This window comes from Phyllobacterium sp. YR531, assembly GCF_000282595.1.
Lineage (GTDB): Bacteria > Pseudomonadota > Alphaproteobacteria > Rhizobiales > Rhizobiaceae > Phyllobacterium.
This window is the reverse complement of record NZ_AKIZ01000014.1, coordinates 113488-227892: the sequence shown is the minus strand read 5'-3', so window position 1 is coordinate 227892 and position 114405 is coordinate 113488. Positions and strand designations below refer to the sequence as shown.

Genomic DNA, 114405 nt, shown 5'->3' with positions numbered 1-114405 from the left:
GTGGCGAGGCCGGTTCTTCGATGATTTCTGGAGTGTCCGTCAATGGAGGCAACGGTAGCTCGTTGCTTGCCGGTAAAGTCGGTGGCGCACTACCATACAAACCGAGCTTTCGTTCTTCAGCCTTCTTCATCGCATCGGCTAGCGGCGAACCTTCCGGGGTACGAGCCCAGCCATTCGAAACAAGCCAACTGGCAACGTCGGTTGTTCCGAGTTTGCATTGCGTGGCAATCAGTTCATCTGAAGGCTGGTCCGGTACGTTGCATTCGATTGCCCGTGAGCGTAGCCAATTGCGCAAGGCTGTACGTGCCGCCATACCGCACGGCCAGTCTGTGCCATCGGAATTGCAGGTTTCGTCAGGGCCGGGCGCATTGATCCCTTCAATTGAAATTCTGTATCCGGATGCTTCGATGCTCCCGGCGCTTGTCGCGACTGGCCGATAAAGCAGGATTGGTTTGGCAGTAGTATTATCGACCGGCACAGCCGCTGGCGGTGGTGCGGGAGCCGTCGCCTGCCCCAGTTCACTCAAAGGTTGGCGTGGCGCAACCCGTTCCAGAGGCCCCACCTGTACAGGTGCGGGTGCATCATCCGGGTCGACCTGGCGTAAAGGAAGCCTGCTTGTGGTTGTCGGAGGCTCTTCCTGAGGTGGCGCGGACTGTTCTGGTTCTTGAGGTGCATTATTCTGCATTTCTGCAGGCAACTCGAAATCTTCAGCGGCGACGCTGACGTCCTGATTTGATGCAATCGTTGTTTCAAGGCCACCTTGAAACGGCGCAATAAACGAATAGGCCAGAGTGAGCGCGACCAAAACGGTCAGGACATAGAGCGGTATCTGACGCATGCGATGCGAATCCCTATTGGCTTGCCCAAAGGATGCGCGCAATCCAATCAATATGCACAGCGTCAAATGTCCTGTTGGTGTGCTCAGGATTCATAGATTGCAATTCAATTGTACGAGGCGTTTGCCGGGACAGAATTTTGGCCATGACCTCACCGTCCTTGGTTCGAACAACCACACGGTCTCCCCGCCGGACAGGCGCACCCGGGGCAACGATAACGGTATCGCCATCCCGATATAAAGGCAGCATTGAGTCCCCTGATACTTCAAGCGCATAAACAGTGTCGCCCGGACCAATGGGAAACTCTACCACATCCCAGCCCTGCCCGACCGGAAAGCCGCCATCATCGAAAAAACCGCCCGCGCCGGCTTGCGCAAAACCCAGCAACGGAATTGAACGCATGGCTGAACCTGCCGTTGCAGAGACCTTGCCATGTACCAGTGTGGTAAATTCATCCAGTGAAGCGCCTGTGGCTTCCATGATTTTTGCCAGCGATTCCGTTGATGGCCAGCGTGCTCGGCCATCCGCCGCATAACGCTTCGACTTGTTGAATGTCGTCGGATCAAGACCAGCACGCTTTGCCAATCCGGAAACGGAAAGCGAGTGACGTTGGGCCAGCGCGTCGATGGCCGCCCATATGCGGTCATGTGAAAACATGGATACATCCAAACAAAAGGAAAAAATACCTTGGCAATGATTTTAAGCGGAAATTTAACAAAAGTCGAGAAGAATTGCGGAAAACTTTCTTATTTTATTGATGCCATTTGCCAGATATTTTATTGCAAGCAAGAGAATGCGGGAACCGTTCTGAACGGATCCCGCTACTCCAATCAAGCGGCTTTCTTTTCGCTTTCTGCAGAATAAGGGTTGAAGCGTTCGTAGAACGTGTCGCCCTTTTCTGCCATATCCAGCAACAGCTTCGGCGCTTTGAATTGAGCGCCATATTTCCGCTGCAAGCCCTTGGCGAGCTCTACAAACTTTGCCGCGCCGATACCATCGATATAGGACAGCGTTCCACCCGTGTAAGGAGCAAAACCGAAGGCCAGAATTGAGCCGACATCCGCTTCACGCGGATCGGTGACAATTCCTTCCTCCATGACACGTGCCGCTTCCAGCGCAATGGTTACCAAGAAACGCTGCTTCAGGACTTCCACGTCGATCTTGTCGGCGTCCTGTTGCGGATAGAGTGTCTTCAGTTCAGGCCACAAATGCTTCTTCGCAGGCTTGGCAGGATAGTCGTAGAATCCCTTGCCATTCTTGCGGCCACGGCGATCATACTTGTCGACCAAGGTATTGATCAATTCCACATGACGCGGATCAACAGCCTTGGGCCCCAGATCTGCCAGCGTGGCTTTGAGAATTTTCTGGGCAAGATCGATGGCTGTTTCGTCACCCAGCGCCAATGGACCCACCGGCATACCGGCCATGCGGGCAGCATTTTCGATCATTGCCGGAGGAACGCCCTCAATCAGCATATTGTATGATTCAGACATATAGCGAAGGACACAGCGATTAACGTAGAACCCGCGTGTGTCATTGACGACAATCGGGGTTTTCTTGATCGCACGCACATAATCCAGTGCCACAGCTAGCGCCTTTTCCGAGGTCTTCTTACCCATGATGACCTCAACAAGCATCATTTTGTCGACTGGTGAGAAGAAATGGATGCCGATAAAGTTTTTCGGCCGTACGGAAACCTTTGCCAGACCAGTTATAGGAAGCGTTGAGGTATTCGATGCAAAAACTGCACCCGACTTCAAGACAGCTTCTACCTTTTCTGTAACTACACGTTTGACTTCGCGATCTTCAAAGACTGCCTCGATTACAAGGTCAGCACCATCAAGATCGGCATAGTCTGACGAAGCAGTGATCAGGCCAAGAAGCTTTTCCTTGTCCTCGGCGGTTGCCTTGCCTTTCTGAACTTCCTTGGTGATCAGATCGGCAGAGTGAGCCTTGCCTTTTTCGGCAGCTTCAACGCTCTGGTCAATCAGCACGACAGGGATGCCCGCTTTGGCTGTGACATAGGCAATGCTGGCACCCATGAAACCGGCACCGACAACACCAACCTTCTTGAATTTGGTCGGCTTCACGTCGGCTGGACGACGAGCACCCTTGTTCAACTCCTGCAAGGAGATAAACAGGGAGCGGATCATCATGCTTGCTTCAGTTGTCTGCAGGATTTTGGTGAAGTACCGCTGTTCAATCTTGAGCGCTGTATCGAAAGGCACAAGCAGGCCTTCATAGACAGATTTCAGGATTGATGCGGCACCCGGGTAATTGCCATAGGTTTCGCGGCGCAGAATAGCCGTGGCAGCAGGCCAAAGGTTGGCACCGGCAGCCGAGTAAATCGCTCCGCCCGGCAGCTTGAATCCTTTTTCATCCCAAGGTTGAACTGGCTTCAGACCATCCTTGATCATCTTCTTGGCAACTTCGACCAACTTCTTGGCCGGTGCAATCTCATGAACCAGGCCCATCGCCTTTGCGCGTGATGCGGTCAGGCTGGAACCTGTCGTCATCATCTGCAAAGCGTCTTGCTGATTGGTCAGGCGGGGCACACGCTGTGTTCCACCGGCGCCAGGGAAAATACCAACCTTTACTTCAGGCAGAGCCATCTTGACGGAAGGATCATCCGAAACCACACGGCCATGGCAGGCAAGCGACATTTCGAAAGCACCGCCCATGCAGGTGCCGTTAATGGCCGAAACCCAAGGCTTGCCTGATGTTTCGAGCTTGCGGAAAAGCCCGCCCATCTTGCCGGTTGTTTCGAAAAGCAACTCAACGGCCTTTTGGGGGTCTTTTGCCTTCTCGTCCTGGAAAAGTTGGAACATGCGTTTGAGCATGGTCAAATCAGCACCGCCGGAGAATGTATCTTTGCCGGAAGTAATGACTGCGCCTTTGATAGCCGCATCGCCAGCAACCTTATCGACGATGGCGTCAAGCTCCTTCATGACCTCTTCGGTGAAGACGTTCATGGATTTGTCGGGCATATCCCATGTAACGAGAGCAATACCATCGGCATCGACGTCGAATTTGAAGTTTGTATAAGTCATCTTCTTTCTCCTCAGACGCGTTCGATGATCGTTGCAGTGCCCATACCAGCACCAATGCAAAGGGTGACAAGTGCAGTATTAAGATTGCGGCGTTCAAGCTCATCAAGAACTGTGCCAAGGATCATGGCACCAGTAGCGCCGAGCGGATGACCCATCGCAATTGCCCCGCCATTCACATTGATCTTGTCGCGTGGAATATCGAAAGCCTGCATGTAACGCAGCACGACTGCGGCAAAAGCCTCATTCAGTTCAAACAGATCGATATCCGAGAGTTTCATCTTGGCGCGCTTCAACAACTTCTCTGTCACATCAACTGGACCGGTAAGCATGAGAGCGGGATCGGAACCGATATTGGCGAATGCACGAATGCGGGCGCGTGGTTTGGCCGACAATGCTTTACCTGCGCTCTTGGAGCCGAGCAGGACACCTGCAGCGCCATCGACAATGCCAGACGAATTGCCGGCATGATGCACGTGAGTGATGGTTTCGACTTCCGGATGCGCCTGAATGCCAACAGCATTGAAGCCACCCATCTCACCGGGCATAACGAATGAGGGATTGAGCGATGCCAATGCCTGCATGTCAGTCGTGGGGCGCATGTGCTCGTCATGGTCCAGGATAGTCAGACCATTGATGTCCTTGATATTCAGGACAGAGTTTTTGAAATAACCCTTCTTCCAAGCCTCACCGGCTCGTTTCTGGCTCTCGACCGCATATGCATCCACGTCGTCGCGAGTGAATCCATATTTGGTGGCAATCAGATCAGCAGAAACACCTTGTGGCATAAAGTAGCCCGGCAGGCCAACTGACGGGTCCATATACCAGGCACCACCCGACATACCCATACCAACGCGTGACATGGATTCGACACCACCAGCGATAACAATATCATCAGCGCCTTGAGCAATTTTGGCTGCAGCGAAGTTTACAGCATCAAGACCTGAAGCGCAGAAGCGCGAAATCTGCATACCCGGTGCCTTGAAATCATATCCGGCCTCGAAGGCGGAAGAACGCGGGATAACAGCGCCTGCCTCACCAACAGGATCGACACAGCCATAAATAATGTCGTCAACCAGACCCGTATCCAGGCCATTGCGGTCACGCAGGGCTTCGAGAACATGCGCGCCAAGGCGAACGGCAGGCACTTCATGCAGGCTGCCATCTTTCTTGCCCTTGCCACGCGGTGTGCGGACGTGATCGTAAATATATGCGTCGGCCATAATGTACTCCCTGTTGCTACCGCAGGCTCAAAGGCTGCGGGCGATCAAAAGCTTCATAATTTCGTTGGTGCCGCCATAAATCCGCTGGACGCGAGCGTCGCGGAACATGCGTGCAATCGGATATTCGTTCATATAACCATAACCGCCGTGCAGCTGCAGGCATTCATCCACGACCTTGTTTTGCAGGTCGGTCAGCCAGTATTTTGCCATGGAGGCAGTCACCGGGTCGAGCCCGCCATTCACATGACGCTCAACGCAATGATTATAGAACACACGACCTATAGTCGCTTCGGTCTTCAATTCCGCCAGTTTGAACTGCGTGTTCTGAAACTCGATTACAGCTTTACCGAAGGCTTTGCGTTCCTTCACATAATCACTGGTAATGGCAATAGCGCGCTCTGCCATGGCGATGGCAGTACCACCGATCTGCAATCGCTCCTGCGGCAATTGCTGCATCAATTGCACAAAGCCCTGCCCTTCCTCTGTGCCAAGGAGATTGGAAGTTGGAACGCGCACTTCATTAAAGAACAGCTCCGAAGTGTCGTTGGACTTCAGGCCAACCTTATCGAGATTACGGCCGCGCTCGAAGCCATCTTGGCCATCAGTCTCCACAATCAGCAGTGAAGTACCTTTAGCACCTTGGGCTGGATCAGTCTTGGCAACGACGATGACGAGATTGGCCAATTGACCATTGGTGATGAAGGTTTTCGAGCCGTTGATGACATAATGGTTGCCATCTTTTTTCGCACTGGTCTTGACGCCCTGAAGGTCAGATCCTGCGCCGGGTTCTGTCATGGCGATCGCGCCAATAAGCTCACCGGTTGCCATTTTTGGCAGCCATCTCTGCTTTTGCTCTTCTGAACCATAATGCAGGATATAGGGTGCAACGATGGAGTTATGCAGGGCTATACCGAAGCCATCAACGCCGACATGGCTGATTGCCTCCAGGATCGCACTTTCATGCGCGTAGGTGCCGCCGGCGCCACCATATTCTTCCGGCATGGATGCACAAAGAAGACCATTTTCACCCGCCAGCTCCCAGACGGAACGATCAAAAATCTCTTGTTTTTCAAAGCGGTCGTAATGCGGCAAGACTTCAGCCTCAAGAAACTTTGCGGCCATTTCCTGTAGCATTACAACATCGTCGGTTTTCCAATCAGGCTTAGGAACGCCCAATACGTCTTCCGGTCGCACACCCATTACAATCCTCCCGAGATTTCCTGAAACAGGCCGCGCCAGCGCGGCCTGTGGCTGCGTTGCATTCAGCTTAGAATGCTTCTGCCGACAGCGCCATCATTGTCTCGGCACCGGTTTGGATACGGGCCAGATGCGCTGATGTTTCAGGCATGACACGCTCCATGAAATACTTGCCGGTGATCAGCTTGGTTTCATAAAACGCCTTGTTGTCTGCGCCATCTGCCAGTTTTGTATTGGCGGCCTTGGCCATCTGCGCCCACATGTAGCCAAGTGAAACCAGACCAAACAAATGCATGAAATCAGTTGATGCGGCACCCGCATTATCAGGGTTCGCCATACCGTTTTGCATCAACCACATTGCTGCGGCCTGCAGATCATTGAGACCCTTCTTCAAATGCTTGGTGTAGAAGGCGAGCTTCTCATCACCGCGATTTTCTTCACAGAAGTCACCGACTTCCTTGAAGAAAGCCATGATGGCACGGCCGCCATTTGCGCCGAGCTTGCGGCCAACCAGATCAAGCGCCTGAACACCACTGGCACCTTCATAGATCATGGCGATACGCGCATCGCGTACATACTGGCTCATGCCATGCTCTTCGATATAGCCATGACCGCCGAAGACCTGTTGCGCCATTACGGCATGCTCAAAGCCCTTATCTGTCAGAACACCTTTCAGAACAGGTGTCATCAGGCTGAGAATATCATCGGCCAGCTGCTTTTCAGCCTCGTCTGCGGAGCGATGCGCAACATCAGACTTCAATGCAGACCATAGAATGAATGCCCGGCCAGCCTCATTAAATGACTTGATAGTCATGAGAATGCGGCGCACGTCGGGATGAACAATCAGCGGGTCCGCTTTCTTGTCTGGTGCTTTTGGTCCGGTCAGGGAACGTCCCTGAATACGATCCCGCGCATAGATGGCTGCATTCTGGTAGGCGACTTCACCAATTGAAAGACCCTGAAGCGCTACCCCGAGACGGGCCTCGTTCATCATGGTGAACATGGCGCGAAGACCCTTGTTTTCACCACCGATCAAAAAGCCTTGCGCTTCGTCATAATTCATCACGCAGGTCGAATTGGCATGGATGCCCATCTTTTCTTCGATGGAGCCACAGGACACGCCGTTGCGCGTTCCAGGATTACCGCTGTCGTCAAGATTGAACTTTGGAACGATGAAGAGCGAGATGCCCTTCACGCCTTCCGGTGCGCCTTCAATGCGGGCAAGAACCAGATGAACGATATTCTCGGCCATATCGTGCTCGCCGGCCGATATGAAAATCTTCTGACCCGAAATCTTGTAGGAGCCATCGCCATTGGGCACAGCCTTGGTACGCAGCAAGCCCAGATCAGTCCCGCAATGCGGTTCTGTCAGGTTCATAGTGCCAGTCCATGTGCCATCGACCATTTTCGGCAGATAGGCCTGCTTCTGCTCATCAGTGCCGTGGGTGAGAATGGCCGCAATAGCGCCCTGCGTCAGGCCCGGATACATGACCAGCGCCATATTGGCTGAAGCCATGTATTCTCCGACCGCTACGTGAAGCGCGTAAGGCAAACCTTGGCCGCCGAATTCCTGCGGTACAGCCAACCCAACCCAACCGCCTTCGCGATATTGGTCAAATGCCTGCTTGAAACCCTTCGGCGTTGTTACGGAGCCATCCGCATTGCGAACACAGCCTTCTTGATCACCAGATTGATTAATCGGGAACAGGGTATTTTCCGCAAGCTTTGCGCCTTCTCCAAGAATTGCATCAACAATATCGGACGAAGCATCAGCAAAACCATCAAGGTTATTATAACGCTCAAAACCCAGAACATCATTGAGAACAAAAAGCGTGTCTTCAACTGGCGCGCGGTAACTCGGCATCGGCTTCCTCCAAAACAAAAACGAGCAAAAACAGCACGCAGATATCCGTGCCGTCAGAATTTGATGCTGTATAACAAATTTTGACGTTTCCGTAAACGTCAAAATTTACATGTCTTATGTTTTTACGAGGGGAGATTGAGGTGGGTGCATTTATTCGGATCGGCAATGCAATTCGTTAATGCAGATCATTTCACGCGCGTATTGTCGATAAAGTTGGCCATATAAACCAATGGAGCATTCCAATTGATCGTGATCTCATTGGAACCATATGCTTCAATATTATCAAAGTAACATTGTTGTGGCGCACAGCCAGCCAGCTTTGCCTTGGAAAAATCGTCCACAAGTGACGAATTCGGACCTCCTGCGAGCGACCCGAAAGGAGGGTTTGGTAGCGACTGATCCGCTTGACGAGCAAACCAGCGGCTATGCTGATTTTTTGAAAAAGAAGTGCCATATCCGGTAATGTATGATGTGTTTATGGCATTGCGTCCGAGAAGATAGTCCATGCTTTCACGAACGCTTGTTAGAAACTCCGGCCTTTTGGTCAAATCATATGCAGCAGACACTACGATCATGTTCTGCAGGAGCGAATGATTGCTGCCCCAGTCATATTTGCCGTTGTCAGGACGATATATCTGGCCGAAGGGCTCTTTCTGCTGGAGCCTGATAAAGCGCTCTGCAGCTGAAACTACAGAGGTTTTGACAATTTCCCAATCCTTGGGGGCAAGCAATTTCCTGCCATATAGAGCAAGGTGCAGTCTGGCGAGTCCGGCCGTGTTTGCCCAGTCAAATGCGCCATGCCCTCCCCTGCTGAATACATCGCCGTCCCAGTACGGAGAGTTTTTGATCCCGGAAAGGTAAGTCTCATCACTGGTCGCAAGGTATAATTCTGTTGCAGCCCAATAAAACTCGTCACTTAAATCGCCATCGCCATATGCGCCACCTCCATCGAAATTGCCCGAAGGTGCAATGATATCAGGGTGCGTCTGCGCCGCTGACCAAGCCTGTTTGGCTGACGTTAAAAGCCGCGCCGCAAATTGATCATCATAGTCTTTGAATAACCGAGCGCCCTGCGCCGCTGCCGCAGCAAGATTGAGCGTAGCTGCGGTCGAAGGAGCATACAGTGCGCGCGGTTGCGGATCGTTGTGGGGCAACATTGGTAAACCGGTCCAGGCGGTATCATGGACCTTGTGATGCACCATGCCAGCAAATGGCTGGCCTTCAGGAACCACCATCTTCAGCATGAATTCCAGTTCCCACCGCGCCTCATCAAGAATATCCGGCACGCCATTGCCTTGTTCCGGCAAACGTGAACGTTGGTCACTCAATACATTGGCAGCGTTTGATGCAAAAAGCCTGCCACGCTCGACCGTATCCACGAGTTGGGAAACGGCAATGCCGGCATTAACAACGTATTTGCCCTGATCGCCCGCATCATACCAGCCGCCACTTACATCAAGCGTGTAGCTGCACTGCCATTTGAAGCTGGTGTAAATTTTTGCTGCCGTCTCGTTATCAAGACAAGGCACAGACGTATCACCCAGATTTGGGGCCACACCAACATGTCCGGCAGGTCGCGCATAGGCTTTTCCTGCGATGTCTTCTCTGATTTCTATCCCGCTTCGAGCCAGATAAAACCAGGATTGGGTATCAAGGCTCAAGCGATCATAAATACTGGCACTAATTGAAAATGGAGAGCTCGAGCTACCGCCAATGGCCAATCGATAATTTTCGCCCGGCTTTTGATAGATTGAAAAATCAGCCTTTTGGGTTTTAAGCCCGGACATTGCGTCCACACCCAAAACCTTTGTCACACCTTTCAAAACTGAAACGCCTTTTGCATCAGTAAGCTGGAATTTTAGCGGCTTGTCTGACGAAGAAACAATCGTTGCAAATTTTGGGCCGTCCGGCAGATAGCCAAGCTGATTTACCCGCACGGATGTTTCAGCCGAAAGTGCGACAGTTGGTACGGTATGAATGGATATCGCAGCCAACAGCATCAACAGACAGCGATGTATCATTCGATATTCCCCGCAGGATGCAGCTTGTAATCAGTCAGCTGAGCGTTTGCTTGTTGTAGCAGAACGCCGGAAAGAAGTTCGCTGTTATTTTAGCGCTTTAACTCACGTCTTAACCACTTGTTTACCACGTTTCGCCAATGTCAGCGTGACGGTGAACCGTGTCTATAAGTGATTTGTTTTTCACGGCTTGTCGGACCGCATGGGGCATAAGCCCCGGCTCTCCGGTTTGGCCCCGACGCGTAATGCGCCTTCGGCTTTCCCTTTGAGCACCCGTAATTGAGTTGCCAGGAAACTGGCGCGTCAACTTGAGCAGCAGACGTCCATGATGAACCAGAGGTCACTGATGGAACAGGTCAATGTCAATCGCGCCCGCCGTGATGCTACGTCGCTGGATAATCTCAACCGCACGCTTGAGGCGCTAGAAAGCCAATTGCGCAATGCCATGCAGCCGAAAAGGCCAGAGCCGGAGCTGGAAGGCAACGATATAGCTGATCGTTTTGCTGCTTTGGCTTCACGTGCCGGCTTGGCACCTTCGCCCCGCCGTGAAAGCCCCTCGCAAAATGGCAAGCACGATCTTTCTGCCGTAGCGGCTCAGCTGAAGCAGTTGCGCGCCGAGATGCGTAACAACGCCGAAACAGCCAATAGCTCGATCCTGCACAATACGACTTTGAGCCGTCTGCAACAGTCCTCAGCGCCCGCAAATCATTTCAGCAACACGCAGCCGGATAATGCGTCCACCATTTCAATGCTGCGCGGCGATCTCAACGAGCTGAAGCAGGCTGTTGCGAAACTTGGCCGTAATGATGCTTCTCATCATGCATCCATGCCAGCGCGCTACATGCAGCAGATTGATGATCGTCTTGATGAAATCAGCCGGGCCATCGTTGCTACCTCTCAGCAGTCATCCGGACGGTTTGCTGAAGCCGATGCATTTGAACGCCTAGAAGCGCGTATTGCATCGCTGGCAACCAGCGTTCAGGCATCGGTACCAGATCGCACTTCCGACGTAATTCTTCAGCGTATGGGCGAACTCGCGCAGCGCGTTGACAATCTCACCGAGCAAGCCAAGCGCCCCTCTGTCAATATTGATGCGCTGTCGGAGCATCTGGCTGCGGTAGCTCGTCATTTGCAGAATGCTCCTGCTGCCATCAGCATTTCAGATTTCCGTGATCTTGAAGACCGGGTGCTGCAGGTCATCAACAAGCTGGAGACAATGCCGCAGCAGCCTGCGATTGATCCGCTCTTCAGCACCAAGGTTGACCAGCGTTTTGCCGAACTTACCGAGCGGCTCGACAAACATCATCAGATCAATGAGCACAGCGATATCCGGCTTACAGACAGCATTGAATCACGTTTCGATGACATGGCCAGATTCATTGCCGAAAATGTTCCGCAGACCGACAAAGCTTCGGACGCTATCCATAATCTGGAGCTGCAGATCGCAGGGCTTGCCGAGCATCTCGCCAAGTCAAATGACAGCTATGCCGAAATTGCTGCGATCCCTCCACGGCTGGATGCAATCGAGGAATCAATCGCTTCCAGCCGTGATTTTATTGTTGAGACGGCCCGCAACGCAGCCACCGAAGCTATCCGCAATATGGCAGAGGTAAGCAGCGCTCATGACAGCGCCGTTGCACGTGAACTGGCGGGTGACCTGAAGACTCTCGAAGGATTGGCGCGCAAATCTGAAGACCGGAACACAAAAACATTCGAAGCCATCCACGATACTTTGCTGAAGATTGTAGACCGTCTGGCATCGCTTGAAAGTGGGCCAATTCCTGTATATCGCGCGGCTCCTGATCAGACGATGCAGGAATCGGTCATCACCGAGCCTGTTTTCGATGCGCCAGTTTTCTCCAAGGCTGAAGAACCGCGCGCCGAGATAAATGCTATTGATGATAGCGATACGGCCGGTACCGAGCCGCGCGAAAGAACATCTCTGTTCGGCAGCCTCACCCGCGGCCTCAAGGGACGTAACAAACTCGTTACGCCTCAGGACCCGGATATTGAAATGGAGCTGGATGAGCCCGATTTGAAATCGGAGCTTGACTCGAGCCTGCTCAATCGTCCGTTAGAGCCGGGTTCCGGGATGCCGGACCTGAATTCCATTCTTAAGCGCGTGCGTGATGACCGGCGCGAAATGCAGCTTGCCGGTAGCAATAATGATGGCAAAGCGGATTTCATCGCTGCAGCAAGGCGCGCTGCACAGGCCGCAGCGTTGGAAATGGAAAACCAGCAGGGTTCTGAAGCTGTCCATGATGAACTGATTGAGGAAGGCTCGCTTAAACGAGGTTTTCTTGCGCGTCAGCGCAAGCCTATCCTCCTGGCTATCGGCGCGATCATGATTGCCATCGTCGGACTGCAGTTGAAAGCTGCTTTCCTGGACACTTCTGCCAAACCCCAGGCAACTGCTTCCACGATTGCCCCAGCCACCAAAGCACCAGCCCCGCTCGTACAAAAACCTGCTCCGGTAGCGCCAGCACGTGAACTCGCTGCTGTGCAGCCTGCACCGGTGAGTGTGGAAAGTGTCATCGCTGCGCAGCAACAGATGCCATCCACGGTGAACGATGCCGTCGATACCAATATGACAACACAGTCCGTACCGGCAGCGGCGCCGGAATCTTTGGCAATCCCCACGATCCCAACCGAGGGATTGCCGGACGAGCTTCACACTGCAATCGTCGCAGGAGACAATAAGGCGCTTTTTGAAGTGGGCGACCGCTACATGGATGGCCGCGGGTTTACCAGCGATTACGCCAAGGCAGCCGAATGGTACAGACTCGCAGCAGAGCGCGGTTTTGCTCCTGCACAATACAGGATCGGCAATTTCTACGAGAAAGGCCTTGGCGTCGACAAAGACGCGGTTAAGGCAATACACTGGTATGAGCTTGCGGCTGGTCAAGGCAATGCCAGTGCCATGCACAACCTGGCAGTACTCTTGGCTGCAGGTGTCAATGGAGCGCCTGACAATGAAGGAGCTGCACGCTGGTTTACCCGCGCGGCCGAGCTTGGTGTCAAGGACAGTCAGTTCAATCTCGCCATTCTTTCGGCCAAAGGCGTAGGTCTGAAGCAGAATTTGGAAGAAAGCTATAAGTGGTTTGCAATCGCCGCAGAGGCTGGCGACAAGGATGCAGCTTCCAAGCGCGATGATGTTGCGCACGCAATGAATCCCGATCAGCTCGCACGTGCAAAAGCAGCCACCGCACTTTGGAAGCCGAAGTCGATGGATGCCGATGCCAATGCTTTGAACATTCCTGAACAGTGGCGCGAAGTGCCCCTGAAGACCGGCTCGCTCGACATGGAGAAGGCCGTCCGCAATATTCAACTGATCCTGAACAAGAATGGCTATGACGCCGGCGGGTCAGACGGGCGAATCGGCACAAAGACCCGCGAGGCTATCATGGCATTCCAGAAGGATAATGGCCTGAAGCCGACCGGTAGCATTGACAAGGATCTGGTACGCAACCTATTGCAGAAAAACGGCTGAGCGCTCCAAGCACCAGCCGTGATAAAATTACCGCATCACCTGAAAAAAGCCATTGCGACAAAGGGTTTCGCGTTTAAATCTATATAAAGTCACCTTGGCGGTCTAAACTCCAGAAAAGCCCGCAAGCGAGCAAGAAACCTTAAAGAATTGCTGTCATCGTGGTGCTTGAGCGCCATAATGGGGTTTGGATCAGACTTGGGTATTTACCTGCCAATAGCCGAAATTTCGGTCAATATCTTCGTGCTATTCGGCATGGGAGCTGCGGTGGGATTCCTGTCGGGCATGTTTGGTGTGGGCGGAGGATTCCTCATTACACCACTTCTGATCTTCTACAACATTCCTCCTGCTGTAGCCGTTGCCACAGGTGCAAATCAGGTTATCGCTTCCTCGTTCAGCGGCGCACTTACGCATTTCAAGCGAGGTACGCTTGACGTCAAACTGGGATCATTGCTGGTCATAGGCGGTATTTTTGGTGCAGCAATAGGCATCTACGTCTTTGTGCTTCTGCGCGAACTCGGCCAGCTCGACCTGATCGTTTCACTGCTCTACGTGGTCTTCCTTTCAACGATTGGCGGTTTGATGCTCTATGAGAGCGTCAAGGCAATGCGCCGGACCAAGGCAGGTCAGCTAGCAACGCTGAAGAAGCCGGGCCAGCACAATTGGGTACACAGGCTGCCGTTCAAGATGCGGTTTCGCGCCTCGAAAATCTACGTCAGCATTATCCCCATTCTGGTTCTTGGCGCCGCGATAGGCTTTCTCTCGTCAATCATGGGTGTTGGCGGTGGTTTCATCATGGTTCCCGCCATGATCTATCTGCTCAAAATGCCCACCAATGTTGTTATCGGAACATCGCTTTATCAGATCGTTTTCGTGACGGCATTTACCACTGTCATGCAGGCAACGACCAATCAGTCCGTTGATATCGTGCTGGCATTCCTGCTCATGTCCGGCGGTGTTATCGGTGCGCAATACGGAGCGCGCATTGGCCAGAAACTGCGGGGCGAGCAGCTGCGTGCGCTGCTTGCTTTGCTGGTCCTTGCAGTTGGTTTGCGTCTGGCAATTGAGCTGTTTGTTACCCCTGACGACCTTTATTCGATCAGCCTTGCAGTCGTAACGGGGGGCGCATGAAAACTGTCCTGCGCCTTGTGGTTCTGCTTGCTGCCTGTTTTGCCGGACAGGTAGCCTACGCACAGCAACGTCCCTCGAACACAGAAACCGTAGAGATCGGACTCTCAACTGACACGATTGCAATCACCTCGGGCTTTCGCGGTACAGATCTGACCGTTTTTGGTGCATTGGATAATGCCGACCCGCTTATTCAGCGTCAGGGCAGATATGATATTGTGGTGGTGCTAGAAGGGCCGGAGCGAAACTTCGTTGTGCGACGCAAGGACCGGTATCTCGGCATTTGGGTCAATGCTGAATCAGTCTCATTCCAGCATATTCCAGCGTCCTATTCATTGGCATCGACCCGGAACCTTCAGGATATTGCGACGCCGAAGGTATTTGCACAGCTTGGTCTCGGCGTGAACAATATGTTCTACGAACCAATGCCCGATGGTTTTGGATCAAGCCAGACATTGAAGGAATTCACGCCCGAACTGCCACGATTGAAACTCAAGCAAAAGCTTTACAGTCAGCGCCCCGGCGATGTTCAGTTTTTGTCGGCCACCCTCTTCCGCGCGACCTTGTCATTGCCGGCCAATGTGCCAGTTGGCAAGCATGTGGCGCGGGCTTTTCTGTTCCGCAATGGCGAATTCCTGCGGGAGAATGCCACCAGCCTTAATATCGTGAAAGCCGGCCTTGAATTCCGCATCTATCGCGCTGCAAACCAATACAGCCTGCTTTACGGCATTTTTGCAGTGTTTCTGGCTGTCATTACCGGATGGGCTGGTCGCCTGGTCTTCCGCAAAGACTGATCTTCAAGCCGCCAGTTTCGCCACAACAATCAGTCCCTGCAAAGGCTCACCGCGATCTTGCCGGATGGTCTCCTGCGTCAATGAGATCGCTGCCATTCCATGATCGCTCAATAGCCGCTCCACATAGGTCCGCGAATGGGTATAACGCAGTGAAGCTTGCAAAACAGGCTCGTCACTGCCTTCCTGGTTCTCAACGGAAAAGACAAACAATCCATCGATTGCCAGCGCCTTTGCTATTGCAGCAAAGGCCCTATCAAGATCGCCCACATAGACGAACACATCCGCAGCAATAATTAGATCAATGCTTTGTGGTGCCACTTCAAAGTCGTTCACATCACCCTTGCCGAGATTGTCGTAAACCTGTTTTTCCGTTGCCTTCAGCAACATGGGTTCGGAAAGGTCCATTCCGGCCAGATAATCAGTCAGTGGACGCACATAGGGTCCCATCAGTCCCGTGCCACAGCCAAGATCAAGAACTGAAGCGTAACGGCGCCCTTTGCCATTTTCTTTGATAGCCGCAGCCAATAGTTCAGGCACGCGATATTCCAGCTTGTCCAGCAACGCGCTCTCGAAGGTCGGAGCATAGGCATCAAACAGTGTTTCCACATAGGCCAAGGGAGGCGTTGCAGGCGCGTCAGCATGGCCCGTTGCTGCAAGCTTCAATCCGGCACCGAACCGATCTTCAGGATCGCGTTCAAGCACATCGCGCCAGGCCTCAGCAGCGCTATCGTTCTGGCCCGCTGCTTCCCACATTTCGCCGAGACGAAAGCGGCCCGCAGTCCAATCCGGAACGAGTTCCAACGCCTGTGCCATAAGATCAGCCGCTGCCGCATGATCGCCGCTGTCAAACAACATATCGGCGTAGGAAGCACGACGATCCGCTATCAAATCACCCGATGAATGGAAAGCTCGCGCCACGATGTTCAGTTCGTGATCTGAACGCGGATGGCGATAATGTCGACAATCTTACCAGCTTGGGAAATGTCCGAATTGATTTTGATGACGCCGTTGCCCGCAGGTTTCTTGTCTGCAGGGAAATCGACCTGCACGAGATATTCCTTGCTGGCATCGGAGACATCATAGCGCTTGCGCCCACAATCGCCCAAATTGCCGAAATCGCAACTGACCGCCATCTGTGTCGTCGTGCCATCTGGCGTTCTTGCAACGATATCAAACAGTGCTGTCTTGCCAGCAAGCTGCTGCAATACGCCCTCGCCAACCTGAAAACTGATTTCATCAGCTTCACTGGGCGATTTGATGCGCAGATATTTCTGCACTTGATCGCCATCAATATTAGCCGTTGCCCGCCCAGAAACAGAAACCTGCGTCGTATCCGAAGGATCAAAAATGCCGATCCATGTTCCTTCCGTCGGCAGTTGCCCTTCTTTCAAAGGTTCATGGCTACCACTTGCAGCCGGATTACCGGTGCTCGGCGGAACGCTCGAAGGCTTCGAATTGATAATACCTGTCGCGACCATCCACAGCACAGCGATTGCCGCGACCAGCAGTGCAAGGATGATAAGAAGCTTCGTAAGCCCTGTGGCCTTCTTGCGCTCCGTACGCTCCTTCTTTTCGCGGCGGTAGCGATCCTTTTTCACATAGTCGGGGCGTTCATTGCCGGCTGTGAAAGGCGTATCGGCGGCCAGTTCCGCCGCCCCCAGTTCAGGCGCAGCAGGAGCGCTAATTGTTGGCTCGACGCGTGTATCATTGCGGCGCGGTTCGGCGCGTGAAGCGGAAAGCGTTGGCTCGCGCGGCTCAACAACCGGCGCTGGCGCAGCGGGAACAACGGAACCTGTCGCCTGCGCCTCTTTTTCAATTCTGGTAATGGCAATCTTCAGCCGCTCGCGGCGCTCGTCGCGCTGGGCATCATCCAACGCACCATTTGCCGCCAGCGAACGCTCATGCGCACCCCATGCGGATTCATAAACCTTCTGCCGTATTGCAGGGTTGTTGGCATCGGCCTTCGCCAATGCATTACGGATTGCTTGTTCGATCGCTTCCAAACCGGCGAATATCCCCTAACAGAATCAATGGCTAGTGGTCTGATTCTAACATTCGCGCACCGCTTCGATTACGCTCGGAGCGAATGTTAGAATCAAAAAGACCACTAGTAAGTCTATGTTTTCTAGTGGAGTTTACGAATTTGACATTTGCACAAGAGCTTCCAATCAAATGGTGACGCAAATGTCAAATTCACTCCACTAGCCATAACCTATCTGACTGCTTATTCAAGATAGTGGCGGCGCAATGATGGCCGGACCATACTTTTTGATTAGATTGTTATTTGTATCAAATAGCTTTCACTTGCTCAAAATCAAAGGCATGATAAAAAGGCTTACGTTTACGCAAACGTCAAAATTTGCCACATCGGGAGGTAGCCATGGCATTGCCGGAAATTCTGAAGAAAAACCTGCGCATTCCGGTTGTTGGAGCGCCCCTATTCATCATCTCCCATCCAGCTCTGGTTATTGCCCAGTGCAAAGCCGGCGTTGTCGGCTCGTTCCCCGCGCTGAACGCCCGTCCAGAGGCGCAGCTTGATGAATGGCTGGCCGAGATCACAGAGACTTTGCGCAACCATAATGAGAAAAATCCCGACCGCCCCGCAGCGCCCTTTGCCGTCAATCAGATCGTCCACCGTTCCAACAAGCGGCTCGAACATGATCTGACCATGTGCGTCAAATACAAGGTGCCGATTGTCATCTCATCGCTCGGCGCTGTGCCCGAGGTCAATGATGCGATCCATTCCTATGGCGGCATTGTCCTGCACGATATTATCAACAACCGCCACGCAAATTCCGCCATCCGCAAGGGGGCTGATGGACTTATCGCCGTTGCCGCCGGTGCGGGCGGTCATGCAGGCCCGCTCTCCCCTTTCGCGCTCGTGCAGGAAATCCGCGAATGGTTTGACGGCCCGCTGCTGCTTTCCGGTGCAATTTCCACGGGCAAGGCAGTGCTGGCCGCGCAGGCCATGGGCGCAGACCTTGCCTATATCGGCTCCTCCTTCATCGCGACAGAAGAAGCCCGCGCCGTTGACGACTACAAGCAGATGATCGTGGACAGCGCCTCTTCCGATATCGTCTATTCCAACTATTTCACCGGCATCCACGGCAATTACCTGAAGCCATCCATCGCCAAATCCGGCATGGACCCGGACCATCTGCCGGAAGCCGACCCATCCAAGATGGATTTCGAAGCAGCAACCACCGGCGCGAAAGCCTGGAAAGATATCTGGGGCTGCGGCCAAGGTATCGGCGCAATCAAACAGGTTGTCCCGGCAGGCGAACTCGTTGCACGGCTGGAGCGAGAATATAATGAAGCCAAGAAAGCTCTCTGCGCTGCATAGTTTTGTTATTGCATGTATTTTGTGCGTGGTTCGACGCGGCTCACCATGAGGAAGGTAGTTGATCGCAGAGTGCCAAGTTCTGCAACGCAGGCGATTGGCTTGCAACTCTCCACCTTCCTCATGGTGAGCCGCGTCGAACCACGCACCACGAACATGCAATCCCGCATACCCATTAACCTGAACGCTATTTCTCAACGCTTGCAATTATCACGCAATGACGGTATCAGGCGCGTCATCCACGGCCGGTTAACATTGGCGCTTTTGGATGAGGGAAACCAGTGTTCCCGCCGCTTTAGCTCAGTTGGTAGAGCACATCATTCGTAATGATGGGGTCCTCGGTTCGATTCCGGGAAGCGGCACCATTTTCTTAAAGTAGAATCAATAATCAAGCCCGGCGCCGCTATACAAAGCATACGACATTTTGAGCCTAGTACTCTCGGGAAATACAGCAACTCTGGTGCACGACAAACCCTGAGTAAACGCCAATTATATTAGAAAAGTCGCGTTCAAATCCAAACGCTCTTACAATCTCAATACAACTTTCCTTTTTATACCGCGATATCTTCAGTTGTTATTAAAGCTGTGGACGGTGTGATTTGTATATAATTGGCACTTAACTTGTCAGCACTGTTGGTAGATTGTCTATTAAATTTAACCTGATGCGCGAGTTATTATGGCGGAAACAGTCAATATCGGTCGAATGGCTGAAATTATTTCGGATACTTTGTTTAGTGAATTTCTATGGAAAAAAATTGGCCCGACAAACGAGAATTGGACCTGTGAGCAACCTGAGACTCACGGAGTTAAAACCCATCCCACAGACGTGGTCTTCTATTATGACGAACCCTATTCAACGACCCGCAGATACATTCAATGCGACCTCAAGAGCTACGGAAAGTCTTCGATCACAAAAACTGCAATCAAGGGTGCTGTAATTAGCTTAGCCAAACAGATTGCTTGCGCCGCAATTAGCGATGAATGGCAGTCGTCGTACACGCACAATGATTGCACTCCTGAAATTTCTGGACTGCTTTTTGTCTACAATCACGACACTAATTATGATGCTGGATTCGACACTTTGTTATCCGACCTCCGCCAGGACGATATTGTTATCAACAGTAACGCTCGTTTGTACATAATGGGTCCTGATGACATCAACTGGCTTGATCGCGTTGCTCGTGAGATACGTCAGATGCGCGGAATTCATGACGACGAATTAAAGTTGCCATCGCGTGAACGATGCAGTTTCTATTATCCGCAACTTGTTCGTCAAACCAACTTCCAGCAGGCCAGAGCCGCGACATTAGAGATGCTAACTTCTCCTTGGATCATTATGCAATATTTAGATGAGGATGACACACGGCAGGGTATTGTTATTTTTCATAAAAGAAAAACTTCCGTAGAAGGTCTGATGTATATAATCGACTACTTGCGTCACTATCAGTTATTTGAACGTAAGCTGCGGATAATAATCAAGGTGCCAGCAGAAGATACAAAAGCGTCTATGACATTGCAAAAAGCGATTCAGCAATATCTTGGATCAGTCAGCACCAACAACGATGATTCTGAATTTGCGAAACGGCTGGAGAAAATCTCGCTCTCATCTATTCCTGAAATGCTTACGTCTTATTCAACCGAAGAGATAGGGATGGAATATGCGGGATAAATTTCAACAACTCTTTGCGACAGATAAAGAGCTTTTTGATCTAATGTACTCAGCTCGGCAGCGTATGTCAGAGACTGTATTGCATGAGCTCGTTCGAGACCGACGCATTTTTTGCTCCAACAAAGCCTCAAGATCTGATTTGGCAGATTTTCTTTCGATGTTACCCCACGATTTTGATGACGTTGCGGGCCTTGTAAAACAGGGTGAGCCTGGAATGCGAAATGAGCGTACAACCTCACTTGTTCTTAAGGCCAACATCAACGCAGACGAGATCAAGGCGGTTTTTACTGAATACGCGAAAGAGGTTGGATCAACCGAACGTATAACTGTCCCGCCGAGTGGTGCGTCAAATGTGGCCGCTACAGTTGAGTATAGTGAATTTGACTTATCTCGAACACGCTTACTTCAACGGCAAAATAAGGCAGCACATCTTGAGTTCCGAATGGTTGATGACGAAGTCACAGTCCGGTTCCCCGCCACAGATAAAGGACGCGAGCTAGTTGCAAATCTTGTAGATAAGCTTGAGAAGCGCAAGAAGGAGGTGTTAATTCAAGATGAGATATCGGTCTCTGATCTTGAATCAGAGAAGCGCACTAAGTTTTTCATCGAACTGATATCAGGGATACCCAACTATAGGACTGAAACCGTAACGAGACTTAAGGTTTCCGCGGATCTAAGAGAAGAGGAAGATGTCGAAAGCGACGAAGACGATGGGATCGAATCCGCTTCTGCGAAAATGCTCCACCTTGTTGAAGATGTTGCCCTTAACGGAGCAAACCTTCTAGCCTCACCACAGTATCGGCAACTCAATGAGAGTGGCTTTTTTATTACTTCGATGACTTGGGTGGCAGTCCAGATGTCAGATCCTTGGGATCGCGTTCAATTTGAGGTCTCATTTGAAGATGGGCGTGGTGGAACTGGTTTCCGATACCTTGCTAGACATTCGAAACGCTCTACGCGTGGTCGATACCCATCACACTTTAGAATCCCAAGTGATCTAGTAAGGAAAGAGCTATTCGCGTTGCTTGAGGGGGCGGCCAGACTAGTTATCTCAACCCTAAGAAACGAACGCGATACGAAAGCCGCAAAGCCATGAGCAGGTATCGGTGGTTTGAGATGTCGAGCAGCAATTCAATCCGCGAATTTGGGGATCGACTTCAAGCCCTGCGATATGTAGATGGCGCAGATGAAGGTTTCTTGGTCGAGCAAGCGGGGCCAATCCGTATCCAAGCAACATTTGTAGAACGTATTCAGAGAACGGAAGCAGTCATCGATCCATTCGGAAGGGAAGAAAAATTCGAACTTGTCGAATATCGAAAGTCTGAATTTAGCATCAGCGAGGGGCCTACAGGATTTGAAATTAAAGATGCGGGACGCGGTTCGTCCCGGCTTATTAGCAAGTTATTAGAAGCAGTGAACTTCGACTTTACCATATCGCCGATCGCCGTTGATCCGTTAGTATGGGCGGCTAAGTTCCAAGAGCATGCCGACCGACGAGGCCTAATTGACAAGGTGCAAATCGGTTCTATCCGAATAGGACAGGGCGCGGTCGCGCAATTACTAGTCAAAGGTACAGTTGACGTAGCTGCAGCAGCAACAAAATTTGTTGGTGAGTTTGCGTATGAGATCGAGCGAGTCCAATTACGGCTGGCTGCCAAACAGGGATCGATTGTCTTCCTTGCAACAGGTGCTGTGTCGATCACATCGTATATTGAAAAGGATTGGCTTGGCCCAATAAGATCTAGCCTCGCCACCTTTTGAGTTATGGTTATAGCCGGGGCGTGTCTCGGCATAAAGGCTGTGGCAGTCGTAATTGCGTGGCTTCTAACTCCTAGGTCGCCAAAGGATTCCGCTCCGCGCAACCCCGAAGAAGCTGCGGCGAGTGTGCTGCCGCAGCTTTGAGCATCGAACCCGCTATGGACGTTTGCCGATCAAGGGCATTTCTGCAAGCGCGTTGCGGAGTGCCATTGCGTCCCAAGGCATATGCTCTGTGATACCGAGGCCAACCACGTCGACTTCTTTTGCGACATCGGCAAGCAACCTACCAACTTGCGGAAGGTCCATACGACCGGCCTGAATGTCGTCGTCCGTTGGAGCGGGTGCGCCGGGCTTCGAGAAAGTCAGCGAACGGAACAAGTTTGCGTCGAGGACGTCGAGGTCAAAATGCACTGCCACGTGTTTGGCTCCTGTCGCGCGCAACCAGGCAAGAACCGGCTCGCTATTGCTTGCCAATTCTTCGGGGCCGATCCTCTGGATTTGCATGCGCTCGGCAAGTTCATCCTCAAAATCCTGCAACTCGGACATTTTATCCGGCAGCCTGCGCCAGCCCGCAATCAGCGCGTTGCCGGGCTTGATCGGGGTTGTTACAGCGGAGAGAAATTCCGGATCGCCCTGCCCCATCAGACTGCCAAGCACATGCGCGTGAGAATTGGGAAACACCTTGTTTGAAAACAGGTCGCTATGCGCATCAATCCAAAGCACAGCGAGGTCTCCCTCATATCGCTCGTTCAAATAAGCGAAGGGTGCAAGATCGACCCCGCAGTCACCACCGAGCACGACAATCCGGTCCGGCTGATGACGATCAATCCGGCGGCGGGCGTCTTGAAACTGCTGCACAACAATATCGCGCGCCAGAATTCCGTCAGAAACCTCCAAGGGTTCACCGTTCGGCTCTGCGACTGTGACTTCCTCGACAGGCCCATCCGTTTCGGGCGCGAGCCACGCCAACATTCTTGCGCCGAACATGTATGAGGGATCGCCGCCGCCTTGCCATTGCGGGAAGAGCAGGCGAAGCGTTTTTTCGCGTTCCATGGGTGTCAACTCCTTAGCCGTTTTTCGATAGATGACATGTAGAGATCGTTTTCATCGCGCGCCATGGCCTATTGGGGAATAATAGGATACATAGAAGGCAAGATTTTTCGCGTCTAAGGAGGCCGGATTGGCAGGTGCAAACCTCAATGATATTGCCGTGTTTATGGCTGTGGCGGATACCGGAAGCTTTGCTGCCGGAGCAAGGGCAACAAGCCTTACGCGGTCCGCAGCGGGCAAGGCCGTATCACGCCTTGAAGACAGGCTGGGTGTGCGCCTGCTCAATCGAACGACAAGAGCGCTGAGCCTGACCGACGAGGGCCGTTCGTTTCACGCCCATGGACAACGGATCGTGGATGCGGTCGATCAGGCAGAAGCAAGCGTGATCAGCCCGACCGGCGTTCCACGCGGTGTGCTGCGTCTATCCGCGCCGCACGCTTTTGGTCAGCGCGTCATCATGCCTTTCATAGAAAAGTTTCTTGCCCAGTGGCCGGGTGTACAAATCGAAGCGAGTTTTTCTGACCGGTTGGTCGATGTGGTCGAAGAGGGCTTTGATCTCGTCATCCGCTTCGGCGGCACGGCAGTCGACAGCCGATTGGTATCGCGTGTTTTGGCGCGTGACCGATATTTGATTGTTGCGTCGGCCGATTACATTTCCCGGCACGGCAAGCCGAACAGTCTGGATGAATTGGCTAGCCATCAGTGTCTCTCCTTCAGCAGCCGGGGAAACCGGCAGCGATGGCGCTTCGCAGATTCGGGAGGCCATTGGTTTACCGCGCAAGTGCGAACTCGCTTGCGGTTGGATAGCGGAGAAGCGCTACACAACGCAGTCGCTCGTGACCTTGGCATAGCCTTGCTGCCAAGCTTTCTTGTGGGGCAAGATGTCGATTCAGGGCGTTTCATACATATTTTGCCGAAGATAACCACAGAGACGGTAGAGATCAGCGTGATCTATCCCGACCGTCGGCTGTTGGACCCGAGGGTTCGACAGTTCGTTGATCTTCTAGCCACCGGTCTTCAGTTCTGAGCTGATTGCGGCGACTGCTCACAAGGAGTTGTTCGATATCAGATTGACTCCCGGTATCTGACATCCTACTAGTAGGTAGATACCCAAAAAAGGAACTCTAGTAATGCCTGCTCTCGCGTCCACCCGGCCCAACTGGCTGCAATCCTATTATTTTTCACGCGCCATATTCTCGGTTGCGTGGGTCGCTGCCGCCATCCTCTTCAGCGCGCAATCTCATCTCGTCATATTGCTGCTCGTCATTTATCCCGCATGGGACGCACTCGCTAATCTGATTGATGCGCGGGTGAATGCCGGGCTGAAAGGCAACCCATCCCAAGCATTGAATGTCATCGTCAGTACGATCATGACACTTGCTGTTATCGTGGCGGTCAGCACCAGCATGTATGCCGTTTTGGCGGCATTTGGCGTTTGGGCAATCTTTTCCGGTGTATTGCAACTTTACACGGGCGTGAGGCGCTGGCGTCACTACGGCGCGCAATGGCCGATGATACTGAGTGGCGCACAGTCCGCTCTCGCCGGTGTTTTCATGATCAGCAGATCTGTCGGCACAGTCATGCCGACAATTCTGGACATCGCCCCCTATGCTGCCTTTGGTGCATTCTACTTCCTGCTTTCTGCCATTTGGCTTCTTGTCACCGCCTCCCACAAAGCGACTGCGTAAAACCCGCCTGTCCGGAAGCGAGGGTACCGCGCTTCCGGACAGATCGTTATCGAATTACAACACCAGCCCGCAAGCCTGACGGATGGCGATTTGAACCGGTGATGGGGGCAAAGCCGGATCAAACTCCGCTTTTGGGAATAGTGGTGGCTGCGCCATGAAGCGCGGCTGAGTACCCCGGTGTGCTTGTGCCGCATGAACAAGGAACGGATGGCATAAATAGACAGTGCCTGCGTTCCCCGTCGCAAGTTCAATCTCGCAATCTTCCGTTGACGTATAGCCATCGGCAGAAAGCTGCCTGAGTGTCGCGCCACCATCGCCATAGGGCAAAAGCTCCCGCGCTATGATGCTGTGCGAACCTTTCCTTATCCTTGTCGGCGCGTCGTCCGGGCCAACATCTGACAACAGAAACAACATAAGCAATGCCCTTCCGCTGCTCTTAACATTGGCTCGCCACTCCATGAAATCCATGCTGTCGCCGAAGCTGACATCCACGTGCCATCCGTCATCGACCGGGGATTGCGTCGAGGGAAAGCGGATAGGAAAGGTGCCAAGGCCCTTGGGCTCCAGCCAGCGATCAACACCAATAAGTTGATCATAGGCTGCGCACAGGCGTGGCGTGTTAGCGGCTTCCACAAAAGGAGGCGATGATTTGGACAGCACCCGAATAACGGGTTGCGTCCAGTCGTCGGGCTTATCGGGCGACAGACCGATATCCGCCCACAATTCATCCCTGCACTGCTTTGCAAGACCGGCGTCAAACGCATGATTGATTTTGACGAAACCGTCGCTGATAAAGTTCTGGACCTGACGCGCAGTCAGGCCGATATGCTCATTACCTGGCATAATACATTCTCCGTTCGGCCACCGCATCACGGGCCGTTTTTTAATCTGATTGGCGATTCACCTGAGGGTGTTGGCCGTTCAAATCAGCGGGAAGAATGTGAACATGAACATCATGTGAAAAAGGTCCATAAAAAGGGCGGCGAAATAATGGCAGCCACAACATAGGTGCCAAGGCGAAGTGCACTTAATCTTTTGATGTGGAGTTGAAAACGGCCAACTGAGCCGCGAAAGCGCGCTGATATGGCGGTCTTGCTTCAGCTCGGGCAACATAGGCCGAAAGGCTTGAATATTCCTCCAATATGCCCGATGGCCTGAGCCTCAACAGTACATGCACCATCATCAGGTCCCCCGCGCTGAATGCTCCATCAAGCCAATCTGCATCGCCAAGGCGGGTGGAAAGCTCGCCCAGTCTTGTCCGGATACGCTCGTCGATAAGAGACAGGCGCTGCGAAGTCCAGCTTCTATCCCCTTCGAGAAGCTTGGCGACCTGACGCTCAAGGATCGGCGGTTCTACCGTGCCTACCGATGCAAACATCCATGCAATCGCGCGCGCCCGGGCAGCGGCGTCGCTTGGCAAAAGACCCGCATAACGTTCAGCTATATGGAGCACGATTGCCCCGGATTCAAATAGAGCAAGATTGCCTTCCTCATAGGTTGGAATCTGCCCGAAGGGATTGAGCGCCAAATGCGCAGGTTCCTTCATCGCCTTGAACGACACCAGCCGCACATCATAAGGCTGGCCCACTTCTTCAAGCGCCCAGCGCACACGCACGTCACGGGCCAATCCTTGGCCTTTATCGGGCGAGCTTTCAAAAGCGGTAATGATAATGGTCATTGCTGTCTCCTTCACTGTCTGTCTTGAAGACGATCAACTAATGAAGGTTCCGACATCTGCCCCTGAAAAATTCAAAACCATCGCCATGTGGCAAACGGCGTAGCACTCTGTCATGTTCATAGAGAAAGCTGCATCACACGGAACCGCTCGCGATGAAAATCAATTGGCAGGAAGATCATCGCTTGCTGGCAATCTGGGCCGCTGATTGTGCGGAACATGTACTCGCGCGTTTTGAAACTCACTACCCTGCCGATGATCGGCCCAGAAGGGCCATTGAAGCCTGCCGGGCATGGGTGCGCGGCGACCTGCCAATGGCTGAGGCACGAAAAGCCGCCTTTGCTTCACATGCAGCCGCCAGAGAAGCAAGCGAAGTTGAAGCGGTGGCGGCAGCGCGTTCCGCCGGCCATGCTGCTGCAACTGCTCATGTTGCTACCCATGCGCCTCATGCCGCAACATACGCGGCAAAAGCGATCCTGTTTGAGAGCGAAGTTAAAGTGGAGCTTGCATGGCAATATGCGCAGCTGCCCGAACACTTGCGCGCAGTGATCTTCCCGACCTGGGACCATCACGGTCTATGACGTCTGATGTCCACAGGGAGGCCTAGAATCGCCAAGGGAACGGCGGCAGAGTTTAAGTAAACTGCCGCCATTACCATCAGCCTTCGCCTTTAAATCAAGGCGAGGCAGGCTTTCTAGGTTTAGCTATTATCTTCGGTAGGCGCGTCCGGACCATTCTTCTTGATCGAATCAATGGCATTCTGCGCGCTGGCCTTGGTTGAATAACCTTCGGTCGAGAACATTACTTCGCTATTATATTTGAAGCGAACACGAAACTCGCCAGCTTTGTCTTTATAGATTTCGAACTTGTGGGCCAAAATAAAGCTTCCTTTTCAAGTATGAATCACACACGTTCAACGTGCCATTTGCAAGCGCTATTGACAAGAGTTGCCCTGCTGCCAGTCTACCACTGTCAGAATTGATCCAAATCCGTATTTCCGCGAACAAAAGAAACGCGATGAGCACAGCGAGTGATGCCCGTTTCTGGGACCGAACTTCGAGCAAATATGCGGCGGGCAAGATTGCTGATCAGGCCGGATATGAGCGAACGCTAGAGCGGACGCTCTCACTGTTAAAACCAACCGACAGGGTGCTGGAGCTTGGTTCTGGCACCGGTACAACTGCAATGCGGCTCGCAGGCAGTGTGCAAACCTATCTTGCGACAGATATTTCAAGGCAAATGATTGCGATTGCTGAGGAAAAATATGCGGCGGAGCCTATCTCGGGTCTTGCGTTCCGCACCGCAACCGCAGAGATGATTACGTCAGAAGACGGTTCTTTCAATGCAATTCTGGGCTTCAATTACCTGCATCTGGTGCGTGATCTGCCGGGTACATTGCGCCAAATACATGCTTTGCTTGCCGCTGATGGCTTGTTTGTCTCCAAGACACCTTGTGTCGGGGACATGAACCCGCTCATCCAGCTTGTGCTGCCAATCATGCGCGGATTTGGCTTGGCGCCCTATGCGGGCGTGTTCAAGACAAGGGATTTGAACAAACTGATAAGTGCTGCTGGCTTTGATATTGTTGCGACTGAAAATCATGCAACCAAGGGCGATGATAACCGGCCTTACATCATCGCACGCAAACGATGAGATACGTAATTTAAGAACAGAATTTTCGATTTCGTGATTGATATTTGGCTGGGGAACCTGGATTCGAACCAGGACTAACGGAGTCAGAGTCCGTGGGTCTACCGTTAACCTATTCCCCAACAGCCATCCTTGCGGATGACGGGGCACCAAGTGATGCGGGTCGTCATATAGTTGAATTCAATCGGATTGCAAACCCCTTGATCGCATCTTTTGGACAATTGTTTTGTCTTGTCGAACCGGCTTGCCTGCCGATATGGTTCTGAAGGTCGCACATTTGCCTGCACCGGTTCGGGACATGAAATAAACGATGACAAGCTTGAAATTCGGAACGAGCGGCCTTCGCGGTCTGGTGACTGAACTGCCAGATGCGATCTGTCGTGCTTATACGGTGGCGTTTTTGCGGCATATGCATAAGGCGCATGGTATTGCACCCGGCGGAAAATTGCTTGTCGGCTATGATCTTCGTGAGAGTAGTCCACGAATCGCCGCTGCCTGTATTGATGCCGCACGTATATTTGGCATGGAGGTCGAAAACAGCGGCCCTCTACCAACCCCTGCACTGGCTTTGCGCGCGCTTGCGCAGAAACTGCCCGCCATCATGGTTACGGGAAGCCACATTCCGGCAGATCGCAATGGTCTGAAGTTTTATCGGCCCGATGGTGAAATCGACAAGACCGATGAGGTCGGCATTCTCGATGTGCTCGATCTTGCCGGGGCTGACGATTCCACGCCGGATGATGCGGGCGCAATTTCGGCGAAAGCTCTGACGGATTATGAGAAGCGCTGCATCTCAATGCTGGCGCCAAATGCTCTTGCCGGTAAGCGTATCGGCGTCTACCAGCATAGCTCTGTCGGGCGCGATCTGATCGTGCGTGTGCTTGGTGCGCTTGGTGCAGAAACCGTTGCTATCGCACGTTCGGATGTTTTCGTGCCGGTGGACACGGAAGCACTGCGACCTGAAGATGTGACGCTCGCGGCTGGCGCTGCCGAAAAATACCGGCTGGATGCATTAGTTTCGACCGACGGTGATGCTGATCGTCCACTCGTCGCGGATGAAACCGGCGCATTTATTCGCGGTGACAGCCTTGGTTTGCTGACAGCACATTTTTTGAACGCCGATGCAGTGGTTACGCCGGTTACATCCAACACAGCTATCGAAATCAGCGGCCTCTTCGCCCAAGTATATCGCACCAGAGTTGGCTCGCCTTATGTTATTGAAGCGATGTCTCAGGCAACCAAAGACGGCTATCTGCGGGTAGTCGGCTTTGAAGCCAACGGCGGAGTATTGCTGGGTTCAAATGTTGAACTGGATGATGGCCGGCTCTTTGCCTTGCCCACACGTGATGCAATGCTGCCAATTATCGCGGTGCTCGGCATGGCAGCGCGCGACAAGGTTCCAGTTTCAAAGCTGCTGGCAAACCTGCCGGCGCGCTTTACCCGCAGCGGGCGCATCGAGCATGTTGGTCCCAGTAAAAGCGGTCCGTTCTTGCAGGCATTGCTTGACGATGAACAGCGGGCAAGCTTCTTCGCGCAGCTTGGTACCATTCAGGCCAACGACGCCATCGACGGCGTGCGCGTTGTGCTCGCAACTGGCGAAGTGGTGCACTACCGCGCTTCCGGCAATGCACCGGAACTGCGCTGCTACGCGGAAGCGGCAACTGATGCGCGAGCCGAGCAATTGCTTAGCTGGGGTTTACAAAGAGCCGAAGAGCAATTGCGCAAATACAGCTAACGGTTTTCGGATTCCTGTAACAGGCGTATCACTACCTTAGACATGGATTGTTGCCATTCGGGAGCGTTCCAACCGAAATCGCGCGAGAATTTTTCCGTGTTCAATCGGGAGTTCAGAGGGCGCAATGCTTTCGTGGGATATTGCGCAGTCGTGATATCAGCCACATCGACATGTCGCCTGCCCAACGCCTCTGCTCGCGCAAAGATTGCGCGGGCAAAGCCACTCCAATTGGTATGTCCCGTCCCGGCCAGGTGATAAATACCGTATTTGGAAAAACCACTATCGGCCCCCAGTCGTCCTGCGACATGCAGAATCGCATCTGCAATATCGATAGCCGAGGTTGGATTTCCCCATTGGTCCGAGACAACCGAAAGATGATCGCGTGTTTCGCCAAGATGCAATATGGTCTTGATGAAGTTCTTTCCGAACGGACTATAGACCCATGCCGTGCGCAATATCAGGTGGCGCGGATTGGCTGCTGCGAGCGCAATTTCACCTTCCAGCTTGGTCTGGCCATAGACAGTTCGTGGTCCTGTTGAATCGTCTTCGGAATACGCGCCGTCACTCTCTCCTGAAAACACATAATCGGTAGAAAGATGAATGACGGGAACGCCTAAATCTGCTGCGGCTTTGGCGACAGACCCAACGCCTCGTGCATTGATAGCACGCGCGTATTCCGGTTCATCTTCAGCCTGATCCACTGCGGTATAGGCTGCAGCCGAGATTACAAGGTCGGGTTTGGTAGTATGGATGGCGGAGGAAACACTTTCCGTATCCGCCAAATCAAGCTCGGGACGGCCTAGCGTGATCAGTTCAAACTGTGGATGGGCTGAAGCGCGCTCAACAAGACTACGAACAACTTGCCCGTGTCGCCCGGTGACAAGAATCCTCATGCAGTGCCTTTTGCCGGCGCATCGCCCAACCGCTCTCCAGCGTAGAAGCCGTTGCGGATAGGCTGCCACCACCATTCATTATCCAGATACCATTGAACAGTTTGCGCAAGTCCCGCCTCAAATGTCACAGTGGGCTGCCAACCAAGCTGCTGTTTAATTTTGGAAGCGTCGATTGCATATCGTCGGTCATGACCTGGACGATCACTGACGAAAGCGATCAAACTTTTATAGGACACATCGCCGGAAAGTGGTCGTTTCTGATCTAGAACCTCACATATAGCTTCGACAACCTGAAGATTGGTACGCTCTGCGCTGCCGCCAATATTGTAGCTCTCACCGGGTTGGCCGTTAGTGATGACAAGTTCAAGCGCTCGCGCATGGTCTTCGACAAAGAGCCAGTCCCGAACATTTGCACCTCGCCCGTAGACAGGCAAAGCCTTGCCTTCCAACGCGTTGATGATCGTCAACGGGATCAGTTTCTCAGGGAAATGAAAGGGGCCGTAATTGTTGGAGCAGTTTGAGAGAACAACTGGCAGACCATAAGTTTCGTGCCATGCCCGCACCAGATGATCCGAGGAAGCTTTGGATGCTGAATAGGGCGACGACGGCGCATAGGGCGTCTCTTCCGTGAAAATCCCCTCATCGAACGGCAGATCCCCAAAGACTTCATCCGTCGAAATATGATGAAACCGGAATAAGGATTTGGCACTTTCAGGCAGTTTGCGCCAATAGCTCAATGCAGCATTCAGGAGGCGGAACGTTCCGACAATATTGGTCTCGATGAAGGCGGCAGGGCCATCAATCGAACGGTCAACATGGCTTTCGGCAGCAAGATGCATGACCGCATCAATCTTGTACTGACGCAATATCGCAAGGATGGTAGTTTCGTCGGAAATATCAGCTTGAATGAAGTGGTAGTTAGACTGACTTTCAATCTGACGAAGAGATGCCAGATTTCCGGCATAGGTCAATTTATCGACGTTCACCACATGGTTCGATAGATTGGATGCCAGTTGCCTGCAAACGGCAGAGCCAATGAAACCAGCGCCACCTGTCACGAGAATCTTCATATATGTTCCTCAGACAAATATATCCGCCTGTTCCAGCAGAGGCGCGTTTCGGTCCTTATCAGACAGCTGCACTTTGGATGTATCCACTTGCCAGTCTACACCTATCGCAGCATCGTCAAAACGCAATGACCTGTCATGGTCTGCGGAGTAATAGTCCGTTACCTTGTAGACGACTTCCGTGCTGTCTTCCAATGTGAGAAAGCCGTGCGCGAAACCTTTCGGTACCAATATCTGGTTCCATTTTGCTGCAGAAACTTCCAGCGACAGCCACTGGCGAAATGTCGGTGAGTTCGCTCTTATATCAACCACCACGTCCAGGATCGCGCCCCGTACTACCCGGACGAGCTTGTCTTGCGCACGTGGCGGCAATTGATAATGCAACCCTCTCAGCACACCCTTGCTGGCAGAAAGTGAGTGGTTGTCCTGAACAAACTGCAGATTTATCCCGGCGCTCGAAAAGCTTTCTGCATTCCAGGTTTCTGAAAAAAAGCCACGATCATCACCGAATTTGCGCGGCAGGATTTCGAGAACACCGTCCAGCGCGAGAGAGCGAACTTCCATCATGACCTGGCTGCCTCTTCCGCACGGCGCCGCAGATACATGGCATAATCCGTCTTTCCCATTTTTTCCGCCCGCTCAAACACCTGATCGGGATTTACCCACCCCCACTCCAGCCCGATCTCTTCGGGACAGGCTATCTTTATACCTTGCCGAAGCTCGATGGTTCGGACAAAGGACGAGGCATCATGCAAGCTGTCATGACTGCCCGTATCAAGCCAGGCATAGCCCCGCCCCATCTTCTGCACCCGTAGATCACCGCGCTGCAGATAGATATTGTTAACGCTGGTTATTTCCAGTTCGCCTCTGCCTGATGGTTTGATGGATTTTGCAATTTCAACCACTTCATTGTCGTAGAAATACAGGCCAGTCACAGCCCAGCTGGATTTGGGCTTCAGAGGTTTTTCCTCGATGCTCAGCGCTTTCCCGGTGACTTTCTCAAACTCAACGACGCCATATCGCTGGGGATCGTCAACGTGATAGGCGAAAACGGTCCCTCCCTTTGCGGCAAGCGATGCTTGCTGGCAAAGGTTGGAAAGCCCGTCGCCGAAATAGATATTGTCGCCAAGGATCATCGCGACACTATCATCGCCTATGAAATCGCGGCCAATAATAAACGCCTCAGCTAGCCCGTTAGGATGCGGCTGCTCGGCATAGGAAAAGTTTACGCCGAATTCGCTGCCATCCCCCAGCAGCTTATGAAAAAGTGGGAGATCATGCGGCGTGGATATCACCAGAATATCGCGTATCCCGGCAAGCATCAGCACGCTCAACGGATAGTAGATCATCGGCTTGTCGTAGATCGGAAGCATCTGCTTGGAAACGGCGATCGTCAGCGGATAAAGACGCGTGCCACTGCCGCCCGCCAGAATTATACCCTTCATCCATCGCTTCCTTAATGTCGGCGCCAGCCACCCGAACCGTTCTCATGAGAAGCGGTACGCAATTCACCTGCCATACTGGCAGATACTGAACGACGATAACAACCCCAATATGACCATGAGTTGCATTCCTGTTCACAGTTTGCATTTCAGCTCATCGGATACCGTGGCCCCTCTTGTAAGGCAAATAATACAAGTCTATATGTATGCCTGTTATAAGCATACTTACGAGTAGCCACCTTCTCATCATGGACAATGCACCGACACTTAGCTTCCTTCTGCACGAAGTCGCGCGCCTGTTGCGCAAACGCTTCGAACAGCGGGCCAAGGATTTGGGCCTTACGAGATCCCAATGGCAAACGCTCGCCTACCTTTCCAAAAATGAAGGTATTCATCAGGCTGGATTGGCAGAACTGCTGGAAATCGAGCCGATCACGCTTGTTCGTATTCTCGACAAGCTTGAGCAGCGCGGCCTGATAGAACGCCGGAAGCATCCTACCGACCGTCGCATCCGTCTGCTGTTTTCGCGTGAGGAGGCTCGTCCTCTGCTTGATGGCATTCGCCGCGTCGCCGAGGCAACCCGCTCGGAAGCGCTGGCACAAGTTCCTGATGAAGATCGCGAGCACCTCATACGCACGCTTACCCTCATGAAGACAAATCTGGTCGACGCATGCCAAACGCCGGTCAAAGACTAGAGAGAAAAATCATGGCTGATGGTTCAAACACCTTACGTATTCCTGCCAACTCAGATTCTGCTCCTGCCTCGCCCCAGATGGAAAAGCCGGAACCCGGCATTGAGGCCGCTCCTCCTGAACAGCAATCCGCATCGGTCTCGACACCAGCGGCAGCACCTGCAACTCCCAAGCGCAGCCGCAAGCGCGCCGTGCTTTTCACGTTGCTCCCACTGGCATTGATTGTCGGCGGCTATTTTTACGTGACGGGCGGTCAGGTCATGTCGACCGACAATGCCTATATTCAGGCGGATATGGTCGGCATCTCAACCGATGTCTCCGGAATTGTTCAAAACATCAATGTCCATGACAATCAGCAGGTTAAGCAGGGCGATATTCTCTTCCGACTCGATCCTGCCGTCTACAGTATTGCTTTGGCGGGAGCCAAGGCCCAACTCGGTGTTGTCCGTAACCAGATCCTCAATCTGGAGGCAAGCTACAAGCAATCGCTTGCGGAAATTACGCAAGCCGAGGCCGACATTCCATTCTTCCAGAAAACCTTGCAACGCCAGCAGGATTTGATCGCCAGCGCATCTGCGTCAAAGGCAACATTCGATCAGGCCAAGCATGATCTGGATGCGGCCCAGCAAAAAGTTGATGTTGCCAAGGCTGAAGCTGCTGCGACATTGGCTCAACTCGGCGGAAATGCTGATTTGCCGGTAGAGCAGAACCCTTCCTACCTCAATGCGCAATCCGCAGTTGATAATGCCCAGCGTAACTTTGATCGCACAATTGTACGCGCTCCCTTCGATGGCATCGTCACCAATGTAAGTTCGCTACAGGTGGGCTCCTATCTTCAGGCTTCACAGGCCGGGTTCAGCCTCGTTTCAACGACACACATGTGGATCGCCGCCAGCCCGAAAGAAACCGAACTGACATATGTTCGTGAGGGCCAGCCAGTCGCCATCAGTGTCGATACCTATCCGGGAACGGAATGGAAGGGCACAGTTGCCAGCATCAGCCCGGCTTCCGGCTCCAGCTTCGCATTACTGCCAGCACAGAACACCACGGGCAACTGGGTCAAAGTCGTTCAGCGCATTCCCATGCTCGTTAGCATAGACGATATGGCAGGCAAGCCACCTCTGCGCGTCGGTATGAGCGTGGATATCGGTGTCGATACCGGCCACGCGCGCGGGCTGCCTAAATTCGTGGATGGTTTGTTCGGCGGCAGGTAAATCATGTCCTCAACAGCTACAGCCGCCGCCTCACCGGTCGTCGCTAATCGCGGCATGATTACAGCCTGCGTTATTCTTGCTGTAATCATGCAGGCACTCGACACGACAATTGCCAATGTGGCGCTGCCCTATATTCAAGGCAGTGTTTCGGCCAGTGCCGACCAGATCAACTGGGTGTTGACCTCCTACATTGTCGCTGCGGCGATCATGACGCCGCCATCGGGCTTTCTGGCTGCGCGGTTCGGACGCAAGAATGTGCTTCTGACTGCCATTGTCGGCTTTGTTGTCGCTTCGGTCCTGTGCGGTCTTGCGCAATCACTGCCGCAGATCGTTATCTTCCGTCTGCTGCAAGGCCTGTTCGGAGCATCACTTGTACCACTTTCACAAGGCATTCTGCTCGACATCTATTCTGTCGAAGAGCGCGGCAAAGCCATGGCCCTGTTTGGCGTTTCCGTGATGGTTGGACCTGTGCTGGGTCCGGTAATCGGCGGATGGCTCACTGATAACATCAGCTGGCGCTGGGTCTTCTACATTAATGTGCCAATCGGCATGCTGGCATTCTTCGGCATTGTCGCTTTCGTTTCCGAAACTGCGCGCAATGTGACGGCAAAGCTCGACTGGTTCGGCTTTGGTATGCTCAGCCTTGCCATTGCAACCTTACAGCTTTTTCTGGATCGCGGCGAACAACTTGACTGGTTCTCTTCCGCTGAAATCCAGCTAGAAGCACTGATATGCGCCGGAGCGTTCTACCTTTTCCTCGTCCACACGTTCACGGCTAAGCAATCGTTCGTCAATCCGCGCCTCTTTCTTGACCGCAATTTCTCCGTCAGCATGTTTTTCATCTTCGTCATTGGCGTGACCTACCTCGCCTCGCTAGCGTTGATGACGCCGTATTTGCAAACGCTGATGGACTATCCTGTCATTACTGCCGGCATCGTCATGGGCCCGCGCGGCATTGGCACCATGGCGAGCATGTTCATCGTCGGGCGGATGATCGGCAAAATCGACACACGCGCTTTGCTGATTTTTGGTTTCAGCCTGACAGCCTGGGCAATGTACGACATGACCGGATGGACGCCTGATGTTTCGCAGTGGACAATTATCTATGTCGGCTTCATTCAGGGCGCGGGTCTCGGCTTTCTGTTTGTGCCGCTGACAACGATTGCTTTTGCGACCCTTCCCGCCGCCATGCGCGGCGAAGGTACCGGGCTTTACAATTTGTCCCGCAATATCGGTTCAAGTGTCGGCATTGCCGTCGTCACTGCGCTGATCACCGAGAACGTGCAGAGCAATCATTCGTCGATTGCTGCCTATGTGACGCCTTTCAATCATGCTTTCAATGCACCAGTTATCATGGAGCATCTCAATCCGATGACCGCTGCCGGTCGCGCTGCGCTTGATGGTATGATTACATCGCAAGCCACCATCATAGCTTATATGGACGATTTCAAACTGCTGATGATAATGTCTATTATCTCGATCCCGCTTGTACTTCTGCTGCGCAAACCCGGCGCCAGCCCCGCTGCCGCTTCCGATCATCCTGCGGTGATGGAATAGACCACAGTTGTACGACAGCGCGATTGGAGTAAGGCTGACGCCAGTGGTCGGTAAATGATTCGGAAAAGGCATTAGATGGTCAACATCAAGGACGTAGCGGCGCGGGCCAATGTTTCCGTCGGTACGGTTTCCCGTGTGCTGGCAAAGAATGAGACAGTTGGCAGGGAGCTGCGCGAACTGGTCGAAGCGACCATCCGTGAGCTTAATTTCCGTCCGAGCGGTGTTGCGCGGGGGCTGAGGAGAAGCCGAACTGATATGATCGGATTGGTGATCCCTGATATTACCAATCCGTTTTTTGCCGAGCTTGCCAAACATGTAGAGGCTATTGCCTCGCAGGCGGGCTTTTCAGTTTTGCTTTCAATCACCAATGATGATCCGAAAATTGAGCTCTCCCAGATCGAAACTTTGCTGCGAAGCTACCCCACCGGATTGATCGTCGTCCCCACGCAGTTCGGCGCGCCGGCAAAATGGCAAAGTGATATTGCCACTGTCGCAGTTGACCGCCGCCTGAAGAATTATCCGCTGATTTCCGTCGACCATTATGCCGGCGCTGGCCTTGCTGCCCGGCATCTCCTGCAACTTGGTCACAAGCGCATTGCATATATCGCCGGACCAAACGAATCTCCGGTCTCCCGCGAACGGCGTAACGGGTTTCTGGAAACGCTGATTGCTGCGGGCGTTCAGCCGGAAATTGCGGAAGGCCATTTCGACTATCAGTCCGGTGAAATTCTGGGAAAGCGCCTGCTCACACGCCCTGAAAATACTCGCCCGACAGCAATTGCAACAGCCAGCGATCAGCAGGCGATAGGATTGCTTCGCGCTGCGAGCGATCTTGATCTCAAAGTGCCTGAAAATCTGTCGATCATCGGGTTTGACGATATCCCACTCGCTAATCTGATTACTCCCCGGCTGACCACGATCAGCCAGCCGGTAGAGCAGATTGCCGCCCGGGCCGTTGCGTTTATTATCAGTGACAATCCTGCTCCGGCCACTGATGAATTATTGGATGCGACCTTGGTGGTGCGCAATTCGACAGCAGCTCTTTCGAGTTAAGCGTTTTCCGGGGGAATGACACCCTTTGTCAGGATAAAGCAGCCATAAAAGCGGCGTTCTCCGGTAGCAATCACACAATAGGCATTCTTCGCGTGCTCGTAGAATGCCATGCGGTCGATTGATACCATCGGCCAATGCTTGCCTTCAGCTTGATCGATTTCTGCCTGCATTTCGATCTGCACGTCTGGAATTTCATCAGGGCTGCCGACAATCTCCATGCGTGCTGCTGCATCATCAACGAATGTATCAAGCGGCATGACTGATAGAATTGCGCGTGCGGCACGCGGTGCAGTCACCGCGTCTATACGCAAGAGCCGTCCCAATCTCGTCTGCCGTGCAACAGAATCTCCGGGGAAATTCGTATCACATATTACGAGCCGATCTCCGTGCCCCATAGACTTCAGTGCATAGAGTATATCGGCATTAAGTAATGGATCGAGATTCTTGAGCACGGTTTTACCTCATTAGCGGGTGGATTGAGCCGACAGAAACTGTTCGAAGGCTTCGGCAGTGGCATAGGATTTTTGCGTTCCAGGGCGCGTGATGGAATCTGCGGCATAGATTGCAGCCTTTTTCAACGATGCTTCCAGCTCGCCTGTCTCGACATAGAACTGAGCAAAGCTGCCGATGAAGGCATCACCGGCCCCAGTCGTGTCTTTTGGTTTGACCTTTACCGGCTCGATCAGTGTCGATTGATCTTTAGTTATCAGGCGTGCGCCACGCGAACCAAGGGTTACAATTACTGTACGGATGCCCTTGGAAATAAGCGAATGAGCCGCCGCTTCAATCTCTTCATCTGTTCCCGTTGGCAATCCGGTCAGTAATGCCAGCTCTGTCTCGTTCGGCACGACAAAAGTTGCGGTCGTGACTTTTGCAGGGTCCAAATCCGGGGCAGCAGGTGCGGGATTCAATATGGTTTCGATGCCATGCTTCTCGGCAAATTGAAGCGTGTAATAGACAGTCTCAAGCGGCACTTCCAATTGCATCAGGATCAGGCTGCATTTTTTCAGATCATCGGCTGCCGCGTCTATATCGGCAGGTTTCAAATCGTTGTTCGCACCCTTGATGATAAGAATGGAGTTCTCGCCCGTCTGATCGACGAAAATCGGCGCAACACCGCTAGACTTACCCGCAACAGTGCCGACATGAGAAATATCGATACCGTTTTCCTTGAGATTGTTGATCGTGCTCTGGCCGAATACGTCGTCACCAACCTTGGTGAGCATCAGTACATCAGCGCCCAACCTTGCGGCAGCGACGGCCTGATTTGCACCCTTGCCACCGAAACCCATGGAAAACTCCGGGGCTTCCAGCGTTTCACCAGGTGCAGGCATGCGGATGATCGATGTCACCAGGTCGGTCATGTTGCTGCCAACCACTGCAATGCGTCGTGCCATATATATGTCCCTCAAATTGGTACCGTTACCTATCGGTATTGCGGAAAGCGTTCAAAGCAATAACGATCAGCAGAAATCCACCCCAAATGAAGTCGATCAAATGGTTGGAGAACCGCAATATCTGGAAACCGGAAGAAAGCAACATCAACGCAATCAATGCAATAGATACGCCAAGAACCCTGCCCTTGCCTCCGGCGGGATTTGTGCCGCCAAGAACTGCGATCAGGACAGCCTGCAACAGATATGACGCGCCATAGTCTGACTTTGCAGCATTGGTGCGACCAGACAGAATTACCCCAGCTACAGCGGCCAGCAGACCAGTCAGCATATAGGAATAAAGGATCATGCGATCCTTGCGCAGACCGGCAAAAACGGCAGCCTTGGGATTGGTACCGATGAGCATCAGATTGACACCAAAAGTCGTCCGGGTCAGCAGAACGGCGACAGCTCCCGCCACAATGACAAAAAGGACAAATGGCGTAGCCACACCGATAATCTTGCCATTGCCGATGAAGTTCCAGCCATCCGGGAAGCCGGTTATTGCAGGACCGCCCGTGAGTACCACTGCAAGGCCGGTAAATATCTGGCCTGTGCCAAGCGTTGCGAGAATGGGTGTGATCCGCAGTTTTGAAATCAAAAACCCATTCAACAGCCCTGCCAGCAGGCCAATGCCAAGTGCCATCAATATTCCAAGACCCGTATAGAGTAGGATCATGCCCGTCGATTGATCCGTACCGACAATGACCGAATGGAAAAACACCCCGGCGAGAATACCGGCAAGATTGGCGATACCGACCACAGACAGATCGATCCCGCCCGTCAGCATCGCAATCATCATGGCGATGGCCAGAATACCAAGTTCGGGCATGATGTAGGTGATGGACTCAAAATTGTAGTAGCGCAGGAATTTGTCGGGGTTAAGCCAAGACATCAGCGCAAAAACCAGAATGGTGATCGCGATGAGCTGCAGGATGTTGCGGTCCTGCCCGAGAATACGTTTGGCGATTGAGCTGTCTGACATTGTACTTCTCACACCAGTTTCTTGCGATCACGCCACGCTGTCAGCGCGGTTGCTCCAACTATAATCACGCCGACGACAACCCGTTGCCATGTCGTATCGACCTTCATGATGATCAGGCTGTTCTTGACCATGACAAGCATGAACACCCCAAGCAGCGTTCCGATGACACTGCCGCGCCCACCGAAGATCGATGCTCCGCCAAGCACGACCGCCGCGATGACATCAAGCTCGAAACCGGCGAAATCACGCGGATTGGCTTGCCAGATCATTGAGCCCTGCAGAAGTCCGGCAAACCCTGCCAAGGCACCCGCAAAGCAATAAACAAAAAGCAGGGTCTTGCGCGTGTCGAAGCCGACACGCTTTGCAGCCTCCGGTGCACCGCCATAGGCGAAAATGCTACGCCCGATCATCGTGTAGCGCAGGAAAAGATGCGTCACCAGCGCCAGCCCGAGGTAAATCAGGATCATGGCAGTCAGGCCGAAATTCGTGCCGGTCGCAGATGTCGAGTTGACGAGATTAACCTTGGCAAAATTGATGAGCTGTGGAGGCATCTTGTCGATATTGACGATACTGGTGCCCACCAGGCCCAACAGCAACCCGCGCACGACGCTGCCCGTACCCAGGGTCACGATCAGCGGGATCATCCGGAATGTATGGATGAAGAAAGCGTTGAACGCACCCAAGGCAAGACCGATCAATGTGGCCACGACAAATGGCAAAAGCACACCTTCATAGCCGAAATAGAGCATACCCTTTACAGTCAAATACATGGCTGCAACGGCGAATGCCGTAAATGACACATCGATGCCACCGGAGATCATCACGACCAGGACGCCCAGAGCCATAATGCCAATAATGACATTGCTGCGGAGCAATCCGAAAATGTTATCGAGCGACCAGAAGGCCGGGTTGATCAATCCAATGAGGACCATGGCCACCAATAGAATGACGGCGATAATCGTTTCTGATCGGCGAAAAATCGTCATTTCAAAGCCTTCAACCGGTCGTTCAGAGCGTCTTCGTTCAGTGTATCTGCGGAAACCTCGTCAACAAACCTGCCCCGATGCATTACGATGACGCGGTTGCAGTTCTGGACAAGCTCCGGAACATCGTCGGAAATCATCAATACGGCCAATCCATTCTGGGTAGCCAGTTCCCGGATTTTGCGATGAATCTGCGCCTTGGAGCCAACATCAACGCCGACAGTCGGTCCATTGAGAATGAGCACTCGAGCCCCGGTCAACAGCCACCGCGCGAGCACCACGCGCTGCTGGTTGCCACCGGAAAGGTGATTGACCGGCGTCTGTGGACCGGGGGCCGCGATCTGCATTGCGCCAAACATGGCTTTCGTGGCCGCATCTGCCTTCTTGCGATCAATGAATATGCCGCTGACGAAATTCTCGAACGACGTTGCGAGCATGTTGCGCTCAATCGACTGGGTCAGGAAAAGCCCTTCAGTCAGGCGATCTTCGGGCACATAGGCCAGACCACTTTCAATCGCCTCCTGTACACTCTTCGGGTGTACTTTTTTTCCATCGATCATCACTGAACCCGTATATTTCGGGTTCATACCAAACAGGGCAAGTGCAAGCTCCGTCCGGCCTGATCCTATAAGTCCCGAAAGACCAACGATTTCGCCGGCATGCAGTGTGAGGTCAATATTCTCCAAGGCGCCGGGAATATTCAATTGTTTGACGTCCAGCCGCGGTTGATCAATGGCAGCCGCAGGCTTCCATTCATATGTCTGATCGGTCAGATCATGCCCGGTCATGGCACGCGTAATCGCTGCCTCGTTGAAATCGCTGATCGGACCTTCGGCAACTTTTTTGCCATTACGCAGGACTGTGAGGCGCTCGCTGATTTCCAACATTTCGCGCATCTTGTGACTGACGAAAAGCACTGCAATGCCTTGCGCCTGAATGTCCCGCACAATACGGAACAAGGCGTCTACTTCCGGCCGCGTAAGAGCGGTCGTGGGTTCATCCATGATGATAAGGCGCGCATCACCCATCATGGCGCGGGCAATCGCCACGATCTGCTTACCGGAGGTTGGTAGCGACTCGACATCAGCGTCGAGATCCATGGTCACGCCCAGCCGAGCCAGTGCTTTCGTTGCCAGATCGCGAATGCGTTTCCAGCTGACAGACTTCTTGCCCTCAAGCAGCAAAGTATTAAGCGCGAGGTTTTCGGCGACAGTCAAATTCCCGAAAAGGGAAAAATCCTGATAAATGACCTGGATACCCTGCTGTACAGACTGTGCAGGGGTAAAGCCTGTCAAAGGCTTTCCATCTATCAGTATCTCGCCATCGGTTGGCGTGTACACGCCGGACATGATCTTGATGATCGTCGATTTGCCGGAGCCATTTTCGCCGGCCAGGCAATGAATTTCGCCTGGTTTGAGCACAAGCGAAACATTATCGAGAGCCACAAGACCGCCAAAGCGCTTGCTGACATTTTTAAGTTCCAGAAGATTTTCGCTCATGCTTTCCCCGCTGCGGTGGAGACCCGCGAACATCAACGAAACGGAGGCGTCTTGCAACGCCTCCGTCTCAAAGCAGGTTCATTATCAGAAGTTATACGAACCCATGTTCTCGGCAGTAACGCCAACCCAGCCTGCGCCATAGAGCAGGTTCGGCTTTGACGCATCCGGTGCGAGAAGACTTTGATACCCTGGCAGACCAAGGTTGAGGCCAGCCTTGATCAAGTCGGTCTTCTTGTTGAGAGCCATAACTGCAAGTTCATTCATGGCATAACCAGCGACTGCGGGGTCCCAGAACTGAATGTACTGGATATCGCCATTTTTGAGGTATTCACCCGCAACAGAAACAAGTCCCGTACCGGCAAAGAATACCTTGCCCTTCAATCCACCTTCAGCGATCAGACGTCCGGCACCTGCCGATGTAGGCATTGGCGCGCCGAGAATACCCTTGACGTCCGGATAGGTCGTCATGGCTTCCTTCAGCTTGGTATAATCCTGATTGGCGTCGTCATAGGTTTCCAGACGTTCTGTCGCGAGCGACATTTCCGGAAAGTTCTTCTTTTGATATTCGATAGCACCATCAATCCAGTCCATCTGGGACTTTGATGTCAGGCTGCCAACAGTGGCAAGATATTTGCCCTTGCCGTCCATGGACTTTGCCAGAACTTCCATCAGCTTCGCGCCATAGGCCTTGTTGTCAAAAGCTTCGAGAACATAATCGGCATTCACGATGTTTGAAGCTTCATGCGCGATAACAACGATACCGCGCTCGCGGGCCTTCTTTAGAACAGGCTCAACTGCCTCTACCGAGAACGGAACGATGCAAATAGCATCGACGCCCTGTGCAATGAGGTTCTCGACAATCTGCACCTGTGCTGCTGCATCGGCAGAGCTAGGGCCGACCATCCAGACGTCAGCCTCGGTTTCTGATTTGAATTGCTCGACGCCTTCGCGCATACGGTCAAACCATGCGATGCCGTCGACTTTAACGACCGTGGCGATCGTATAGCTCTTGCCGTCGGCACCCGTCACATATTCCTTGTTGACCTTGGACGTATCCAACGGTCCATCGGCTAGTGCGGGCATAGCCAGCGCCAATGTCATTGCCAAACATGCTAAAAGTTTCTTCACGAGGCTTCCTCCCTTGGTTTGCCTTTGGTCACGGTGTTACGCCGCTCCCATTCTCCCTGAGCTACCGCGATTCATCCGGCTGGAACATACGCGGCAATTGACATTTCTTCAATATGAAACGTTTCATCTAGCTTCTAAGATGATTGAGCGGATGTCAATACGTTTGTTCATTGCGCGGATCAAATGTTCTGCAAAATAGCAACGCGTGTCAATTGGCTGATTTCAGATCACCAAGAAGTGTTGGAATTAACTCCGACACGGTGGGGTGAATCGGAACGGCCCACTGCAGTTTTTTGTAATCGGCATCAGCATTCATCATGTCCAAAATGCCGTGAATGGCCTCGTCACCGCCCGTACCCAGAATTGCTGCGCCGAGAATCCTTTGCGTCTCCGCATCCACAACGATTTTCATAAAGCCCTTGGTTTCATCCTTCTCGACCGCACGGCCAACACGGGTCATTGGTCTTTTGGACACGAGAAGCTTCCGGCCATTTTTACGGGCCTGACTTTCGCTTAAACCAACCCTGCCCAAGGGCGGGTCAATGTAAAGCGCGTAGCCCAAAATCCGTTCGCTAACCTTGCGATCCTGCCCATCCAGCAAATTGGCAGCGACAATTTCAAAATCATTATAGGCCGTATGCGTAAATGCACCGTGCCCGTTGCAATCACCCAGCGCCCAAATACCCTCGACCGTCGTTGAAAGATCGTCATTGACCTTGATGTAGCCGCGTTCGTCGACCTGAACACCTGCGTTCTCCAGACCAAGATCGCCAGTATTGGGCGTCCTTCCGATTGCAAGCAGTATATGCGATCCAATAATCGGCGGTGCGCCGGAATTGCAGTCAACACTGACTTCCGTGCCCTGCACATGCCGCTTGAATGATATGCACTTGGCATTCAGGCGGCATTCAATGCCTTCTGCCTCAAGGATTTCCTTGATCGCATCTGACACATCTTCGTCTTCACGGAAGACTAGTCGCGGCCCCTTTTCGACAAGGGTGACCTTTGCACCGAAACGGCGATACATCTGGGCGAACTCAAGGCCGATATAGCTGCCCCCGATGACAACCAGATGTTCCGGCAAGGTATCCAGCTGTAAAATTCCGGTATTGGTCAAATAGTCTATTTCGGCAAGGCCGGGCATATCGGGTATATTGGCCCGCCCGCCCGTATTGATGAATATTTGCGGCGCCGTGTAAATTTCTCCATCAACATCTATCTCATGCGGTCCGGCAAATTTCGCATGGCCCTGCACGACTGTGCATCCCTCCATACCCTTCAACCAGTTCTCGACATTGTTCCGCGCATTGGAAGAAATTGTGTCAGCGCGTTGCCATATGCGCTTCATGTCGATGCGGATAGGCGATTCAATTGTTACGCCAAAATCCGTTCCACGCCGCGCAAGATGGGCCGCATAAGCGCTGGCAACCAGTGCCTTTGTCGGCATGCAGCCAGTATTCACGCAAGTCCCGCCAAAAAGCTTGCGTTCGACCAGCATTACTTTTTTGCCAGAGCCCGTCAGCCTTCCCGCGAGTGCCGGTCCGGCTTGTCCCGCGCCAATAATGATAGCGTCGAATGCCTTGGTCATGGCAGTGCAGCAATAATCAGATAAGCGCCGATGATGGCCACCGCATCTTCGATTAATGCCGCTGGCCGATCCTGTCCAAAACTAGCTGCCAGCCTACCCCGGACATAAGCTCCACCATAGGTGCCAATGACTGCGCCTATGGCACCTGCAATCAAGCCGCCGATGACCACACCGCCACCTATACCTATCGCTGCACCGCTGACGGCACCCATGAGTATGCGCGCGCCAAACTGTACCGGCACCTTGCGGCTGGGCGTAGACGGCAACTGGTCCGTGATCAGCTCGCCTATGGCCAGAACAGAAAGTATCCAGGGCGTGAAAGCATAACCTAAAAACGCCAGCCAGCTATCCCCCAGATTGAGCCAGCCCAGATAAGCCGCCCAACTGATGGCAGCGGGTGCCGTCATCGCGCGCAGCCCCGCGATCACACCAATCAGCAGCGCAAGTGTAATGAACATTGAAATCTTCCCCCGGTTGAATTCGTGTTCGGTCAAGCAACTGAAATGCCGGATGAACGCAAGGTTCAGGCAGCATTCACATTGCGACACATAATCTGAGAAAATTCAACTGCTGCGCTGGGTCCGAGATAGGATTAAACCGCAGCAAATAGCGGTGGGTTTGTCATGCTTGTTCAGCGTCTTGGCATTGTTTTTGCAATATTCTTCGCTTTTGCATTGTCTTTCGGGACGTTTGTGCACCACGCCAAATCAGGTCGTGCACCCTACCACGATAATCTGATGCAGATAAAAAACTGAACTTAGCGATCCTGTTTCTTTTCTGCGTCATCAAGTCGTTGCAAAAGATCGCGAAGAACATCCGGAATATTCTTTTCAGCCTGTGATGGGCGGGAAGTTTCGATTGTCCGGCGATAATCAGCACGCACAACCTGCTGACGAAGAACATTTGCTGTCCGGTCGTTTCTTGGATGTCTTGCTGCCATGACCATTCCAATCACTCCAAGCCGACCACACTCATTAGCGGCGTCTCTTCAGAATAACTCAATTGAGCCTATTTGGTTCAAACTCTCCTGACTTATGGTCAACAATTTATGAATTAGCCGTCTCGCATATCCTTTGACGCAAAAAGTAAAAATTGGCGGAACTACCACTGTGCCGCAGCGTTGTTCTGAAAAGTTTAAAGGATAATGCCATGTTGATCCGTATCGGTTACGAGATAGGAATCCGTTGCAACGAGCCGACGCCGATGACAACCTATCTGAATCTGGAATCGGCTCGGCTAAATCACATCCAGTGTGAGCGCGGACCTACCGCTACGCCGGACGTGAAGTTGGAAACGTTTACCGATTTGTTTGGTAATAGTTGCCTGCGCTTGCTCGCGCCTGCGGGTAATCTTTCTTTGAAATACGATGCGGTGGTTAAAGATGACGGCCTGCCCGATCCGGTCGATGAAAAGGCAGAAGAACTTACGGTCGACAAGCTTCCCACAGAGTGCCTCGCTTATCTTTCTGCCAGCCGATACTGCGAAACAGACGAGTTGAGCAATCTCGCCTGGAACCTGTTCGGAAACGTAAAACCGGGTTGGACAAGGGTTCAAACAATCTGCGATTATGTCAACCAGCGTCTCACCTTTAGTTATGGTTTTGCGCGTTCCACACGCACGGCTGCACAAGCCCACGAAGAACGCGTTGGCGTTTGTCGTGACTTCGCTCATCTGGCAGTTGCCTTCTGCCGATGCATGAATATCCCCGCACGATATGTGAACGGGTATATGGGTGACATCGGCGTGCCGTCTGATCCCGCCCCAATGGATTTCAACGCGTGGTTTGAAGTCTATCTCGGCGGCAAATGGCATACATTCGATGCGCGCCACAATCAGCGCCGGATTGGCCGCATTGTTGTCGCACGTGGGCGTGACGCTGCCGATATTCCCTTGATTTATACATTTGGCCCGCACGAATTGACCAACTTCAAAGTGTGGACATTCGAGGAAAATGACCCGTCTTTTACCAACAACCGGTTTGAAAAAATATCCCTGGTAACGCCATGGTTCAGCCAGCGCTGGAACCGGCTTTCACGGCATGTAAGAGATGCGTCCGAGGCAGAGCCGACACTCTGATAGCAACAATGTCTTGTCCTGCTTGCGCAACGCCAGATGTTTCTTGGTTTGCCATGCCACAATTGGGGCGCTAAATTTACCGCTTCGATTCGGTCTTGAGGAGGACCTGAAGGATGCCTTTCGATAATCCGTCGAAGTCAACTTACTCACAGGCAGATTGGGATCTTATGCAGGCCGCTTATGACAAGGCGGCCCAGACCCTTGTTGTAAAATCGAGTACGGATGACGATGCCAAAGTCATTGCAGAGACTGTTATGACTGCATTCAACAGAGGCAACAAAGATATCAATTCCCTTGCTGCCTTGGCCGTAATCACTGCAATCAACTCACACCCCAGCATCAGTGAGCAAACGTATCAGCGCAAACGTTCCGGATAGGAAGAAAACCGCTACCTGATTGCTTTTACCAGCGACTTATCGGGGAAACAGGTCGGTGCCATACCCTGCTTGCTTTGCCAGGTTCCGATTGACCGCCGGGTTTTGAAGCCCGGAAACCCATCCGCGCCGCCCGCATCATAACCCTGCTTTTCCAAGGTCTTCTGCAGGCTGGCAATATCGGAACGATAGAGCCCGCCTACATCGCCCCAGCCTGCAGAAAATCCTTTCGCACCATGAGCAATCCGATCGCCGACATGCCCGATGAAAAGGGCATAAAGATCGCTCATATTATATTCCTTGAGCACGTAAAAATTCTTGGTGACTATGAACGCTGGCCCGTGCCTGCCAGCAGGCATCAAAAGAAAACCCTCGCGCTTCAGTTCACTGGACGGGAAAGCTTTCCCATTAACCCGGTTGATGCCAAGCTTTTCCCACGCTGAAAACGCCTTCCCCTGATCGGGCCCTTCGAGCGAACAGCTCACCGTTTCCGGCACATTGACCTCATATCCCCAATCGCGCCCGGCCTGCCAGCCATATTGCTGAAGGTAGTGACCAATTGAACCAAGCGTATCGGGTACAGAATTCCAGATATCGCGTTTTCCATCGCCATCAAAATCGACGGCATGTTCCAGATAGGATGTTGGCATGAATTGCGGCTGCCCTAGAGCGCCTGCCCATGAACTTTTCATGTCGCCTGCACCGATATAGCCTTTCTGGACAATTTCCAGCGCGGCTATCAACTCCTTGCGGAACATCTCCTTGCGGGATGCAAGAAAGGCTTTGGTGCTAAGCACAGTGAAAGCATTGTAAGGGATTTTTACCGTACCATAACCACTCTCCCGCCCCCAGACGGCCAGTATGATTTCGCCGGGAACACCGTATTTACTCTCCACGGCCTTCAACGTACGTGCATATTGACCCGCACGCGCTGTCCCCCCAGAGGTGGTCGTATTTATGGTCTTGTCATTGAAATACTTACCCGGGGAACCGAATTCGGACTGCACCTGCTTCTTTGGTGTTTTCGGTTTTTCACCGGGCATGACAAGATCCGGTAGTTCAAGGTTAGGTGACACTCCGGCAAAAGCCTGATCAAACACCGCCTTTGACACCCCTTTTGCCTGTGCTTCAGGCCAAAGGTCATTGGCCAGCCAGCTTTGAAACTGTGCTTGCACGTCAGTTTTTGCAGCCGCTTGGGCAATCGTTATGTGTGCAATGGCGAGCAACACGCCTATGGCCAAATTCAACAACGGTTTGGTCAAAATGGCCTCCTTAGAGCAACGTCCGGGCGCGCAAGGCAGCCGTCAGAGTTCCTTCGTCAAGATAATCAAGTTCACCACCCACCGGTACGCCATGGGCAAGTCTGGTAATCCGTACATCGAAGTCCGCGAGCTGATCAGTGATATAATGCGCTGTTGTCTGGCCTTCGACCGTGGCATTCACGGCAAGAATAATCTCTTTGATTTCGCCCTCTGCCACCCGGCCGACAAGCGTTGCAATATTCAGATCATCCGGCCCGACACCATCGAGTGGTGACAGGCGTCCGCCAAGAACATGATAACGCACATTCATCGAACCTGCCCGTTCCAGCGCCCATAGATCGGAAACATCTTCGACCACGATCAGCGTAGCACGCTCCCGGCGTGGATCGGTACAGATCATGCAAGGGTCTGATGTATCGACATTTCCGCATGTCGTGCAGATGCGCACCTTTTCGGCAGCATCCTGCATTGCAGTACCAAGAGGTATAAGCAGTGCTTCTTTTTTCTTGATCAGATGCAATGCCGCACGGCGCGCAGAACGTGGCCCCAGTCCCGGCACTTTGGCCAGTAGCTGGATCAGACGTTCAATTTCAGGACCGGCGATTCGCTTCGACATATCGCCGGTTTAGAGCAATTTGCGACTTAAGGGAATCAGAGACCCGCAGACTGTTCAACCGCGCCGCAATTTTGATCGAAATAATACAATCTTGGATTGGTTGCCGTGATCGCAAGACCCGATAAGTATCCGCTCAAGTGTTAGAGCACACAAGCTTTGAGGGCAAAAGCAGCGGCACTGAGCCAGCCAGTGTATTGGAGAGGACGGGCTTCTCCAACTGCGGCATCAGCCTTGCCTTCGACTTGGAGGTTAATCTATGCGGAGATTTCCGTTTAGTGTGACCCTTATTGTGAAAAGAACCCGGACCAGCTGGCAACTGACGCTCCGGGTTCAATTTTCCAAATAAGGAAAGGGGGACGAGCGAAGCTCGTTCCCCACTCCAAGGTTAGATTACCTCAATCAGGTTCGTTTTCCAATAAACTTCTGGTTGCTACTGGAGAGTACGTATTCCCCGCCAATATTCTCGAAGCTTCAAATCACATTGACATTGGCCTCATTTAAACTAACGCCTGTTTGCAGGCGGATCGCCGTCCAGAGTTTAATTTGTTTCTTGTCAATTTTTTTTTGGAGAGTTTCATGAAGAACCATTTGGCAATTATTGCCATTCTTTTGATTTTACCGGGCTGCGCATCCATTGCGCGCGGTACCGAAGATGTTGTTATCATCACCTCCCCTTCAGATGCCAAAATCACGACATCCATTGGAAGCAACTGCGCGTCGTCGCCATGCGCGATTAAAGTGAACCGAAAGACCCCATTTACCGCCACGGCTGCAAAGCCTGGCTATCACACTGGCAGCTTGTTCATTGATACGAAAATGTCTGGAAAAGGGACTGCTGGCTTGGCGGGCAATGTACTTTTTGGCGGCGTCATTGGCGTGGGCGTTGATGCTGTGAGCGGAGCTACTCTCGATCACACACCTAACCCAGCGACCATTACGCTATCACCTATTGCTACGAAACCTGCTGCTGTTAAGCATCGCAAGCGTGCCGGCAAGCCGACTTCGTAAGCCTGCCATGATACACTTATGCAGCCGCTATAATTGGTGGCTGCATAGGCCTTTCGTTTAAAACGGCAGTTTGAACCCGGGAGGAATTGGCAGGCCAGCGGTCAATGCCTGCGTCTTTTCCGCCATGATTGCCTCAACCTTGGCTTTGGCTTCATTGTGCGCAGCGATGATCAGGTCTTCGATGACCTCAATATCATCTTCCTTGAACAGGGATGGATCAATGGTCAGTGCGGTCAACGCTCCCTTACCGGATAGCTTGACAGTAACAAGACCGCCGCCCGCCTGCCCTTCGGCCTCAAGTGCAGAAATTTCCTCCTGCATGGAAGCCATTTTGGCCTGCATTTCCTTGGCCTGTTTCATCATGCCCATTATGTCACGCATGGATTATCTCCTGTTCAATCGTCTTCTTCCACGGGTGCGAGTGTATCGCCTGCACCTGCAGACAAATCGTCGTCAGCTTGCCCGGCGGGCGTGGCAATACGCACATTGATTATCTTGGCCCCCGGAAACTTCGAAAGTATGGCAGCAACGTCAGGGTCCGCACGCGCATCGCTGAGCAGGCCCTCACGTTTTGCCGTTTCGACCTCGTTGAGTGTTTTGCTGCCTTCCTCGCGCGACAGCGAAACCATCCAGCGAATGCCGGTCCAGTCGCCAAGCTTCTGCGACAGATCAGTTAGCAATGTCTTCGGAGCGCTTTCCGTCAGATTGATTTCAAGCCGCCCAGGCTTGATGCTCACCAGCCGAACGCAATTCTTGACCATGATCTTGAATTGCATATCGCGCTGTTTATCGGCGAGGGCAACAATGTCTTCAATGCTGCCGAGTGGTACCGAAGGCGTTACCTCCTCAACAATCGCTGGTGCAGGCGTTTCAACTGGTTCCGGTTGAGCGACAGGCTCAACCAGTCGCATTGTTGCACCACCATTAGCATTCACTGTGCCACGAGCCGTTGCAACCGCATCGGCAGTGCGCGCCATTGAGGTTCCGCCACCATTGCCGGGATTGGGGCGCGATCCATTGCCGCCTCCAGCAGGAGATGCCAGTGCTGTGCCATCATCCAGCGATTTCAATGCCTCATCAAGCGTTGGCAGGTCTGCCGCATGAGCTAGCCTGATCAGCAACATCTCTGCCGCCTGAACGGGGCGATTTGAATTCTCAACCTCGGCAATGCCTTTCAGCAGCATTTGCCATGTGCGCGACAGAACCCGGATAGATAGTTTCTCCGCGAAATCTCTTCCTCGAAGCCGTTCATCTTCCGACAGTGAAATATCGTCTGCAACATCGGGCGTGAAACGGATACGCGTCACCAGATGGTTGAAGTCGGCCAGATCAGTCAACACCACGCTGGGGTCGGCACCGACATCGTACTGTGCGCGAAACTCACGCAGTGCCAATGCTACATCGCCGCGCATGAGCATTTCAAACAAGTCTATGATCCGCGCACGATCGGCAAGGCCAAGCATGGAACGTACAGCCTCGGCATCCACCGTACCTGCACCATGGGCAATGGCCTGATCAAAGATCGAGAGGGAATCACGCACCGAGCCCTCACCCGCACGGGCAATCATGGAAAGCGAGGTGTCATCGACATTTATGTTTTCAAGACCTGCAATTTTGCGCAAGTGGGTCGTCAGAACACTGGTGTCGATACGGCGCAGATCGAAGCGCTGGCAGCGCGACAGCACAGTAATCGGCACCTTGCGGATTTCCGTTGTCGCGAAGATGAATTTCACGTGTGGCGGCGGCTCTTCAAGCGTCTTCAACAGGCCGTTGAAGGCCTGATTGGAGAGCATGTGCACCTCATCGATGATATAGACTTTGTAGCGCGCCGATACAGGACGGTAGCGTACCTGCTCGATAATCTCGCGAATATCGTCAATACCGGTATGCGAGGCCGCATCCATCTCGATCACATCGACATGCCTGCCTTCCATAATGGCCTGGCAATGTTCGCCCATTATCGAGAGATCGATCGTTGGCCTGTCTATATCGCCATTCTTGTAGTTCAGAGCGCGGCCAAGGATGCGTGCCGTCGTGGTCTTGCCGACACCACGCACACCGGTCAGCATCCAGGCTTGAGCAATGCGACCTGTTTCGAAAGCATTGGTCAGTGTCCTGACCATAGGTTCCTGACCGATCAGATCGTCAAAATTTTCGGGGCGATATTTGCGGGCGAGCACGCGATAGGCGCTGTCTGGCTTTTTCGTGTCCATCGCGTTTGATTCCGCTCCTGCATTCGCTTCTATATATGGCGCAAGTTTGGACCGCCATGCACCGCAGCGTCAATGCCACTTACGGCTTTGACACAGGCTAGGTGCAAAAGAAAAAGGGTGGGAGGCTGGCACGGCGACCCGTGCCTTGCTCGTTGGGGCTGCTTCCTTCCGGACCTGACCCGGTTGGCGAGTGGCTCGTCCACCACCAACCTCCCGGTTTTCATATCGGCAATCCGAATGCAAAAAGCAAGCGCGCACTGAAAAAAACTGCTATTTACCCTTACACCATGACATTCATACTCGATAGCAAACTGAACGCGGACACATTTTCGGTCGTCAAGCTGGGGCTTTGCGACCTGCGCCTGATGAATGACAGGCGCTGGCCGTGGCTCATACTTGTGCCTCAGCGACCCGACATCACCGAGATACACGATTTGACGCCGCTGGACCAAACCATGCTTACATTTGAGGCAGGTATTGCGGCACAGGCGCTCAAATCAGTCACAAACTGCGAGAAGATCAACACAGGTGCCCTCGGAAATATCGTGCGGCAATTGCACCTGCATGTTATCGCGCGCAACGTCGGCGATGCCGCATGGCCGGGGCCTGTCTGGGGGCACGGTACGCGCGAACCTTACAGCGAAAATGACGCAAGGGCCTTTGCGAAAGCCGTTCTCGACGCTATTTAATACACAGTAATTATGTCCAGTTCCCAATCGGGTCCAATTCTGGAGCTTCCATCCATGCCGTTTCGTCTTTTCGATGCTCCTGCAGCCGAGCCGAGCCATTTTGTCGGCTTCGCCGGAAACCGCATCAACCGCCACTCGGAAAAACGCAGTGACGATGTCGTCACATTGGCGCTGGCGAATGCCAACGCGCGTATGATGCTTGTTGGCGATGGCCGCGTATTGGTGGATCGCAGCAGTCCGGATGGCAATGCATTTTTCGGGATGCAGGAAGCGGCGGCCCTTCTCCCGGGTTTGAACAGGACGATCTATCTCGGGTTACAGGATGAGACGCCTATACTGGCAGGACCCAGCGGCATTGCGATGGAAGCACTGCCGGAAGGTATTGAGGCAATTGACTATCGTTCGGCTTACACGCAAGGACTCATTCCTGCTGATCAGGTCGGCGCAATGGCACAAGCTGTGTCCCTGCTTTCATGGCATGACAGCCATCAATTTTGTGGGCGTTGCGGCCATGAAACAGTGATGCGTGACGGTGGCTATCGCCGTACGTGCCCGAATTGCGAAGCCCAGCATTTCCCGCGCACCGATCCCGTCGCCATCATGATGGTTGTGCGCGGCGACAAATGTCTGCTTGCGCGCGGAGCACATTTTGGAACAGGCATGTATTCCTGCCTTGCGGGCTTCATTGAGCCCGGTGAGACCATCGAAAATGCCGTACGCCGCGAAACCATGGAAGAGACCAGCCTTCCCGTTGGCCGCGTGCTTTATCACGCAAGCCAGCCTTGGCCCTTCCCCTATTCCCTTATGATTGGCTGCCATGCCGAAGCCTTGTCCGATGACTATAAGCTCGACAGGGCAGAGCTTGAAGATGGGCGATGGTTCAGCCGCGAGGAAGTCGTGACCATGATTGATCGCACCCATCCGGACGGGCTGATGACACCGCCCGGTGGTGCCATTGCTGCCCATCTCATTCGCAGTTGGGTTGAAAGTTTCGTTTGATCGTCGAATAGCAGAAGGTCGAAGCCTATGGAATGTCATGATGACGAACTGAAGAACTTCGAAGCCAATGGAGCGCTCCCACTGCCACGCGCAACGGAAGAAGGTTTCGTTGAAAATGACGGCGCCAGCATCCGCTATTCAACCTATGGTGCCGGATCGCCGGTTATCCTTCTGCATGGCGGATTGGGTCATAGCGGCAACTGGGGCTATCAGGTTCCCTCCCTCACAAAATCGGGATATCGCGTTATCCTCGTCGACAGTCGGGGGCACGGCCAGAGCACTCGCGATACGAAACCCTATACATACGAGCTTATGGCATCTGACGTTTTGGCGGTGATGGATCGCCTGAGTGTGACCAAGGCTGTCCTCATAGGCTGGAGCGATGGCGCTTGCACGTCAATGGTACTTGGTATCAAGGCACCGCAGCGTGTTGCCGGTGTCTTTTTCTTTGGCTGCAACATGGACCCGAGCGGCACCAAGGAAGTTCAACCCAGCCCGGTGCTCGACCGCTGCTTCGGTCGTCATGTCAAGGATTACAGCGAACTATCGGCCACACCTGACCAATTCAAGGCATTCCTTGCAGCCGTAGGCAAAATGATGGAAACGGAACCGAATTATAACGCGGCTGATCTGGCGAAGGTCAGCGTTCCTGTTGCCGTTGTCCAAAGCGAAAATGACGAGTTCATCAAGCAGGAACATGCCGAATATCTGGCGCGGACCATCCCCGGCGCAGAGTTCATCCTGCTACCGGGTGTAAGTCACTTTGCGCCGCTGCAAAGGCCTGAACTGTTCAATCAAACAGTTCAGCGGTTTCTCGACCGGATTTCAGGCCAATAATTATTCTTCATTTATCTGGGAACTGCGGAACGTCGTATCCGCAGGATAAACGCCAAGTATCCGCACTTCCTTCGAAAAGAACTCCAGCTCTTCCAAAGCTTGGGCGACGTTCTTGTCGTCCGGGTGTCCTTCAATATCAGCATAAAACTGCGTCGCGGTGAATTTTCCGTCGATCTGATAGCTTTCCAGCTTGGTCATGTTGACCATATTTGTCGCAAAACCACCCATTGCTTTGTAAAGCGCCGCAGGAACGTTGCGCACACGAAATACAAAAGTGGTCATCATCAGCGCATCCGAGGCACGCGGCGCCCACTTCTTTGTCTTGGTCAGCACGACGAAGCGCGTGACATTGTTTTCCGTGTCCTCAACATCCTCTTCCAGAATGTCGAGACCATAGAGGCTGGATGCGAGGCGTGGTGCCAGGGCGGCCATGGTCTTGTCTTTGACATCGGCAACAAGCCGGGCGGCGCCAGCGGTATCGCCTGCAATCACCGGCTTCCAGCCGTTCTTCCGAATATATTTGCGGCATTGGCCAAGCGCATGAATGTGACTGTGAACAGTTTCGATCTCGCTGCGCTTTGTACCGGGCAATACCATCAGTTGAAAATGGATCGGCAGGAAATATTCGCCGACAATGTGCAGTCGCGATTCCGGCAGAAGGTGATGAATATCGGCGACGCGACCGGCAATGGTGTTCTCGATAGGGATCATCGCCAGATCAGCCGCCCCGCTTTCAACCGCATTAAATGCATCTTCAAAGGTCGGGCAGGGCAAGGGTTCCATGTTCGGAAACATATTGCGGCAAGCCGTATCGGAATTTGCTCCGGGTTCACCCTGAAAGGAGATGCGGTTGGTCTTGGTCATTATCCCTAGCCTTGTTTCATACTCAGTATTTCGCGGGCCCGATCCAGATCTTCCTGCGTATCGACGCCAAGCGGAACTGAATCGACAATCTCTACGTCTATGCGCATACCAGCCTCAAGTGCGCGAAGCTGTTCCAGCCTTTCCCGCCGCTCAAGCGGTGAAGGCCCCAGACCGACAAAACGCTCAAGCGCAGCGCGCCGGTAAGCATAGAGCCCGATATGGTGATAAAGCGGCCCAGCACCCCAAGGGGCTGTGGCACGGGTGAAATAAAGTGCGCGCAGCTGGCTCCCGCTCAAAGGAGAGCCGACGATCTTGACCACATTCGGATTGGTCTTTTCCGCCTCATGGCGAATTTCAACTGCCAAAGTACCAATATCAGCCGGGCCGTTTTGGAGGGGCGCCAATGCACGCTTTATAATATCCGGCTCGATGGTAGGCAGGTCACCCTGAACATTGACGATCGCGTCGATATTGCCGTCCGGATCAAGTGTTTGCAGGGCTTCATAGATGCGATCAGAACCAGACTCATGATCGCTGCGTGTCATGACTGCCTCCAGTCCATAGGCTTCGACAGCCGCCTTGACCTCAAGCGTATCGGTTGCAACCACGGTGCGGCCAAGGTTCGCAGCTATGGCACGTTCGGCAACGTGAACGATCATCGGCTTTCCGGCAATATCGGCCAAAGGCTTGTTCGGAAGCCGTGTTGAAGCCATTCTCGCCGGTATCAGGTTCAATATTCTCATCATTCCTCACACCCCTACGGTGTCAAAAAGTCTCAGGCAGAACCGCCCTTATATGTGTTGCAAGTAGGACATAAAACCCCTAGTTTCCGCGCAATCACGAGGGGTTTCTGCCAGAAATGCAGCGGTTTGCATTGATCAGATATTGAAGCCCTCCGCAAGAGGAGTAATGACTGACGATGGGATCCGCATTCAATAAGTACGCCATGGCGTTTCTGGCAACGGTATTCGTTGTCATGTCAGCGGCTATCATGTCCGACTCCCTGTTCGATTCGCACGCTCCGGAAAAGCCTGGCTTCATCATTGAAGCTCCTGAGGGCGGGGAAGCTGCTGCCGGCGGCGCTGCTGCACCAGCTGAAGTTGTACCGATCGCAACCCTTCTTGCTTCTGCCGATGCAAAGCGTGGTGAAGCTGTTTTCAAGCGCTGCACTGCCTGCCACACCGGTGAAAAGGGTGGAGCAAACAAGGTTGGACCAAACCTTTGGGACATTGTTGACCGTCCAATCGCGACGCATGAAGGTTTCAGCTATTCCGGCCCGATGAAAGAATTCTCCAAGGGCGGCGCTGAGAAGTGGACTTTTGACCACCTCAACCACTTCCTGACTGCCCCAAAAGCCTACATCAAAGGCACTGCCATGGGCTTTGCCGGTGACAAGAAGGACAATGAGCGCGCCGACTTGATCGCCTATCTGCAGACCCTTTCCGACAGCCCCAAGCCCTTCCCGGCCGCTGATGCAGCTCCTGCTGGCGACAAGCCTGCTGAAGGTGCAGCACCGGCTGGTGAAAAGCCAGCGCCAGCTCACTAAATTAATACTATAGACTTAGAAGCCGGGCCCAGCGCCCGGCTTTTTTGTATCAACTCCCCGTGTTTTTTGAACCAAGGCCTGTTCTCTGCCGCATTTTCTCTTAGACTGCCGGTCAAAGAGAATTGTGGAGACCTGATTTGAGATTTCGCCGCTTCGTTATCAGCCTTGCGCTGCTCGCCGCCACATCCTTTGGCGCCCTACAGATTGCACATGCGGCTGAACCGGAATGGCGCCATGCAACGAGCTTGACCGGCGAACCCAAATACGGACCTGAATTCAAGCATTATGATTATGTAAATCCTGACGCACCAAAAGGCGGCACACTGAATAACATTGCTCAGGGTTCATTCGACAACCTCAACCCATTTGTAATTCAAGGCGAGTCAGCTGCAGGGCTACCGCCCACTGGCAATCCCATCGGCGGTGGCCTCCTGTACGATACGCTGTTAAGCCAAGCACTTGATCAGGCTGGCACGAATTACGGACTGGTTGCAGAAGCCGTTGCCTATCCTGATGACTTCTCATGGGTCAAATTTCGTCTGAACCCCGCCGCAAAATGGCATGATGGACAACCAATAACAGTGGAAGATGTGATCTGGTCTTTCGAGACCCTGAAAGAACAAACACCACTTTACAATAAATACTATCATGATGTGACAAAGGCGGAAAAAACTGGCGATCGCGAAATTACATTTACCTTCGCTGTTGCCGGCAATCGCGAGCTTCCAAATATTATGGGTGACTTTCCCATCTTGCCAAAACATTGGTGGGAAGCGCCGGACAAGAACGGAAACAAGCGGGACCTGAGCAAGCCCACGAGGGAAATCCCGCTTGGTTCAGGCGCGTACAAAATCGAGAGTGTAGACTTTGGGAAGTCAATCATATGGAGCCGCGTACCCGACTATTGGGCTAAAGACCTTCCTGTCGAGGTAGGCCGAAACAATTTTGACCGTATCCGCTACGAATACTTCCGGGACGGGAACGCCGCTTGGGAGGGCTTCAAAAAGGGAGGTCTGCAGGATTATCGTGGCGAGCCTAGCATAAGCCGTTGGATGCGGGAATATGACTTTCCTGCGTTCAATCGCGGCGACGTTGTGAAAAAGGTTTTTCCCGAACGGTCTCTCGGAAGAATGCAGGGATTTTTGATCAATACCCGTCGCGAAAAGTTTAAAGACATAAGAGTTCGTCAGGCACTCAATTTTGCTTTCGACTTTGAAACAATGAGCAAGAATATGTTCTTTAGCCAATACAAGCGGATCAACAGCTATTTTGCTGGATCGGAACTCGCTTCCGGTGGTCTGCCTCAGGGCAAAGAGCTGGAAATACTGCAAACTGTAAAAGGCGAAGTGCCTGAACAGGTTTTTACCCAGGAATTCAAGAATCCCGTTTCTGACACACCTCAAGCATTACGTGATAATCTGCGCAATGCAATTAAACTGCTGCGAGAAGCGGGGTATGAAAACAAGAACGGAAAGTTGGTCAATACAAAAACCGGGGAGCCATTGACCATCGAATTTCTTGGTTCTGATCCTCGCGACGAGCGAACAGTCGGACCCTTTATGGCCAATTTGCGTAAATTGGGTATTGATGCACAACTCAGACCAGTCGATTCAGCGCAATACGTAGCAAGAGTTAATGACTTCGACTATGATATCCTTGGTATAATGGGAATGGCCCAAAGCCTTTCTCCCGGCAACGAACAACGGGATTTCTGGAGTTCAAGCACTGCTGACACTCCCGGTAGCCGCAACTACATGGGCATCAAGAATCCAGCCGTCGACAAGCTCATTGATAAAATCATTCTTGCGAAGGATCGCGATGAACTCGTTGCCGCTACCCACGCACTCGACCGCGTGCTTTTGTGGAACTATTACGTCGTACCCCAGTGGTACGATGACCGCACAAAGATTGCCTATTGGAACAAGTTTGGCATGCCTGAAAAGCAGCCTGAATACGTCGGTGTAGACCCCTACTCGTGGTGGATCGATACTGCCAAGGAGCAGGCGTTGAAGGCCCGTTTTCAATGACCGGTTTTAATCGCCGCGATCTTTTGAAGGTTTCAGGAGCAACATTACTCACGGCTATGGCACCGCGTCTGGCCTTTGCCGATGTTGCAACGGAGACGCCGCTCCACGGCCTCTCGGCTTTTGGTGAATTGAAATACCCAATGGGCTTTACGCATTTCGACTATACCAGTCCAGATGCGCCCAAAGGTGGGATTTTTTCGTTTTCGCCCCATAATTGGGTACTCAATCAGTCTCCTCAAACCTTCAACACCCTTAATACTTTCACCAACAAGGGCGATGCTCCGCCACGTATGGAACTCTGTTTCGATACGCTGATGGCATCCGCTTTGGATGAGCCCGATTCGATCTATGGTCTGGTGGCGGAAACCGTAACCGTATCTGCCGACCGCAACACTTTCACGTTCAAGCTGCGTCCTGAAGCACGCTTTCACGATGGCTCGCCAATCACTGCTGACGATGCCGTTTTCAGTTTTGAAACCTTGAAGGAAAAAGGCCATCCTCAACTCCGGCTGACCCTCGCAGAGATGGCAAAAATTATTGCGTTGGATTCGCATACGGTTCGCCTGACGTTTTCCGGAAAACACTCAGATCGCGCGATACTCGACATTGCCTCGATACCCATTTTTTCAAAGGAATGGTACAGCACCCGTGACTTTGAAGCTTCAACAATGGAGCCACCACTTGGCTCCGGAGCATATCGTGTCGGACGTGTCGCGCCGGGCCAGACCATCGAATATGAGCGGGTGAAGGATTACTGGGCAAAGGACCTGAATGTTCAACGTGGTCAAAACCACTTTGATCGGATCAAGATTGATTTTTACCGGGAACGACAACCGGAATTCGAAGCCTTCAAAAAAGGCGATATTCTCTGGCGACTTGAAGCAACCGCGAAAACATGGGCAACGGAATATAATTTTCCTGCAGTCCAGCAAAACCGCGTGATCAAACACAAATTCTCTGCGGAAAAACGTGCTGTGTTACAGGCTTGGGCCATCAACCAGCGCCGCGAGCATTTTCGCGATCCTCAAGTTCGCGAAGCCATCGCGCTGTGTTTTGACTTTGAGTGGACTCAGAAAAATCTTTTCTACGGCGCTTACGAGCGCTCTCAATCCGTGTTCGAACAGTCGGATTTTCGTGCCAGCGGAAAGCCTTCGCCGGAAGAACTTGCGATCATGGAGCCTCTCCGGGATCGATTGCCGGAAGCCATTTTCGGCGAGGCGCTATTGCAAACACCTTCCGATGGTTCCGGGCGTGACCGTAAAAATCTTAAAAGAGCATCGGATCTTTTGAACAAGGCCGGGTTCAAGCGCGATGGCGACAAGTTAGTGGATGCAAAAGGCGGGCAGCTCAATCTTGAACTTCTGATCTATGCCGAAGTATTCACCCGTAGTTACTCACCTTTCATCAATAATCTGAAGGCAATAGGCGTCAACGCGTACCTGCGCATGGTTGATCCGGCGCAGTATCAGTTGCGGATTCAGAATTTTGACTTCGACATGATCGGTATGGCGGTGCAACTCTCCCCCACACCGACAAGGGAATCTCTGGAGGAAATTTTCGGGTCCAAAGGTAAGGATATTCCGGGTTCCTATAATTTCCCGGGCACAGCCGACCCTATTGTCGATGCTCTTATTGCAAAAGTAAGCGACGCAAAATCGCGAGATGAGCTGGTTTCATTATTGCGGGTTCTTGATCGGCTCTTGCGTATCAGGCGCGATTGGATTCCAAACTGGTATTCAGCGAATCATCCGATCGCCTATTGGGACATGTTTGGCTTCAAAGAGCCAAAGCCCGACTATGGTTTTCCGGTTGAAACGTTATGGTGGTTCGACGAAGCAAAGGCGAAGGCAATTGGCAAGGGTTGATATTTTGACAGCAATGAGGGGGCGCCCCTGATGGGAGCCTATATTCTTCGCCGCCTGCTTTTGATGATACCGACATTGTTCGGCATATTGCTTGTCTGCTTCGTTATTGTGCAATTCGTGCCCGGCGGTCCTGTTGAGCGCATCATCAGCCAGCTGACCGGACAGGGTGGCAATGCCATGGACCGCATCAGTGGGGGCGGCGCTGATGTCGGACAGGCCCAGGACCAGCTTGGGACAGGTTTGGGCAATTCGAAATATCGCGGCGCACAGGGCCTTGATCCAGCCTTCATAGCCAGCCTTGAAAAACAATTTGGTCTTGATAAACCGCCGCTGGAACGTTTCGGCCTGCTTGTGTGGAACTATGTCCGCTTTGATTTTGGGCGCAGCTATTTCCGCGACATAAGCGTAATAGACCTTATCAAGGAAAAATTGCCGGTTTCGATCTCCCTTGGTCTATGGGTAACGCTTCTATCCTACATGATTTCCATCCCGCTCGGCATCCGCAAAGCCATCAAGGATGGTTCGTCATTCGATGTGTGGACCAGCGGGGTTATCATTGTCGGCTATGCCATTCCCGGCTTCCTGTTCGGCATCATGCTTATCGTGTTTTTCGCGGGCGGATCGTTCTTCGACTGGTTCCCGCTGCGCGGTCTGACTTCGAATAATTTTGACCAGCTATCGACCTTCGAAAAAATCACTGACTATGCCTGGCATCTGGTGCTGCCTCTGACAGCGATACTATTGGCTGCATTTGCCACGACTACCTTGCTGACCAAGAACTCGTTCCTTGACGAAATCCGCAAGCAATATGTCACCACAGCTCGAGCCAAGGGCCTTTCAGAGCGGAAAATCCTTTATGGACATGTATTCCGCAATGCCATGCTGATCGTCATTTCCGGTTTTCCCAGCGCCTTCATATCCATTTTCTTCACGGGGCAGTTGCTGATAGAAGCGATTTTCTCACTCGATGGCCTCGGTCTGCTTGGCTACGAATCCATCCTCAATCGCGATTATCCGGTAGTCATAGCGACCGTCTATATCTTTGCCCTCATCGGTATTCTTATGACGCTGCTCTCGGATCTGCTCTACACATGGATCGACCCACGCATTGATTTTGAGCGGAGGGATGTCTGATGACCGATATTGTCGGAATCTCCGCAGCACCAGTCAAGCGCCCTCGCCTCTCTCCACTCAATGCGCGGCGCTGGCAGAACTTCAAGGCCAACCGGCGCGGCTGGTGGGCGCTCTGGATTTTCCTTTTTCTGTTTGCCGTTTCGCTCTGCGCCGAACTGGTTGCCAATGACAAACCGATCATCGTTTCCTACAAGGGAGAGATACTTTTCCCGGTTCTGGTCGATTATCCAGAGGAAAAATTCAACGGGTTCTATGCGGTTACCGACTACCGTGATCCGGTTATTCAGGATGAAATCAATTCCAACGGCTGGGCTATCTGGCCACCGGTGCGCTACTCCTACCGCACGGTAAACAATGAACTGCCGGAGACTGCACCTTCGAAGCCTTTCTGGCTCTATACGCCGGAAGAGCGCTGCAACCGTTATGCATTGGGCGTGAATGATCCGAATTGCACTTTCGGCAATATGAACATTCTCGGCACCGATGATCAGGCGCGTGATGTTTTCGCCCGCGCCCTATATGGTTTCCGCATCTCTGTGCTTTTCGGCTTGATCCTCACTGCCGCATCTGCAGTGATCGGTGTTACCGCAGGTGCCCTGCAGGGCTACTTTGGCGGCTGGGTCGATCTTATCGCGCAACGCTTCATCGAAATCTGGTCCTCAGTGCCTACGCTTTATCTGCTGCTGATCATGTCCTCCATTCTGCCGCCCGGCTTCTGGATTCTGCTCGGCATTTTGCTGCTGTTTTCATGGGTAAGCTTTGTTGGCATTGTCCGCGCCGAATTCTTGCGCGCACGCAATTTCGAATATGTGAATGCAGCGCGCGCGCTAGGCGTCCCGGATCGAACGATCATGTTCCGTCACCTGCTGCCCAACGCCATGGTGACGACGCTGACCTTCCTGCCATTCATCCTCAATGGATCGATCACAACTTTGACGTCGCTGGATTTTCTTGGCTTCGGCCTTCCTCCGGGTTCTGCCTCGCTTGGTGAATTGCTTGCCCAGGGCAAGAATAATCTGCAGTCTCCATGGCTCGGCATTACCGGCTTTATCGTCATTTCGATGATGCTGTCACTGCTGATCTTCGTCGGTGAGGCAACCCGCGATGCCTTTGATCCGCGCAAGGCTTTCAAATGACAAAAGCACCCCTTCTTTCTGTTCGCGATCTCTCTGTAGCCTTCACGCAAAATGGCAAGGAAACCCTTGCTGTCGATCATATCTCGTTTGATGTGGCGCAAGGTGAGACTGTGGCCCTCGTCGGCGAATCCGGTTCGGGCAAATCCGTATCGGCTCTCTCGGTGCTAAAACTTTTGCCCTACCCGCCAGCATCACATCCTTCCGGTCAGATCCTCTTCAATGGCGAAGATTTGCTCGACAAGGATGAAAGTGATCTGCGCCGGGTACGCGGCAATGATATTACGATGATCTTTCAGGAGCCGATGACATCGCTCAATCCGCTTCATACGATTGAAAAACAGATCAGCGAAATCCTTAAACTTCATCAGGGCATGCGCGATCAGGCGGCGCGTAAACGTACTTTGGAACTTCTTGAAGAGGTTGGCATACGCGAGCCTGAAAAGCGCCTTGATGCCTATCCCCATCAGCTTTCCGGTGGCCAGCGCCAGCGTGTCATGATTGCGATGGCTCTTGCCAACAAGCCGAAACTCCTGATTGCCGACGAACCGACCACCGCGCTCGATGTGACTGTGCAGGCGCAAATCTTGAAGCTGCTTGCCGAGTTGAAATCGGCGCAGGGCATGTCGATGCTCTTCATCACTCATGATCTTGGTATCGTCCGCAAGATCGCCGATCGCGTCTGCGTCATGACCGGCGGCAAGATCGTCGAGACAGGACCTACAAAAGAAATCTTCGACAATCCTCAGCATGCCTATACCAAGCATCTGCTTGCGGCTGAACCAAAGGGCAACCCGCCATTGGCTGATCCTTCTGCCGCCCCCGTCATGCGCGGCGAAAACATGAAAGTCTGGTTCCCTATAAAACAGGGTTTCTTCCGGCGCACTGTCGATCATGTGAAGGCAGTGGATGGTATCGACGTCACCATTCGTGCCGGTCAAACGCTTGGCGTTGTCGGTGAATCCGGTTCCGGCAAAACAACATTGGGCCTCGCCCTATCACGTATGATTTCTTCTGATGGGGTCATTCGTTTTGGTGAAAAGGATATCAATCAGTTTACTTTCAAGCAGATGCGTCCCTTGCGCCGCGAAATGCAGATCGTGTTTCAGGACCCTTTCGGCTCACTCTCCCCGCGCATGTCGATCGCCGAGATCATTGCAGAGGGTTTGAAAGTCCACGAGCCGGGGCTGTCTGCAGACCAGCGCGATGCGCGGGTGGTTGCAGCTCTCAAGGAAGTGAATCTCGATCCGGAAAACCGCTTCCGTTATCCGCACGAATTCTCTGGCGGCCAGCGCCAGCGTATAGCGATTGCACGTGCGATGGTGCTCAATCCACGGTTTGTCATGCTCGATGAGCCGACATCGGCGCTGGATATGAGCGTACAGGCACAGGTAGTCGACCTCTTGCGTTCATTGCAGGAGAAGCACAATCTGGCATATCTTTTCATCAGCCACGACCTGAAAGTTGTTCGGGCGCTTGCCAATGAAGTGCTGGTCATGCGCAATGGCAAGGCAGTGGAATATGGACCGTCGGAGGAAATCTTCGCTCGTCCAAAGACAGACTATACAAAAGCCCTGATGGCTGCAGCCTTCAGGATAGAAACGGCCGAACAGGGAGCGGTTAGCGAATGACAAGCGTGGAGAACGACAAGATTCTGTTGGCATTAACCGGCTGGGACCCGGAAGTGTGGCAAACGGAATTTGCCAAATCTGCCCCGAAGCGCAAACTTGTTCTGGATACTGAAGCTGACAAGAGTGACGTTCGTTACGCGCTAGTCTGGAAGCAACGTCCCGGCTCTCTGATGAACCTGCCCAAGCTTGAGGTCATTTTCTCGTTAGGTGCGGGCGTGGATCACGTCTTCCATGACACGCAAATTCCCGACGTCCCTATTGTTCGTATCGTTTCGCCCGATCTGACAATGCGCATGAGTGAATACGTGGTCTGGCAGGTATTGGATCATCATCGTCTCGGCTTGCGGTATCGCGAGCAGCAAAAGCAACGCGTCTGGCATGAGGACCGCCGCCAACCAGCAGCCCATGAAGTGACTGTTGGTATTCTTGGCCTTGGCGTACTCGGGCGTGATGCCGCACAGAAGCTGCGTACGCTTGGCTTCCGGGTCAGCGGCTGGAGCCGCCGCCTGCAAACCATTGAGGGTGTTACAACGCATTTTGGCAAGGACGGCCTCAAAGACTTTCTCAAGGATGTTGATATTCTCGTCTGCCTGCTTCCATTGACTCCGGAAACAAAGAACATCCTTTCGATGAACATCTTTGCACAGTTGAAGCATGAAGGGCCTCTTGGTGCACCGGTGCTGATCAATGCCGGACGCGGTGGCCTGCAAAACGAAGCCGATATTCTGGCAGCGCTCGAACGCGGCATGCTTTCTGCGGTGACATTGGACGTGTTCAACAAAGAGCCTTTGCCGAAAGACAATCCTTTCTGGACGCATCCACAGGTGACGATCACGCCGCATTCTGCTGCAAGCTCCAGCCCACAAGCGCTGGTGCCCGAAATCATCGCTCAGATTGAGTCATACGAGCGCGGTGAGCCGTTGAAGAACATCGTGGATAAAGCCGCTCAGTATTAGCAAAGCTTAGCTCTGGTTATCTCTCCCCTTGTGGGAGAGAAAGGATTTTCCTGGGTTTAGCCTCTTGCTAAATCCTTGGAAAATCCCAGTGAGGGGGTATCAATGAAGTAAATCCCCTCTCTTGCAATTTCTAGCACTTAGCCAAGAAGCTAAGATGCTGAAATTGCTTTCTCCCCCACAAGGGGGAGATAGTTGACCCTACAACCGTCGCACTGCCGTGGGTTTCCCGTACAAATAGGCAATGCGTTCTATCGCTTCTGACAAAGGCTCCAGCGTCACGCTCATTGTGTGGCCGCTTGCATGCAACAATGTTGAATGGCTGGCCATCATGCCCACATGGCCTTTCCAGAATACGAAATCGCCACGCTTCAGATTTTTATAGCTTGCATCTGGTTCGATCAATTCGCCAACCGACCCTTCCTGCAAGTCCGTATCACGCAAGGCACCCTGCCCTGTCATCAATAAAGACAGTTGCACCAGACCCGAGCAATCAATGCCAAAACCCGAGACTCCACCCCAAAGATAAGGCGTATGCATGAGGCTTTCAGCGACCGCTACATGGTCCTTTGTCACTTCATCGATAGGCACAAGATGCTTGGCAATGACTGCCTCTCCGCTGGGCAGCATCGCATAAAGCGTACCGCGGCGCTCCTGACCGCCAACAATCGTGACAAGTGATCCCATCGACAGTGCCCGCGATCTTGGATAGCGCAGGTCTGACCCGACATAGACGAAGGTTCGCGGTGCGATGACAACATGCGTGGGTTCGTCGGCGCGAACGTCGAGCGACGTATCAACGACATAACCGACATAGCCGTCGCGCTCGTTCTGCACCCAGCACCAGCCATTGTCATCTTCGAAAACAAGAACATCATCGCCATGAAGAAACTGCGTTGTCATTCCCGAATCGCCGCGCGGCTCGGAACGCACATCCACCACCGGATCGGCAATACGCATAGGCTTGCCTTCAACGAAGCGATCCGCCTCAACAAGGCCGCGTAGGGACTCGTCCGCCAGATCAGGCCGAAATGCATTCAGCCTTTTATCGAGTATCTGTGTCGATTTCAAAGTGGCAATCCTCTTGCTTTGGCAATCACGAGATCACCCAGTCTTTCAACATAGAGAGCACCCTTTACCGTTCTCTTGACAAGAACGTTGCGCTTGTCTTTTTCGTCGCGATGGCGATCAACCAGACCATAGGTACCCATTGTGTCGAGAGCACGGGTGATAACCGGCTTTGTCACATCCAGTTTGGCCGCCATAGCCCTGATCGTATGTGGCGGTGGCTCCAGATAGACTGTCAGCAGCACGGCAAGCTGGCGCATTGTCAGATCATGGGCATCATCGCGCACTTCCGAAAGCGCAATCTCTTTCCATAATGTCAACGCCTGCAAGGGCTTCAATTCCAGCATGGACGGTTCCGCAATCATTTCGGTTCCGTTTCATTCTATATTGTATGTCTTGCAGCGCCAAGCCGGTCAGCTTGCGGGATAGCGATCTTTCAAAAGATGGTAAAGTGCGCGAATAGCCTGCGCCTCCCCGCCAACTGGCGAATGCGGTTTCTCCACCGGGTTCCAGCCATATATATCGAAATGGGCCCAAATCTTCGCCTTGCTGACAAAGCGTTGCAAAAACAAGGCCGCCGTGATCGAACCGGCAAAACCGTCCGTGGTGACATTGTTCATGTCAGCTACACGCGAAGAAAGCTTGGCATCGTAAGGTGCCCAGAGCGGCATGCGCCAAACCGGATCGGCGACTGCAGTAGCACTGGAGGCAACATCCCACGCGAAAGCATCATCATTGGAGTAGAATGGCGGCAGGTCCGGTCCGAGTGCCACGCGTGCTGCGCCCGTCAAGGTCGCCATATCGATGAGAAGTTCCGGCTCTTCCTCGTCGGCGAGTGCCAAAGCGTCGGCCAGAACCAACCGTCCCTCCGCATCGGTATTGCCAATTTCCACTGTAAGCCCTTTGCGGCTGATCAGCACATCGCTTGGCCGGAAAGCATTGGCAGAGATTGAATTCTCTACGGCCGGTATCAATACCCGCAAACGAACGGGCAGTTTTGCATCCATAATGAGCTGTGCAAGCGCCAGCACATTGGCTGCGCCGCCCATGTCTTTCTTCATCAGCAACATGCTGCTGGGCGGCTTGATATCCAGACCACCCGTATCGAAGCAGACGCCCTTGCCGACCAGCGTTACCTTCGGTGCATCTTTCTTTCCCCACTGCAGATCAATCAGACGCGGCTCTTCGCTGCCGGCGCGTCCAACGGCGTGGATCATCGGAAAGTTCTTTTTCAGAAGTGCATCGCCCTTTATCACGTTGATTGAAGCCTTGTGATCATCGGCAACTTGGCGGACAGCGGCTTCGAGTGCTACCGGACCCATATCATTGGTGGGTGTATTGATAAGGTCGCGGGCCAGTGTCACGGCTTTTGCCAGGCGCTTTACATCTGCTTTGTCCGCTCCTTCAGGCAAGGACAGGCTGACGTTGGTCTTGTCTTTCTTGGTATAGCGGGTGAACTTGTAGCCACCGAGCAGAAAGCCGAGAGCCGTCAAATCCGGTTCATTGACGTTTCCAGCTATATGCCATGCGCCCTCCGGCAAAGCGGTGGCGAGCTTGCCTGCTGCCAGGCGATTGTCGTCCTTGCCCAAACCGAAAAGCGCGCCTGCGATTTCACCGTTCTCGCCCGGTACCGTCAGCACCCGTCCCGCCTGCCCTTCGAAGTTATTCGCTTTGGCCCAGCCTAGCGTTGCGCCATCAAGACCAGCCGTATCCAGCTCGCCTTTACGTACAAACCATACCGGTTTGCTGGTACGCGACTTTTTCGCGGTAATTTCGGCGGTCATGGGCGTCTCCTGATCAAACTTCTGCATCCCGGATCGACGTTGTTAAGAGTCCATTAGGGTTAACAGATTATTTCTTTCATATGGGAATGGGTCCGCAGACGATAAACTGCGCATGGGGCAAATTATGACAGGTCCAGCTTTTATTCAACGCAAGCGCAGTTTCATTTTCTCGGTAGCGTTAATCGCCCTTGCGACTGGCATATCCGGCTGTTCAACCACTGATAAAACAACAACAGGTTCGATAGGACCTGCAGCCAGTAGTTCAGCTGCAATGCCGACAGGCAACTATGACCAGATGAACGAACAGCAATTGATGCAGGCATCCACAAGCCTTGGAAGCCGTTATCAGAAAAACCCGAAGGATAAGGCGACCGCAGTCAGTTACGCGACTGTTCTTCGCATGACCAATCGCAGTGATCAGGCCCTGGCTGTCATGCGCAGTCTTGCAATCGCCTACCCGAAAGATCGCGAAGTTCTGGCCGCCTATGGCAAGGCCTTGGCAAGCAGCGGAGAGTTTGAAGCAGCGCTGGATTCACTGCGCCGGGCACAAACGCCGGAATATCCCGATTGGCGGCTACTTTCAGCCGAGGGCGCTATTCTCGACCAATTGGGCAAAACCGGCGAAGCACGTGACCTCTACCGCAAGGCCTTGCAGGTTAAACCTGATGAAGCCTCCATTCTGTCCAATATGGGCATGTCCTACGTCTTGTCAGGTGATCTCAACACTGCCGAAAGCTATATGCGCAAGGCAGTCAGCGCTCCAGGTTCAGATAGCCGGGTTCGCCAGAATCTTGCACTGGTTGTGGGGTTGCAAGGCCGCTTTGACGAGGCCGAAAAGATTGCGAGTCAGGAACTTTCCGCTCAGCAGGCGCGCACCAACATTCAATATCTGCGTTCCATGCTGTCACAGCAGAACTCGTGGAACATGCTCAAAGACAAGAAGAAACCCAAGAGCTGATCAACTCAGCTCTCTCGCTTTTCCATTCATTGAACGCCTGAAAAGACTGCGGCTTTGCCTTCACTTGGGTGTTGCGTGCCCGAAGATGCCACCCTGCGCATTAATCTGAATGATTGCAGGGCCAAGGATAACGCAAAACAATACCGGCAGCAGAAACACAATCATCGGCACGGTCAGCTTTGGCGGCAAGGCAGCCGCTTTCTTTTCAGCGGCCATCAGGCGCATTTCACGGCTTTCATCCGAAAGCACTCTTAATGCGCTGCCTATCGACGTACCATAGCGCTCGGATTGAGTAAGTGCCTGCACAACAGATTTGACAGTTTCCAGCCCTGTACGCTGTGCCAGGTTTTCATAAGCCTGCCGGCGTTCGGGCAGAAATGAAAGCTCCGCATTCGTCAGCACCAGCTCTTCGGCAAGTTCGCCCGACTGTACGCCAATTTCTTCCGATACTTTCTTGAATGCCGCCTCAATCGACATGCCTGACTCCACGCAGATCAACAACAGATCAAGAGCATCTGGCCAGGCACCCTGCACTGCCGCCTGCCGTTTTGTACCCGCGTTTTTTACGTAAAGATTGGGCAGATAGAAACCGACATAGGCTCCGGCAAAACAGGCGGCCATCCGGACAAAGCTGTTCTGATGCGCCAGTCCTCCCATGCCGAATATCCAGAACACGGCAATGCCCAGTGTCAGGAAGGGTAGACCGAAACGGGCTGCAAGAAAAAGATTGAGAGCATTTTGACCACGGAAGCCCGCGACCCTCAGAGCAGCCACTGTTTTTTCATCTGCCAGAGCACGCTGGAGATCCAGTCGTTCCACGAATTGCCGAACGCCTTCGCGTTCGACGCGGCGTAGCGAGTTTGACGACCCTTTGCGCCTGCTCTCGCTTTCTGCTGCAAGCCGCGCCCGTTCGCGCGTGCGAATCTGGTCCCGCTCCAATGCAACGGACTTCATCCTGGACTTGAGCCCGGAGCCTGAAAATACCGGCATAAGCAATGTGATGACTGTTGCGAAAATTGACACGGCCACAAGAGCGGCAAAAATGACCGCTGGATCGTGAATGGCTTTGCTGAAGGCGTCGATCATGGCATATCCGCGCAACTAGAATTTGAAGTTGATCATCTTTTTCATGATCATGATGCCGATCGACATCCACACCGCAGCGCATGCGAGAACGAAGTTTCCGCTGGACGTCGTGAACAGGATCATGATGTAGTCAGGACTTGTGAGATAGACGAGCATCGCCACAACAAAGGGCAGTGCACCGATAATATAGGCTGACGCTTTCGCTTCCATGGAAAGGGCCTGCACCTTAGCGCCCATTTTCTTGCGGTCCCGTAGAACGCGCGAAAGGTTGCCCAGCGCCTCGGAAAGATTGCCACCCGCCTGGGATTGTATCTGGATGACGATCCCGAAAAAGCTGGCTTCGGCACACGGCATGTATTCAGACATGCGCATAGCCGCATCCGGAATACTGATACCCACCTGCTGCTGATCAACGATGCGCCTGAACTCTGATTTCACCGGCTCCTGCGCTTCTTGAGCGATAAGCCGAATGCCGTCGTTAAGAGGCAGGCCAGACCGGATGGCGCGGACAACAACGTCAATCGCATTAGGAAATTCATTCAGGAAAGCCTTGATCCGCCGACCACGGCGAAAATAGACGAACCAGCGCGGCAAGCCGACCGATCCTGCTATAAAGAGTCCGGGCAAAAGGTACAGCGGCGATCCGAAGAACAGGCCAATCACCGCAACGACAAGGCCGGCAATGGCCGAAAAGATGTAAAAGCGTATCGGCGAAACGGTCATGCCCGCCTGCTGAATAAGCATTTTCAAAGGCGGAGACTTGATATTCTTGTCGCGCAGCTTCTGGCGCTGCTCCATGTCCTTTAGTGTGTCCTGAACAGATTTTCGGCGTTTTGTTGCCTCTGCCTGCCTGTCACGTACGGCGAACTTTCCGAGCGCATCTGCGCTTGCCAATTTGATCGTGCTGAGGCGCTCCTCGGTCTTCTTCTGCCGCGCCATTGATTCAAAAAAGAAAACATAGGCCAAGGCTGCGAATGCGACGGCCACCAAGCCTACAAAAGCCAGCTGTGTCAGATCAAAGCCAAACATTCAACAGCTCCTCCATGCGGGCACTGCCGGTCATAGCTGGGCCTTTTCCATGGAATCGAGTGCATTGGCCAGCCGCCTGTCCTCATTGTAGTATCTGGCTCTCTCCCACATATGCGGGCGGCTGATGCCTGTTGAAACGTGGTGGCCAGTCAACCTGCCATTGGCGTCCTCGCCGGTGATGTCATAGGTCAGGAGATCTTGCGTAATAATCACATCACCCTCCATGCCGATAACCTCGGTCACGTGGGTGATCCGGCGTGAACCATCGCGCAGGCGAGCAGCCTGAATGATGATATCAACCGAGCCGACAATGATTTCACGCACAGTGCGCTGAGGTAGTGCAAACCCGCCCATGGCGATCATGGATTCAATACGGCTCAAACATTCGCGTGGACTGTTGGAGTGGATCGTTCCCATGGAACCGTCATGGCCAGTATTCATGGCCGAGAGGAGATCGAAAACTTCCGGTCCGCGCACTTCGCCGACGATGATGCGTTCAGGACGCATGCGCAGGCAATTCTTGACAAGGTCGCGCATCGTGATTTCGCCCTCACCTTCAAGGTTTGCGGGCCGTGTTTCAAGGCGCACCACATGCGGCTGCTGCAACTGCAATTCCGCCGAGTCTTCGCAGGTGATGATACGCTCATCCTTGTCGATATAATTGGTCAGGCAATTGAGCAATGTGGTTTTACCGGAACCCGTACCACCCGAGATGACGATGTTGCAGCGAACCCGTCCAATGATCTGCAGAAGCTCGGCACCGGCAGGCGAAATGGCCCCAAAGCGGACGAGCTGGTCAAGTGTCAGCTTGTCCTTCTTGAATTTACGGATTGTCAGGACCGGCCCATCAATCGCCAGTGGAGGCGCGATGACGTTGACACGCGAACCGTCCGGAAGCCGTGCGTCGCATATCGGGCTGGATTCATCGACACGCCGCCCTACCTGGCTGACGATGCGTTGGCATATGTTCAAAAGCTGCTGGTTGTCGCGAAACCGGACACCGGATTCTTCGACCTTGCCCAGAACTTCGATATAGGTCTTGCGGGCACCATTGACCATGATGTCGGAGATTTCGTCCCGCGCCAGCAATGGCTCCAGCGGACCATATCCAAGCACGTCATTGCAGATATCGTCGAGCAGTTCCTCCTGCTCCGAGATCGACATGGCGAAATTCTTGATGGCAATGATGTCGTTGACGATGTCACGAATTTCTTCGCGTGCCACTTCGGGGTCGAGCTTTGACAATTGTGCCAGATCAATTGCATCGATAAGCGCTGCAAAAACCTGTGACTTTGTATCGTAGTAAGCTTCGTTTCTCTCGCGTATGGGCATGACGACCTTTGGTGCTTCCACCGGAGATCGTTTCGGTTCCAATATATCGCGGGGCAGCCGTCCGCCATCGGGCTTTATCGCGGCGACAGGGAGGACCGGAGCTTTGAACTCGTTTGGCTGGGCATTGCCGCGTTTACCGAACATGATGTTGCTTTACCTGCTCACAACTATTTCTTGCGCTTCAACTTCGAAAATACTGAGCCCAAACCGGCCTTCTTCCTCGGGTTGACCTTTTGCCGTCCCGTCAGAATGTGCGCGATCTCATTGATGCTCTGAACCACCGGACTTGCCGGCTCAGTCTCGCCCAGCATCCGGCCATTATTGGATGCATTGCCAAACAGCGCCGGGTCGAACGCGATCGTGGCGATAGCCTTGATCCCCAAGGGGCTGCAGAAATCGAGTGGTGCTATTTCCGGCCGTTTGGGAATGCCGACCTGATTGAGGATCAGCTGGGGCTCGGTATCGTTCGGCCGCAATTGCTTCAGGGCATCTATAAGATTTTTCGTGTTTCGTAGATTGGCAAGTTCCGGCGATGCAACAATCACCACTTCATCCGCGCGGGCCAGCGTCGTCCGGGTCCAGCCGTTCCAGGTATGGGGAACGTCGAGAATGACATGCGGAACTGACCGCTGGGCGATATCGATCAGGTGAGCAAATGAATCGTCGCGAAAATCAAATACGCGGTCGAGAGTCGACGGTGCGGCAAGAAGGGACAGGTTATCCGCGCATTGCGCCAGCAGGCGATCAAGATAAACATCGTCGATACGCTCGGGAGAAAACACGGCTTCTGCAATGCCCTGCGCCGGGTCCTGATCGAAATTGATATTCGCCGTGCCATAGGGCAGGTCCATATCAGCGATCACCACTTCATTCTTGAACAAGGATGAAATGGCCCAGCCGACATTATGAGCAATGGTTGAAGCGCCAACACCGCCTTTTGCCCCAATAAAGGCAATCGAATTGCCCAAAGGCTTTGATTCCGGGTCACTGTACAGGCCGCCGATCACGCCGATGACGTCCGACAGATCAATCGGCGCTACCATATATTCCGAAATGCCGTTCTTCATGAGCTCCCGATAGAGCCATACGTCATTGTAGTGCCCGATGATGACGACCTTGGTGCTCGGATCACAAACTTCCGAAAGAGCCGCAAGCGCCGGCAGCATATCTCGCGGCGATGCACCTGTTTCGAGAACAATGAGATTGGGTGTCGGCACAGTTTGAAACAACTCTACCGCCGCCTCAACGCCTCCCATATGGATTTGGGTATTTGCCTTGGCCATGCGCCGGTCTTCGCTTGCACGCGATATCTGCTTGGCCACTGCTTCCGCTTCACAGAATACCTGGATCGAAATACGGGGAATTGGCCGGTGCGCGTTCAAGCGCCCGGCATGAGGAACATTGCCTGCCTCTTCCAAATATGGATCCGATTCCAAGGCCAGTTGACTCATTGTCGTATTCCACCGTTTCGAGAAAAGTTCATTCTAATCAAGGTTGTAATCGACTTCCGATCTGTTCGGCATGACAGGCACTGCGGCAGTGCGATATTTGTCAATGATGAAACCGCGCCGTTCCGCATCGATAGGTGCCGTTGCCCTTGGACCCAACAGGTCGGCAGGATTGGCAATCTGCGCGGCAAGGTTGTTCTGGCTGGCACAGCCGTAATTGGCATAATGCTTGTTGTCGGCCGTATCGAGAATATCCTTTGGCCATTGTCCGCACTGATTTGTAGAGGCAGTCATCGCCGAAAAGGACAGGCGTACCGGAGCAGACGATCCTTCCGCCTGATAGGTTTCACTGGATATATTGAACGGCTTGATGCCACCGCGGCGAAGCGTGGCTGCAATGTCATTCTTCAACTTCGCCGCTGCACGCGCGTTGGGCGACCCGGTTGGAACAAGGATATGGATTACCCCGGAACCATTGCTGCGGTAATTGCCGATGGCATGCTGGATAATGCTGCGTTGAGCCAATGAAAGCTGGGTGTCCGCATGACCGACCGGAATGTCGGCAACCTGTTCCTGCTCGGAAATCACGATTGGATGGTTTGTCCGATAATCATCCGGGATACTGGCTGTCGTGTCGTTCTTCTGTGCGCAGCCTGCGAGCAGAGACACGGCGAGGATCGCCAGAACTGACTTGAGACCACAACGCTTGCTTGTGTCGAACATGATCGTGTCCTTGCTCATTTGTAGATATATCCGACATTGCCTTCATAGCGTTCGGCAGGTTGTTTGGCTTCCCGAGATCCGTAGACACGATTGACCTGACCCAGGAATATTCCTGCAGCATCGCTTGCCAGATTCAGATTATCGTCTGGTCGTGCGAGTGCGGTCCGGCCAACTGGACGCACAAGGTAGGGCGTGATGATGATGACGAGTTCCGTTTCGTTTCTCACGAAGTCACGGCTGCGAAACAGGGTTCCGAGGATCGGCACTTTCGACAGGCCCGGGAAGCCGGAAATCGCCTGCCGCGCTTCATCGCGCATCAAACCGGCAATCATCATGGAACCGCCGGAAGGCAGTTCTACTGTCGTATCGGCCAGACGTTTGCGAATGGAAAGCAGATTGACAGACGGCTCCGACCTTGATGTTCCAACGGAAAGCGAGCCTTCCATGGTGGGTTCAGAAACCGAGGTCCGAACCTTCAGACTTATACGTCCGGGCGATAGCACGACCGGGACAAATTCAAGCCCGATACCATAGTCAATTCTCTCGTGCTCGCGGGTAATCTTGCCCTTTTCATCTACATCCTGCGAGGTGAGAAGATTATACTCACCACCAACTTTGAACGTGGCTTTTTCACCGGATATGGCGGTCAGTGTGGGTTCTGCCAGCGTCTTCATCACACCGGCAAGTTCCATCGCATTCAAATAGGCACTTATGCTTGCACTGCCAATTGATGCGGTGCCGCCCAGAGTGGACCTGCTCAATGGTTGCCCAAGCCCTGTCAGGTTTTCGGAAAACCCACCGATCTGGAAACCGTCATTTGCGGCTGAAGCTACAAGATTGACGCCCAGCTGTTTCATTACAGTCCGGCTGACTTCCGCCACAGTGACTTTCAGGGTGACCTGATCTTCGCCGGATATCTGGATCAGGTTGACGATCTTGCTCGTCTGCCGTTCTTCATCCTGATCGCCAACGACAATACTCGTTCCGCCATTGCCTGTACCGATTGACGTCTGCGAATATTGGCCGGTTGTCGCTTCACCACCCGAAACGAGCAGTCTTGCAAGATCGGTCGCACGTTTTGCGTCCAGTGGCGTTTGCACAGTGCCGGTCAAAATGACGTTGTCATTCATCAGCTCAACTTTAATATCGGAATCCGGAATATATTTTTTGAGGCTGTCTTCAAGACCCGCCACATCACGTTCGATGATCAGATCGAAACTGGCGAGCTGCTCGCCATTGGGGCCGAAAACAAACACATTGGTCTGGCCTACCTGCTTGCCAAAAAGATAGATGCGTCGTGCAGTACGTGTAACCGCATCGGCTACGCCCGGATTGGCAACGAGAATATCATAGGCGTCGGCCGGAAGATCGACGACCAGAGACTTGTTAAGACCGAGATTGATGCGCTTGGCTTCGCCCTGCCCCTGATTAAGCCGCACAACATTGCTTTGGGCTGTTGCGGAATTATGCACCGGGATTGCAGCAAGCAGACAGCCAACGACTGCAACGGCCAATCTTGGTCCGGCATATTTGCGTGTGAAAACCTTGCCTGGCTTGTTTGCCATTTATTTGCGCCCCAGAATTTCAGTGACTGTACCGGACTTGATAAGCTTGACGTTGCCCGCACGCCCGGGAGAATTGACGAGGTATCCCGCTCCGGGGCCGGTTGCTTCCTGCGTGTCCTGAATGGACCGCAACACCAGCGCCAGACGCGTTGCCATTTGCTGCGAAACGGTCAGTATTTCCGCCTGATCCGGTGTCAACTCAAGCGTGGCTGTCGAACCAACCTTGGTCTTGTCGCCGGTTTCGTCTTCCTGAATGGTTTGATCGATAGCCAGAACACGGATATTGCTCAGGATGGTTTCCGTCACAAACTGCTTCTCGTCATTGTCCATCTGACGAATCATGATCACATCGACATAATCATTGGGAAGGATAAAGCCGCCAGCCGAGGTATCGGCAGCAATTTGCGTTGCAACTGCGCGCATTCCAGCCGGCAGTTGGGCAGACATGAAGCTCTGGCCCTTGCCAATCAACTTGGCTTCGCGAATGGGCTCGCCGGTAAATATCTGCAGCCGAACCGTGGAACCCTTGAGTTCCTCTTCCGCATTGGGGCGGTCCGTGCGGGTGATATAGCCCTCGGTAAGTGCGGAAACGGGCCAGGCCTGCCAGCGCATCTGACCCTGCATCTCAGCACCAACGCCCAGATTTTCAGTTGCAACCAGAACATCGCGCAGTTCGATCTGCGGCTTTTCCTTAGCCTGCGTCACCGTGGTTTGCGGTTTCATATTCATGGCAAGATAACCGGCCGCACCAGCGGCCGTCACCGCCACGATCAGGATGACCAGTCGTGCTCTTTGCATTTATGCGCCCCATTAGACTTTCGTCTTTGATACTAAAGTCGCAAGATGCAGAAAATTGGTGTATTTATGGTTAACAATACACTTATAAGTATGATTAATGTCGCTTAACGTCTTAAAGTTGCGCACGTAAATTGATCGAAGATTTGCGCCAGACTCAACTTGTAGTGCGAAGCCTTATACATGTGCGAGTTGTTGCACCACCCACGAACCAAGAGGTGATGCCGGGAAGACCATCAGCCCCGCAAGACCCAGCGCAACGCCATATGGGACACCTTCTTCTTTTTGCGCAAGACGCCGCATGAATGCAAAACGCGCCGTATAGACAACAATCGTCTGCGAGTTCCGGTAGCTGACGATTGCAACTGTCAGAAGCCCGCCCAGTAATGAGAGCGTCAGCAAATAGGTGACGAGTTCGAGATTCCAGCCAAGCCAGAGCGCACTCGCAGACATGAGTTTTGCGTCTCCCCCGCCCATTGTGCCCGTGGCAAAAAGAGCGAATGTTGCAGCAAGCACCGCTATTGCTGCCACAAAATGCATTCCATATGCACCCCACTCCATGCCGGTTACGGGTGCCAAAACGGCAAATGAGACAAGCAGAATCAGCGAAACGCGGTTCTGGATCGTCATGGACAGAACGTCGGATATCGCCGCAAATACCATGGCAAACGGGAAAATTATGAGGATTGCTGCTTCAACCATAATGCGCCTTAATCCATGGCCGCTGTAAATTCGTCTGCAACATTTGTGTAAAGAACACCGACCGCTGTTCCCACTGAACCTGCGCTGACAATAATTCCGATACTGATAATGGAGGCAATCAGAGTGTATTCAATGACTGTGGCACCTGAATCATCGCCAAGCAGCTTGGCCAGTACGGCAGGAAAGCGTTTTACGCGGCGCTTCATGGTCAGCCTCACATCTACCTGGATATCGTTGATGCACAAATTAACTATGCAGCATTGCATTCGGTTTAAGAAACAGACTTAGGGAATAGTAAATTCCCGACAGCGAACTTTACCTGCTTCGCAATCACACGGATTATTATGCTTAACATTTCATTGCGGATTTAAATCTTCCTTCACCAATACTGGCCATTTTACATGGAACATTTCCACGTGAAGGGCTTTCGATGATTCAGATCAGATTCCAGCCGTTGCAAATATATGGAATGGCCCTTGTTGCCTTGCTCGGCGCTATCCCTTTTGCACAAGCCGACACAGGCATTCATGTCGTCATGAATCAGGCGCGCATTCTCAAGCTTGCCCGACCGGCAGATACGGTTGTGGTGGGTGATCCGGCCATCGCAGACGCGGTCGTGAAAGATGCCCGGACAGTTGTTCTTACCGGCAAGGGCTTTGGCATCACGAATATTGTTATTCTGGATGCTGAAGGTGGAGCAATCGTCGACGATGAGGTGATGGTCAGCCGTAGCGTTGCCAATACCACACGCGTGTATCGCCGTTCCAACGTGCAGACGCTTTCCTGCACGCCGTACTGCGAAACAGCGCAAAAGACGGATGCGGAAAAAGAATCGGACCGTACAATCGGAACAAGTGAATAACTCCGCCTCTCCCTTCAAGGTTGAGAAAGAATGAATTGCACGATCGCAATTTACGCCTTTCCCGGAACCGGATTCTAACGATTGGCATGCTACCTCTCGCCTTGAGTAAAGCGCGGGGAAGTGCATGTCGCCTATAACAAGAACAATATCCCGGAACCGGGGGCTGCTTTCGCGGTTTATCGGCAATCGCAGCGGGACTGTCGCGATTGAATTCGGAATGATCGCGCTTCCATTCTTTTTCATGATTTTTTCGATCATGGAAGTTGGCGTTGGTTTCACCGCGCAACAAGCCATGGTCAACTCCACTGATAAAATAGCGCGGCAAGTGCTCACCGGAGAGCTGCGCACGGCAGATTTGTCGATGGCCAATCTCAAAGCAAAAATCTGCGCAGGCTTGCTGATGCCGGAAAAAGACTGCCCCAATCTGGTGGTTGATCTTCGCTCCTATACAAATTTTGCGGCCATCCCAAAAACCTTGCCGATAAAAGCGAATGGCGACGTCAACAGCGCAGGTTTTGTCAGCACACCTGGCGGAGCCGGTACGATCAATCACTTGCGGGTGTTTTACCGGTATCCGGTCGTGACCGATTTCCTGTCGCGCAGGATCGAAGGAACCAAGCGAATTCTCATCTTCTCAAGTGCGACGTGGCGAAATGAATCCTATTTGTAAAATGAGCACTGCCATGAAGAGCCTTATCCATTTGGGCAAGCGGTTCTGCTTTGACAGGCGCGGCGTCGCTGCCATGGAGTTTGCGCTGATCTCCCCAGTCCTGGTCCTGCTGTATATGGGCAGTGTGGAAACCATCACAGGCGTGGACGTCAACCGAAAGCTGGACCGTGCCTCGACCATGATGTCCGCCCTGCTCACGCAGGAGAAGGATACGATTACCAAGGCCAAAATTACTGATGTCATGAACCTTGCGACGGCAACTCTGCTGCCTTACACGCGGGATACGCCAAAGATCACGGTGACATCGATAGTTGTTGGCACGGATGGCGTGGCAAAGGTTGAATGGTCGCGACGCCGGGTGAATGGTGTGGAATCGCGCCCCTTCACCAAGGGAACAATCGTCGCGCTCGACTCCAACGTTGCGATCAAGAACACGTCAGTCATCCGAGTCGATATGACTATGGCCTATGTCCCGCTTATTGCCTGGACGATTACAAAAACCGTGAGCAAGGCGGATGGAACTGCCGCCATCGGTCTTGATCTTACACAGCAGGCATATGGCCGGGTAAGAATCGGCCAATCGACCAAGTGTTCCGATTGCTGACCATTGGCAGCAAGAGCTTCGATCGCGACTAGGGTCCTGACCCTAGAGTAAGTTCACAGTTTGTCTTTGGACGTTCTTTCACCTATCTGTGGTTCTGATTTCCATGGAGTGAGGCATGTCTCGCGCTTTTCTTTTTGTACTGGACAGTTTTGGCATTGGCGGTGCGCCGGATGCCGCCGCCTTTGGTGACGAGGGCTCCAACACCTACGGCCATATTGTAGAAGCATGCCGCGCAGGAAACGGCGATAAGGCTGGTCTTCGCTCCGGTCCCCTCTCGCTGCCCAATCTCACTGCGCTTGGCTTGGCGCATGCTGCCCATCTGGCCTCCGGTTTTCAGATGCCATCGCAGATTGCAGAACCATCGGGCCTTTGGGGTGCCGCGCAAGAAATATCCAACGGCAAGGATACACCTTCCGGCCACTGGGAGATTGCGGGAGTACCTGTAACCTTCAATTGGGGTTACTTCCCGCAGACGATTCCCGCCTTCCCGGCAAATCTTGTCAGTACCGCCATCGAACGCGCCAAGCTTCCCGGCATTCTCGGCGATAAACATGCTTCAGGGACCGATATTATTGACGAGTTCGGTGAAGAGCATATCAGAACCGGCAAGCCGATCTTCTATACGTCCACCGACAGTGTGATCCAGATCGCTGCTCACGAAACGCATTTCGGGCTTCAGCGGCTTTATGAACTTTGCCGGATTGTGCGTGAGCTGGTTGATCCGCTCAATATAGGACGCGTCATAGCGCGACCCTTTTTGGGGGAAACCAAAGCAACGTTCGAGCGAACCGGCAATCGCCGCGACTACTCTGTTCCGCCACCGGAGCCGACATTGCTGGACAGGCTGACCGATGCCGGGCGTACTGTCTTCGCAATCGGCAAGATAGGCGATATCTATGCGCATCGCGGCGTGAGCGATGTACGAAAGGCGAATGGCAATATGGCGCTGTTTGACGAAACGCTGAAAGCCATGGACGAAGCCCGGGATGGTGATCTTGTTTTCACCAACTTCGTCGATTTCGACATGCTCTACGGCCATCGCCGCGATGTTCCCGGATATGCCGCAGCCCTTGAAGCATTTGACCGCCGCCTGCCCGAAGCGCTTGCCAAACTGCAACCGGGCGACCTGATGATCCTGACTGCCGATCATGGCTGTGATCCGACCTATAAGGGAACCGACCATACGCGTGAACGGGTCCCGGTTCTGTGCGCTGGAAGCCCCCTGCCCGGCGGCTCATTCGGAATTCGTTCCAGCTTTGCCGATATAGGTGAGACGATTGCCGCGCATTTGAATATCGCCTCCGGCAAGCATGGCAAAAGCTTTCTGAAGAATACCAATGCCTGAATTGCCCGAAGTCGAAACAGTCAAGCGTGGCCTGCAACCCTCAATGGAAGGCGCTATCATTCGCCAGGTGGAGCAGCGCCGTCCTGATCTGCGGTTTCCTTTTCCGGAAAAATTCGCAGAGCGCCTGACTGGGCACCAAATCTCATCGCTGGAACGCCGGGCAAAATACCTGATTTTTCACCTTGATAACGGCCTTGGGCTTATCAGCCATCTGGGAATGTCGGGCTCCTACCGCATTGAACAGGAAGATGGCAGTGATGTGCCGGGCAGTTTTCACCACGAGCGCTCGAAACTTTCGGCGCATGATCATGTGGTGCTGCACCTTGCCGGGAGCGACGGTATCAACCGGCGTATCGTCTATAATGACCCGCGCCGGTTCGGCTTCATGCTTTTTGCCGAGCCGGATCAGCTGAACGCCCACCCTCTTATAAAAGACCTCGGCACGGAGCCGACGGGAAACCGTCTGGACGGGTCTCTGATCGCCCGACTTTTCGTCGGCAAGGCGGCGCCGCTCAAGGCAGCCTTGCTTGACCAGAAGCTTATAGCCGGGCTCGGCAATATATATGTATGCGAGGCGCTTTGGCGGGCGGAACTTTCTCCTGTGCGGATGGCCGGCAGCATTGGCGGTCCGAATGGCGAAGCCACTCCCATGTCTGACCGCCTCGCAACTTCAGTCCGCAATGTAATTGCCGATGCAATCAAGGCGGGCGGGTCGAGCCTCAAGGATTACGCCCAGACCAATGGTGAGCTTGGCTATTTCCAGCATTCGTTTTCGGTCTATGATCGCGAAGGTTCCCCTTGCCCGCGCAAGGGCTGTGGTGGCACGATATCGCGCATCGTCCAAAGCGGCCGTTCAACTTTCTACTGTCCTGTCTGCCAGCATTAGGAGAATTCTTATGGCTTATGAAAACATCATCGTGGAGACGCGGGAAAAGGTTGGCTTCATCCAGCTTAACCGGCCCAAGGCGCTCAACGCGCTGAACTCTGCCTTGCTGGCTGAACTGATAACGGCTCTTGAACTCTTTGAAACCAATGCCCGAATTGGTGCCATCGTTATCACCGGCTCTGAAAAAGCCTTTGCCGCCGGGGCCGATATCAAAGAAATGCAGACACTGCAGTTCGCCGATGCCTATACCGGCGACTTTTTTAGCGGCTGGGAACGCGTAACGCGCATTCGCAAGCCCATGATTGCGGCTGTTGCCGGCTATGCGCTGGGCGGTGGTTGTGAACTTGCAATGATGTGCGACTTTATCATTGCTGCCGACACAGCGAAGTTTGGCCAGCCGGAAATCACGCTTGGAGTAATGCCTGGCATGGGCGGTTCACAGCGCCTGACCCGCTTCGTCGGCAAGTCCAAAGCCATGGATATGTGCCTTACAGGCCGCATGATGGATGCAAGCGAAGCGGAACGCAGCGGCTTGGTTTCCCGCGTGGTTCCGGCAAATGAGCTGGTCGAAGAAGCCTTGAAGGCCGCCCAGAAGATCGCGTCTTTCTCGCTGCCGGTCGTCATGATGACCAAGGAGACCGTGAACCGCTCCTATGAGACAACCCTGACTGAAGGGCTGCGTTTCGAGCGGCGTGTATTCCATTCAATGTTTGCGCTGGAAGACCAGAAAGAAGGCATGGCCGCCTTTGCCGAAAAACGGACAGCCAACTTCAAGGACAGATAAGACTGTAATGATTGTTTGACAGGTCCAAATGGCACCCTGCCGGTCGCCGAAAAGCCTGTCAGGCGGGGCGATGCGAATTTGCGGAAACTCTCCACAGATTCCAAGTTGACGCAAAAGCAAACGTCATCTATAAGCCCGTCAACGTTCGGTGGCCCTCGGCCGCCCTATTATTTTGTGACGACAGCCTGAAGCTGTCGATTAGCTGACAGAAAAGAGAGGCATCATGGCCAACACTCCTTCGGCCAAGAAAGCGGCGCGTAAGATCGAAGCCCGCACCGAAGTAAACAAGTCCCGCCGTTCACGCGTGCGTACCTTCCTTCGCAAGTTCGAAGATGCGGTAGCAAGCGGTGATCAGGCAGCTGCTGCACTTGCATTCAAGGCAGTGGAACCAGAAGTTATGCGCGCTGCATCGAAGGGTGTGTTCCACAAGAACACTGCTTCCCGCAAGGTTTCGCGCCTTTCTTCACGTCTGAAGGGCATGACTGCTTAAAGTCATTCCAATTTACCTATCAAAACCCGGCTAAATTCTTAGCCGGGTTTTTTTATTGTCGTTTTTTTGGGAATAAATTCGTTTCCTGAGGAAAAGAATACAGCTTGCATGAGCAATGTCATATGCCTGTCATAACCAATGTAAGACAGAAAGCGACAGCCACTCTTTTTCGTTTATTTTCAATAAGTTAGAGAAGGTAGGTTCAACGGGCTGAACGAGGGCTCCGGATTCTCCGGCCAGAGCTACTGTCAAGCGAATATTTATTATTTTTTTTTGGTCACCGGACTCCGCACTGCAACAAAATGTGAGCCCTAAAAAAGGCTTTGAATCCGAACACTTTTTCCAGCTTGCCCCGGCAACAGTTAAAAAAAATGCAAATCTGTTAACCCTTACTTCATCAAAAATCGTGGCGAGCGCACTTGCTCTTCCTGCAAAGGTTTTTGTAAGGTCCAGACATCGACGGGGTGGGAAAAACCCAATTAACAGGCTTATAAAATTTTGGTTGCGAACGCAGATTTCTGGTTTGCGTAACGGGTAGTTTTTGTCAGTACCCAAGTCCAGCGGATTTGGGTCATTTCATAAAACGAGGGCGTTGACGACGCTGGCGCGAGCCGGGCGTGAGTCTTGTCGCGCTCAAAACTTGAGAAGGATAGAACGGTGACATTGATAGATAATTCGCAATACGGGTCTTCAGTCCAAATGCGTGTCAGCGTTCCAAACTCCAAATACTAGCTTTAAATTCATCAGACAGTTTCGCGGGGGTGGAACGTCTGAAATCACTGTGCGGCGCAAGCCTGCACGAAAAAACCACGGGCAGAACAAAAAGACCCGATACTTTCAGGATGAGGCGAATGACAATGAACAGCGGAATAATGGAAAACGGCGCAAAAGCAGCCATGGTCCCGCTCCACATGGGTGAGGGGAAATCTATGGAGATAGCCACCAGTCCGGGCGAAGCGATCTTTGAGCGTGTGAAACTCAAGCTGAAGGCGAAACTGGGAAGCGAAGTCTATTCAAGCTGGTTTGGCCGTCTGAAGCTGGATGAAACATCCAAGAGCATTGTCCGGCTATCCGTTCCAACAGCATTTCTCCGCTCGTGGATCAACAATCACTATGCAGACATGATCGCAGCGCTTTGGCGTGAAGAGGACGAGCAGGTTCTCAAGGTTGAGATCGTTTTCCGCAGCGCAAGCCGCGCGCCGATCCGCCCTGCATGCGAAGAAAGCGCATTACGTAGCGAAACTCTCGGCGTAGAGCGCATTGGCTCTGAAAAGTCCGGCTTCGCCCGTGAAAAGCCGGTATTCCCTGTTGGCAACCTCGCTTCCGACAAGAAGACACCCGCGCACTTCACAGATCGCGCGCAGAATGCTGTTTTCGGCTCACCGCTTGATCCGCGCTATACATTCGATACCTTTGTCGATGGCACGCCAAATCGGGTTGCCCTTGCCGCAGCCCGTACCATTGCCGATGCAGGTGCCAGCGCTGTCCGCTTCAATCCGCTGTTCATTCACGCCTCGGTCGGTCTCGGAAAGACGCATCTTCTGCAAGCCATTGCAGCCGAAGCCCTGAAGCGCCCGGAGCGCGCTCGCGTTGTCTATCTGACTGCCGAATACTTCATGTGGCGCTTTGCAACTGCCATTCGCGACAATAATGCCCTCTCCTTCAAGGAACAACTGCGCGATATCGATCTTCTCATCATCGACGATATGCAGTTCCTGCAAGGCAAGTCGATCCAGCATGAGTTCTGTCATCTCATCAACACGCTGCTCGACAGCGCCAAGCAGGTCGTTGTCGCTGCCGATCGTCCGCCGTCAGAACTGGAATCGCTTGATCCACGCGTTCGTTCGCGCCTTCAGGGCGGTGTTGCCCTCGAAATGATTTCGCCAGACTATGCGATGCGTCTCGAAATTCTCCAGCGCCGGCTTGTAGCGGCGCAGGCTGAAGACAAGTCGCTGGATATTACTCCGGAAATTCTTGATCACGTTGCACGCTCTGTTACCGGCAGCGGCCGTGAACTTGAAGGTGCGTTCAACCAGCTCCTGTTCCGCCAGACTTTCGAGCCAAACCTTTCGGTAGATCGTGTGGACGAGCTTTTGAGCCATCTGATGCGTGGCGGTGAAGCCAAGCGCATCCGTATCGAGGAAATCCAGCGCATCGTGTCGCGCCACTACAATGTTTCCAAGCAGGACCTCCTGTCGAACCGCCGCACGCGCACCATCGTCAAGCCACGCCAGATCGCCATGTATCTTGCTAAGATGTTGACACCGCGCTCCCTCCCCGAGATTGGCCGACGCTTTGGCGGACGTGATCATACGACTGTTCTTCATGCCGTGCGCAAGATCGAGGATATTGTCGGCAAGGATCAGAAACTGTCGCAGGAGCTTGAACTGCTCAAGCGCCTCATCAACGATCAGGCGCAGTAAGCAGCGTCACTACGGCTTATCGAAACAAATCTGCGGCGAAGACACGTGTTCTTCTCCGCAGATTACCTACTAGATCGTCAAATGGCCGAATATTCATTCACATTATGATCCGGTCCAGCCTCTCTGCAACCTAGAGAGGAGCCGCCATATTCTACAGAAGCACCGGCGAAGCAACACAGCCTTGACGCGTCGTCGATGGCGCGCGACGAGAGCGTGATATCCACCATAGTCAAATGATCCATTCCGAACGGAATCCGGCTTTGATGGTTTTTCGTTTTGCATGAGCATGACCAGTTGCGAATGGACAAGGGCCCAGATTTATCATAGCTCTGCAGGCAGATAATCGTTCAAATTTGCCACTCACTCGTGACTGGAATTCATGAATATGTCTTCGTCCGACAGTATGAAAGCATTCACACGGATTGTAGATCTTGGATCGTTTGCCAAGGCTGCCGGGGATCTGAACATTACCCCGTCTGCCTTGTCCAAACTGGTTTCCCGTCTCGAAGACAGGCTGGGTGTAAGGCTGCTGGTGCGGACCACTCGCCGGCTTGCGCTTACCCCGGAAGGAACGCTTTATCTTGAGCGTGCCCGTGAAATACTGAACTCGATTGAGCGGACGGAAGCTGATGTTGCTTCGTCTCGCGCTCATCCAAAAGGTCTGTTGCGGATCAATTCCAGTACGGGGTTTTCAAAGCAAACTCTCCTGCACGCAATACCCGGTTTTCTTGAACGTTACCCGGAGGTAAGAATCGACCTTAGCCTTACCGACCGCCTCGTTGACCCGGTTAGCGAGCAAGTCGATATAATCATTCGCGGCAGTGCTGCAGTCGGGACGGAATTTGTTGTCCGTGAACTCGCGCGTGGCCGTCGATTGATTTGTGCTTCCCCCGCCTATCTGGCACGATACGGCATACCTGATTCACTATCGGATTTGTCCAATCACAATTGCATTGCCTTGTCTGGTCAAACACCGCCCGCCAGCTGGCCTATCGAAACGGGCGGCGGGATTGTATCGTTTCTCCCTACAGGCTCTTTTTCATCCGACAATGTGGGCATGCTGTTTGATATGGCTCTTGCCGGACATGGAATTGTGCGACTGGCGGACTTTGTTGTTTCTCAAGCGGTAAAAGAGGGCCGTCTGGTAGAGATTCTCGCAACCGTAAATCGTTCAAACCCCATCTCATTATGGGTGCTGATGCCCAAAGGGAGATTTCTTACTCCCCGCGTTCGGGTATTCCTCGATTATATGGCTGAATATCTGCGTTCGGGCGAGTTTGAAGTGCTCTAAGCTCCGGGTGAGTGCAATGGCTTAGCCGCTGGTTGCATCCGTGCATTGCTGTTCAACAGCTTATCAACAGAAAGCCTGCGGCGAGGGCATGTGTTCTTTCCCACAGGCTTGCTTTTTACGTCTGTTTTCTGCCAATTTGCTTGACCTAGGGGAATGCCTCCCCGCCACCAGACGCTATCGTTTGGCAAAAGTCAGTGAGACCGGTTTATCATGCGTGTAACTCTTGAACGTTCCAACCTTCTGAAGTCGCTCAACCATGTCCACCGTGTGGTTGAACGACGTAACACTATTCCGATCCTGTCGAACGTTCTGCTCCATGCCGACGGTGCCAGCCTGGCCCTGAAAGCAACTGACCTTGACCTGGAAGTAACGGAAGCGACAGCAGCCCAAATCGAGCAGGCGGGCGCAACCACGGTTCCTGCACATCTGCTCTATGATATCGTGCGCAAGCTGCCCGATGGCGCGGAAGTGATGCTGGCGACCAATACCGATGGCAATTCCATGGCCGTGACCTCCGGCCGCTCGAGCTTCCGTCTCCAATGCCTGCCGCAATCGGATTTTCCAGAGCTTACAGCAGGGACATTCACTCACACATTCCGCATCCCTTCGAGCGCCCTCAAAGGCCTGATCGATCGTACGCAGTTTGCCATTTCGACCGAAGAAACCCGCTATTATCTCAATGGTATCTATTTCCACGCCATTGAAAGTGACGGTGCTTTGAAGCTCCGTGCTGTCGCCACGGATGGACATCGTCTTGCCCGTGCCGAGCTTGAAGCGCCTGCTGGCAGCGAGGGCATGCCCGGCATCATCATTCCGCGCAAGACCGTGGCCGAGTTGCAGAAGCTGGTCGATGATCCGGATGTTGTCGTCACTGTCGAGCTATCGGAGACCAAAATCCGCTTCACAATTGGCTCGGTTGTACTCACTTCCAAGCTGATCGACGGTACTTTCCCGGATTACCAGCGCGTCATTCCTTCCGGCAATGACAAGAAGCTGACAATTGACCGCCAGAGTTTTGCCTCCGCTGTTGATCGCGTTTCAACGATTTCGAGCGAACGCGGCCGGGCGGTCAAACTCACTATCGCTGAAGGTCAGGTTACGCTTACCGTTAACAATCCGGATTCCGGCAGTGCAACGGATGAACTCGCTGCTGAGTACGACTCAGATGCAATCGAGATCGGCTTCAATGCCAAGTATCTACTTGATATCACGGCGCAATTGACAGGATCGGAAGCGATTTTCATGCTCGCAGATGCCGGCTCGCCAACACTCGTGCGTGATACCGGCGACGAGAATGCGCTTTATGTGCTCATGCCGATGCGGGTTTAATCCCGCTCCAAAATCCCATGACCGATGATCCCATCTTGGACGCGGGCAAGCCAGCCCGCGTTTCCATTGGCAGGCTGAAGCTCAGCAATTTCCGCAATTACGAAAGCCTGTCTTTACGGCTTGCACCATCGCATGTCGTGCTTACCGGGGAAAACGGCGCAGGCAAGACCAATCTTCTCGAAGCGATTTCGTTTCTGTCTCCCGGTCGCGGATTGCGCCGCGCCGCTTACACGGATGTTACGCGCAATGATGCTCTCGACGGCTTTGCCATTCATGCCACCATTGATACGGCTGAAGGTTCAGTCGATGTCGGAACGGGCCTCGCTGGAAACGCGCCCGGCGATACGGCTCGGCGTGTCCGCGTCAATGGCGTGACAGCATCAAGTGCCGATGATCTTCTCGATTATTCACGCATTCTTTGGCTGGTTCCAGCGATGGACGGCCTGTTTACCGGCCCCGCTGCTGACAGGCGGCGCTTTCTCGACCGCATGGTGCTTGCTATCGATCCTGCACATGGCAAGCGGGTTCTCGATTATGAGAAATCCATGCGAAGCCGTAACCGACTGCTTACGGAAGACCGCGCTAACGATTCATGGCTTGATGCCATTGAAACGCCCATGGCAGAGCTGGGCATTGCAATCGCAGCTGCCCGCGCGGAGCTTATGCGCCTCATCAATGGCATGATTGAACGCATGCCGGATGACACCCCCTTCCCCAAGGCTGATTGCCTGCTTGAAGGCGAATTGGAACAGCGCGTCGGCATTGAAGCTGCAACGGATGTCGAAGAAACCTTCCGCCGGGCTTTGCATGATGGCCGCGCGCGCGACCGCGCAGCCGGACGCACACTTGACGGTCCGCATCGCTCCGATCTGCTTGTCCGGCACAGGCCCAAATCCATGCCTGCCGAGCTTTGCTCTACGGGAGAGCAGAAAGCGCTTTTGATTGGGCTCATACTCTCCCACGCGCGCCTTACCGGGGAGCTGGCAGGGATGGCGCCCATTCTCCTGCTGGACGAGATCGCCGCGCATCTTGATGAAGGTCGCCGAGCTGCCCTGTTCGACATTATAGAAGAGCTTGGCGGCCAAGCCTTCATGACAGGTACAGACAAGGCACTGTTCAAAAGCCTTGAAGGACGCGCGCAATTCTTTGATGTGTCACATGGCGAAGTGAAAGCAAGTTGAGTTAGGTCCTTGCGACCTTGCAAGTTCATGCTCATTCAATAAATCAAGTGGATTAACTCGCTCTACGCCCATCTGCTTATAAGTTCTGCTTGCAATATAGCTGCTTCGCGTAATTACTGAAGGAATCTGACACATATATTAATGATGGGAGAGCATTCATTATGTGGAATCAGGTTTACAATCCCTTTGATAATGCTGTTCTGTCGACACTAGCCGCTGCGATACCTGTCGTTATCCTGCTTGCATTGATTGCTTCCAACAAAGTCAAAGTTCATCTTGCAGCAATTATTGCGCTCATCGCCGCCAATCTTGTCGCCATCTATATTTTCACCATGCCCGCCGACTTGTCGTTGCGTGCTTCATTGCTGGGGGTCATTACCGGCTTTTTCCCCATCGGGTGGATCGTTCTCAACGTCATTTTCCTCTACCGGCTGACAGTTGAAAAAGGCGTGTTCGAGACCTTGCAAAATACGATCGGCGGCGTGACACGCGACCGACGATTGCAGATCCTGCTCATCGCATTCTCGTTCGGAGCCTTCTTTGAAGGCGCTTCCGGCTTTGGAACGCCGGTTGCCGTAACGGCGGCAATCCTTATCGGCCTTGGGTTCTCGCCGCTCGCAGCGTCTGGGCTTTCGCTTATCGCCAATACGGCTCCTGTTGCCTATGGCGCGCTTGGCACACCAATTGCCGGTCTTTCCAGCGTGACCGGCATCGATCCGTTCCTGCTCGGCGCAATGGTAGGGCGGCAGTTGCCGTTCTTCTCTGTCATTATTCCGTTCTGGGTGGTGTGGGCCTTTGCGGGCTATAAGGGGATGAAGGAAGTCTGGCCTGCCATTCTGGTTACAGGCCTGTCCTTTGCCATTCCGCAGTTCCTCATTTCGAACTACATCAATCCCTGGATCGTCGATATCGGTGCTTCGCTGATCTCCATGGCCTGCCTCATCGGCTTTCTGCGCATATGGCAACCAAAGGTCATCTGGACATCGACCGCCCTGCGCATTCGAGATGATTCCGCCAGCCAGGTGCCGCCGGTAAAACAATCGAAGAAAGAGCCGACTCGCGCTGAAGTCTGGGCATCGCTGACGCCATGGATCATCGTCTGCGCAGTGTTGTTGCTATGGGGGACTGATTGGTTCAAGGGCTCGGTCAATCCGTGGGCCACATGGAACTATCCTGTGCCGGGCCTAAACGAGCAGATCATGAAAGTTGCGCCAATCGCGGCAACACCAACGCCAGAGAAAGCCGTTTTTGCATTTACATGGTTGTCTTACACCGGCTCGGGCATGCTGATTGCAGCCATCATTTCCGGATTTCTCATGGGCTATACACCGCTTGAGCTCATCCGCAGCTATGGACGCACGCTCAAGCTTTGCTCCTACTCACTCATCACCATTTCCGCAATGCTGGCAATCGGCACGCTCACACGGCTGTCCGGCATAGATGCCACTCTCGGGCTGGCCTTTGCAACGACCGGAGTACTTTATCCGTTCTTCGGCACTTTGCTTGGCTGGCTCGGGGTGGCGCTAACAGGTTCTGATACGGCATCGAATGTGCTGTTCGGCAATCTGCAGAAGATAACTTCGGAGCAGCTTGGCCTTTCGCCAATTCTCATGGGTGCGGCCAACTCTTCCGGCGGTGTCATGGGCAAGATGATTGATGCACAATCAATCGTCGTCGCATCAACCGCAACCAACTGGTACGGGCATGAAGGAACAATCCTGCGCTTTGTCTTCAAGCATTCGATTGTTCTGGCCTGTCTGGTCGGCATTCTGGTCATGCTGCAGGCTTACGTCTTTACGTGGATGATTGTGACGCCACCTTGATCGACTCGGCCAAGATGGAAAAAGCGCAGCCAGTGGCTGCGCTTTTTGTTTGAGGATCAGAGTTTTATCTCGCCTTCTTCTTCGCCGTCCCAGTAATGGGCCCGGTCTGCGTGCACCTTGATCATCGCCAATCCCTTGGTATCGACACCGTCCTTGAACCAATCGTCGAGATCCGGCGTCCAGTGTTCTTCGAATTTCTTCTTGTCCTTGATAACCTCTGCCTTTCCTTCAAGGGAAATCGCAAAGGCTTTCTCTCCCTGAAAAGTCAGCGCAACTTTGGAATTCCCGCCAATATCGGCGACCATATGTGCGTCATCCCACGTGAAAAAATAGGAATCTCCGTCATAATCGACCTGCCGATTATTGCTCATCGGGCGACCGGCAATGGCACCGTTTTTGGTATGCGTCATCAACATGCAGATATCGATATCGCGCATCTTTTCTGCGAGGTAGGAAATATTCTTGCTCATGGCTTGCTCCCTTTTCGTTATGAAAGGGCAACGCACCAGGCAAGGTTTGGTTCAGTATTGTTGCCTTCACAAGAGCCTTATTTTGCCCTCGCAAACATTTGTTGACTTGCAATATTGGATGCGGCATTTTCAAAAGATATTGAAGCGGTTCAGGCTTAAAACTACTCAAGGTCAAGCTGCGCCTGAATTGTCAGACTATTGTTTCCAATTACTTACTTATTTCAATAAATGGGTGTTTTATGCCTTATGACGAGCCCAAACGCGAGCCAAGTCAGCAAGAATCTAAAGTTCCGGTACGGAAAAAGTCAGTAGAAGAGGATGTGGGTTATTGGCCCGATCCTGAGCGGACTGATCAGGAAAAACTGCGGGATGATCTTTAGGGAGGACACTTGGTTCTCGATCAACCCGCGGCCTTCAGTTCCGAGCCGCTTTTAAGAACCTTGTCGCCATTTTCCTGTTCGATCAGATAGGCGGGATCGTCTTTGGATGCCTTGCGCGTCACTTCTGCACCCTTGATTTTCCGCGTAACTTTGCTGGTGAATGTGTGGACGATCTTGCCCGTGCCGGTGCCGTTTCCCCAGTCCCATTCAACGATGTTGCCATTATAGAATTTAGTCATGGTACTTCCCTGCGCTGCATCTGGTTTTCAAAGCTATAATAGCCTGAAAAGTTCCATTTGCGATAAAATGCAACTTTATGGTTGCATTTCATTTTGGTATATGCGAAATAACATGCAACAAGGAGGTTGCATGATGTTAGATCGTATCGAAAAGAACATTGAACTCAACGCACCCATTGAGAAGGTTTGGCACGCCCTGACTGACTACCAAGCTTTCGGCGAATGGTTTCGCGTTAAAATTGAAAAGCCCTTCGTGGTTGGTGAAGTTTCCACGGGTTACATCACCTACCCCGGATACGAACATGTAAAATGGCAAGTGACAATCAAGGCCATGGATGCGCCACATCTGTTCAGCTTCACATGGCACCCTTATGCCATTGACCCTGACGTGGATTACTCCGGGGAAGCTCCGACTGTGGTGGAATTCCATCTGAAGGCCACAGAAAATGGAACTCATCTGAGGGGGATCGAATCCGGCTTCGATGCCATTCCCACGCACCGCCGCAACGAGGCCATGCGTGCAAATGAGGGTGGCTGGGAAGAGCAGATGAAGAATATCAAAGCCTATGTTGAACGATAGCGCCCTCACAGATCCTGCGCCGCTGTTCGCAGCCCTTGGTGACAGAACTCGTTTGTCGCTGCTGGCAAAGCTCAGCGATGGGGAAAGCCGTTCAATTGCCGGTTTGTCGTCAGACACTGATATTACCCGCCAGGCTGTCACCAAGCACCTCAAAGTGCTTGAGGACGCCGGATTGGTGATCAGCAAGAAGGTCGGGCGAGAGAGCCAGTTTGCATTCCGGCCGGAGCCGATCAACGATATACGTGCCTATCTCGACAGTGTTTCACGTCAATGGGACGATGCTCTCGGACGACTGCGGGCTTTTGTCGAGCGTTAAAATTTGCTCTAGGCGCGCAAGCCCTCGAGCAATTGCCTTATGGCTTCCACGGCCCGGCGGGACGTGGCTTCAGGTTCCGTCGAGTTCGCAATCCAGAGGGCGACCTGAGTGGACGCCCCGGTCAGCAAACGGGCCATGGCTTCCGGGTCTACATCCTTGATAGCGCCCTCATCCCGCAACAATTTAAGATTTTCAGTCATGGAGCGAATGCAGGCATTCGTTGTTGCCCAGTTTGCTGTATCGCCCAGAATAGCTGGTCCATCCAGCAGCACGATGCGCTGTATTTCCGGCTCTAGCGCCATTTGAACGTAGATAACGTTTTCCTCGACAAATCTCTGCCAGCGGCTTGGCATATGAGCAGTGGCCTTGAACAGACGCTCGTTCATTTCGGCATCGATCTGCGCGATAACTGCTTCAAACAGGCCCTTCTTGTCGCCGAAGTGGTGATAGAGAGCGCCGCGCGTCAGCCCTGCCGATGAGGTGAAATCATCCATCGAGGCTTCCGCATAGCCTACCGTGCCAAAAGCCTGCCGTGCGGCAGCCAGCAACTTTGCACGGGTTTCAACGATCATCTCGCTACGCGGTTTGTGGGCCATCAAATTTCCTTTCACATACACTGCGTATATTAGTTGACATACGCGGCGTATGCAACTATTTCATTTATATACGCCGTGTATGTCAATGGCGGCTATCAACCGAAGGATGTCTGTCATGGCAAATCCGTACAAAGAAATTTTCGCAGCACCGGGAAGCGTTGCGTTCTCGGCTACCGGCTTCATTGCCCGCCTGCCCCTGAGCATGGTTACACTCGGTATCGTTACCATGTTGTCGCAAACCCACGGCACCTACTGGCTCGCGGGTGCGGTCTCCGCCACCTTCGCCTTGTCAAATGCGCTCATAGCGCCGCAGGTATCGCGGCTAGTTGATCGTTTTGGCCAAGGCCGCGTGCTTCCCATGTCCTCAATCATCACAGTGCTTGCACTTACAGGACTGATGCTTTCGGCCCGTTACGATGCACCCGCATGGACATTGTTCCTCTTCGCTGTTCTTTCCGGTTTCATGCCCAGCATGACCGCGCTTGTTCGCGCACGCTGGACGGAAATTTATCGCGATACGCCAAAGCTGCGCACGGCATTTGCCTTTGAATCCATTGTCGATGAGATCATCTATATGGTTGGACCTATCATCGCTATCGGCCTCAGTGTCGGTTTGTTTCCGCAAGCAGGCCCGCTTGCAGCCACGCTTTTTCTCGCCATTGGCAGCGTGCTTTTCGTTGCACAAAAATCCACTGAACCGGCAATCCATCCGCAGGATCGCACGGGCAACACTTCAGTAATCCGCCTGCCATCGCTGCAATTGATTGCCATTACATTGGCCGCTGTGGGCGCCTTGTTCGGCACTGCTGAAGTTACCGCAATCGCATTTGCCGAAGAGCAAGGCTGGAAGGCCGCAGCCAGCATTGCGCTCGCCAGCTATGCAACGGGTTCGCTCATCGTTGGCCTTGTCTTTGGCACATTGAAATTGCAAATGCCGCTGGCAAAACAGTTCCTGCTGGCAATTGGTCTGGCCATGCTGACAACGCTGCCATTGCTGATCGTCACCGGTATAAGCACTCTGTCCATTGCTCTCTTTCTGGCCGGTGCTGCTGTATCACCTACTGTGATCATTTCCATGGGTCTGATCGAACGGCTGGTCCCAGCTGCCAAACTGACTGAGGGTATCACATGGGCGATGACAGGTGTCGGCATTGGCATGGCGGTTGGTTCATCGCTATCGGGCTGGGCCATCGACCATTACGGTGCCAGCAGCGGCTTCTATGTCTCTGTCGGCTCCGGTCTGCTCGCCTTCATCGCTGCAGTCACCTTCTATCTAAACTTTGGCCCCAAACCGCACGGGCAGCTTAAAACAGCGCTCTAATCACCAGTATCAACAAAAAAGAGCAGGAAGGTTTGCGCTTCCTGCTCTTTGCCTTTCATAATTTGCTCTACCGCGATGCAACGTTGGTTGAGCCACCCGGCAGGCGGGCAACCACGACCAGTTGTGTGATCTCGCCCCGCTTGAAGGCTGCAAGGAAACGCTTGTAATCCTTGAATACCAAGCAGCCGTTTGAATCGCCGCGCTTGCCCAACATATAGGTATGAGCCAGCAAGCCGTCACGCCCGAAGATCTTGCTTGGATCGAGCGGGTTGAGTCTGATCGCCTCCACCCCGTGGAACAGAGCTTCTCGCATCGTCAACCTGTAGGTGTGCGGCGGTGTTGCCCCACGCATCTTCTTGTGCACAAAACGTGGATCGTCGAGCATCGGTCCAAGACCGGAATGCGCTTCAAGACGTTCGCCGTTCGGCATATAAACCGTCTTCTGCTCAATGCTGTAGATGGCCGTACGGGCTCGGGCAGTCAGCACCGGCGCGGGACGGTAGCTCGGGGCGATATCCTGAATATTGTTGTCCTGCGGCGCATAGGCCATCACCTGCGGTGCGCGCTTTGCAGCATCGACAAGCCGCTTTGGTCTCATGCCTGGTAAGGGGATTTCCGTATCATCGTCCGTTTCGGCCAGAACAAGGCTGAACGGTTCCTGCGGCGATGTACCAATGGCCGGACCGGGTTCTTCGAGCGCCACGATTTCCGCCGGTGCAGGCGCATCGAGGGAACTGTAAGACCGGACGGGCGTATAGATCGATGCGACCTGCATCATATCAAGACCGGCGGCGCGCGCTTCAAAGGCATCTGGATCAAGCGGCGGTTTCGCCGCCACCACCACTTTGGGCTTTGGCGGGGTAATGACAATCACTTCGCCATCCTGCCCGATAACAGAGCCTTCATCCAAATCGCTGACCTGCCAGCCCGCCTGCTTCAGCTCCGGCACACGTGGAAATTTCGGTGTTTTCCGCGTCGTATCGTAGGTAACCAAAGCCACGGAATGTGCTGCGAAAGGACGTATAGCCGGATTACCGGCGCTCGCCGAGGCATGCGGGACAACACCACGCTGCAGACTGACGACGGCAGCAACAGCGCCCAGAGAGCCTATTACACCCATACCTGCAAGGAAGGCGGCGGACAGAAATCTCCGCCCTGTATGACGGTCTTTGTTGGCTTTAGGCTTGGCGCCCCTGACCGTCTTGACTGCAAACGCCATGATACAAGCTTCCCGAACTCTTTACTCAACACATCAGCACCCCGCAAAATCACTGCCGTAAGGGCAGGATTATGGCCGAGGGCAAAACACATGCCCGAATGGCGATTGCTGACGAAAACAGAGAATGAAGAAACTTGGTTACCAAGTGGTTGATGGCATTCAAGACTGACGGATTTGTCCGCCGAATTCGGTCAGACGTTCCACTGCATGGGCGGGTGCGATAATCTGCTCGGGGAAATAAAGCCCTGGAGCGACCGGCTCGCCGCCACTCAGACCAAGCAATCGCTCGATACCCAGAGCAACGCCAAGCGCAGTCAAACCGGACACGCCTTGCGGAGCGACAATGTCAATGCGTGAGCGCCCTTCGCTGCCATCCTTTCGTTCGCCTTCGATCTCGATGATCATGTCATGCGAGGGTGATCCGCCATGTCGGCTGCCCTCAGTCTGTCCCATGCCATAATCAAAACGCACGGAACTCAGGCCGGTTGATGCGGCAAGGCTCAATACATCAAGCACACTCATGCCATGCACGTCGATCTCCGCGCCCGTCATATCCCGGACGCTTCGGCCAGCTAGAGGTTCGCCAGCCCAACGCCAGATGCCCGCATCAAGCAGGAGCGGACGCGGGGAATTTTGCGCGATCTCTTCGACATCGGCATAGGCCATGGGCCCACCTACATCTCCTTCATCAAGAATTACGGCGATCTCTATGGAGCGTACCGCCCGGAACTCATCCGCAAAGTGACGGGCAGGCATCGTCGCCATCCCTGCCGTCCAATGACTGGCGAGCAGGATAGGTGCGCTCTGCGGCTTGTACATATGGAACGCGACCGCCGGTCCGATTTCAAAAGCGCCATCGGCCATGCTCAGATATGGCAGGCCTTTTGCTTGAGCATATTTTAGCGGGTTGAGCGTGTTTTCTTTCAGAATAGCCACAACGGCGCTGTAGTCTGCACCCGCGTCAAGTCCCAGATCGGCACGCTGGATATCCACCTGCACGACATGCGCATTGCCAACTTCTGCTGCAAGCGTATGGGCTTTTTCCTGATCGCGGCCAGCGATTGCGATGGGCAGGTCCGGATAGAGCTTGCGCAGTATCCTGACTGTACGGCTGCCGACAAATCCGGCAGCGCCTAGAATGAGAACGGGGGCATTTGTGTGATTGGTCATGGCAGGGCTTCCCAGCTTATATTACTATTAGTAAGTTACTATTAGTAATATAACTGAGCGCTTGTCAAGCCAGGTAAAATCAGCACCGCACGGCTCTGTCGATCAACTCCCGACGCTGCCGCGCTGGCGCGTTGCCCACCGAATACCGCCGGCAACTGCTATGGCAAGGAGAGGCCATGCGGCCCAGAACGTACCTTCCCATGAAAGAAGATTGATCCCGACAAGCAGCAGTCCGACAACGGCAAGCGTGCCAATAAAACGATCGATATTATGCGTTTTCCGCACCCAGAGCAGCGCGGCCGCCAAAGCCATGAAGAACACCGGCCAGCGAGCCCAGAATTCGCCTTCCCATGAAAGCACATTGATCCCGATGAGCCCGGCGGCAATTACCGCCAGCAGCCACAGGCTCACATTTCTGGGCGCCGTATCTATACTTCTTGCCGTCGCCTGCTCGGCAGCGGGGTAAACAGGCTCGACAAAAGGTTTTGCTGGCGTTTCCGGAGCCTTTTCCTCGCCAATGCGCACGGCATAGCTGAGGACGCCACCTTCAATATTCTTGACCTGAAGCTGTCCCAGACATTCAAAACCCACGGCAACCTTGTTGCGGACCTGATCGTAGACAGTGTTCGAAATCACGATGCCGCCAGCGGAAGCCGAGGCTTGCAGACGGGCCGCGACATTCACACCATCGCCGTAAATATCATCGCCTTCCACAATCACATCGCCGAGATTGATGCCGATGCGAAAGAGCATGCGCGTTTCGTCCGGTCGGTCGGAATTGTAACCGGCAAGTTCGGTCTGCACATCAAGGGCAGCGCGTACCGCTTCAACAACACTGGAAAACTCGGCTATCAACCCATCGCCCCATGTATTGATGACCCGCCCGTGATGGGCATCGATCAGCCTGCTCATGGCATCGCGGTAGTATTTGAGCGTGTGGAGCGTTCCTTCCTCATCATCCCGCATCATGCGGGTATAATCCTGAACATCGGCGGAAAAGATCGTGGTCAGCTTACGACGCGTCTCGGGCATGCGTCCGTTCTCCCCGGATTATTGCCTTGCTGATACAGCGAGGAAGCCTCGCTGTATCGCCTGTAGAATATAGGCTGAGACGACTTGTGGGAAGGCTCATTTGCGCCCCTTCACTCCGCTTGATGTTAAACACCAAAAATACTCATCGCTTGGCTGGCTTGCCTAACGCATTTCCCACCCTTAAATAAATCCGCGAAGGACGACCTTCCGCTGCGCCGCAGTGCTTCAGACAATCCGGGACGGCCCGACAGTTCAAAAGGATGGTCGTCATGGCCTGGATTATTCTCATTGTTGCCGGACTTTTCGAAATCGGTTGGGCCATCGGGCTCAAATATACCGATGGCTTTACCAAGATCACTCCCTCCGTACTCACGGCCGGCAGCATGATCATCAGCGTGGTCCTGCTCGGGCTTGCTCTGCGTGATCTCCCCGTAGGCAGCGCCTATGCGGTGTGGACCGGGATCGGTACAGTCGGCACGGCACTGCTCGGCATGTATATTTTCGGTGAACCCGCAACAGTGGTGCGGCTGGTGTGCATCGGGCTCATCGTTGCCGGAATTGGCGGGCTAAAGTTCCTGGCTTAGCTATGTAGCAGAAGCATTCTGCGCGGCTCGCCCTTCGATTAGCTCAGGAGGGCTTGCATTAAACTTGTGCGTGGTTCGACGGGGCTCACCATGAGAAAGGTATGCTGAGTGCACAAACATCGCCAATACCGGCCGTTTTGGCTCTTGCCACACGCCATCTTTCCTCATGGTGAGCCCCGTCGAACCACGTATTAGGGTTTGCAAGCTACCAATGGAGAGACCAATCATCACCATTGGTTTCAGGTTCAGCATCCCTTAAAGTAACAGCATGACCGACCAGCCAGACACCGCCCTCTCCTCTTCCGAAGTTGAACGCTATGCCCGCCATATCATCCTTGGCGAGATTGGCGGTCCCGGCCAGCAGAAGCTGAAGCGTGCGCGTGTTCTGGTGGTGGGTGCTGGCGGGCTGGGTGCGCCGGTCCTGCAATATCTTGCAGCCGCGGGCATTGGCACACTTGGCATTATCGATGATGACCGCGTTTCCCTGTCAAATCTGCAGCGGCAGATCATTCATTCAACCGATCTTGTCGGCGCTCCCAAGGGAGAAAGCGCCGCGCGCGCCATTGCCGCCATCAACCCCCATGTCATTGCAGAAGTGCATGATATGCGCATTGCTCCGGACAATGCCGCTGATCTCATCAGCCGTTACGATATCGTTGTTGATGGATCCGACAATTTCGATACGCGTTATCTGCTCGCCGATACCTGTCACGAGCAAAAGCGTCCGCTGGTTTCGGCAGCGCTCGGGCGGTTCGATGGGTCATTGACCACGCTCATGCCCTATGCCACGAACGAATCCGGGGGTTCGAATCCCTCCTACCGGGACCTATTCCCCACTCCGCCCCCACCCGGTCTTGTGCCAGCTTGTGCGGAGGCCGGTGTTCTGGGTGTTCTGCCGGGTGTCATCGGCACATTGCAGGCAACCGAGGTCATCAAGCTGGTCACAGGCATAGGCGAGCCATTGATTGGCAAGCTGCTGCTTTATGATGCGCTGACCTCGCGTTTTGAAACAATCAAATACAAGGCCCGGAAATCCGATGGCGCTTGAGCTTTCAGCCGAACAGCAGGCCATAGCCAACGGTTTGCGGGGCGAAGGCGCTGCCATGGCCATGCGTATCGTTGCTGCCACCGCGCGGTTGATGGGCGCGCCTTCGTTGATCCCGATTGCTTCCGCGCATATTGACGGCGCGCTCTATCATGGCGACAGCGGCACGCTGTTTGCGGAAAAGCTGGTCGAAGGCGACGCAAAGGTTGCGGTGCGCGCCACGCTGAATGTCGGTTCGCTCGACCTTACAGGTTGCTCGAAAAACCGCCTTCCTGTGCATGAGCGCGATATGGCGCGACGTATGATGGATGCCTATCGCACGCTTGGCTGCGAACCGAGCTGGACCTGCGCGCCCTATCAGGCAGGCCATCGACCAGCGCTTGGCAGCGACGTCGCATGGGGCGAATCCAATGCCGTTGTTTTCTGCAATTCAGTGCTTGGTGCACGCACCAATCGATATGGCGATTTCTTAGACATTGCCTGTGCCATTGCGGGTTTTGCGCCCTATTACGGCTTTCATCGCCCGGAAAATCGCCGTGCCACGGTGGTATTCGATGTTTCTGACCTTGAGCCTACATTTCTAACATCGGAAGTGGCGTGGCCGATCCTTGGCAGTCTGTTCGGCCGCGAAATTGGTGATGCGGTCGGCGTGGTTGCGGGGATCAATGCTCACCCCGGCGAAGATGCGTTGAAAGCTTTTGGTGCCGCCTCCGCTTCGGCGGGTGCCGTTGGGCTTTTCCATGTGGCTGGCGTGACCCCCGAAGCGCCGGACCTTGCAACAGCGCTGCATCATCAGGCTCCGCAAGCGACAATCAAAGTCACCAACGAGATGGTTATGGATTCGCGCCGCCGTCTTTCTACCGCGCAAGACATGAAGCGTATTGACGCCGTTGCTATCGGCAGCCCGCATCTTTCCACAGTGGAGTTTGACCGGCTGGAAAATCTCATTGCCGGGCGCAAACTAAAGATACCGCTCTATGCCTGCACGGGTCGCCACGCTCTCGCGGCACTGGAGGGCAATGGCCGCCGCCAGTTGCTGGAAGCTTCTGGCGTTATCATTGTTGCTGACACCTGTGTGGTGGTTACGCCTATCCTGCCTGACATCAAGGATGCGGTGCTGATGACCAATTCCGGCAAATTTGCGCATTACGCACCCGGCAATACCGGCTATGGCGTCATTTACGGATCAATGGCCGAATGCGTCGAAAGTGCCGTGCTGGCAAAACCGGTCTTTGGTGCAGCGGCATGAAAGCGGCAATTCTTGTCGAGGGTCAGGCAACTCGGGCCGAAGCGCTGGTGCTGACAGCGCCGATCAGCTTTTGGGGCGGCGTTAATCCGAAAACCGGGCTGATTGCCGATGTGCGCCACCCGCAGCACGGCATTTCCATCACCGGCAAGGTACTTTGCCTTCCCGGCACGATTGGCTCGTCTTCCGCTGCAGCGGTGCTGCTTGAGCTTGTTTCGGCCAATCTCGCCCCCGCTGCCATCATCCTGCACGAGCCAGATGCAATTTTGCTGCTTGGCCTGATCGTCGCGCAGGAGATGGGCCACACTACGCCAATGGCTTTGCGGTTGGATCGCGGGGAGTTTGCGGGGTTAGTTGAGCGGCAAGTTCTTATTAGTGCTGAAGGTTCAATCAGCTTTAGCTAAAATCGTGGCATTAGTGGTTTGCCAACCTCAGGCTCAATTCTCACCGTTCGCGCGGTAGCACCCGGTCTGGCGGCCTGTGGCCATCGATGAAGGTGCGGATATTGATGATTACTTTCTCACCCATGTCGATACGGCCTTCCAGCGTGGCGGAGCCCATATGCGGCAAGATCACCACCTTGCCTGCCTTGGCGAGCTTGCGCAGCTTGGAATTGACGGCGGGCTCATGCTCGAACACATCAAGCGCTGCACCCGACAATTTGCCCTGATCCAGTTGATCGATCAACGCCTGCTCATCGATTATCTGGCCACGCGCCGTATTGACGATGAACGCCGTTGGCTGCATCAGCGCGATGCGGCGTGCCGAGAGTAAGTGAAATGTTGCAGGTGTCGAAGGACAATTAACCGAGATGATGTCCATACGGGCGAGCATCTGGTCGAGGCTTTCCCAATAGGTGGCTTCCAGCTCTTCCTCGGTCTTCGGGCTTACCGGTTTGCGGTTGTGATAATGGATCGAAAGGCCAAAAGCCTTGGCGCGGCGCGCCACAGCTGTTCCAATTCGGCCCATCCCGACAATGCCAAGGCGCTTGCCCCAGATGCGGCGTCCAAGCATCCATGTCGGCCCCCAGCCTTCCCATTTGCCATCATCGAGCAGGATGGAAGCGCCCTCGACCAGACGGCGTGGCATGGCCAGCATCAGCGCCAGCGTCATGTCGGCGGTGTCTTCGGTCAGGACATTCGGCGTGTTGGTCACGGTGATACCGCGCGCGGCGGCTGCAACAACATCGATATTATCGGTGCCATTGCCGAAATTCGCGATCAGCTTGAGGTTCGGGCCTGCCGCCTTGATGACTTCTTCATCAATACGATCGGTAACAGTCGGCACGAGAACATTGGCCTGCGAAACTGCCTCTATAAGTTCCGCCTTGGTCAGCCGCCGGTCATCTACGTTCAGCCGCGCTTCGAAAAGTTCGCGCATGCGCGTCTCGATTGGATCCGGCAATTTGCGGGTAATTACGACCAGAGGCTTTTTGCTCACCAATATTCCCCTCCCTTTCGCCTGCAATATTGAGAGCTCTTTAACCAAACCGTTGCAAACTGTCCTTGCTAACTAGCCGCTCGGATACTTGTCTATCAAGGGTGCGGACAGAAGACAAAGAAAAACAAGGATCGTTCAAGGATCGGGCGGAAATTGTCCGCATTACGGGCCGAACGATGAAGGACCAATATTGTTGAACTTTAAGAAATTCCGCCTCTTCACCATCACTGCAAGCCTTGCGGCGGCACTCGTTCCGGCAATTTCGCTGGGAGTTCCGCATCTTTCCAGCGCCACCGCTGCAGGACAGATCGGCCCGAGCGGACTGCCGCTGCCGCGTTTCGTCAGCCTGAAGCCCGGGCGCGTCAACCTGCGTGTTGGACCCGGACGGGACTATGCGGTGACTTGGCTGTTCCTCAAGTCCGGCCTGCCTGTAGAGATCGTACAGGAATATGACAACTGGCGGCGAATTCGCGATTCGGAAGGCACCGAGGGCTGGGTTTACCAATCTCTGCTCTCCGGCAAGCGCACCGGAATGACAGCGCCTTGGCAAAAGGACAAGGACGGCGTCATGCTCAATGTCTTCTCCAAGGCGGATGACAAGACAGCTGTTGTTGCCAAAGTGCAGCCGGGCGTACTCGGCACGCTAAAAAACTGTAACGGCGATTTCTGCCGTGTGGTCTTCGGCGGCGCAAGCGGCTGGATGCGCCAGACCGATATCTGGGGTGCCTATCCCGGCGAGAAGTTTGACGATTAAGCTGGTGAAGGTGCGGCCACCCTGCCTTTCCGGAAAACAACAAAGCTGATTGCCGCAAGTATCCAGACGCCAACCGCGCCGTAAAGCATGACCCAGCCAAAGCCGTGGATGAGCGCTTCCCGCACGACCGGCGCGGACAGCAGTGCTTCAACCCCGGCAATATTTCCGGATGCAACGCCTTCAGCCGTGGAGTGCAATTTTGCCACGTCAATGCCGGGTTTAATTCGCTCAATATATGAAGCAACGCCGCTGACCAGGATGAAGCCCATCAGGGCTATATTTATAGCCAGCGATGTCATGCGGGCGCTCATGTCTATGCCAGATGCCATGCCCGCACGGCTGCTTTGAACCGAGCCGGTCGTGGTGTTGGTCACAGGCGTATTGGTTATCCCGAGGCCGATACCTGCCAACAGCGAGCCGGGAAGCATTGTCAGCCAGCTGGCACTTGCCCCGCCACTGCCGAGCCACATCAAGGCAAAGCCGAGCCCGATTGTGAACAGACCTGCGGGAATGACTACGCCCGGTTGATAGTGCAGCGAAAGTTTTTCGCCCAGCGGAGGAAATATCAGCGTTGGCAGCGTATAGGCCAATAAAGCAAGCCCCGTAGCAACGCTGCCATAGCCTAGTCCGCCCTGAAAATAGATCGGCATATAGATCATGAATGGCCAGAAGCTGAAATTCATTGCCATCGAGCCGAGCAACGCTCCCGAGAAATTTCTCACACGGAAAACCGAGAAGTCGAACATGGGATATGTATGGGTCATTTCGATGATGATGAAGGCAATCAGGCTCGCTGCCGAGACGGCAAGAATGCTGAGTGCGATTGTGCTCGTAAAGCCGAGGCTCGGGCCCTGTGTAATGAAATAGACGAGACAGAACACCGCCAGCGAAAAGGTGATCATGCCGAAAATATCCAGACGCTTCGCATCAGGATCGCGAGACTCCTTTACGCCGCCCAGCGCCAGAACAAGCGTCAATGCGGCAATCGCCACATGGACAAGAAACACCCATTTCCAATCGATCGCAGCGACAATCAGCCCGCCAATGATCGGCCCAAAACCAAGCCCAATGCCAAAGACAATACCCCATATGCCGAAGGCGCGGCCACGTTTCCTTGCCCCCTGAAACTGTTCGGAAAGTATGGCGATCTGCGTGATCAGCATAATGCCGCCGCTCATGCCCTGAAGGAACCGACTGACGATAAGCACACCCATGCTTTGAGCCAGTCCGCATATTAGCGATGTGATGCCGAAAAGCGCGATGCTGATAACAAACAGCCTTTTCCGGCCGAAGCGATCCGCGAGTGTACCCGCAGCCATTAGCACAGCAGTGCAGGCAATCGTATAGGCGTTCATCACCCATTGCAGTTCGTTGAAACTGCCGTGCAGTACCTTTTCGAGAATGGGCAGGATCACCGGTACGCTCGATATCTCCAGACCGAACATGAGAGACGCAAGGCACACTGCTGCCAGCGCAAAAGCACTTGTACCAGAGTGAGAGTTTGTCATGGGGGCTTGCTCCTTGCTGAGATGAGGTGCCGCCGTTGTAGCCAAGAGCCATTCATGATAGAAATGATTTAATTTTGTGGATTTATTATAAATGGTCATTAATTATGATTATCGACTTCGATCCCGCTCTGCTGCGTGCTTTTGTTGCTGTTGTTGATACGGGAAGCTTCACCCGCGCCGCGCAACGCCTGAACCTCACCCAGTCTGCCATCAGCCACCAGATCAGGCGCCTGGAAGAACAGGTAGGCCGCCCGCTTTTGCATCGCACGACCCGCAGTCTTACCCTGACCGAGGACGGCGAAGATTTCCTGCGCAGCTCCGAGCAAATCATTGAGATGCTGGATTCGCTGACACGTCGCTTCAAGCCCTCGCCCGTCTCCGGGATTGTGCGTTTCGGTGTGCCGGAAAACTTCATGGGCGACCGCCTGCCAACTTTGCTGTGCCAGTTCGCCCGCAGCTTTCCTGCCGCACGCCTCGATGTTCATGTCGGCCCGTATATCGACCTGCGCGTTATGGTCGAGAATGATGATCTGGATCTGGCTGTTGTGCTGGCAGGAGAAGAAGATTCGGACAAGGCCACTATATTGCGCTGGACCCAGCTCGTCTGGGTTGCGTCCGATACTTTTACGATCGCTTCCGGCGCCTCCCTTCCCCTCGCTTTATCGCCAATACCCTGTTTCCACAGGCAAGCGGGAGTTGCTGCGCTCGACCATACCTCCATTCAATGGCACGTGGTGTTTACCTCACCCAGTCAACACGGCCTGCATGCGGCGGTGCTGTCGGGACTGGCAATTACCGTACTGCCGGAAAGCGACGTCCGGCCGGGCATGAAAGTCATTGATGGACAGTACGGGCTGCCATCACTGCCGCAGGCAGCCTTCACCCTGATCTGGAGTGGCGGCAGCAAAACCGCTGCGGCACGGGAGTTCGGCAAGCTGATTTCAGACATGCCTGAACCGCCCAAAGCTGCTCCAGCGCCTAAATCTGCCAGAAGGCTCGCTTAGGGTCGTGCCTTCAAGGCTTTCCGGCAAATTCCGTGATTTTTGAGACGAGTTCGGCATCCTGGCCGTTAAAGCCATGATGCGCCCGCGAATTGCAGGGATTATTTTCGGTAATACCTCCACTCAACCAGACAACTCTCGCCCTGCCACCGGCCCATGCAAGAAACGGGTCAACTCCGCCAGCCTTGGTAAAGCGGCAGGTATCTTCGCGATGATGTATTACCAAGGTTGGTGGCAAGAGTTCCGCATAGGGCAGGATTGTCATCATGTTGGTCGATGGTCCTGATCCACGGCTGAGAAAGCCCGATGTCAGCACCAGCCTGTCAGGCTTGGCACCTTCGACCAGCCCCTGCGCTGCACGCTGCGTGCCCGCGCTTGTGCCCACCACCGTCACTGGCCGCTTGATCTTGGCCATTGCCTTGACAGCTGCAGGCAGACTGGTGCCGCTTTCAACCAGCAGCACGTTGAAACCTTTTTGGGCAAAAGCATCACGATTACGGATGAGCACATTGTCACCACCGCTGCTGAACTTGGCATCCGGCCCAACATCCAGCTTGCCATTGCCGCCAGTCAGAAGAATCAGACTTGCCTTCGCATCATCTTTTCGGATGAGAATGTTGCTCACACCGCCAATGGAGATTGTTTCGCCGCCGCTAACCACAATACTGACAGGGGCATCACTTGTCTGTGCAGAGGCAACTCGGGTCAAAGTCGACGTAAACATCAAACTCAAGATGACTGCTGCCGCCACCTGCTGCCAATATCGTGTTCGCGCCATGATCAGTGTCTCCATCTCAACTTTGGTACTTCTCGAAATACTGTACCGGCTTCTACCGTGCAGCTTGTAATCCACGATAGAATCTGAAAATTGCGAGAGATATGCGTAGCATCTTTGCGTCAGCCAGCAGCATTATAAAGTCTTATGGACACAGAAAACATGGCGCACTAGTACGGTGCTTCGCGCCAGATAAAATCGAAATAAATATTTCTGAGTTTGAGAAAACGATTAACCGCGTTTCTTGCGCAGACGAATAACGATGTCGACATTCACAATTTCCATGCCTTCCGGCACCGGCGGCAAATGCCCTACCATTGTAGAGCCATCCGGAATGTCGATAACCTCATTTTCACCTTCAACGAAAAAGTGATGATGATCAGAGGTATTGGTATCAAAATAAGTTTTGGCACCCTCAACAGCCAGAATGCGCAGCATCCCCGCCTGAGTGAATTGATGCAGCGTGTTGTAGACCGTTGCAAGCGAAACCGGCACATCGGCGCCAAGAGCTTCTTCGTGCAATTCTTCTGCGGAAAGGTGACGGTCACCTTTGGAAAAAATCAGGTTGGCAAGTGCAATACGTTGACGGGTAGGACGCAGACCAGCAAAGCGCAGGCGCTCCTGCAAAGGAACGTCGTCGTCGATTTCATAAGAAATATGCATGGCGCTTGTGCCACTCCGTTAACTGATATCCAAAGTCACACAACAGATTTTTATCTGGCGTGCTACACCAATGATATATGCCGTCTTGCGAAATCGATCAATAGGCAGCAATTACGCCATTAGTATGTGTTTGAAAGCAGACCAGAACCATTAATTTCGCACTGTTTCCGATCAAAGCAAGGGTTCCATTTACGCTTGGTTTGCTCTAGGAAGCGTTTTCAGGCGGAAATACTCTGTGATAGGGTTCCTGCAAGCCTGGATGTCGTGCGTCCCAAGCGCAAGATTAGAAGTTACCGATGGGAGAAAGAATGCCAGAACAGAAATCAAGCTACGGCTATGAAGAGCTCCTAGCCTGTGCCCGTGGAGAGATGTTCGGTCAGGGCAATGCCCAATTGCCAGCACCACCCATGCTGATGTTCGACCGCATTACCGAGATTTCTGAAACGGGCGGTGAAAACGGCAAAGGTTATATCCGCGCCGAATTCGACATCAAACCTGATCTCTGGTTCTTTCCTTGCCACTTTATTGGCGATCCTGTCATGCCCGGCTGTCTCGGGCTTGATGCCATGTGGCAGTTGACGGGCTTCTATCTCGGCTGGCTGGGCGAACCCGGTAAGGGCCGCGCGCTTTCCACGGGCGAGGTAAAATTCACCGGAATGGTTACGCCGAAAAATAAACTTGTCGAGTATGGCATTGATTTCAAGCGCGTAATGCGCGGTCGCCTGGTCCTTGGCATTGCCGATGGCTGGCTAAAGGTCGATGGCGAGACTATCTACAAGGCAACCGACCTGCGGGTTGGCCTGTTCAAGGAAAGCGCTGCCTAGTGCAAGCGCCTACCCTTTAAGGAGATCGCGATGCGGCGAGTGGTTGTAACGGGCATGGGTATTGTGTCCTCTATCGGCAATAATGTGCAGGAGGTTCTTGAATCCCTGCGCGCAGCGAAATCGGGCGTCGTATTCGCAGAAGAATATGCAGCCCATGGTTTTCGCAGCCAGGTAAAGGGTGCGCCAACACTCGACCCATCGACGCTGGTTGACCGGCGTGCCATGCGCTTCCACGGCGGCGGCACAGCATGGAACCATGTTGCCATGGATCAGGCGATTGCCGATGCCGGTCTCGATGAGAGCCACATTTCAAATGAACGCACCGGCATAATCATGGGGTCGGGCGGCTCATCCACCCGTACCATTGTTGAAGCCTCGGAAAAGACCATCGAATCCGGCTCGAGTAAGAAGGTCGGTCCTTTTGCTGTGCCAAAAGCCATGTCTTCGACAGCATCGGCAACTCTCGCCACTTGGTTCAAGATCAAGGGCGTCAACTATTCCATCTCGTCGGCCTGCGCCACTTCCAATCACTGCGTGGGCAATGCCTTTGAGATGATCCAGTATGGCAAGCAGGACATGATGTTTGCCGGTGGCTGCGAAGACCTCGATTGGACCCTTTCCGTCCTGTTTGACGGCATGGGCGCCATGTCCTCCAAATTCAATGACCGACCCTCCGTAGCCTCGCGTGCTTATGACAAGAACCGTGACGGTTTCGTTATCTCCGGCGGCGCTGGCGTTCTCGTGCTTGAAGAGCTGGAACATGCGAAAGCCCGCGGTGCCAAGATTTACGGCGAACTGGTAGGTTACGGAGTGACTTCGGACGGTGCCGACATGGTTGCTCCAAGTGGCGAAGGTGCGGCCCGCTGCATGCGCATGGCCATTGCCAATGTCAAAGGCAAGGTTGATTACATCAATCCGCATGCGACTTCGACGCCAGTCGGAGACTTAAAGGAAATTGAAGCAATCCGCGAAGTTTTCGGTTCTGGCAACCAGTGCCCGCCAATCTCGGCGACCAAATCACTTACCGGCCATTCGCAGGGCGCAACAGGCGTTCATGAGTCGATCTATTCGCTGCTCATGCTGAACAACGATTTCATCGCTGAAAGCGCCAATATCGAAGAACTCGATCCGGCATTCGAAGATATGCCAATCGTGCGCAAGCGAATAGATAATGTAAAATTAAACACCGTCCTCACCAATTCCTTCGGATTTGGCGGCACGAACGCGTCGCTGGTTTTCCAGCGCTACGAGGGATAAAAAATGGGTGATCTGATGAAGGGCAAGCGCGGTCTCATCATGGGAGTCGCGAATAGCCATTCCATTGCCTGGGGCATTGCCAAGGAACTTTCCGATAATGGTGCCGAGCTTGCTTTTACCTATCAGGGTGACGCATTTGGCAAGCGCGTTGCGCCATTGGCCGAGCAGCTCGGCTCCAAGCTTCTGCTACCCTGCGATGTCGAAGATATCGCTACGGTCGATGCGGTTTTTGAGACTTTGGAAAAAGAGTGGGGCACGATCGATTTCGTCGTTCATGCCATCGGCTTTTCCGACAAGTCGCAGTTGAAGGGCCGCTATGCGGACGTGACGACCCGCGATAATTTCTCACGCACCATGGTCATCTCCGCCTACTCCTTCACGGAGGTTGCGCAGCGCGCTTCCAGGCTGATGAAAGAGGGCGGCTCTATCCTGACGCTGACTTATGGCGGCTCGACGCGAGTCATGCCGAACTATAATGTCATGGGTGTTGCCAAGGCAGCGCTTGAGGCCATGGTTCGCTACCTGGCTGCGGATTATGGTCCGGAAGGAATTCGCGTCAATGCAATCTCTGCGGGTCCTGTGCGCACTTTGGCGGGTGCCGGTATTGGCGATGCCCGCGCCATGTTCTCCTATCAGCAACGCAATGCACCTTTGCGCCGCACTGTCGACATTGGCGATGTCGGCCGTTCGGCGCTTTACCTGCTGTCTGATCTTTCAAGCGGCGTTACCGGCGAAATCCACTATGTGGACTCCGGCTATAACATTGTCTCGATGCCGACATTGGAAGAATTGAAGAAGTCTGACGACGGCAAGGAATAGTCCGAAGATTTTTTCGGCGCAGTTGATCCGCCCTCAATCGCTCAGAATGCAATTTGCAGGAAGAATGAAAGGGTTTGCGAGTAAAACCGGCAAAAATGCGAGCGTTTTTGCCACCTTGGGCTGCAAAATGGTTGCAGGCGGTAGAAACTACTTCTTGGCCTCAATCACTTTATAACCGGCATTGTCTTCAATCGGTGTCACCTGCTTGAACAGAGATTTCAACCCTGCTTCATAGGGCATCTGCCGGTTGGCAACGAGCAATAGTCTGCCGCCCGGCTTCATCCTTTTTGCAGCAGCAGCAATAAAGCCCTGCCCCATTGTCGGGTCAGCGCTCCGTCCTGCATGGAACGGCGGGTTCATAACGACCGTGTCGTAAATCTCTGTAATTGCTTCACTATTGACATCGTGCCAATGAAATTTGACCGGCGTTTCCCCGCCATCAATATTGGTTTTTGCGGCTTCCAGCGCTTCGAAATCGGCCTCATAAAGGTCAAGCGATTTCAGCTTTTCGGGGTATTTCAACACTTCGCTGGCAAGATATCCCCAGCCCGCTCCAAAGTCTGCCACATGACCGCTTATGCGACCGGCAAAGTGCTTCACCAGCATGGCCGAACCATTGTCGATTGCCGTGTGAGAAAACATACCCGGCGCCGTATTGAAGCGACTTTCAACCTGCATGTTCTTGGGTGTAAGCTTTTGAATATCCTCACTGTTTATTTCACCCGAGCGAACGAACCAGAATGCCACCGCATGGTTTTTTGACAGCCTGTCTTCGATAGTCGTGAGGTTCGAAACAGTCTTGCGGAAGCTGTCTACGCCGAGCTTCTTGTTGCCGCAAACCACCATGCGACCGCCGACCTTTACCTGATCAAGCGCCTGCGTCAACCAGCCTTCATTGCGGCCACGATGTTTGCCAAGCAAGATCAGCGCGCCGTCAAACTCGGTATTTTCCTGTAACCTTGGAACCGCAGTAAAACCTGCTTTCTGCAACGCCAGATAATCCGGCTTGAATGGTTGCAGGCAAGTGAGGATAGACTTCCATTCATCTCCAATGGCGCGATCTGTTTCAGCACCGAGAAACAACCACGACGCGCCTTTATTGGGCACCGGCAATATCTCATCTTCGAAGGGCAGAAACAGTGTCTGGAGAGCGCCGTTGGCCATTACAAAGTCCGTCTATAGATGGTTACACCAAGAAAAAAGCGCGCCACAGGGACGCGCTTTTATTATTGCATGGTCAGAAGATTACTCAGCGTCTTCCTGAGCCTTCTTTTCCTGAACGATTTCCTTGCCGGTTTCCTGATCGACAACCTTCATCGATAGGCGAACCTTGCCACGTTCATCAAAGCCCATGAGCTTGACCCAGACCTTCTGGCCTTCCTTGACTACATCCGAAGTCTTGGCGACACGATCCGAAGCAAGCTGCGAGATGTGAACCAGACCATCACGTGGACCGAAGAAGTTTACGAAAGCGCCAAAGTCAGCAGTCTTTACAACTGTGCCTTCATAGATTTCGCCTACTTCAGGTTCCGCAACAATCGAGTGGATCCACTTGCGGGCAGCTTCGATTTCCTTGGCCGAGGACGATGCAATCTTGACTGTACCATCATCTTCAATGTTGATTTTCGCGCCAGTCTTTTCGACAATTTCGCGAATAACCTTACCACCGGAGCCGATAACGTCACGGATCTTGTCAGTCGGAATGTTCATGACTTCAATGCGTGGAGCAAATTCGCCAAGTTCCGAACGGCCTTCAGTGATGGCTTTTGCCATTTCGCCGAGGATGTGCAGACGACCGTCCTTGGCCTGTGCCAAAGCAACCTTCATGATCTCTTCGGTGATGCCGTCGATCTTGATATCCATCTGCAGTGCAGTGATACCGTTCTCAGAACCAGCTACCTTGAAGTCCATGTCGCCGAGATGATCTTCGTCGCCGAGGATATCGGAAAGAACAGCGAACTTCTCGCCTTCGAGGATCAGGCCCATCGCAATACCCGCAACCGGGCGAAGCAAGGGAACACCAGCATCCATAAGGGCTAGAGACGTACCGCAGACAGTTGCCATGGAG

General features: G+C 53.4%; 110 protein-coding genes, 2 tRNA genes, 1 other RNA gene and 1 pseudogene (2 of these 114 cut by a window edge). 55 read left to right on the top strand and 59 right to left on the bottom strand.

Translation table 11 applies throughout. From position 1 onward, the window contains the following. From PMI41_RS05575 to PMI41_RS05545, 7 genes are all read right to left on the bottom strand, one after another. Positions 1 to 838: the 5' portion of a thermonuclease family protein gene (locus PMI41_RS05575; protein ID WP_008122650.1), read on the bottom strand. The gene continues 47 nt to the left of window position 1, outside the view; only the first 838 of its 885 coding nucleotides appear in the window; it begins with the start codon at positions 836 to 838; its stop codon lies off the left edge, out of view. A 13-nt stretch (positions 839 to 851) separates the two neighbouring features. Next, positions 852 to 1493 (bottom strand): helix-turn-helix transcriptional regulator, encoded by a 642-nt coding sequence (locus tag PMI41_RS05570; RefSeq protein WP_008122649.1) that lies wholly within the window; start codon positions 1491 to 1493, stop codon positions 852 to 854. Between the two features lie 173 nt (positions 1494 to 1666). After that, on the bottom strand, positions 1667 to 3886 hold the full coding sequence (locus PMI41_RS05565; protein ID WP_008122646.1) for a 3-hydroxyacyl-CoA dehydrogenase NAD-binding domain-containing protein: 2220 nt from the start codon (positions 3884 to 3886) through the stop codon (positions 1667 to 1669). A gap of 11 nt (positions 3887 to 3897) precedes the next feature. Continuing rightward, complete coding sequence (locus tag PMI41_RS05560) at positions 3898 to 5106, bottom strand: acetyl-CoA C-acetyltransferase (protein WP_008122645.1); 1209 nt, start codon at positions 5104 to 5106, stop codon at positions 3898 to 3900. Between the two features lie 27 nt (positions 5107 to 5133). Continuing rightward, a complete protein-coding gene (locus tag PMI41_RS05555; RefSeq protein WP_008122643.1) occupies positions 5134 to 6306 on the bottom strand; it encodes an acyl-CoA dehydrogenase family protein in 1173 nt (390 codons plus the stop codon). Positions 6307 to 6373: 67 nt separating this feature from the next. Beyond that, positions 6374 to 8167, bottom strand: coding sequence for an acyl-CoA dehydrogenase C-terminal domain-containing protein (locus PMI41_RS05550; protein WP_008122641.1), 1794 nt, complete (start codon positions 8165 to 8167; stop codon positions 6374 to 6376). A 185-nt stretch (positions 8168 to 8352) separates the two neighbouring features. Next, positions 8353 to 10188, bottom strand: coding sequence for a glycoside hydrolase family 9 protein (locus PMI41_RS05545; protein ID WP_008122639.1), 1836 nt, complete (start codon positions 10186 to 10188; stop codon positions 8353 to 8355). A gap of 322 nt (positions 10189 to 10510) precedes the next feature. On the opposite strand from PMI41_RS05545, the gene PMI41_RS05540 reads away from it, so the two are divergent. From PMI41_RS05540 to PMI41_RS05530, 3 genes are all read left to right on the top strand, one after another. After that, positions 10511 to 13675: an SEL1-like repeat protein gene (locus PMI41_RS05540; RefSeq protein WP_052025838.1), complete on the top strand. Its 3165-nt coding sequence runs from the start codon at positions 10511 to 10513 to the stop codon at positions 13673 to 13675. Positions 13676 to 13870: 195 nt separating this feature from the next. Next, on the top strand, positions 13871 to 14803 hold the full coding sequence (locus PMI41_RS05535) for a sulfite exporter TauE/SafE family protein (protein ID WP_040853910.1): 933 nt from the start codon (positions 13871 to 13873) through the stop codon (positions 14801 to 14803). Then, the gene (locus PMI41_RS05530) at positions 14800 to 15594 is read left to right on the top strand and encodes a TIGR02186 family protein (protein ID WP_008122633.1); all 795 of its coding nucleotides are present in this window, start codon (positions 14800 to 14802) and stop codon (positions 15592 to 15594) included. Before PMI41_RS05535 ends, PMI41_RS05530 begins: the two co-directional genes overlap by 4 nt. A gap of 3 nt (positions 15595 to 15597) precedes the next feature. Here PMI41_RS05530 and PMI41_RS05525 read toward each other — a convergent pair whose 3' ends face one another. Together PMI41_RS05525 and PMI41_RS05520 are read right to left on the bottom strand one after the other, a co-directional pair. Then, a complete protein-coding gene (locus PMI41_RS05525) occupies positions 15598 to 16512 on the bottom strand; it encodes a methyltransferase domain-containing protein (RefSeq protein ID WP_008122632.1) in 915 nt (304 codons plus the stop codon). A 5-nt stretch (positions 16513 to 16517) separates the two neighbouring features. Next, entirely contained in the window at positions 16518 to 17597 is a 1080-nt protein-coding gene (locus PMI41_RS05520; protein ID WP_008122629.1) for a hypothetical protein, read from the bottom strand. 377 nt (positions 17598 to 17974) lie between these two features. Between PMI41_RS05520 and PMI41_RS05515 the strand changes: the two genes are divergently transcribed. The 5 genes from PMI41_RS05515 to PMI41_RS05495 all read left to right on the top strand — a co-directional run bounded on the left by PMI41_RS05515 (position 17975) and on the right by PMI41_RS05495 (position 22364). Then, on the top strand, positions 17975 to 18937 hold the full coding sequence (locus PMI41_RS05515; RefSeq protein ID WP_008122627.1) for a nitronate monooxygenase family protein: 963 nt from the start codon (positions 17975 to 17977) through the stop codon (positions 18935 to 18937). A gap of 286 nt (positions 18938 to 19223) precedes the next feature. After that, positions 19224 to 19299, top strand: a tRNA-Thr gene (locus tag PMI41_RS05510). 311 nt (positions 19300 to 19610) lie between these two features. Continuing rightward, positions 19611 to 20603: a hypothetical protein gene (locus PMI41_RS05505; protein WP_008122625.1), complete on the top strand. Its 993-nt coding sequence runs from the start codon at positions 19611 to 19613 to the stop codon at positions 20601 to 20603. Beyond that, complete coding sequence (locus PMI41_RS05500) at positions 20593 to 21699, top strand: hypothetical protein (protein ID WP_008122623.1); 1107 nt, start codon at positions 20593 to 20595, stop codon at positions 21697 to 21699. Before PMI41_RS05505 ends, PMI41_RS05500 begins: the two co-directional genes overlap by 11 nt. Positions 21700 to 21719: 20 nt before the next feature. After that, positions 21720 to 22364, top strand: coding sequence for a hypothetical protein (locus tag PMI41_RS05495; protein ID WP_008122622.1), 645 nt, complete (start codon positions 21720 to 21722; stop codon positions 22362 to 22364). Positions 22365 to 22517: 153 nt separating this feature from the next. Here the strand turns inward: PMI41_RS05495 and PMI41_RS05490 are convergent, their stop codons facing one another. Further along, the gene (locus tag PMI41_RS05490) at positions 22518 to 23414 is read right to left on the bottom strand and encodes an arginase family protein (protein ID WP_008122620.1); all 897 of its coding nucleotides are present in this window, start codon (positions 23412 to 23414) and stop codon (positions 22518 to 22520) included. 127 nt (positions 23415 to 23541) lie between these two features. Between PMI41_RS05490 and PMI41_RS05485 the strand changes: the two genes are divergently transcribed. Both PMI41_RS05485 and PMI41_RS05480 read left to right on the top strand, forming a co-directional pair. Then, complete coding sequence (locus tag PMI41_RS05485) at positions 23542 to 24438, top strand: LysR family transcriptional regulator (RefSeq protein ID WP_008122618.1); 897 nt, start codon at positions 23542 to 23544, stop codon at positions 24436 to 24438. 103 nt (positions 24439 to 24541) lie between these two features. Next, positions 24542 to 25099 (top strand): DUF308 domain-containing protein, encoded by a 558-nt coding sequence (locus PMI41_RS05480; RefSeq protein WP_008122615.1) that lies wholly within the window; start codon positions 24542 to 24544, stop codon positions 25097 to 25099. Between the two features lie 54 nt (positions 25100 to 25153). On the opposite strand, the gene PMI41_RS05475 is transcribed toward PMI41_RS05480, so the two are convergent. Both PMI41_RS05475 and PMI41_RS05465 read right to left on the bottom strand, forming a co-directional pair. Next, the gene (locus tag PMI41_RS05475; RefSeq protein ID WP_008122613.1) at positions 25154 to 25942 is read right to left on the bottom strand and encodes a phytanoyl-CoA dioxygenase family protein; all 789 of its coding nucleotides are present in this window, start codon (positions 25940 to 25942) and stop codon (positions 25154 to 25156) included. Positions 25943 to 26126: 184 nt separating this feature from the next. After that, positions 26127 to 26777: a glutathione S-transferase family protein gene (locus PMI41_RS05465; RefSeq protein ID WP_008122612.1), complete on the bottom strand. Its 651-nt coding sequence runs from the start codon at positions 26775 to 26777 to the stop codon at positions 26127 to 26129. Between the two features lie 152 nt (positions 26778 to 26929). Between PMI41_RS05465 and PMI41_RS05460 the strand changes: the two genes are divergently transcribed. Then, the gene (locus PMI41_RS05460; RefSeq protein WP_008122610.1) at positions 26930 to 27355 is read left to right on the top strand and encodes a putative immunity protein; all 426 of its coding nucleotides are present in this window, start codon (positions 26930 to 26932) and stop codon (positions 27353 to 27355) included. Positions 27356 to 27474: 119 nt separating this feature from the next. Here the strand turns inward: PMI41_RS05460 and PMI41_RS24570 are convergent, their stop codons facing one another. Further along, complete coding sequence (locus PMI41_RS24570; protein WP_008122608.1) at positions 27475 to 27651, bottom strand: YegP family protein; 177 nt, start codon at positions 27649 to 27651, stop codon at positions 27475 to 27477. Between the two features lie 140 nt (positions 27652 to 27791). On the opposite strand from PMI41_RS24570, the gene PMI41_RS05455 reads away from it, so the two are divergent. Next, a complete protein-coding gene (locus tag PMI41_RS05455) occupies positions 27792 to 28427 on the top strand; it encodes a class I SAM-dependent methyltransferase (RefSeq protein WP_008122606.1) in 636 nt (211 codons plus the stop codon). Between the two features lie 45 nt (positions 28428 to 28472). Here PMI41_RS05455 and PMI41_RS05450 read toward each other — a convergent pair. Continuing rightward, positions 28473 to 28546, bottom strand: a tRNA-Gln gene (locus PMI41_RS05450). Between the two features lie 188 nt (positions 28547 to 28734). Here PMI41_RS05450 and PMI41_RS05445 point away from each other — a divergent pair. Next, the gene (locus PMI41_RS05445) at positions 28735 to 30159 is read left to right on the top strand and encodes a phosphomannomutase (RefSeq protein WP_008122603.1); all 1425 of its coding nucleotides are present in this window, start codon (positions 28735 to 28737) and stop codon (positions 30157 to 30159) included. On the opposite strand, the gene rfbD is transcribed toward PMI41_RS05445, so the two are convergent. The 4 genes from rfbD to rfbA are packed head-to-tail and all read right to left on the bottom strand — an operon-like array spanning position 30156 to position 33564. Then, positions 30156 to 31052, bottom strand: a complete 897-nt coding sequence (gene rfbD / locus PMI41_RS05440) for a dTDP-4-dehydrorhamnose reductase (protein ID WP_008122601.1) — start codon at positions 31050 to 31052, stop codon at positions 30156 to 30158. The two genes, PMI41_RS05445 and rfbD, sit on opposite strands and share 4 nt — an antisense overlap. Beyond that, positions 31049 to 32122, bottom strand: coding sequence for a dTDP-glucose 4,6-dehydratase (gene rfbB, locus PMI41_RS05435; protein WP_008122599.1), 1074 nt, complete (start codon positions 32120 to 32122; stop codon positions 31049 to 31051). Before rfbB ends, rfbD begins: the two co-directional genes overlap by 4 nt. Before the next feature lie 9 nt (positions 32123 to 32131). Then, complete coding sequence (gene rfbC / locus PMI41_RS05430) at positions 32132 to 32686, bottom strand: dTDP-4-dehydrorhamnose 3,5-epimerase (protein ID WP_008122597.1); 555 nt, start codon at positions 32684 to 32686, stop codon at positions 32132 to 32134. Next, positions 32683 to 33564 (bottom strand): glucose-1-phosphate thymidylyltransferase RfbA, encoded by an 882-nt coding sequence (gene rfbA / locus PMI41_RS05425; RefSeq protein ID WP_008122595.1) that lies wholly within the window; start codon positions 33562 to 33564, stop codon positions 32683 to 32685. The genes rfbC and rfbA overlap by 4 nt, the downstream gene beginning before the upstream one ends. A gap of 245 nt (positions 33565 to 33809) precedes the next feature. Here rfbA and PMI41_RS05420 point away from each other — a divergent pair, with 245 nt between their 5' ends. The 4 genes from PMI41_RS05420 to PMI41_RS05405 all read left to right on the top strand — a co-directional run bounded on the left by PMI41_RS05420 (position 33810) and on the right by PMI41_RS05405 (position 38077). Beyond that, a complete protein-coding gene (locus PMI41_RS05420; protein WP_008122593.1) occupies positions 33810 to 34256 on the top strand; it encodes a MarR family transcriptional regulator in 447 nt (148 codons plus the stop codon). Positions 34257 to 34267: 11 nt separating this feature from the next. Next, complete coding sequence (locus PMI41_RS05415; protein WP_008122592.1) at positions 34268 to 35467, top strand: HlyD family secretion protein; 1200 nt, start codon at positions 34268 to 34270, stop codon at positions 35465 to 35467. Positions 35468 to 35470: 3 nt separating this feature from the next. Beyond that, the gene (locus PMI41_RS05410) at positions 35471 to 37024 is read left to right on the top strand and encodes a DHA2 family efflux MFS transporter permease subunit (RefSeq protein WP_008122590.1); all 1554 of its coding nucleotides are present in this window, start codon (positions 35471 to 35473) and stop codon (positions 37022 to 37024) included. A 75-nt stretch (positions 37025 to 37099) separates the two neighbouring features. Continuing rightward, positions 37100 to 38077 (top strand): LacI family DNA-binding transcriptional regulator, encoded by a 978-nt coding sequence (locus PMI41_RS05405; RefSeq protein ID WP_008122588.1) that lies wholly within the window; start codon positions 37100 to 37102, stop codon positions 38075 to 38077. Here PMI41_RS05405 and PMI41_RS05400 read toward each other — a convergent pair. The 9 genes from PMI41_RS05400 to PMI41_RS05360 all read right to left on the bottom strand — a co-directional run bounded on the left by PMI41_RS05400 (position 38074) and on the right by PMI41_RS05360 (position 46633). After that, complete coding sequence (locus PMI41_RS05400; RefSeq protein ID WP_008122586.1) at positions 38074 to 38529, bottom strand: RbsD/FucU family protein; 456 nt, start codon at positions 38527 to 38529, stop codon at positions 38074 to 38076. The genes PMI41_RS05405 and PMI41_RS05400 overlap by 4 nt on opposite strands. A gap of 12 nt (positions 38530 to 38541) precedes the next feature. After that, a complete protein-coding gene (gene rbsK, locus PMI41_RS05395) occupies positions 38542 to 39474 on the bottom strand; it encodes a ribokinase (RefSeq protein WP_008122584.1) in 933 nt (310 codons plus the stop codon). A gap of 25 nt (positions 39475 to 39499) precedes the next feature. After that, entirely contained in the window at positions 39500 to 40495 is a 996-nt protein-coding gene (locus PMI41_RS05390) for an ABC transporter permease (protein ID WP_008122582.1), read from the bottom strand. Between the two features lie 8 nt (positions 40496 to 40503). Further along, positions 40504 to 41481 (bottom strand): ABC transporter permease, encoded by a 978-nt coding sequence (locus tag PMI41_RS05385; protein ID WP_008122580.1) that lies wholly within the window; start codon positions 41479 to 41481, stop codon positions 40504 to 40506. Next, the gene (locus PMI41_RS05380; RefSeq protein ID WP_040853906.1) at positions 41478 to 42977 is read right to left on the bottom strand and encodes a sugar ABC transporter ATP-binding protein; all 1500 of its coding nucleotides are present in this window, start codon (positions 42975 to 42977) and stop codon (positions 41478 to 41480) included. The genes PMI41_RS05385 and PMI41_RS05380 overlap by 4 nt, the downstream gene beginning before the upstream one ends. A gap of 84 nt (positions 42978 to 43061) precedes the next feature. Continuing rightward, positions 43062 to 44105: an autoinducer 2 ABC transporter substrate-binding protein gene (locus PMI41_RS05375; protein ID WP_008122575.1), complete on the bottom strand. Its 1044-nt coding sequence runs from the start codon at positions 44103 to 44105 to the stop codon at positions 43062 to 43064. Positions 44106 to 44313: 208 nt separating this feature from the next. After that, a complete protein-coding gene (locus PMI41_RS05370) occupies positions 44314 to 45693 on the bottom strand; it encodes an FAD-containing oxidoreductase (protein WP_008122573.1) in 1380 nt (459 codons plus the stop codon). Then, the gene (locus PMI41_RS05365; protein ID WP_008122570.1) at positions 45690 to 46151 is read right to left on the bottom strand and encodes a hypothetical protein; all 462 of its coding nucleotides are present in this window, start codon (positions 46149 to 46151) and stop codon (positions 45690 to 45692) included. The genes PMI41_RS05370 and PMI41_RS05365 overlap by 4 nt, the downstream gene beginning before the upstream one ends. Before the next feature lie 299 nt (positions 46152 to 46450). Then, the gene (locus tag PMI41_RS05360; protein ID WP_157179318.1) at positions 46451 to 46633 is read right to left on the bottom strand and encodes a hypothetical protein; all 183 of its coding nucleotides are present in this window, start codon (positions 46631 to 46633) and stop codon (positions 46451 to 46453) included. Positions 46634 to 46842: 209 nt separating this feature from the next. On the opposite strand from PMI41_RS05360, the gene PMI41_RS05355 reads away from it, so the two are divergent. Continuing rightward, complete coding sequence (locus tag PMI41_RS05355; protein WP_008122565.1) at positions 46843 to 47769, top strand: transglutaminase family protein; 927 nt, start codon at positions 46843 to 46845, stop codon at positions 47767 to 47769. Between the two features lie 113 nt (positions 47770 to 47882). Further along, a complete protein-coding gene (locus tag PMI41_RS05350; RefSeq protein WP_008122562.1) occupies positions 47883 to 48146 on the top strand; it encodes a hypothetical protein in 264 nt (87 codons plus the stop codon). 11 nt (positions 48147 to 48157) lie between these two features. Here PMI41_RS05350 and PMI41_RS05345 read toward each other — a convergent pair whose 3' ends face one another. Next, positions 48158 to 49369 (bottom strand): lytic murein transglycosylase, encoded by a 1212-nt coding sequence (locus PMI41_RS05345; RefSeq protein ID WP_244423908.1) that lies wholly within the window; start codon positions 49367 to 49369, stop codon positions 48158 to 48160. Between the two features lie 46 nt (positions 49370 to 49415). Further along, positions 49416 to 50021: a recombination mediator RecR gene (recR, locus tag PMI41_RS05340; RefSeq protein ID WP_008122557.1), complete on the bottom strand. Its 606-nt coding sequence runs from the start codon at positions 50019 to 50021 to the stop codon at positions 49416 to 49418. Between the two features lie 576 nt (positions 50022 to 50597). Here recR and PMI41_RS05335 point away from each other — a divergent pair. Next, the gene (locus tag PMI41_RS05335; protein WP_008122555.1) at positions 50598 to 51029 is read left to right on the top strand and encodes a hypothetical protein; all 432 of its coding nucleotides are present in this window, start codon (positions 50598 to 50600) and stop codon (positions 51027 to 51029) included. Positions 51030 to 51086: 57 nt separating this feature from the next. Here PMI41_RS05335 and PMI41_RS05330 read toward each other — a convergent pair whose 3' ends face one another. From PMI41_RS05330 to ffs, 3 genes are all read right to left on the bottom strand, one after another. Further along, entirely contained in the window at positions 51087 to 51410 is a 324-nt protein-coding gene (locus PMI41_RS05330; RefSeq protein WP_008122553.1) for a YbaB/EbfC family nucleoid-associated protein, read from the bottom strand. Positions 51411 to 51424: 14 nt separating this feature from the next. Continuing rightward, positions 51425 to 53275 carry a DNA polymerase III subunit gamma/tau gene (locus tag PMI41_RS05325; protein WP_280113444.1) on the bottom strand — a complete coding sequence of 617 codons (1851 nt, stop codon included), beginning with the start codon at positions 53273 to 53275 and terminating at the stop codon, positions 51425 to 51427. An 84-nt stretch (positions 53276 to 53359) separates the two neighbouring features. Next, positions 53360 to 53456: signal recognition particle sRNA small type (ffs, locus tag PMI41_RS24565), an RNA gene on the bottom strand. Between the two features lie 73 nt (positions 53457 to 53529). On the opposite strand from ffs, the gene PMI41_RS05320 reads away from it, so the two are divergent. The 3 genes from PMI41_RS05320 to PMI41_RS05310 are packed head-to-tail and all read left to right on the top strand — an operon-like array spanning position 53530 to position 55767. Beyond that, on the top strand, positions 53530 to 53931 hold the full coding sequence (locus tag PMI41_RS05320; protein WP_008122548.1) for an HIT family protein: 402 nt from the start codon (positions 53530 to 53532) through the stop codon (positions 53929 to 53931). Between the two features lie 54 nt (positions 53932 to 53985). Next, entirely contained in the window at positions 53986 to 54930 is a 945-nt protein-coding gene (gene nudC, locus PMI41_RS05315; protein ID WP_008122546.1) for an NAD(+) diphosphatase, read from the top strand. 27 nt (positions 54931 to 54957) lie between these two features. After that, the gene (locus PMI41_RS05310) at positions 54958 to 55767 is read left to right on the top strand and encodes an alpha/beta hydrolase (protein WP_008122543.1); all 810 of its coding nucleotides are present in this window, start codon (positions 54958 to 54960) and stop codon (positions 55765 to 55767) included. On the opposite strand, the gene PMI41_RS05305 is transcribed toward PMI41_RS05310, so the two are convergent. Both PMI41_RS05305 and PMI41_RS05300 read right to left on the bottom strand, forming a co-directional pair. Next, positions 55768 to 56631, bottom strand: a complete 864-nt coding sequence (locus tag PMI41_RS05305) for a prephenate dehydratase (RefSeq protein ID WP_008122541.1) — start codon at positions 56629 to 56631, stop codon at positions 55768 to 55770. A gap of 5 nt (positions 56632 to 56636) precedes the next feature. Next, positions 56637 to 57377, bottom strand: coding sequence for a 3-deoxy-manno-octulosonate cytidylyltransferase (locus PMI41_RS05300; RefSeq protein WP_244423902.1), 741 nt, complete (start codon positions 57375 to 57377; stop codon positions 56637 to 56639). A gap of 173 nt (positions 57378 to 57550) precedes the next feature. Here PMI41_RS05300 and PMI41_RS05295 point away from each other — a divergent pair, with 173 nt between their 5' ends. The 7 genes from PMI41_RS05295 to PMI41_RS05265 all read left to right on the top strand — a co-directional run bounded on the left by PMI41_RS05295 (position 57551) and on the right by PMI41_RS05265 (position 66923). Next, positions 57551 to 58177 carry a cytochrome c family protein gene (locus PMI41_RS05295; protein WP_008122539.1) on the top strand — a complete coding sequence of 209 codons (627 nt, stop codon included), beginning with the start codon at positions 57551 to 57553 and terminating at the stop codon, positions 58175 to 58177. 158 nt (positions 58178 to 58335) lie between these two features. After that, positions 58336 to 60204, top strand: coding sequence for an extracellular solute-binding protein (locus PMI41_RS05290; RefSeq protein WP_157179322.1), 1869 nt, complete (start codon positions 58336 to 58338; stop codon positions 60202 to 60204). Next, positions 60201 to 62069, top strand: a complete 1869-nt coding sequence (locus PMI41_RS05285; protein WP_008122537.1) for an extracellular solute-binding protein — start codon at positions 60201 to 60203, stop codon at positions 62067 to 62069. Before PMI41_RS05290 ends, PMI41_RS05285 begins: the two co-directional genes overlap by 4 nt. A 30-nt stretch (positions 62070 to 62099) precedes the next feature. Beyond that, entirely contained in the window at positions 62100 to 63203 is a 1104-nt protein-coding gene (locus PMI41_RS05280) for a microcin C ABC transporter permease YejB (protein ID WP_008122536.1), read from the top strand. Then, positions 63203 to 64339 (top strand): ABC transporter permease, encoded by a 1137-nt coding sequence (locus tag PMI41_RS05275; RefSeq protein ID WP_008122535.1) that lies wholly within the window; start codon positions 63203 to 63205, stop codon positions 64337 to 64339. The genes PMI41_RS05280 and PMI41_RS05275 overlap by 1 nt, the downstream gene beginning before the upstream one ends. Beyond that, the gene (locus PMI41_RS05270) at positions 64336 to 65967 is read left to right on the top strand and encodes an ABC transporter ATP-binding protein (protein ID WP_008122534.1); all 1632 of its coding nucleotides are present in this window, start codon (positions 64336 to 64338) and stop codon (positions 65965 to 65967) included. Before PMI41_RS05275 ends, PMI41_RS05270 begins: the two co-directional genes overlap by 4 nt. Continuing rightward, positions 65964 to 66923 (top strand): glyoxylate/hydroxypyruvate reductase A, encoded by a 960-nt coding sequence (locus tag PMI41_RS05265; protein ID WP_008122533.1) that lies wholly within the window; start codon positions 65964 to 65966, stop codon positions 66921 to 66923. Before PMI41_RS05270 ends, PMI41_RS05265 begins: the two co-directional genes overlap by 4 nt. Before the next feature lie 198 nt (positions 66924 to 67121). Here the strand turns inward: PMI41_RS05265 and PMI41_RS05260 are convergent, their stop codons facing one another. From PMI41_RS05260 to PMI41_RS05250, 3 genes are all read right to left on the bottom strand, one after another. Next, positions 67122 to 68000 carry an NlpC/P60 family protein gene (locus tag PMI41_RS05260; RefSeq protein WP_052025837.1) on the bottom strand — a complete coding sequence of 293 codons (879 nt, stop codon included), beginning with the start codon at positions 67998 to 68000 and terminating at the stop codon, positions 67122 to 67124. After that, entirely contained in the window at positions 67988 to 68335 is a 348-nt protein-coding gene (locus tag PMI41_RS05255) for a MarR family transcriptional regulator (protein WP_040853903.1), read from the bottom strand. The genes PMI41_RS05260 and PMI41_RS05255 overlap by 13 nt, the downstream gene beginning before the upstream one ends. A gap of 66 nt (positions 68336 to 68401) precedes the next feature. Beyond that, positions 68402 to 69772, bottom strand: coding sequence for a leucyl aminopeptidase family protein (locus tag PMI41_RS05250; protein WP_008122527.1), 1371 nt, complete (start codon positions 69770 to 69772; stop codon positions 68402 to 68404). Positions 69773 to 69896: 124 nt separating this feature from the next. On the opposite strand from PMI41_RS05250, the gene PMI41_RS05245 reads away from it, so the two are divergent. Continuing rightward, entirely contained in the window at positions 69897 to 70730 is an 834-nt protein-coding gene (locus PMI41_RS05245) for a tetratricopeptide repeat protein (protein ID WP_040853901.1), read from the top strand. A gap of 60 nt (positions 70731 to 70790) precedes the next feature. Here PMI41_RS05245 and PMI41_RS05240 read toward each other — a convergent pair whose 3' ends face one another. The 9 genes from PMI41_RS05240 to PMI41_RS05200 form a co-directional block, all read right to left on the bottom strand. Further along, entirely contained in the window at positions 70791 to 71816 is a 1026-nt protein-coding gene (locus PMI41_RS05240; RefSeq protein ID WP_008122523.1) for a type II secretion system F family protein, read from the bottom strand. Positions 71817 to 71831: 15 nt separating this feature from the next. Further along, positions 71832 to 72845 (bottom strand): type II secretion system F family protein, encoded by a 1014-nt coding sequence (locus PMI41_RS05235; RefSeq protein ID WP_008122521.1) that lies wholly within the window; start codon positions 72843 to 72845, stop codon positions 71832 to 71834. Between the two features lie 30 nt (positions 72846 to 72875). After that, a complete protein-coding gene (locus PMI41_RS05230) occupies positions 72876 to 74321 on the bottom strand; it encodes a CpaF family protein (protein WP_008122519.1) in 1446 nt (481 codons plus the stop codon). Between the two features lie 23 nt (positions 74322 to 74344). Further along, on the bottom strand, positions 74345 to 75628 hold the full coding sequence (locus tag PMI41_RS05225; protein WP_008122518.1) for a CpaE family protein: 1284 nt from the start codon (positions 75626 to 75628) through the stop codon (positions 74345 to 74347). 33 nt (positions 75629 to 75661) lie between these two features. Next, on the bottom strand, positions 75662 to 76366 hold the full coding sequence (locus PMI41_RS05220) for a CpaD family pilus assembly lipoprotein (protein WP_244423901.1): 705 nt from the start codon (positions 76364 to 76366) through the stop codon (positions 75662 to 75664). Next, positions 76363 to 77913, bottom strand: coding sequence for a type II and III secretion system protein family protein (locus PMI41_RS05215; protein WP_008122514.1), 1551 nt, complete (start codon positions 77911 to 77913; stop codon positions 76363 to 76365). Before PMI41_RS05215 ends, PMI41_RS05220 begins: the two co-directional genes overlap by 4 nt. Next, positions 77914 to 78711, bottom strand: a complete 798-nt coding sequence (cpaB, locus tag PMI41_RS05210) for a Flp pilus assembly protein CpaB (RefSeq protein WP_008122512.1) — start codon at positions 78709 to 78711, stop codon at positions 77914 to 77916. It abuts the gene before it with no gap. A 174-nt stretch (positions 78712 to 78885) separates the two neighbouring features. Further along, the gene (locus tag PMI41_RS05205; RefSeq protein ID WP_008122509.1) at positions 78886 to 79410 is read right to left on the bottom strand and encodes a prepilin peptidase; all 525 of its coding nucleotides are present in this window, start codon (positions 79408 to 79410) and stop codon (positions 78886 to 78888) included. 8 nt (positions 79411 to 79418) lie between these two features. Then, complete coding sequence (locus tag PMI41_RS05200) at positions 79419 to 79616, bottom strand: Flp family type IVb pilin (RefSeq protein WP_008122507.1); 198 nt, start codon at positions 79614 to 79616, stop codon at positions 79419 to 79421. 263 nt (positions 79617 to 79879) lie between these two features. Here PMI41_RS05200 and PMI41_RS05195 point away from each other — a divergent pair, with 263 nt between their 5' ends. The 7 genes from PMI41_RS05195 (at position 79880) to rpsT (ending at position 85051) form a co-directional block, all read left to right on the top strand. Beyond that, positions 79880 to 80272, top strand: a complete 393-nt coding sequence (locus PMI41_RS05195) for a pilus assembly protein N-terminal domain-containing protein (protein ID WP_244423907.1) — start codon at positions 79880 to 79882, stop codon at positions 80270 to 80272. 124 nt (positions 80273 to 80396) lie between these two features. Next, positions 80397 to 80942, top strand: coding sequence for a TadE/TadG family type IV pilus assembly protein (locus PMI41_RS05190; RefSeq protein WP_008122502.1), 546 nt, complete (start codon positions 80397 to 80399; stop codon positions 80940 to 80942). Positions 80943 to 80955: 13 nt separating this feature from the next. Continuing rightward, entirely contained in the window at positions 80956 to 81546 is a 591-nt protein-coding gene (locus tag PMI41_RS05185; protein ID WP_008122500.1) for a TadE/TadG family type IV pilus assembly protein, read from the top strand. 115 nt (positions 81547 to 81661) lie between these two features. Next, positions 81662 to 82891, top strand: a complete 1230-nt coding sequence (locus tag PMI41_RS05180) for a phosphopentomutase (RefSeq protein WP_008122498.1) — start codon at positions 81662 to 81664, stop codon at positions 82889 to 82891. Continuing rightward, positions 82884 to 83777, top strand: a complete 894-nt coding sequence (gene mutM / locus PMI41_RS05175; RefSeq protein WP_008122496.1) for a bifunctional DNA-formamidopyrimidine glycosylase/DNA-(apurinic or apyrimidinic site) lyase — start codon at positions 82884 to 82886, stop codon at positions 83775 to 83777. Before PMI41_RS05180 ends, mutM begins: the two co-directional genes overlap by 8 nt. 10 nt (positions 83778 to 83787) lie before the next feature. Then, positions 83788 to 84561 carry an enoyl-CoA hydratase gene (locus tag PMI41_RS05170; protein ID WP_008122494.1) on the top strand — a complete coding sequence of 258 codons (774 nt, stop codon included), beginning with the start codon at positions 83788 to 83790 and terminating at the stop codon, positions 84559 to 84561. Positions 84562 to 84784: 223 nt separating this feature from the next. Further along, entirely contained in the window at positions 84785 to 85051 is a 267-nt protein-coding gene (gene rpsT / locus PMI41_RS05165; protein WP_008122492.1) for a 30S ribosomal protein S20, read from the top strand. 129 nt (positions 85052 to 85180) lie between these two features. Here rpsT and PMI41_RS24940 read toward each other — a convergent pair whose 3' ends face one another. Then, positions 85181 to 85606, bottom strand: coding sequence for a hypothetical protein (locus tag PMI41_RS24940; RefSeq protein WP_157179317.1), 426 nt, complete (start codon positions 85604 to 85606; stop codon positions 85181 to 85183). A gap of 368 nt (positions 85607 to 85974) precedes the next feature. Here PMI41_RS24940 and dnaA point away from each other — a divergent pair. The 5 genes and pseudogenes from dnaA to PMI41_RS05135 form a co-directional block, all read left to right on the top strand. Next, positions 85975 to 87474: pseudogene (dnaA, locus tag PMI41_RS05155) on the top strand (chromosomal replication initiator protein DnaA); the annotation flags it as partial. Positions 87475 to 87859: 385 nt separating this feature from the next. Continuing rightward, the gene (locus PMI41_RS05150; RefSeq protein WP_008122489.1) at positions 87860 to 88765 is read left to right on the top strand and encodes a LysR family transcriptional regulator; all 906 of its coding nucleotides are present in this window, start codon (positions 87860 to 87862) and stop codon (positions 88763 to 88765) included. A gap of 210 nt (positions 88766 to 88975) precedes the next feature. Continuing rightward, a complete protein-coding gene (dnaN, locus tag PMI41_RS05145; RefSeq protein ID WP_008122486.1) occupies positions 88976 to 90094 on the top strand; it encodes a DNA polymerase III subunit beta in 1119 nt (372 codons plus the stop codon). A 17-nt stretch (positions 90095 to 90111) separates the two neighbouring features. Continuing rightward, positions 90112 to 91275 carry a DNA replication/repair protein RecF gene (gene recF, locus PMI41_RS05140; RefSeq protein WP_008122484.1) on the top strand — a complete coding sequence of 388 codons (1164 nt, stop codon included), beginning with the start codon at positions 90112 to 90114 and terminating at the stop codon, positions 91273 to 91275. A gap of 161 nt (positions 91276 to 91436) precedes the next feature. Then, positions 91437 to 93098 (top strand): L-lactate permease, encoded by a 1662-nt coding sequence (locus PMI41_RS05135; RefSeq protein ID WP_008122482.1) that lies wholly within the window; start codon positions 91437 to 91439, stop codon positions 93096 to 93098. Positions 93099 to 93154: 56 nt separating this feature from the next. Here PMI41_RS05135 and PMI41_RS05130 read toward each other — a convergent pair whose 3' ends face one another. Together PMI41_RS05130 and PMI41_RS05120 are read right to left on the bottom strand one after the other, a co-directional pair. Continuing rightward, the gene (locus tag PMI41_RS05130) at positions 93155 to 93568 is read right to left on the bottom strand and encodes a pyridoxamine 5'-phosphate oxidase family protein (RefSeq protein WP_008122480.1); all 414 of its coding nucleotides are present in this window, start codon (positions 93566 to 93568) and stop codon (positions 93155 to 93157) included. A gap of 400 nt (positions 93569 to 93968) precedes the next feature. After that, positions 93969 to 94187, bottom strand: a complete 219-nt coding sequence (locus tag PMI41_RS05120; RefSeq protein WP_008122478.1) for a DUF2945 domain-containing protein — start codon at positions 94185 to 94187, stop codon at positions 93969 to 93971. Positions 94188 to 94320: 133 nt separating this feature from the next. Here PMI41_RS05120 and PMI41_RS05115 point away from each other — a divergent pair, with 133 nt between their 5' ends. Together PMI41_RS05115 and PMI41_RS05110 are read left to right on the top strand one after the other, a co-directional pair. After that, entirely contained in the window at positions 94321 to 94767 is a 447-nt protein-coding gene (locus PMI41_RS05115; protein ID WP_040853815.1) for an SRPBCC family protein, read from the top strand. Continuing rightward, the gene (locus PMI41_RS05110) at positions 94754 to 95083 is read left to right on the top strand and encodes a metalloregulator ArsR/SmtB family transcription factor (RefSeq protein ID WP_008122474.1); all 330 of its coding nucleotides are present in this window, start codon (positions 94754 to 94756) and stop codon (positions 95081 to 95083) included. The genes PMI41_RS05115 and PMI41_RS05110 overlap by 14 nt, the downstream gene beginning before the upstream one ends. Before the next feature lie 8 nt (positions 95084 to 95091). Here PMI41_RS05110 and PMI41_RS05105 read toward each other — a convergent pair whose 3' ends face one another. Next, entirely contained in the window at positions 95092 to 95679 is a 588-nt protein-coding gene (locus PMI41_RS05105; protein WP_008122473.1) for a TetR/AcrR family transcriptional regulator, read from the bottom strand. Positions 95680 to 95794: 115 nt separating this feature from the next. On the opposite strand from PMI41_RS05105, the gene PMI41_RS05100 reads away from it, so the two are divergent. Continuing rightward, the gene (locus PMI41_RS05100) at positions 95795 to 97000 is read left to right on the top strand and encodes an MFS transporter (RefSeq protein ID WP_008122472.1); all 1206 of its coding nucleotides are present in this window, start codon (positions 95795 to 95797) and stop codon (positions 96998 to 97000) included. 67 nt (positions 97001 to 97067) lie between these two features. Here the strand turns inward: PMI41_RS05100 and PMI41_RS24165 are convergent, their stop codons facing one another. The 3 genes from PMI41_RS24165 to PMI41_RS05085 form a co-directional block, all read right to left on the bottom strand. Then, positions 97068 to 98219 carry a DUF2778 domain-containing protein gene (locus PMI41_RS24165; protein ID WP_008122471.1) on the bottom strand — a complete coding sequence of 384 codons (1152 nt, stop codon included), beginning with the start codon at positions 98217 to 98219 and terminating at the stop codon, positions 97068 to 97070. A 159-nt stretch (positions 98220 to 98378) separates the two neighbouring features. Further along, complete coding sequence (locus PMI41_RS05090) at positions 98379 to 99389, bottom strand: hypothetical protein (protein WP_008122470.1); 1011 nt, start codon at positions 99387 to 99389, stop codon at positions 98379 to 98381. A 102-nt stretch (positions 99390 to 99491) separates the two neighbouring features. Further along, on the bottom strand, positions 99492 to 100421 hold the full coding sequence (locus tag PMI41_RS05085; protein WP_008122469.1) for an adenylate/guanylate cyclase domain-containing protein: 930 nt from the start codon (positions 100419 to 100421) through the stop codon (positions 99492 to 99494). 269 nt (positions 100422 to 100690) lie between these two features. On the opposite strand from PMI41_RS05085, the gene sugE reads away from it, so the two are divergent. From sugE to PMI41_RS05060, 4 genes are all read left to right on the top strand, one after another. After that, the gene (sugE, locus tag PMI41_RS05080; protein ID WP_008122468.1) at positions 100691 to 101005 is read left to right on the top strand and encodes a quaternary ammonium compound efflux SMR transporter SugE; all 315 of its coding nucleotides are present in this window, start codon (positions 100691 to 100693) and stop codon (positions 101003 to 101005) included. Between the two features lie 268 nt (positions 101006 to 101273). Then, complete coding sequence (locus tag PMI41_RS05070; RefSeq protein ID WP_008122467.1) at positions 101274 to 102053, top strand: molybdopterin-synthase adenylyltransferase MoeB; 780 nt, start codon at positions 101274 to 101276, stop codon at positions 102051 to 102053. Further along, a complete protein-coding gene (locus tag PMI41_RS05065) occupies positions 102043 to 103299 on the top strand; it encodes an aconitase X catalytic domain-containing protein (protein ID WP_008122466.1) in 1257 nt (418 codons plus the stop codon). Before PMI41_RS05070 ends, PMI41_RS05065 begins: the two co-directional genes overlap by 11 nt. After that, complete coding sequence (locus tag PMI41_RS05060; RefSeq protein WP_008122463.1) at positions 103296 to 103700, top strand: DUF126 domain-containing protein; 405 nt, start codon at positions 103296 to 103298, stop codon at positions 103698 to 103700. Before PMI41_RS05065 ends, PMI41_RS05060 begins: the two co-directional genes overlap by 4 nt. Before the next feature lie 40 nt (positions 103701 to 103740). Here PMI41_RS05060 and PMI41_RS05055 read toward each other — a convergent pair whose 3' ends face one another. After that, entirely contained in the window at positions 103741 to 104742 is a 1002-nt protein-coding gene (locus PMI41_RS05055; protein WP_040853888.1) for a D-glycerate dehydrogenase, read from the bottom strand. Positions 104743 to 104995: 253 nt separating this feature from the next. On the opposite strand from PMI41_RS05055, the gene PMI41_RS05050 reads away from it, so the two are divergent. Then, positions 104996 to 105490: an SH3 domain-containing protein gene (locus tag PMI41_RS05050; protein WP_244423905.1), complete on the top strand. Its 495-nt coding sequence runs from the start codon at positions 104996 to 104998 to the stop codon at positions 105488 to 105490. Here the strand turns inward: PMI41_RS05050 and PMI41_RS05045 are convergent. Next, positions 105487 to 106998, bottom strand: coding sequence for an MFS transporter (locus tag PMI41_RS05045; protein WP_008122457.1), 1512 nt, complete (start codon positions 106996 to 106998; stop codon positions 105487 to 105489). The genes PMI41_RS05050 and PMI41_RS05045 overlap by 4 nt on opposite strands. 104 nt (positions 106999 to 107102) lie before the next feature. Between PMI41_RS05045 and PMI41_RS05040 the strand changes: the two genes are divergently transcribed. Beyond that, complete coding sequence (locus PMI41_RS05040; protein WP_008122454.1) at positions 107103 to 108002, top strand: LysR family transcriptional regulator; 900 nt, start codon at positions 107103 to 107105, stop codon at positions 108000 to 108002. A gap of 10 nt (positions 108003 to 108012) precedes the next feature. On the opposite strand, the gene PMI41_RS05035 is transcribed toward PMI41_RS05040, so the two are convergent. Next, positions 108013 to 108777, bottom strand: a complete 765-nt coding sequence (locus PMI41_RS05035; RefSeq protein ID WP_008122453.1) for an alpha/beta hydrolase — start codon at positions 108775 to 108777, stop codon at positions 108013 to 108015. A gap of 228 nt (positions 108778 to 109005) precedes the next feature. Next, on the bottom strand, positions 109006 to 109437 hold the full coding sequence (gene irrA / locus PMI41_RS05030) for an iron response transcriptional regulator IrrA (protein WP_008122451.1): 432 nt from the start codon (positions 109435 to 109437) through the stop codon (positions 109006 to 109008). Between the two features lie 308 nt (positions 109438 to 109745). On the opposite strand from irrA, the gene fabA reads away from it, so the two are divergent. Genes fabA through fabI form a run of 3 tightly spaced genes read left to right on the top strand, consistent with a single transcriptional unit; the run spans position 109746 to position 112337 of the window. Continuing rightward, positions 109746 to 110261, top strand: coding sequence for a 3-hydroxyacyl-[acyl-carrier-protein] dehydratase FabA (gene fabA / locus PMI41_RS05025; protein ID WP_008122449.1), 516 nt, complete (start codon positions 109746 to 109748; stop codon positions 110259 to 110261). A gap of 30 nt (positions 110262 to 110291) precedes the next feature. After that, positions 110292 to 111518 (top strand): beta-ketoacyl-ACP synthase I, encoded by a 1227-nt coding sequence (gene fabB / locus PMI41_RS05020; RefSeq protein WP_008122448.1) that lies wholly within the window; start codon positions 110292 to 110294, stop codon positions 111516 to 111518. Between the two features lie 3 nt (positions 111519 to 111521). Next, the gene (fabI, locus tag PMI41_RS05015; protein ID WP_008122446.1) at positions 111522 to 112337 is read left to right on the top strand and encodes an enoyl-ACP reductase FabI; all 816 of its coding nucleotides are present in this window, start codon (positions 111522 to 111524) and stop codon (positions 112335 to 112337) included. A gap of 147 nt (positions 112338 to 112484) precedes the next feature. Here the strand turns inward: fabI and PMI41_RS05010 are convergent, their stop codons facing one another. Beyond that, complete coding sequence (locus PMI41_RS05010; protein WP_008122444.1) at positions 112485 to 113501, bottom strand: class I SAM-dependent methyltransferase; 1017 nt, start codon at positions 113499 to 113501, stop codon at positions 112485 to 112487. Positions 113502 to 113582: 81 nt separating this feature from the next. Beyond that, positions 113583 to 114405, bottom strand: partial view of a polyribonucleotide nucleotidyltransferase gene (gene pnp / locus PMI41_RS05005; RefSeq protein WP_008122442.1) — the end only. The gene runs 1319 nt beyond the window's last position; only the last 823 of its 2142 coding nucleotides appear in the window; its start codon lies beyond the right edge, outside the window; the stop codon is at positions 113583 to 113585.

Bases quoted from the DNA above. Each gene is read 5' to 3' on its own strand.
- PMI41_RS05570 (WP_008122649.1), bottom strand. From the start codon at position 1,493: ATGTTTTCACATGACCGCATATGGGCGGCCATCGACGCGCTGGCCCAA.
- PMI41_RS05565 (WP_008122646.1), bottom strand. From the start codon at position 3,886: ATGACTTATACAAACTTCAAATTCGACGTCGATGCCGATGGTATTGCT.
- PMI41_RS05560 (WP_008122645.1), bottom strand. From the start codon at position 5,106: ATGGCCGACGCATATATTTACGATCACGTCCGCACACCGCGTGGCAAG.
- PMI41_RS05555 (WP_008122643.1), bottom strand. From the start codon at position 6,306: ATGGGTGTGCGACCGGAAGACGTATTGGGCGTTCCTAAGCCTGATTGG.
- PMI41_RS05550 (WP_008122641.1), bottom strand. From the start codon at position 8,167: ATGCCGAGTTACCGCGCGCCAGTTGAAGACACGCTTTTTGTTCTCAAT.
- PMI41_RS05545 (WP_008122639.1), bottom strand. From the start codon at position 10,188: ATGATACATCGCTGTCTGTTGATGCTGTTGGCTGCGATATCCATTCAT.
- PMI41_RS05540 (WP_052025838.1), top strand. From the start codon at position 10,511: ATGATGAACCAGAGGTCACTGATGGAACAGGTCAATGTCAATCGCGCC.
- PMI41_RS05530 (WP_008122633.1), top strand. From the start codon at position 14,800: ATGAAAACTGTCCTGCGCCTTGTGGTTCTGCTTGCTGCCTGTTTTGCC.
- PMI41_RS05515 (WP_008122627.1), top strand. From the start codon at position 17,975: ATGGCATTGCCGGAAATTCTGAAGAAAAACCTGCGCATTCCGGTTGTT.
- PMI41_RS05505 (WP_008122625.1), top strand. From the start codon at position 19,611: ATGGCGGAAACAGTCAATATCGGTCGAATGGCTGAAATTATTTCGGAT.
- PMI41_RS05500 (WP_008122623.1), top strand. From the start codon at position 20,593: ATGCGGGATAAATTTCAACAACTCTTTGCGACAGATAAAGAGCTTTTT.
- PMI41_RS05495 (WP_008122622.1), top strand. From the start codon at position 21,720: ATGTCGAGCAGCAATTCAATCCGCGAATTTGGGGATCGACTTCAAGCC.
- PMI41_RS05490 (WP_008122620.1), bottom strand. From the start codon at position 23,414: ATGGAACGCGAAAAAACGCTTCGCCTGCTCTTCCCGCAATGGCAAGGC.
- PMI41_RS05480 (WP_008122615.1), top strand. From the start codon at position 24,542: ATGCCTGCTCTCGCGTCCACCCGGCCCAACTGGCTGCAATCCTATTAT.
- PMI41_RS05475 (WP_008122613.1), bottom strand. From the start codon at position 25,942: ATGCCAGGTAATGAGCATATCGGCCTGACTGCGCGTCAGGTCCAGAAC.
- PMI41_RS05465 (WP_008122612.1), bottom strand. From the start codon at position 26,777: ATGACCATTATCATTACCGCTTTTGAAAGCTCGCCCGATAAAGGCCAA.
- PMI41_RS05460 (WP_008122610.1), top strand. From the start codon at position 26,930: ATGAAAATCAATTGGCAGGAAGATCATCGCTTGCTGGCAATCTGGGCC.
- PMI41_RS05455 (WP_008122606.1), top strand. From the start codon at position 27,792: ATGAGCACAGCGAGTGATGCCCGTTTCTGGGACCGAACTTCGAGCAAA.
- PMI41_RS05445 (WP_008122603.1), top strand. From the start codon at position 28,735: ATGACAAGCTTGAAATTCGGAACGAGCGGCCTTCGCGGTCTGGTGACT.
- rfbD (WP_008122601.1), bottom strand. From the start codon at position 31,052: ATGAGGATTCTTGTCACCGGGCGACACGGGCAAGTTGTTCGTAGTCTT.
- rfbB (WP_008122599.1), bottom strand. From the start codon at position 32,122: ATGAAGATTCTCGTGACAGGTGGCGCTGGTTTCATTGGCTCTGCCGTT.
- rfbC (WP_008122597.1), bottom strand. From the start codon at position 32,686: ATGATGGAAGTTCGCTCTCTCGCGCTGGACGGTGTTCTCGAAATCCTG.
- rfbA (WP_008122595.1), bottom strand. From the start codon at position 33,564: ATGAAGGGTATAATTCTGGCGGGCGGCAGTGGCACGCGTCTTTATCCG.
- PMI41_RS05420 (WP_008122593.1), top strand. From the start codon at position 33,810: ATGGACAATGCACCGACACTTAGCTTCCTTCTGCACGAAGTCGCGCGC.
- PMI41_RS05415 (WP_008122592.1), top strand. From the start codon at position 34,268: ATGGCTGATGGTTCAAACACCTTACGTATTCCTGCCAACTCAGATTCT.
- PMI41_RS05410 (WP_008122590.1), top strand. From the start codon at position 35,471: ATGTCCTCAACAGCTACAGCCGCCGCCTCACCGGTCGTCGCTAATCGC.
- PMI41_RS05405 (WP_008122588.1), top strand. From the start codon at position 37,100: ATGGTCAACATCAAGGACGTAGCGGCGCGGGCCAATGTTTCCGTCGGT.
- rbsK (WP_008122584.1), bottom strand. From the start codon at position 39,474: ATGGCACGACGCATTGCAGTGGTTGGCAGCAACATGACCGACCTGGTG.
- PMI41_RS05390 (WP_008122582.1), bottom strand. From the start codon at position 40,495: ATGTCAGACAGCTCAATCGCCAAACGTATTCTCGGGCAGGACCGCAAC.
- PMI41_RS05385 (WP_008122580.1), bottom strand. From the start codon at position 41,481: ATGACGATTTTTCGCCGATCAGAAACGATTATCGCCGTCATTCTATTG.
- PMI41_RS05380 (WP_040853906.1), bottom strand. From the start codon at position 42,977: ATGAGCGAAAATCTTCTGGAACTTAAAAATGTCAGCAAGCGCTTTGGC.
- PMI41_RS05370 (WP_008122573.1), bottom strand. From the start codon at position 45,693: ATGACCAAGGCATTCGACGCTATCATTATTGGCGCGGGACAAGCCGGA.
- PMI41_RS05365 (WP_008122570.1), bottom strand. From the start codon at position 46,151: ATGTTCATTACACTTGCGCTGCTGATTGGTGTGATCGCGGGGCTGCGC.
- PMI41_RS05360 (WP_157179318.1), bottom strand. From the start codon at position 46,633: ATGGCAGCAAGACATCCAAGAAACGACCGGACAGCAAATGTTCTTCGT.
- PMI41_RS05355 (WP_008122565.1), top strand. From the start codon at position 46,843: ATGTTGATCCGTATCGGTTACGAGATAGGAATCCGTTGCAACGAGCCG.
- PMI41_RS05350 (WP_008122562.1), top strand. From the start codon at position 47,883: ATGCCTTTCGATAATCCGTCGAAGTCAACTTACTCACAGGCAGATTGG.
- recR (WP_008122557.1), bottom strand. From the start codon at position 50,021: ATGTCGAAGCGAATCGCCGGTCCTGAAATTGAACGTCTGATCCAGCTA.
- PMI41_RS05335 (WP_008122555.1), top strand. From the start codon at position 50,598: ATGAAGAACCATTTGGCAATTATTGCCATTCTTTTGATTTTACCGGGC.
- PMI41_RS05330 (WP_008122553.1), bottom strand. From the start codon at position 51,410: ATGCGTGACATAATGGGCATGATGAAACAGGCCAAGGAAATGCAGGCC.
- PMI41_RS05320 (WP_008122548.1), top strand. From the start codon at position 53,530: ATGACATTCATACTCGATAGCAAACTGAACGCGGACACATTTTCGGTC.
- nudC (WP_008122546.1), top strand. From the start codon at position 53,986: ATGCCGTTTCGTCTTTTCGATGCTCCTGCAGCCGAGCCGAGCCATTTT.
- PMI41_RS05310 (WP_008122543.1), top strand. From the start codon at position 54,958: ATGGAATGTCATGATGACGAACTGAAGAACTTCGAAGCCAATGGAGCG.
- PMI41_RS05305 (WP_008122541.1), bottom strand. From the start codon at position 56,631: ATGACCAAGACCAACCGCATCTCCTTTCAGGGTGAACCCGGAGCAAAT.
- PMI41_RS05300 (WP_244423902.1), bottom strand. From the start codon at position 57,377: ATGATGAGAATATTGAACCTGATACCGGCGAGAATGGCTTCAACACGG.
- PMI41_RS05295 (WP_008122539.1), top strand. From the start codon at position 57,551: ATGGGATCCGCATTCAATAAGTACGCCATGGCGTTTCTGGCAACGGTA.
- PMI41_RS05285 (WP_008122537.1), top strand. From the start codon at position 60,201: ATGACCGGTTTTAATCGCCGCGATCTTTTGAAGGTTTCAGGAGCAACA.
- PMI41_RS05280 (WP_008122536.1), top strand. From the start codon at position 62,100: ATGGGAGCCTATATTCTTCGCCGCCTGCTTTTGATGATACCGACATTG.
- PMI41_RS05275 (WP_008122535.1), top strand. From the start codon at position 63,203: ATGACCGATATTGTCGGAATCTCCGCAGCACCAGTCAAGCGCCCTCGC.
- PMI41_RS05270 (WP_008122534.1), top strand. From the start codon at position 64,336: ATGACAAAAGCACCCCTTCTTTCTGTTCGCGATCTCTCTGTAGCCTTC.
- PMI41_RS05265 (WP_008122533.1), top strand. From the start codon at position 65,964: ATGACAAGCGTGGAGAACGACAAGATTCTGTTGGCATTAACCGGCTGG.
- PMI41_RS05255 (WP_040853903.1), bottom strand. From the start codon at position 68,335: ATGCTGGAATTGAAGCCCTTGCAGGCGTTGACATTATGGAAAGAGATT.
- PMI41_RS05250 (WP_008122527.1), bottom strand. From the start codon at position 69,772: ATGACCGCCGAAATTACCGCGAAAAAGTCGCGTACCAGCAAACCGGTA.
- PMI41_RS05245 (WP_040853901.1), top strand. From the start codon at position 69,897: ATGACAGGTCCAGCTTTTATTCAACGCAAGCGCAGTTTCATTTTCTCG.
- PMI41_RS05240 (WP_008122523.1), bottom strand. From the start codon at position 71,816: ATGATCGACGCCTTCAGCAAAGCCATTCACGATCCAGCGGTCATTTTT.
- PMI41_RS05235 (WP_008122521.1), bottom strand. From the start codon at position 72,845: ATGTTTGGCTTTGATCTGACACAGCTGGCTTTTGTAGGCTTGGTGGCC.
- PMI41_RS05230 (WP_008122519.1), bottom strand. From the start codon at position 74,321: ATGTTCGGTAAACGCGGCAATGCCCAGCCAAACGAGTTCAAAGCTCCG.
- PMI41_RS05225 (WP_008122518.1), bottom strand. From the start codon at position 75,628: ATGAGTCAACTGGCCTTGGAATCGGATCCATATTTGGAAGAGGCAGGC.
- PMI41_RS05220 (WP_244423901.1), bottom strand. From the start codon at position 76,366: ATGAGCAAGGACACGATCATGTTCGACACAAGCAAGCGTTGTGGTCTC.
- PMI41_RS05215 (WP_008122514.1), bottom strand. From the start codon at position 77,913: ATGGCAAACAAGCCAGGCAAGGTTTTCACACGCAAATATGCCGGACCA.
- cpaB (WP_008122512.1), bottom strand. From the start codon at position 78,711: ATGCAAAGAGCACGACTGGTCATCCTGATCGTGGCGGTGACGGCCGCT.
- PMI41_RS05205 (WP_008122509.1), bottom strand. From the start codon at position 79,410: ATGGTTGAAGCAGCAATCCTCATAATTTTCCCGTTTGCCATGGTATTT.
- PMI41_RS05200 (WP_008122507.1), bottom strand. From the start codon at position 79,616: ATGAAGCGCCGCGTAAAACGCTTTCCTGCCGTACTGGCCAAGCTGCTT.
- PMI41_RS05195 (WP_244423907.1), top strand. From the start codon at position 79,880: ATGGCCCTTGTTGCCTTGCTCGGCGCTATCCCTTTTGCACAAGCCGAC.
- PMI41_RS05190 (WP_008122502.1), top strand. From the start codon at position 80,397: ATGTCGCCTATAACAAGAACAATATCCCGGAACCGGGGGCTGCTTTCG.
- PMI41_RS05185 (WP_008122500.1), top strand. From the start codon at position 80,956: ATGAAGAGCCTTATCCATTTGGGCAAGCGGTTCTGCTTTGACAGGCGC.
- PMI41_RS05180 (WP_008122498.1), top strand. From the start codon at position 81,662: ATGTCTCGCGCTTTTCTTTTTGTACTGGACAGTTTTGGCATTGGCGGT.
- mutM (WP_008122496.1), top strand. From the start codon at position 82,884: ATGCCTGAATTGCCCGAAGTCGAAACAGTCAAGCGTGGCCTGCAACCC.
- PMI41_RS05170 (WP_008122494.1), top strand. From the start codon at position 83,788: ATGGCTTATGAAAACATCATCGTGGAGACGCGGGAAAAGGTTGGCTTC.
- rpsT (WP_008122492.1), top strand. From the start codon at position 84,785: ATGGCCAACACTCCTTCGGCCAAGAAAGCGGCGCGTAAGATCGAAGCC.
- PMI41_RS05150 (WP_008122489.1), top strand. From the start codon at position 87,860: ATGTCTTCGTCCGACAGTATGAAAGCATTCACACGGATTGTAGATCTT.
- dnaN (WP_008122486.1), top strand. From the start codon at position 88,976: ATGCGTGTAACTCTTGAACGTTCCAACCTTCTGAAGTCGCTCAACCAT.
- recF (WP_008122484.1), top strand. From the start codon at position 90,112: ATGACCGATGATCCCATCTTGGACGCGGGCAAGCCAGCCCGCGTTTCC.
- PMI41_RS05135 (WP_008122482.1), top strand. From the start codon at position 91,437: ATGTGGAATCAGGTTTACAATCCCTTTGATAATGCTGTTCTGTCGACA.
- PMI41_RS05130 (WP_008122480.1), bottom strand. From the start codon at position 93,568: ATGAGCAAGAATATTTCCTACCTCGCAGAAAAGATGCGCGATATCGAT.
- PMI41_RS05120 (WP_008122478.1), bottom strand. From the start codon at position 94,187: ATGACTAAATTCTATAATGGCAACATCGTTGAATGGGACTGGGGAAAC.
- PMI41_RS05115 (WP_040853815.1), top strand. From the start codon at position 94,321: ATGTTAGATCGTATCGAAAAGAACATTGAACTCAACGCACCCATTGAG.
- PMI41_RS05110 (WP_008122474.1), top strand. From the start codon at position 94,754: ATGTTGAACGATAGCGCCCTCACAGATCCTGCGCCGCTGTTCGCAGCC.
- PMI41_RS05105 (WP_008122473.1), bottom strand. From the start codon at position 95,679: ATGGCCCACAAACCGCGTAGCGAGATGATCGTTGAAACCCGTGCAAAG.
- PMI41_RS05100 (WP_008122472.1), top strand. From the start codon at position 95,795: ATGGCAAATCCGTACAAAGAAATTTTCGCAGCACCGGGAAGCGTTGCG.
- PMI41_RS24165 (WP_008122471.1), bottom strand. From the start codon at position 98,219: ATGGCGTTTGCAGTCAAGACGGTCAGGGGCGCCAAGCCTAAAGCCAAC.
- PMI41_RS05090 (WP_008122470.1), bottom strand. From the start codon at position 99,389: ATGACCAATCACACAAATGCCCCCGTTCTCATTCTAGGCGCTGCCGGA.
- PMI41_RS05085 (WP_008122469.1), bottom strand. From the start codon at position 100,421: ATGCCCGAGACGCGTCGTAAGCTGACCACGATCTTTTCCGCCGATGTT.
- sugE (WP_008122468.1), top strand. From the start codon at position 100,691: ATGGCCTGGATTATTCTCATTGTTGCCGGACTTTTCGAAATCGGTTGG.
- PMI41_RS05070 (WP_008122467.1), top strand. From the start codon at position 101,274: ATGACCGACCAGCCAGACACCGCCCTCTCCTCTTCCGAAGTTGAACGC.
- PMI41_RS05065 (WP_008122466.1), top strand. From the start codon at position 102,043: ATGGCGCTTGAGCTTTCAGCCGAACAGCAGGCCATAGCCAACGGTTTG.
- PMI41_RS05060 (WP_008122463.1), top strand. From the start codon at position 103,296: ATGAAAGCGGCAATTCTTGTCGAGGGTCAGGCAACTCGGGCCGAAGCG.
- PMI41_RS05045 (WP_008122457.1), bottom strand. From the start codon at position 106,998: ATGACAAACTCTCACTCTGGTACAAGTGCTTTTGCGCTGGCAGCAGTG.
- PMI41_RS05040 (WP_008122454.1), top strand. From the start codon at position 107,103: ATGATTATCGACTTCGATCCCGCTCTGCTGCGTGCTTTTGTTGCTGTT.
- PMI41_RS05035 (WP_008122453.1), bottom strand. From the start codon at position 108,777: ATGGCGCGAACACGATATTGGCAGCAGGTGGCGGCAGCAGTCATCTTG.
- irrA (WP_008122451.1), bottom strand. From the start codon at position 109,437: ATGCATATTTCTTATGAAATCGACGACGACGTTCCTTTGCAGGAGCGC.
- fabA (WP_008122449.1), top strand. From the start codon at position 109,746: ATGCCAGAACAGAAATCAAGCTACGGCTATGAAGAGCTCCTAGCCTGT.
- fabB (WP_008122448.1), top strand. From the start codon at position 110,292: ATGCGGCGAGTGGTTGTAACGGGCATGGGTATTGTGTCCTCTATCGGC.
- fabI (WP_008122446.1), top strand. From the start codon at position 111,522: ATGGGTGATCTGATGAAGGGCAAGCGCGGTCTCATCATGGGAGTCGCG.
- PMI41_RS05010 (WP_008122444.1), bottom strand. From the start codon at position 113,501: ATGGCCAACGGCGCTCTCCAGACACTGTTTCTGCCCTTCGAAGATGAG.